The sequence below is a fragment of the Streptomyces cyaneofuscatus genome (assembly GCF_000718135.1).
In the GTDB taxonomy this organism is placed as follows: Bacteria; Actinomycetota; Actinomycetes; order Streptomycetales; family Streptomycetaceae; genus Streptomyces; species Streptomyces cyaneofuscatus.
The window spans coordinates 1-112,344 of the sequence record NZ_JOEM01000011.1; the positions used below are offsets into that span (position 1 = coordinate 1).

At 70.7% G+C, this 112,344-nt stretch carries 105 protein-coding genes, 2 tRNA genes, 2 pseudogenes and 2 riboswitches (1 of these 111 only partly in view); of the genes and pseudogenes, 45 read left to right on the top strand and 64 right to left on the bottom strand.

Going from position 1 to position 112,344, the window contains the following annotated elements; translation table 11 throughout:
• Together IF17_RS0119280 and IF17_RS0119285 are read right to left on the bottom strand one after the other, a co-directional pair.
• Nucleotides 1-585: pseudogene (locus IF17_RS0119280) on the bottom strand (hypothetical protein); the annotation flags it as partial.
• Between the two features lie 77 nt (nt 586-662).
• A complete protein-coding gene (locus IF17_RS0119285; RefSeq protein WP_030567596.1) occupies nt 663-1,955 on the bottom strand; it encodes a peptidoglycan-binding protein in 1,293 nt (430 codons plus the stop codon).
• A 205-nt stretch (nt 1,956-2,160) separates the two neighbouring features.
• Between IF17_RS0119285 and IF17_RS0119290 the strand changes: the two genes are divergently transcribed.
• Nucleotides 2,161-2,234, top strand: a tRNA-Lys gene (locus tag IF17_RS0119290).
• A gap of 162 nt (nt 2,235-2,396) precedes the next feature.
• Here IF17_RS0119290 and IF17_RS0119295 read toward each other — a convergent pair.
• From IF17_RS0119295 to IF17_RS0119345, 11 genes are all read right to left on the bottom strand, one after another.
• Nucleotides 2,397-3,434 (bottom strand): glycoside hydrolase family 6 protein, encoded by a 1,038-nt coding sequence (locus tag IF17_RS0119295; RefSeq protein WP_030567598.1) that lies wholly within the window; start codon nt 3,432-3,434, stop codon nt 2,397-2,399.
• 356 nt (nt 3,435-3,790) lie between these two features.
• Nucleotides 3,791-4,450 (bottom strand): class F sortase, encoded by a 660-nt coding sequence (locus IF17_RS0119300; protein WP_030567600.1) that lies wholly within the window; start codon nt 4,448-4,450, stop codon nt 3,791-3,793.
• 1 nt (nt 4,451) lies between these two features.
• The gene (locus IF17_RS0119305; RefSeq protein WP_030567602.1) at nt 4,452-5,018 is read right to left on the bottom strand and encodes a hypothetical protein; all 567 of its coding nucleotides are present in this window, start codon (nt 5,016-5,018) and stop codon (nt 4,452-4,454) included.
• Between the two features lie 91 nt (nt 5,019-5,109).
• Entirely contained in the window at nt 5,110-5,916 is an 807-nt protein-coding gene (locus IF17_RS0119310; protein ID WP_030567604.1) for an HAD-IIA family hydrolase, read from the bottom strand.
• 74 nt (nt 5,917-5,990) lie between these two features.
• Nucleotides 5,991-7,535, bottom strand: a complete 1,545-nt coding sequence (locus IF17_RS0119315) for an alkaline phosphatase family protein (protein WP_030567606.1) — start codon at nt 7,533-7,535, stop codon at nt 5,991-5,993.
• A 193-nt stretch (nt 7,536-7,728) separates the two neighbouring features.
• Nucleotides 7,729-8,793, bottom strand: a complete 1,065-nt coding sequence (locus IF17_RS0119320) for a 2-aminoethylphosphonate ABC transporter substrate-binding protein (RefSeq protein ID WP_030567608.1) — start codon at nt 8,791-8,793, stop codon at nt 7,729-7,731.
• 46 nt (nt 8,794-8,839) lie between these two features.
• Complete coding sequence (locus IF17_RS0119325; RefSeq protein ID WP_030567610.1) at nt 8,840-9,637, bottom strand: ABC transporter permease; 798 nt, start codon at nt 9,635-9,637, stop codon at nt 8,840-8,842.
• Nucleotides 9,624-10,502 (bottom strand): 2-aminoethylphosphonate ABC transporter permease subunit, encoded by an 879-nt coding sequence (locus IF17_RS0119330; protein WP_051884074.1) that lies wholly within the window; start codon nt 10,500-10,502, stop codon nt 9,624-9,626. Before IF17_RS0119330 ends, IF17_RS0119325 begins: the two co-directional genes overlap by 14 nt.
• Nucleotides 10,495-11,598, bottom strand: coding sequence for an ABC transporter ATP-binding protein (locus tag IF17_RS0119335; protein WP_030567615.1), 1,104 nt, complete (start codon nt 11,596-11,598; stop codon nt 10,495-10,497). Before IF17_RS0119335 ends, IF17_RS0119330 begins: the two co-directional genes overlap by 8 nt.
• Entirely contained in the window at nt 11,595-12,308 is a 714-nt protein-coding gene (locus IF17_RS0119340; RefSeq protein ID WP_030567623.1) for a phosphonatase-like hydrolase, read from the bottom strand. The genes IF17_RS0119335 and IF17_RS0119340 overlap by 4 nt, the downstream gene beginning before the upstream one ends.
• A 5-nt stretch (nt 12,309-12,313) precedes the next feature.
• A complete protein-coding gene (locus IF17_RS0119345; protein WP_030567625.1) occupies nt 12,314-13,438 on the bottom strand; it encodes a TIGR03364 family FAD-dependent oxidoreductase in 1,125 nt (374 codons plus the stop codon).
• Between the two features lie 195 nt (nt 13,439-13,633).
• On the opposite strand from IF17_RS0119345, the gene IF17_RS0119350 reads away from it, so the two are divergent.
• The 4 genes from IF17_RS0119350 (at nt 13,634) to IF17_RS0119365 (ending at nt 17,005) form a co-directional block, all read left to right on the top strand.
• Nucleotides 13,634-14,083 (top strand): universal stress protein, encoded by a 450-nt coding sequence (locus IF17_RS0119350; RefSeq protein ID WP_030567627.1) that lies wholly within the window; start codon nt 13,634-13,636, stop codon nt 14,081-14,083.
• Nucleotides 14,080-15,156, top strand: coding sequence for an adenylate/guanylate cyclase domain-containing protein (locus IF17_RS0119355; RefSeq protein ID WP_030567629.1), 1,077 nt, complete (start codon nt 14,080-14,082; stop codon nt 15,154-15,156). The genes IF17_RS0119350 and IF17_RS0119355 overlap by 4 nt, the downstream gene beginning before the upstream one ends.
• A gap of 135 nt (nt 15,157-15,291) precedes the next feature.
• Nucleotides 15,292-16,284: a dihydroxyacetone kinase subunit DhaK gene (locus IF17_RS0119360; protein WP_030567631.1), complete on the top strand. Its 993-nt coding sequence runs from the start codon at nt 15,292-15,294 to the stop codon at nt 16,282-16,284.
• Nucleotides 16,285-16,327: 43 nt separating this feature from the next.
• The gene (locus IF17_RS0119365; RefSeq protein WP_030567633.1) at nt 16,328-17,005 is read left to right on the top strand and encodes a DAK2 domain-containing protein; all 678 of its coding nucleotides are present in this window, start codon (nt 16,328-16,330) and stop codon (nt 17,003-17,005) included.
• Nucleotides 17,006-17,023: 18 nt separating this feature from the next.
• Here the strand turns inward: IF17_RS0119365 and IF17_RS0119370 are convergent, their stop codons facing one another.
• Nucleotides 17,024-17,752, bottom strand: coding sequence for an HAD family hydrolase (locus IF17_RS0119370; protein WP_030567634.1), 729 nt, complete (start codon nt 17,750-17,752; stop codon nt 17,024-17,026).
• Between the two features lie 673 nt (nt 17,753-18,425).
• Nucleotides 18,426-19,205, bottom strand: a complete 780-nt coding sequence (locus tag IF17_RS0119375) for a GntR family transcriptional regulator (RefSeq protein WP_030567636.1) — start codon at nt 19,203-19,205, stop codon at nt 18,426-18,428.
• Nucleotides 19,206-19,429: 224 nt separating this feature from the next.
• Here IF17_RS0119375 and IF17_RS0119380 point away from each other — a divergent pair, with 224 nt between their 5' ends.
• Nucleotides 19,430-20,296 carry a GNAT family N-acetyltransferase gene (locus IF17_RS0119380; RefSeq protein WP_030567637.1) on the top strand — a complete coding sequence of 289 codons (867 nt, stop codon included), beginning with the start codon at nt 19,430-19,432 and terminating at the stop codon, nt 20,294-20,296.
• A 122-nt stretch (nt 20,297-20,418) separates the two neighbouring features.
• On the opposite strand, the gene IF17_RS01000000136570 is transcribed toward IF17_RS0119380, so the two are convergent.
• Both IF17_RS01000000136570 and IF17_RS0119390 read right to left on the bottom strand, forming a co-directional pair.
• Nucleotides 20,419-21,591 carry a peptidase gene (locus IF17_RS01000000136570; RefSeq protein ID WP_051884075.1) on the bottom strand — a complete coding sequence of 391 codons (1,173 nt, stop codon included), beginning with the start codon at nt 21,589-21,591 and terminating at the stop codon, nt 20,419-20,421.
• Nucleotides 21,592-21,706: 115 nt separating this feature from the next.
• Nucleotides 21,707-22,363, bottom strand: coding sequence for a TetR/AcrR family transcriptional regulator (locus IF17_RS0119390; protein ID WP_030567642.1), 657 nt, complete (start codon nt 22,361-22,363; stop codon nt 21,707-21,709).
• A gap of 72 nt (nt 22,364-22,435) precedes the next feature.
• Between IF17_RS0119390 and IF17_RS01000000136575 the strand changes: the two genes are divergently transcribed.
• Nucleotides 22,436-22,918: a hypothetical protein gene (locus tag IF17_RS01000000136575; RefSeq protein ID WP_244890520.1), complete on the top strand. Its 483-nt coding sequence runs from the start codon at nt 22,436-22,438 to the stop codon at nt 22,916-22,918.
• Nucleotides 22,919-22,935: 17 nt separating this feature from the next.
• Here the strand turns inward: IF17_RS01000000136575 and IF17_RS0119400 are convergent, their stop codons facing one another.
• The gene (locus IF17_RS0119400; RefSeq protein ID WP_030567645.1) at nt 22,936-24,045 is read right to left on the bottom strand and encodes an ROK family transcriptional regulator; all 1,110 of its coding nucleotides are present in this window, start codon (nt 24,043-24,045) and stop codon (nt 22,936-22,938) included.
• A 74-nt stretch (nt 24,046-24,119) separates the two neighbouring features.
• On the opposite strand from IF17_RS0119400, the gene IF17_RS0119405 reads away from it, so the two are divergent.
• Both IF17_RS0119405 and IF17_RS0119410 read left to right on the top strand, forming a co-directional pair.
• The gene (locus IF17_RS0119405; protein ID WP_030567647.1) at nt 24,120-25,304 is read left to right on the top strand and encodes a Gfo/Idh/MocA family oxidoreductase; all 1,185 of its coding nucleotides are present in this window, start codon (nt 24,120-24,122) and stop codon (nt 25,302-25,304) included.
• Entirely contained in the window at nt 25,301-25,780 is a 480-nt protein-coding gene (locus IF17_RS0119410; RefSeq protein WP_030567649.1) for a heme-degrading domain-containing protein, read from the top strand. Before IF17_RS0119405 ends, IF17_RS0119410 begins: the two co-directional genes overlap by 4 nt.
• Nucleotides 25,781-25,842: 62 nt before the next feature.
• Here the strand turns inward: IF17_RS0119410 and IF17_RS0119415 are convergent, their stop codons facing one another.
• The 4 genes from IF17_RS0119415 to IF17_RS0119430 form a co-directional block, all read right to left on the bottom strand.
• A complete protein-coding gene (locus IF17_RS0119415) occupies nt 25,843-26,703 on the bottom strand; it encodes a fumarylacetoacetate hydrolase family protein (protein WP_030567650.1) in 861 nt (286 codons plus the stop codon).
• A gap of 137 nt (nt 26,704-26,840) precedes the next feature.
• Complete coding sequence (locus IF17_RS0119420) at nt 26,841-27,611, bottom strand: YidC/Oxa1 family membrane protein insertase (protein ID WP_030567651.1); 771 nt, start codon at nt 27,609-27,611, stop codon at nt 26,841-26,843.
• A 107-nt stretch (nt 27,612-27,718) separates the two neighbouring features.
• Nucleotides 27,719-28,051 (bottom strand): DUF6412 domain-containing protein, encoded by a 333-nt coding sequence (locus tag IF17_RS0119425; RefSeq protein ID WP_018512437.1) that lies wholly within the window; start codon nt 28,049-28,051, stop codon nt 27,719-27,721.
• Nucleotides 28,052-28,152: 101 nt separating this feature from the next.
• Nucleotides 28,153-28,944, bottom strand: coding sequence for a class E sortase (locus IF17_RS0119430; protein WP_030567652.1), 792 nt, complete (start codon nt 28,942-28,944; stop codon nt 28,153-28,155).
• A gap of 211 nt (nt 28,945-29,155) precedes the next feature.
• Between IF17_RS0119430 and IF17_RS0119435 the strand changes: the two genes are divergently transcribed.
• On the top strand, nt 29,156-30,163 hold the full coding sequence (locus tag IF17_RS0119435; RefSeq protein ID WP_030567654.1) for an SEC-C domain-containing protein: 1,008 nt from the start codon (nt 29,156-29,158) through the stop codon (nt 30,161-30,163).
• A 146-nt stretch (nt 30,164-30,309) separates the two neighbouring features.
• A complete protein-coding gene (locus IF17_RS0119440; protein ID WP_030567656.1) occupies nt 30,310-33,447 on the top strand; it encodes a DEAD/DEAH box helicase in 3,138 nt (1,045 codons plus the stop codon).
• Nucleotides 33,448-33,521: 74 nt separating this feature from the next.
• Here IF17_RS0119440 and IF17_RS0119445 read toward each other — a convergent pair whose 3' ends face one another.
• Nucleotides 33,522-34,199 (bottom strand): ATP-binding protein, encoded by a 678-nt coding sequence (locus IF17_RS0119445; protein ID WP_244890521.1) that lies wholly within the window; start codon nt 34,197-34,199, stop codon nt 33,522-33,524.
• A gap of 182 nt (nt 34,200-34,381) precedes the next feature.
• Between IF17_RS0119445 and IF17_RS0119450 the strand changes: the two genes are divergently transcribed.
• From IF17_RS0119450 to IF17_RS0119460, 3 genes are all read left to right on the top strand, one after another.
• Nucleotides 34,382-35,227: a helix-turn-helix domain-containing protein gene (locus tag IF17_RS0119450; protein WP_030567659.1), complete on the top strand. Its 846-nt coding sequence runs from the start codon at nt 34,382-34,384 to the stop codon at nt 35,225-35,227.
• Entirely contained in the window at nt 35,227-35,415 is a 189-nt protein-coding gene (locus IF17_RS0119455) for a DUF397 domain-containing protein (protein WP_030567661.1), read from the top strand. The genes IF17_RS0119450 and IF17_RS0119455 overlap by 1 nt, the downstream gene beginning before the upstream one ends.
• Before the next feature lie 346 nt (nt 35,416-35,761).
• Nucleotides 35,762-36,115 (top strand): hypothetical protein, encoded by a 354-nt coding sequence (locus IF17_RS0119460; protein WP_244890522.1) that lies wholly within the window; start codon nt 35,762-35,764, stop codon nt 36,113-36,115.
• 107 nt (nt 36,116-36,222) lie between these two features.
• Here the strand turns inward: IF17_RS0119460 and IF17_RS1000000138630 are convergent.
• Nucleotides 36,223-36,315: pseudogene (locus IF17_RS1000000138630) on the bottom strand (IS5/IS1182 family transposase); the annotation flags it as partial.
• A gap of 220 nt (nt 36,316-36,535) precedes the next feature.
• Nucleotides 36,536-37,639 (bottom strand): hypothetical protein, encoded by a 1,104-nt coding sequence (locus IF17_RS0119465; protein WP_030567665.1) that lies wholly within the window; start codon nt 37,637-37,639, stop codon nt 36,536-36,538.
• A gap of 195 nt (nt 37,640-37,834) precedes the next feature.
• Here IF17_RS0119465 and IF17_RS0119470 point away from each other — a divergent pair, with 195 nt between their 5' ends.
• On the top strand, nt 37,835-38,854 hold the full coding sequence (locus IF17_RS0119470) for an endonuclease/exonuclease/phosphatase family protein (RefSeq protein ID WP_030567667.1): 1,020 nt from the start codon (nt 37,835-37,837) through the stop codon (nt 38,852-38,854).
• Here IF17_RS0119470 and IF17_RS0119475 read toward each other — a convergent pair.
• The gene (locus IF17_RS0119475) at nt 38,834-39,892 is read right to left on the bottom strand and encodes a hypothetical protein (protein WP_030567669.1); all 1,059 of its coding nucleotides are present in this window, start codon (nt 39,890-39,892) and stop codon (nt 38,834-38,836) included. The two genes, IF17_RS0119470 and IF17_RS0119475, sit on opposite strands and share 21 nt — an antisense overlap.
• A 293-nt stretch (nt 39,893-40,185) precedes the next feature.
• On the opposite strand from IF17_RS0119475, the gene IF17_RS01000000136580 reads away from it, so the two are divergent.
• Entirely contained in the window at nt 40,186-40,569 is a 384-nt protein-coding gene (locus tag IF17_RS01000000136580; protein WP_076966298.1) for a TipAS antibiotic-recognition domain-containing protein, read from the top strand.
• 187 nt (nt 40,570-40,756) lie between these two features.
• Nucleotides 40,757-40,990 (top strand): hypothetical protein, encoded by a 234-nt coding sequence (locus IF17_RS0119485; protein WP_030567671.1) that lies wholly within the window; start codon nt 40,757-40,759, stop codon nt 40,988-40,990.
• A gap of 112 nt (nt 40,991-41,102) precedes the next feature.
• On the opposite strand, the gene IF17_RS0119490 is transcribed toward IF17_RS0119485, so the two are convergent.
• On the bottom strand, nt 41,103-43,301 hold the full coding sequence (locus tag IF17_RS0119490) for a discoidin domain-containing protein (protein ID WP_032772245.1): 2,199 nt from the start codon (nt 43,299-43,301) through the stop codon (nt 41,103-41,105).
• A gap of 202 nt (nt 43,302-43,503) precedes the next feature.
• Nucleotides 43,504-45,723: a discoidin domain-containing protein gene (locus IF17_RS0119495; protein WP_030567675.1), complete on the bottom strand. Its 2,220-nt coding sequence runs from the start codon at nt 45,721-45,723 to the stop codon at nt 43,504-43,506.
• A 306-nt stretch (nt 45,724-46,029) separates the two neighbouring features.
• Here IF17_RS0119495 and IF17_RS0119500 point away from each other — a divergent pair, with 306 nt between their 5' ends.
• The 5 genes from IF17_RS0119500 (at nt 46,030) to IF17_RS0119520 (ending at nt 56,221) form a co-directional block, all read left to right on the top strand.
• Nucleotides 46,030-46,482: a carboxymuconolactone decarboxylase family protein gene (locus tag IF17_RS0119500; protein ID WP_030567677.1), complete on the top strand. Its 453-nt coding sequence runs from the start codon at nt 46,030-46,032 to the stop codon at nt 46,480-46,482.
• Between the two features lie 101 nt (nt 46,483-46,583).
• On the top strand, nt 46,584-47,783 hold the full coding sequence (locus IF17_RS0119505; RefSeq protein WP_030567679.1) for an MFS transporter: 1,200 nt from the start codon (nt 46,584-46,586) through the stop codon (nt 47,781-47,783).
• Between the two features lie 324 nt (nt 47,784-48,107).
• Nucleotides 48,108-48,626 (top strand): hypothetical protein, encoded by a 519-nt coding sequence (locus tag IF17_RS0119510; RefSeq protein ID WP_032772247.1) that lies wholly within the window; start codon nt 48,108-48,110, stop codon nt 48,624-48,626.
• 548 nt (nt 48,627-49,174) lie between these two features.
• Nucleotides 49,175-55,306: a DNRLRE domain-containing protein gene (locus IF17_RS0119515; RefSeq protein WP_051884076.1), complete on the top strand. Its 6,132-nt coding sequence runs from the start codon at nt 49,175-49,177 to the stop codon at nt 55,304-55,306.
• A gap of 210 nt (nt 55,307-55,516) precedes the next feature.
• A complete protein-coding gene (locus IF17_RS0119520; RefSeq protein WP_030567685.1) occupies nt 55,517-56,221 on the top strand; it encodes a hypothetical protein in 705 nt (234 codons plus the stop codon).
• Nucleotides 56,222-56,252: 31 nt separating this feature from the next.
• On the opposite strand, the gene IF17_RS0119525 is transcribed toward IF17_RS0119520, so the two are convergent.
• Together IF17_RS0119525 and IF17_RS0119530 are read right to left on the bottom strand one after the other, a co-directional pair.
• Nucleotides 56,253-56,885, bottom strand: coding sequence for a hypothetical protein (locus IF17_RS0119525; RefSeq protein WP_030567687.1), 633 nt, complete (start codon nt 56,883-56,885; stop codon nt 56,253-56,255).
• 30 nt (nt 56,886-56,915) lie between these two features.
• On the bottom strand, nt 56,916-57,782 hold the full coding sequence (locus tag IF17_RS0119530) for an alpha/beta fold hydrolase (RefSeq protein WP_030567688.1): 867 nt from the start codon (nt 57,780-57,782) through the stop codon (nt 56,916-56,918).
• 146 nt (nt 57,783-57,928) lie between these two features.
• Between IF17_RS0119530 and IF17_RS0119535 the strand changes: the two genes are divergently transcribed.
• Complete coding sequence (locus tag IF17_RS0119535) at nt 57,929-58,228, top strand: hypothetical protein (protein WP_030567690.1); 300 nt, start codon at nt 57,929-57,931, stop codon at nt 58,226-58,228.
• A gap of 159 nt (nt 58,229-58,387) precedes the next feature.
• On the opposite strand, the gene IF17_RS0119540 is transcribed toward IF17_RS0119535, so the two are convergent.
• Complete coding sequence (locus IF17_RS0119540; RefSeq protein ID WP_030567692.1) at nt 58,388-59,908, bottom strand: DUF445 domain-containing protein; 1,521 nt, start codon at nt 59,906-59,908, stop codon at nt 58,388-58,390.
• A gap of 97 nt (nt 59,909-60,005) precedes the next feature.
• Between IF17_RS0119540 and IF17_RS0119545 the strand changes: the two genes are divergently transcribed.
• On the top strand, nt 60,006-61,250 hold the full coding sequence (locus IF17_RS0119545; RefSeq protein WP_030567694.1) for an SGNH/GDSL hydrolase family protein: 1,245 nt from the start codon (nt 60,006-60,008) through the stop codon (nt 61,248-61,250).
• Between the two features lie 42 nt (nt 61,251-61,292).
• Here IF17_RS0119545 and IF17_RS0119550 read toward each other — a convergent pair whose 3' ends face one another.
• From IF17_RS0119550 to IF17_RS0119565, 4 genes are all read right to left on the bottom strand, one after another.
• A complete protein-coding gene (locus tag IF17_RS0119550) occupies nt 61,293-62,009 on the bottom strand; it encodes a DUF1707 SHOCT-like domain-containing protein (protein ID WP_030567696.1) in 717 nt (238 codons plus the stop codon).
• Between the two features lie 104 nt (nt 62,010-62,113).
• A complete protein-coding gene (locus IF17_RS0119555; protein ID WP_030567698.1) occupies nt 62,114-63,139 on the bottom strand; it encodes an ABC transporter ATP-binding protein in 1,026 nt (341 codons plus the stop codon).
• A 67-nt stretch (nt 63,140-63,206) separates the two neighbouring features.
• Nucleotides 63,207-64,100 carry an ABC transporter permease gene (locus IF17_RS0119560; protein WP_030567700.1) on the bottom strand — a complete coding sequence of 298 codons (894 nt, stop codon included), beginning with the start codon at nt 64,098-64,100 and terminating at the stop codon, nt 63,207-63,209.
• A complete protein-coding gene (locus IF17_RS0119565; protein ID WP_030567702.1) occupies nt 64,093-64,893 on the bottom strand; it encodes an ABC transporter permease in 801 nt (266 codons plus the stop codon). Before IF17_RS0119565 ends, IF17_RS0119560 begins: the two co-directional genes overlap by 8 nt.
• Before the next feature lie 219 nt (nt 64,894-65,112).
• On the opposite strand from IF17_RS0119565, the gene IF17_RS0119570 reads away from it, so the two are divergent.
• Nucleotides 65,113-67,524, top strand: coding sequence for a transglycosylase domain-containing protein (locus IF17_RS0119570; protein ID WP_030567704.1), 2,412 nt, complete (start codon nt 65,113-65,115; stop codon nt 67,522-67,524).
• Nucleotides 67,525-67,545: 21 nt separating this feature from the next.
• Here the strand turns inward: IF17_RS0119570 and IF17_RS0119575 are convergent, their stop codons facing one another.
• The 3 genes from IF17_RS0119575 to IF17_RS0119585 form a co-directional block, all read right to left on the bottom strand.
• A complete protein-coding gene (locus IF17_RS0119575) occupies nt 67,546-67,866 on the bottom strand; it encodes a DMT family transporter (protein WP_018512395.1) in 321 nt (106 codons plus the stop codon).
• A 52-nt stretch (nt 67,867-67,918) separates the two neighbouring features.
• Nucleotides 67,919-67,982, bottom strand: a riboswitch (guanidine-III (ykkC-III) riboswitch).
• A gap of 50 nt (nt 67,983-68,032) precedes the next feature.
• The gene (locus tag IF17_RS0119580; protein WP_030567706.1) at nt 68,033-68,389 is read right to left on the bottom strand and encodes a GroES family chaperonin; all 357 of its coding nucleotides are present in this window, start codon (nt 68,387-68,389) and stop codon (nt 68,033-68,035) included.
• A 73-nt stretch (nt 68,390-68,462) separates the two neighbouring features.
• Complete coding sequence (locus IF17_RS0119585) at nt 68,463-68,777, bottom strand: DUF3618 domain-containing protein (RefSeq protein ID WP_030567707.1); 315 nt, start codon at nt 68,775-68,777, stop codon at nt 68,463-68,465.
• 142 nt (nt 68,778-68,919) lie between these two features.
• On the opposite strand from IF17_RS0119585, the gene bcp reads away from it, so the two are divergent.
• From bcp to IF17_RS0119610, 5 genes are all read left to right on the top strand, one after another.
• Nucleotides 68,920-69,387 (top strand): thioredoxin-dependent thiol peroxidase, encoded by a 468-nt coding sequence (bcp, locus tag IF17_RS0119590; protein WP_015608808.1) that lies wholly within the window; start codon nt 68,920-68,922, stop codon nt 69,385-69,387.
• Between the two features lie 223 nt (nt 69,388-69,610).
• Nucleotides 69,611-71,107: a glycine betaine/L-proline transporter ProP gene (proP, locus tag IF17_RS0119595; RefSeq protein ID WP_030567709.1), complete on the top strand. Its 1,497-nt coding sequence runs from the start codon at nt 69,611-69,613 to the stop codon at nt 71,105-71,107.
• Between the two features lie 113 nt (nt 71,108-71,220).
• Nucleotides 71,221-71,880: an HNH endonuclease gene (locus IF17_RS0119600; RefSeq protein ID WP_030567711.1), complete on the top strand. Its 660-nt coding sequence runs from the start codon at nt 71,221-71,223 to the stop codon at nt 71,878-71,880.
• Complete coding sequence (locus tag IF17_RS0119605; protein ID WP_030567713.1) at nt 71,877-72,539, top strand: HNH endonuclease signature motif containing protein; 663 nt, start codon at nt 71,877-71,879, stop codon at nt 72,537-72,539. Before IF17_RS0119600 ends, IF17_RS0119605 begins: the two co-directional genes overlap by 4 nt.
• 58 nt (nt 72,540-72,597) lie before the next feature.
• Nucleotides 72,598-72,672 (top strand) — tRNA-Leu (locus tag IF17_RS0119610).
• A gap of 49 nt (nt 72,673-72,721) precedes the next feature.
• Here IF17_RS0119610 and rdgB read toward each other — a convergent pair.
• From rdgB to IF17_RS0119630, 4 genes are all read right to left on the bottom strand, one after another.
• The gene (gene rdgB / locus IF17_RS0119615) at nt 72,722-73,324 is read right to left on the bottom strand and encodes an RdgB/HAM1 family non-canonical purine NTP pyrophosphatase (protein WP_030567715.1); all 603 of its coding nucleotides are present in this window, start codon (nt 73,322-73,324) and stop codon (nt 72,722-72,724) included.
• 33 nt (nt 73,325-73,357) lie between these two features.
• Nucleotides 73,358-73,747 (bottom strand): hypothetical protein, encoded by a 390-nt coding sequence (locus tag IF17_RS0119620; RefSeq protein WP_030567717.1) that lies wholly within the window; start codon nt 73,745-73,747, stop codon nt 73,358-73,360.
• A 123-nt stretch (nt 73,748-73,870) separates the two neighbouring features.
• Complete coding sequence (rph, locus tag IF17_RS0119625; protein ID WP_003968867.1) at nt 73,871-74,608, bottom strand: ribonuclease PH; 738 nt, start codon at nt 74,606-74,608, stop codon at nt 73,871-73,873.
• Between the two features lie 182 nt (nt 74,609-74,790).
• Nucleotides 74,791-75,051: a PTS sugar transporter subunit IIB gene (locus IF17_RS0119630; RefSeq protein WP_256859097.1), complete on the bottom strand. Its 261-nt coding sequence runs from the start codon at nt 75,049-75,051 to the stop codon at nt 74,791-74,793.
• A 196-nt stretch (nt 75,052-75,247) separates the two neighbouring features.
• Here IF17_RS0119630 and IF17_RS0119635 point away from each other — a divergent pair, with 196 nt between their 5' ends.
• Complete coding sequence (locus IF17_RS0119635) at nt 75,248-76,507, top strand: PTS transporter subunit EIIC (RefSeq protein ID WP_030567721.1); 1,260 nt, start codon at nt 75,248-75,250, stop codon at nt 76,505-76,507.
• A 260-nt stretch (nt 76,508-76,767) separates the two neighbouring features.
• A complete protein-coding gene (locus tag IF17_RS0119640; protein ID WP_018512384.1) occupies nt 76,768-78,033 on the top strand; it encodes a PTS transporter subunit EIIC in 1,266 nt (421 codons plus the stop codon).
• Nucleotides 78,034-78,108: 75 nt separating this feature from the next.
• Here the strand turns inward: IF17_RS0119640 and IF17_RS0119645 are convergent, their stop codons facing one another.
• Nucleotides 78,109-78,861 (bottom strand): MBL fold metallo-hydrolase, encoded by a 753-nt coding sequence (locus tag IF17_RS0119645; RefSeq protein WP_030567723.1) that lies wholly within the window; start codon nt 78,859-78,861, stop codon nt 78,109-78,111.
• A 290-nt stretch (nt 78,862-79,151) separates the two neighbouring features.
• Between IF17_RS0119645 and IF17_RS0119650 the strand changes: the two genes are divergently transcribed.
• Nucleotides 79,152-79,676: a type II toxin-antitoxin system PemK/MazF family toxin gene (locus IF17_RS0119650; RefSeq protein ID WP_030567725.1), complete on the top strand. Its 525-nt coding sequence runs from the start codon at nt 79,152-79,154 to the stop codon at nt 79,674-79,676.
• Between the two features lie 174 nt (nt 79,677-79,850).
• Here the strand turns inward: IF17_RS0119650 and IF17_RS0119655 are convergent, their stop codons facing one another.
• The 10 genes from IF17_RS0119655 to clpS form a co-directional block, all read right to left on the bottom strand.
• Complete coding sequence (locus tag IF17_RS0119655) at nt 79,851-80,801, bottom strand: PLP-dependent cysteine synthase family protein (RefSeq protein ID WP_030567727.1); 951 nt, start codon at nt 80,799-80,801, stop codon at nt 79,851-79,853.
• The gene (locus tag IF17_RS0119660; protein ID WP_030567729.1) at nt 80,801-81,088 is read right to left on the bottom strand and encodes a MoaD/ThiS family protein; all 288 of its coding nucleotides are present in this window, start codon (nt 81,086-81,088) and stop codon (nt 80,801-80,803) included. Before IF17_RS0119660 ends, IF17_RS0119655 begins: the two co-directional genes overlap by 1 nt.
• 114 nt (nt 81,089-81,202) lie before the next feature.
• Complete coding sequence (locus tag IF17_RS1000000140255; RefSeq protein ID WP_309544402.1) at nt 81,203-81,319, bottom strand: putative leader peptide; 117 nt, start codon at nt 81,317-81,319, stop codon at nt 81,203-81,205.
• 69 nt (nt 81,320-81,388) lie between these two features.
• On the bottom strand, nt 81,389-82,186 hold the full coding sequence (locus tag IF17_RS0119665) for an ABC transporter ATP-binding protein (protein WP_030567731.1): 798 nt from the start codon (nt 82,184-82,186) through the stop codon (nt 81,389-81,391).
• 31 nt (nt 82,187-82,217) lie between these two features.
• Nucleotides 82,218-83,258 carry a FecCD family ABC transporter permease gene (locus IF17_RS0119670; protein ID WP_030567732.1) on the bottom strand — a complete coding sequence of 347 codons (1,041 nt, stop codon included), beginning with the start codon at nt 83,256-83,258 and terminating at the stop codon, nt 82,218-82,220.
• Complete coding sequence (locus IF17_RS0119675) at nt 83,255-84,250, bottom strand: ABC transporter substrate-binding protein (protein WP_030567734.1); 996 nt, start codon at nt 84,248-84,250, stop codon at nt 83,255-83,257. The genes IF17_RS0119670 and IF17_RS0119675 overlap by 4 nt, the downstream gene beginning before the upstream one ends.
• Nucleotides 84,251-84,288: 38 nt before the next feature.
• A riboswitch (cobalamin riboswitch) is annotated at nt 84,289-84,466 on the bottom strand.
• A 28-nt stretch (nt 84,467-84,494) separates the two neighbouring features.
• Nucleotides 84,495-84,917: a M67 family metallopeptidase gene (locus IF17_RS0119680; protein ID WP_030567736.1), complete on the bottom strand. Its 423-nt coding sequence runs from the start codon at nt 84,915-84,917 to the stop codon at nt 84,495-84,497.
• Nucleotides 84,918-85,088: 171 nt separating this feature from the next.
• Nucleotides 85,089-86,534, bottom strand: a complete 1,446-nt coding sequence (locus tag IF17_RS0119685; RefSeq protein ID WP_030567738.1) for an amino acid permease — start codon at nt 86,532-86,534, stop codon at nt 85,089-85,091.
• Between the two features lie 321 nt (nt 86,535-86,855).
• The gene (locus tag IF17_RS0119690; RefSeq protein WP_030567740.1) at nt 86,856-87,467 is read right to left on the bottom strand and encodes a DUF2017 domain-containing protein; all 612 of its coding nucleotides are present in this window, start codon (nt 87,465-87,467) and stop codon (nt 86,856-86,858) included.
• A 55-nt stretch (nt 87,468-87,522) separates the two neighbouring features.
• Nucleotides 87,523-87,840 carry an ATP-dependent Clp protease adapter ClpS gene (gene clpS / locus IF17_RS0119695; protein ID WP_030567742.1) on the bottom strand — a complete coding sequence of 106 codons (318 nt, stop codon included), beginning with the start codon at nt 87,838-87,840 and terminating at the stop codon, nt 87,523-87,525.
• Between the two features lie 79 nt (nt 87,841-87,919).
• On the opposite strand from clpS, the gene IF17_RS0119700 reads away from it, so the two are divergent.
• Nucleotides 87,920-89,257, top strand: coding sequence for a nicotinate phosphoribosyltransferase (locus IF17_RS0119700; protein ID WP_030567743.1), 1,338 nt, complete (start codon nt 87,920-87,922; stop codon nt 89,255-89,257).
• Nucleotides 89,258-89,449: 192 nt separating this feature from the next.
• Complete coding sequence (locus tag IF17_RS0119705; protein WP_030567745.1) at nt 89,450-90,046, top strand: isochorismatase family protein; 597 nt, start codon at nt 89,450-89,452, stop codon at nt 90,044-90,046.
• A gap of 12 nt (nt 90,047-90,058) precedes the next feature.
• On the opposite strand, the gene IF17_RS0119710 is transcribed toward IF17_RS0119705, so the two are convergent.
• Nucleotides 90,059-90,427 (bottom strand): hypothetical protein, encoded by a 369-nt coding sequence (locus IF17_RS0119710; protein ID WP_030567747.1) that lies wholly within the window; start codon nt 90,425-90,427, stop codon nt 90,059-90,061.
• 124 nt (nt 90,428-90,551) lie between these two features.
• A complete protein-coding gene (locus IF17_RS0119715; protein ID WP_030567749.1) occupies nt 90,552-92,963 on the bottom strand; it encodes an immune inhibitor A domain-containing protein in 2,412 nt (803 codons plus the stop codon).
• A gap of 371 nt (nt 92,964-93,334) precedes the next feature.
• Here IF17_RS0119715 and IF17_RS0119720 point away from each other — a divergent pair, with 371 nt between their 5' ends.
• The gene (locus tag IF17_RS0119720) at nt 93,335-93,655 is read left to right on the top strand and encodes a hypothetical protein (RefSeq protein WP_030567751.1); all 321 of its coding nucleotides are present in this window, start codon (nt 93,335-93,337) and stop codon (nt 93,653-93,655) included.
• A 67-nt stretch (nt 93,656-93,722) separates the two neighbouring features.
• Here IF17_RS0119720 and IF17_RS0119725 read toward each other — a convergent pair whose 3' ends face one another.
• Both IF17_RS0119725 and IF17_RS0119730 read right to left on the bottom strand, forming a co-directional pair.
• A complete protein-coding gene (locus IF17_RS0119725) occupies nt 93,723-94,454 on the bottom strand; it encodes an RDD family protein (RefSeq protein WP_030567753.1) in 732 nt (243 codons plus the stop codon).
• Nucleotides 94,455-94,612: 158 nt separating this feature from the next.
• On the bottom strand, nt 94,613-96,130 hold the full coding sequence (locus tag IF17_RS0119730) for an RDD family protein (RefSeq protein WP_030567755.1): 1,518 nt from the start codon (nt 96,128-96,130) through the stop codon (nt 94,613-94,615).
• A 249-nt stretch (nt 96,131-96,379) separates the two neighbouring features.
• On the opposite strand from IF17_RS0119730, the gene IF17_RS0119735 reads away from it, so the two are divergent.
• Entirely contained in the window at nt 96,380-96,862 is a 483-nt protein-coding gene (locus IF17_RS0119735) for an SsgA family sporulation/cell division regulator (protein WP_030567757.1), read from the top strand.
• A 70-nt stretch (nt 96,863-96,932) separates the two neighbouring features.
• Here IF17_RS0119735 and IF17_RS0119740 read toward each other — a convergent pair whose 3' ends face one another.
• Nucleotides 96,933-98,300: an FAD-binding oxidoreductase gene (locus tag IF17_RS0119740; RefSeq protein WP_030567759.1), complete on the bottom strand. Its 1,368-nt coding sequence runs from the start codon at nt 98,298-98,300 to the stop codon at nt 96,933-96,935.
• Nucleotides 98,301-98,398: 98 nt separating this feature from the next.
• Here IF17_RS0119740 and IF17_RS0119745 point away from each other — a divergent pair, with 98 nt between their 5' ends.
• Nucleotides 98,399-100,159, top strand: a complete 1,761-nt coding sequence (locus tag IF17_RS0119745; protein WP_030567761.1) for a tetratricopeptide repeat protein — start codon at nt 98,399-98,401, stop codon at nt 100,157-100,159.
• A gap of 86 nt (nt 100,160-100,245) precedes the next feature.
• Here IF17_RS0119745 and hppD read toward each other — a convergent pair whose 3' ends face one another.
• A complete protein-coding gene (gene hppD, locus IF17_RS0119750; RefSeq protein ID WP_030567763.1) occupies nt 100,246-101,391 on the bottom strand; it encodes a 4-hydroxyphenylpyruvate dioxygenase in 1,146 nt (381 codons plus the stop codon).
• 122 nt (nt 101,392-101,513) lie between these two features.
• On the opposite strand from hppD, the gene IF17_RS0119755 reads away from it, so the two are divergent.
• The 7 genes from IF17_RS0119755 to IF17_RS0119785 all read left to right on the top strand — a co-directional run bounded on the left by IF17_RS0119755 (nt 101,514) and on the right by IF17_RS0119785 (nt 107,875).
• Entirely contained in the window at nt 101,514-101,987 is a 474-nt protein-coding gene (locus IF17_RS0119755) for an Lrp/AsnC family transcriptional regulator (protein WP_026241547.1), read from the top strand.
• Nucleotides 101,988-102,028: 41 nt separating this feature from the next.
• Entirely contained in the window at nt 102,029-102,676 is a 648-nt protein-coding gene (locus IF17_RS0119760; RefSeq protein WP_030567765.1) for an ABC transporter permease, read from the top strand.
• Nucleotides 102,669-103,937, top strand: coding sequence for a betaine/proline/choline family ABC transporter ATP-binding protein (locus IF17_RS0119765; protein WP_030567767.1), 1,269 nt, complete (start codon nt 102,669-102,671; stop codon nt 103,935-103,937). Before IF17_RS0119760 ends, IF17_RS0119765 begins: the two co-directional genes overlap by 8 nt.
• Nucleotides 103,934-104,803: an ABC transporter permease gene (locus IF17_RS0119770; RefSeq protein WP_030567769.1), complete on the top strand. Its 870-nt coding sequence runs from the start codon at nt 103,934-103,936 to the stop codon at nt 104,801-104,803. The genes IF17_RS0119765 and IF17_RS0119770 overlap by 4 nt, the downstream gene beginning before the upstream one ends.
• Before the next feature lie 2 nt (nt 104,804-104,805).
• Nucleotides 104,806-105,789, top strand: coding sequence for a glycine betaine ABC transporter substrate-binding protein (locus IF17_RS0119775; RefSeq protein WP_380892862.1), 984 nt, complete (start codon nt 104,806-104,808; stop codon nt 105,787-105,789).
• Between the two features lie 116 nt (nt 105,790-105,905).
• A complete protein-coding gene (locus IF17_RS0119780) occupies nt 105,906-106,538 on the top strand; it encodes an ArsR/SmtB family transcription factor (protein ID WP_030567773.1) in 633 nt (210 codons plus the stop codon).
• Entirely contained in the window at nt 106,535-107,875 is a 1,341-nt protein-coding gene (locus IF17_RS0119785; protein ID WP_030567775.1) for an MFS transporter, read from the top strand. Before IF17_RS0119780 ends, IF17_RS0119785 begins: the two co-directional genes overlap by 4 nt.
• Here IF17_RS0119785 and IF17_RS0119790 read toward each other — a convergent pair.
• The 5 genes from IF17_RS0119790 to IF17_RS0119810 all read right to left on the bottom strand — a co-directional run.
• Nucleotides 107,835-108,623 (bottom strand): S16 family serine protease, encoded by a 789-nt coding sequence (locus IF17_RS0119790; protein WP_030567777.1) that lies wholly within the window; start codon nt 108,621-108,623, stop codon nt 107,835-107,837. The genes IF17_RS0119785 and IF17_RS0119790 overlap by 41 nt on opposite strands.
• Before the next feature lie 149 nt (nt 108,624-108,772).
• Nucleotides 108,773-109,417 carry an IclR family transcriptional regulator gene (locus IF17_RS0119795; protein WP_030567779.1) on the bottom strand — a complete coding sequence of 215 codons (645 nt, stop codon included), beginning with the start codon at nt 109,415-109,417 and terminating at the stop codon, nt 108,773-108,775.
• A 480-nt stretch (nt 109,418-109,897) separates the two neighbouring features.
• Nucleotides 109,898-111,691: a DEAD/DEAH box helicase gene (locus tag IF17_RS0119800; protein ID WP_076966323.1), complete on the bottom strand. Its 1,794-nt coding sequence runs from the start codon at nt 111,689-111,691 to the stop codon at nt 109,898-109,900.
• A gap of 156 nt (nt 111,692-111,847) precedes the next feature.
• Nucleotides 111,848-112,237: a type II toxin-antitoxin system death-on-curing family toxin gene (locus IF17_RS0119805; RefSeq protein ID WP_030567782.1), complete on the bottom strand. Its 390-nt coding sequence runs from the start codon at nt 112,235-112,237 to the stop codon at nt 111,848-111,850.
• Nucleotides 112,234-112,344: the 3' portion of a ribbon-helix-helix protein, CopG family gene (locus IF17_RS0119810; RefSeq protein WP_026290595.1), read on the bottom strand. 90 nt of this gene lie beyond the right edge of the window; the window shows 111 of its 201 coding nt (coding positions 91-201); the start codon falls outside the window, past its right edge; the stop codon is at nt 112,234-112,236. Before IF17_RS0119810 ends, IF17_RS0119805 begins: the two co-directional genes overlap by 4 nt.

A 112,344-nucleotide genomic window follows, 5' to 3' on the forward strand; every position in this document is an offset into this window, starting at 1 on the left:
GCCTGTGCCGGGGGTCAGGTCGAGGACGAGGTCCAGCTGGGTGTCGGGCCCGTCGTCGGGGGCCGTGTCCTTGTCCTTGTCCGTCTGCGCGTCGGGGGCCGGGGCCGGGCGGGGCCCTGCCTCTTCGCCGTAAGCGGGGAGCGGGGTCCACTCCGCCGAGGGTTCCGTCCTCAAACGCCGGACGGGCTGGACGGGTGCCGGGGCGGGCTGGAACTGGTCCAGGTGAAGGGTTCGGCCGGGGTGGACCAGGCGGATCGGCTTGACCAGGGGCTTCGCGGCGGGGGCGGGGGCGGGGGCGGGGTCAGGATCCGGGGCAGGGTCTCCCAGGCCCTCGGGGGCCTCGGAGTCCTCGGGGGACTCCCGGCCCGCCTCCACCGGCACCGGGTCCTCCACAGGCAGCCGGTCCTCCCCCACCAGCCCGTCCCCCGCCGACCGCACCTCCTCCTTCGGGCGGAACAGGGGCGGTGGGGTGGGGAGGGCCGGTCGGTGCAGGGCCACGTCGTCCACCAGCGGCATCGGGGTCTCGCCGCCGGAGGTGCGGCCGTCGTGGTCAGTCAGGGGGTGGGGGTTCTGGTCTGGGGTCACCGGTTCCCGGTTCCTTTCCGTCATCCGTCGTCCGTCGTCCGTCAGGTCGATCAAGTCCGTCAGGGCCGTCAAGGCCCTCAGGCGAAGAGCCGGCGCCAGGTCTCCGGCCCCGGATATCCGTCCGCCGCGCCGCCGCGCCAGCCCTGGGCCCGCTGGAACGCCTCGACGTTGCGGCGGTCCGCCTCGGTCCAGCGGGGGTCGGGGCCCGACACGTAGTGCTTGCCGTATCCCTTCTTCACCAACTGCCGGCCGAGCCGGTCGACATGGCTGTTGGACCGACCCGGCTGGAAATAGCCGCGCCCGGGGAAGGCCACCGAGGTGTTCGGGCTGCCTCCCGTGGCGGCGGCCGGGATGTCGCGGCCGGTGCCCGTCGTCAGCAGGCGCCAGGTGTCCGGGCCGGGGAGGCCGTCCGCCTCCGCGCCCTTCCACCCCTGGGCCTGCTGGAACGCCTGCGTGGCCCGCCGGTCGGCCTCGCCCCACACCGGCCCGGGCCCGACCGCGTAGAACCGCTTGGCGCCGCGGGCGATCAGCATCTCGCCGAGCCGGGTGACGTGGGCGTTGTTCGCGCCGGGGCCGAACTGGCCGGCGCCGGGGAAGGCCGTGGCGGAGCCCGAGCCGGGTGAGCCGCCGCTGACGCCCTTGTAGCGGTAGGCGACGTACCGGTCGGAGTTGCTCCAGTACGCCATGGGCGTCGACTGCTTCCGCGTCTTCGGGCGCGCCTGCTCGTAGGCGACGTAGTGGGTGCGCGTGTAGTCGGTCCAGCCGCCGAAGATGGTGACGTGGGAGCCCTTGGAGGGGTCGGCGGGGTTGTGGAAGAGGAGCATGTCGCCGGGCTGGAGGTCGGCGCGGGCGATCCGGGTCCCGTAGCTCGCGAGACTGCCGGTCCATTCGTTGGTGCCGAGGTTCCAGGCCATCGACACATAGCCGGAGCAGTCCTGGCGGTACCCGTCGGACCAGTACTTCTCCATGCTGTACGGGACCTTCGCGTCGACCCACTTCTTGGCCCGGTTGATGATCTCGGCCCGGGTGGTCTTGCGCAGCACCGCGCTGTCCGACGGCGGCCCGGAGGCGCCGGACCCCTTCAGCGGGCCCTTCTCGCCCTGCGGGGTGTCCGGCAGTGGCTCGGGGTCCTGGTCGGCCCGGGGAGCTCCGGCGGTCCGGCCGGCGGCGGCCGCGGCTCCGGCGGCCCCGCAGGAGAGGACCACCCCGGCGGCGGTGGCCAGGACCAGGGCGCGGCGGGCGCCGTGGGCGGCGGGGTGGCCCCCGTACCGCACCGGGACCGCGCGCGCGGCGGCCCGCCGCTGCTGGGCGCACCCCGCACAGGTGCAATCGATGGCGGGCTCGTACTCCTCGAAGACCGGCACAGTCATGCGATTCCCCTCCGCACTCGTCACTCGTCACTCGTCACTCGTCAAGATCTTTGGGCGCAACGCGACGGGCGCCAGTGTCTTAACTCTCCCGACATAAGGCATTTTGACGGACCAATGAGAAAAAACGACCATCTGACAGGGCGTGGCGGCGGGTAAATGGTCTGGAGCACCCGCCGGAGTCGGGTAGAGTTCTCCAGGTCAGCAGGCGCCGTTAGCTCAGTTGGTTAGAGCAGCTGACTCTTAATCAGCGGGTCCGGGGTTCGAGTCCCTGACGGCGCACGCACCATCAAGGCCCCCTCACCGAGCGTGAGGGGGCCTTGATCATTCCCCGTTCCAGGACCGGCGACACCGGCACACCGTCAACGCACAGCGACAACAGGGGTGCGGAGAGTCACGGACCGGCGGCAAAGGGGCGCACGTTACGTGACTGCGGACGGCCCCCTACTTCGTGGCGCGGGCCAGGCCGAGCGCGTACTCCGGCCACCACGCGCCCGCCTTCGGGCCGCCCTTGCAGTCGCCGTCGGACTCGCCGGGGCGCTTGATCCACAGGTAGGCGTCGACCATGTCGTCGCCGGTCGTCGTGGTGGGGGGCTCGCCCAGCGCGCGGCCGGGCGGGTTGCACCAGGTCTCGGCCGGGTCGCCGCCCTCGTAGGGGCCGTTGCCGTTGCGGCTGGTGTCGATGACGAAGGGCTTGTCCCCGACCTTCACCGACAGCTTCCTGCCGAACTCCGTACTGACGGCCGTCGTCCGGAAGTTGGAGACATTGAGCGAGAAGCCGTCGGCCTTCTCGATGCCGGCCCGCCGGAGCGGCTCGTGCAGGGCCTCGGGCGACTGCCAGCCCGCGTTGCCCGCGTCCACGTAGACCTGGGTGGCGGGCTGCTGCTTCAGCCGTTCGACGGCGGACTCGATCAGGGCGTACCGCTCGTCGTGGTGCTCCTGGGGCGTGCAGCCGTCGACCAGGTGGAGGAGGGCGTCCGGCTCCAGGATCACGGTGGCCCGACGGTCCCCGATGCCCTGGGCGACGCCGTCCACCCAGGCCCGGTAGGCGTTGCCGTCGGCGGCGCCGCCCTTGGAGAACTGGCCGCAGTCGCGGTACGGGATGTTGTAGAGGACCAGCAGCGCGTGCCGGTCCGCCTTCGCGGCCGCCTTGGTGACCCGCCGCGCCTCGCCCTCCGGGTCCTCCGGGCCGATCCACTCGCCGACCGGCTGCTCGGCGATCTTCCGGATCAGGTCGGCCTTCTCCTGGTCGCCGTCCTTCTCGTACGTGGCGACCTGCCGGGCCGCCGTGCCGTCCGGGTCCACCCAGTAGGGGTCCTTCGCCTCGGGCTGCTGGCCGACGACCGCAGGGCCGCCGTCCGTACCCCCGTCACCGCCACGGCCGCCGTCACCGGAGCAGCCGGCCAGGAGGAGGGCGGCGCAGACCGCCGCCGCCGTACCGGCCGACCTGAGGCCGGTGTAGCCGGTGTAACCGCCGTACATCCACTCCCCCTCGGGTGCGCTTCGCCTGCACCGCTGTCACGGGTCGCGCCTCTGTGCTGCCGGTCCCGGTCATCCTGACACAGGGACCGGGGCCGTCCGGCGGCGGTGCCGCTGCGTCCCCGCCGTCACCCAGAGGCACCGGGTTCCGGACATCCTGTTCGAAACCGGCTCCTGCGGGGTACCCGTCCCCCTACAGTGGCGGCAGAGACCGACCCCGTACCGCACGGTCCTCCCGTACCGCGCCGGGCGACTCCCGCGGCCCGGTGCACACGGTCGAGGCCGGCCCGGACGGCGCGCCCCTCGCGGGGCGGGCCGACCGGGCCGGATGTCCTTCACCCGCCCGCCCGCATGCCCGCCTAGGCGCCCCGCGCCCCCGTGAGGTAGGCCGAGACCACGACGTTCGCCGTGTACGAGCGGGACTTCTGGTCGTACTTTCCGCCGCAGGTGATCAGCCGCAGCTCCGCCCGGCCGTCCACGCGGGGCCCGTACGCCTTCTCGGCGTCGAAGCGTTCGCGGGTGACGACCTGGACGTCGTCGACGGTGAACTCGGCGACGCTGCCGTCCTCCCGGACCACCTTCACCTTCTCGCCGGGCCGGACCGCGCTGAGCCCGTAGAAGACGGCGGGCTTGGTCTCGGTGTCGGCATGGCCGACGAGCAGGGCCGCCCCCTCGGCGCCGGGCTCGGTGCCCTTGCCGTACCAGCCGGCCGTCTGCGGCAGGTCGTACGGGGGCGGGTCGATGGCCCCGTCCTGGTCGAGGCCGCGCCGGACGACCGGCGCGTCGATCCCGACGGAGGGGACCTCCACACTGCGCGGGGCGGCGCCCTCGACCGGTTCGTGCGCCGGGGGCAGCGGGGCCCCGAGCGGACGGCCGACCGCGGCGACGTCCCCCGTGGTCGGGGCGGACATCCCGCCGGACGCGTCACGCCCCCAGAGCCAGAGGCCGAGCAGCAGCACGGCCCAGGCCACACCGGTCAGCAGTCGCCCGGTGCCTGCCGGGCGGTCCGGGGCGGACATGTCAGTCCGCGGCCGGGTCGCGGCGGCGGCGCGAGGTGCGCAGGGCGAAGGCCACGGAGGCGACGGCGGCGAGGACGAGGCCGATCACCGCGTGCCGGGTGCCGGGGCCCTCGGACTCGGCTCCCCGCTCGGCGAGGACGGCGGTGCCTCCGCCGCCTGCCTTGACGGGGGCCACGGGCGAGGGGCGGGTGTGGTGGATGACGGTGAGGGTGCCGGTCGCCTTGCCCTGGCCGTCCTTGCACGTCACCCAGACGTCGTAGGAGCGGGGTTCGGCGTCGGAGCGGATGGTGGCCTCGGCGTAGAGGCCCTTGTCGTCGGCGGGGGTGAAGTGGGCTTCCGAGACGAAGGCGTCGGAGTTGCCCTTGGCCTGACGGCCCTTGCCGCAGACGTCGACCCAGAGTTCGACCTGACCGCCCGGGGCGATCGTGGACGGGGTGACCGACACGGTGCCGGTTCTCCGGTCGTCGTCACCGGCCCGGGCGGCCGGGGTTGCCTGGGCGGCGGACCCCGGCAGGGCTATGAGCGCGGCCGCCGCTGCGGCACAGAACGTGATGGGCGTGGAACGCATCGTGAACCTCCTAGGGGAAGGTTCACGCCTGGGCCCGGGGCCCGCATCCGCAGTCCTCCATTCGAGCGACCTCGGATGAGGGCCCCGCAGGTCAGGGGCGGTCCGCCTGGTCCGGCAGGTCGATGAGGTCGACCAGGTCCGCGATGGAGTCGACGACGTGGGACGGCCGGAACGGGTAGCGGTCGATGTCCGCGACGCCCGTCAGGCCGGTGAGGACCAGGAACGTCTGCATCCCCGCCTCCAGACCGGCCAGCACGTCGGTGTCCATCCGGTCGCCGATCATGGCGCTGGTCTCGGAGTGGGCGCCGATGGCGTTGAGCCCGGTCCGCATCATCAGCGGGTTGGGCTTGCCCGCGAAGTACGGCTTCTTGCCGGTGGCCTTGGTGATCAGGGCGGCGACCGCACCGGTGGCGGGCAGCGGGCCCTCGGCGGACGGCCCGGTCTCGTCCGGGTTGGTGCAGATGAAGCGGGCACCCGCGTTGATCAGCCGGATCGCCTTGGTGAGCGCCTCGAAGCTGTACGTACGGGTCTCGCCGAGCACCACGTAGTCCGGGGCGTGGTCGGTCAGCACGTACCCGATGTCGTGCAGCGCGGTGGTGAGCCCCGCCTCGCCGATGACGTACGCCGTGCCGCCGGGGCGCTGGTCGTCCAGGAACTGGGCGGTGGCCAGGGCGGAGGTCCAGATGTTCTTCACGGGCACGTCCAGGCCCATGCGGGCGAGGCGGGCGTGCAGGTCGCGCGCGGTGTAGATGGAGTTGTTGGTGAGGACGAGGAAGGGGAGCCCGGAATCCCGCAGCCGCTTGATGAAGGCGTCGGCGCCCGGGATCGGGGTGCCCTCGTGGATGAGGACGCCGTCCATGTCGGTGAGCCAGGAAGTGATCGGCTTGCGGTCTGCCATGTGCGGGGACTCCTGCCGTACGTACTGCACGCTGGGGGTGCCCGGACCACGCCGTCCCGGCACCCCCAGCATAATTAGCTCGCTGTGATCTTGACCCCGTCGATCACCCAGTACCAGTTGTTGGCGCCGGTGTAGTGGAAGCGGAAGCTGACGCTGGTCGCCCCGGCCGGGACGCTCAGGCCGAGCGACTGCGGCTGGGAGATCACGTCCGAGGTGTAGGAGCGGACGAGGGTCGGGGTTCCGCCGTTCCAGGAGGCGAGGACGCGGGCGCTCTGGCTGCCCTCCTGCCGGTACAGGGTGGTGAAGTCCAGCGTGACGGTGGACTTGCCGCCGACCGCGTACGCCGGGGTGACCAGTGTGGAGTCGAACGGGCCGGAGGAGGCCTTGTCGTCCCACTCGTCGGAGTCGGCCACCGCGAAGATCCCGCGCGAGCGGACGTTCAGCTCACGGGACTGGTCGCGCTGGGAGCGGCTCCAGAACTCGTCGGTGGCGAAGGACCAGCCGCGCCACTCGGCGACGCCCCCGGTGCCCATCGCCGCGTTGATGACCGACCAGCCGCTCGGCGCGGTGTGGGTCCAGCCGAGGACGCCGGCCGGGATGCCGGTCTCGTCGACGCGTCCGGCGAGCGCCGGGTAGAGGGCCTCGAAGGGGTCGGTGGAGCGCTCCTGGATCGGCTTGCCGTCCAGGCCCCAGGCGGGGTCGGGGGCGATGCCGAGCTGCTTGAAGACGGTGGCGGCGACATCGACGAGCCGGGTGTCGCCGGGCGTGGCGCCGGCGGCGATGCCGGGGCCCTGGGCGAGGACGAAGGTGCGGCGCTCCTCGATGGTGCTGCCGCCGTGGCCGCCCGCGTTGGTGTGGCCGTGGTCGGTGGCGACGATGACGGTCCACCGCTCGGTGGCGTAGGTCGGGCGGGCCTTGATCGCGGCGAGGAGGCGGCCGAGGTAGCCGTCGATGACGTCGATCGCCTGGCGGTACTGGGCGCTGGCCGCGCCGAGGTTGTGGCCGACGATGTCGACCTGGCCGAGGTAGGCGAAGACGACGTCCGGGTTCTGGTTGCGCAGGATCGACTCGGTGTCGGCGGCGATGGTGGCGTCGTGGCCGGTGTAGCCGTCACGGTCGCCGTCCAGGACGAGCTTGGCGTCGGCGCCCGCGGTGACCGTGCCCTGGGCGTCCAGGGGCTTCCAGTCGACGGCGGCGTACGTGGAGAGCTGGGGCCGGACCTGGGCGAGGCGGGCGAGGAAGCCGGGGTAGCGCGTGTAGTTCTTTCCGGCGAAGGAGTTGTCCTTCACGCCGTGCTTGTCGGGCCAGACGCCGGTGGAGATGGTCGACCAGCCGGGGCCGGAGGAGGTGGCGGCCATCGGGTTGGCGTACAGCAGAGAGGTGCCGTACGTGCCGTTCGCCATCATCGCCTTGAGGTGCGGGGCGCTCGCGGCGGCGATGACGTCGTGGCGGAGCCCGTCGATGCCGACGACGAGCACCTTGTCCTTGCTGGTGCCGTCCGGGAGCGTGGGCGGGGCTGCGTGGGCGGTGGTGGCGGTGGCGAGGGAGCCGACGGCGGCGACGGAGGCAGCGGCGGCGGTGGTGGCGAGCACGGAGCGTCGGGACATGCCTCGGGACACGTGATCCTCCAGGGAACGAGTGGGACGGGGCGGGGCGGGAACTTCGTGAACTGCCTTCTGGACCAGACCCGTTACCTTTGCGAGATAAGTGGGCGGAGTCCAGAGCTTCGCGGTGCGGGATGCGGGATTCGCGGTGCGGGATTCGCGGTGCGGGATGGACCTTCGCAGGGAACGGTGGCCGAAAGGTGGCCGGTCAGCTTCCGGTGGCCGTCTTCCAGGCGTCGATGTACGTGTCCAGGTTGGTGCCGATGTCCGACCAGTCCGGCTCGAAGATCTCCACGCCCTCCAACAGCCCGTTGAGTTCGGTGGCGTTGGCGTCGGTGGCCTTGATGTCCTTGCGGGCGGCGAACCCGCCGCCGACCGCGCTGACATCGCGCTGAGCCTTCTCGGAGAGGAGGAAGTCCAGCAGCTTCCTGCCGTTCTCGCTGTGCGGGGCCTTCGCCAGGAGCCCGGCCGCGTACGGGAGGGCGAAGCTGGTGGGCTTCCCGTCGCCCTTCGCCGGGAACCAGATGGCGAGGTTGGGCATGTCCTTGGACTGGGCGTAGTTCATCTGGACGTCCCCGTTGGCGACGAGGAGTTCACCCTTGTCGACCTTGGGCGCGAGCTTGCCGGTGGAGGCGGACGGGCCGACGTTGTTGGTCTGGAGCCGCTTGAGGTACTCCATCGCCGCCTCCTTGCCGCCGAAGTCGTGCATCGCCTTGATGAGGACGGCGGTGCCGTCGCCCGCGACGCCGGGGGTGGAGTACTGGACCTTCTCCTTGTACGAGGCGTCGAGCAGCTCCTCCCAGGTGCGGGGCGGGGTGGTGAGCCGCTGCTTGTTGTAGATGAAGCCGAAGTAGTTGTTGACGATGGAGGTCCACTTGGCGTCGGGCGCCTTGTCCGCCGCGTCGACCTGGTCGGCGCCCTTCGGCTCGTACGCCGCCAGCAGTCCCTTCTCGTCGGCCTGCTGGATGAAGGGCGGGAGGGTGACGAGCACGTCGGCCTGGGTGTTGGACTTCTCGCGGACGGTGCGCTGCACCATCTCGCCGGAGCCGCCCTCCACGTACTTCACCTTGATGCCGGTCTCCTTCTCGAACTCCTTGAAGACCTTGTCGTACCAGCCGTCGCCGTTCTCGCCCTTGAGGCCGTCGGCGCTGTAGACGGTGACGACCTTCTCGTCGGAGGCGGCGGAGGTGCCGCCGCAGGCGGTGAGGGTGAGAGCGGCGAGGGAGAGGGCGCCGAGGACGGCGAGGGACCGGTTGAGGGCATGGGTGCGCATGGGATGTCTTCTCCTGGAGCAGTGGTTACGGGGGTGGGCGCGGGGTTCAGCGGTAGGAGGCGCGGGTCCGGATGCGGGAGACGGCCGTCAGGACGAGGAGCGTCGTCCCCATCAGGACCACGGCGAGTGCGGCGCCGGTGAAGAGCGATCCGCGGTCGGTGGCGGCGAAGATCTGCACCGGGAGCGGCGTCCAGTCCGGCGGGTAGAGCATCATCGTGGCGCTCAACTCCCCCATGGACAGGGCGAAGCAGAGCCCGGCCGCGGCTGTGAGCGAGGGCAGCAGGAGCGGCAGCCTGACCCGCCACAGGACGCGGCCGGGGCTCGCGCCGAGACTGGCCGCGGCCTGCTCGTACATCGGGTCCAGGCGCCGGGCGGCGGCCGAGACGGACTGGTAGGCGAAGGCGGTGACCAGGACCGTGTGGGCGATGATCACGATCCAGCGGGTGCCGTTGAGGAGGACCGGCGGCCGGCTGAAGGCGACGAGGACGGCGAGGCCGACGACCACGGACGGCACGGCGACCGGAAGCATGAACAGCGCGTCCAGGAACCGTTTGCCGCGCCGGCCGAGGGCGCTCGCGGCGAGCGCCGCCCAGCTGCCGAGGACCAGGGCGAGCACGCTGGCGCAGAGGGCGGTCACCAGGCTGGTGGTCAGCGCCTGGAGCGAGTCGCCGCTGGTCGCGGCGGCGTAGCGGGTGGTGGTGGGGCCGGAGGGGAGGGCGCCGGACCAGTTCGTGGAGAGAGAGGCGGCGAGGATGACGAGGAGGGGGACGGCGAAGAGGGGGAGGAAGAGGAGGGCGAACGCGGACCAGGTGGCCCACTTTCCCGTACGGCTATGCACCAGCACGACGGCTCACCACCCGGTACAGGCTGTAAAGGCCCACGGAAAGAACGATGTTGACGACGGCGACGACACAGGCGGCCGGGTAGTCCGACTCCAGGATCGCCTTGCTGTAGACGAGCATCGGGAGTGTGGTGACCCCTTTCGCCCCGGTGAAGAGGACGATTCCGAACTCGTTCAGGCAGAGCACCAGGACCAGGCTGCCGCCCGCCGCGAGCGCGGGGAGCGCCTCGGGCAGGATCACCTGCCGCACGATCCGCAGGGGCCCGGCACCGAGTGAGGAGGCCACCTCCAGCTGGGCGGTGTCGAGTTGGGAGAAGGCGGCGAGGAGCGGGCGCATGACGAAGGGCGTGAAGTACGTGATCTCCGCCAGCAGGACGCCCCAGGGGGTGGTCAGGAAGTGGAAGGGCCCCTCGGCCGCTCCTGTGACGCCCGTCCAGGCCCCGTTGGCCATGCCGACCGACCCGTAGATGAAGAGGAGGGCGAGCGTGATGAGGAAGGACGGGAAGGAGAGGAAGACGTCGATGAACCGGGCGACCGCCTTGCCGCCGGGGAACGGGACGAAGGCGATGACCAGGGCGAGGACGAAGCCGAGGACCAGGCACCCGACGGTGGCACCGACCGCGAGCCAGACGGTGGTGGTGAGCGCCTCACGGAAGGCGGTGGAGGCGAAGACCTCGGTGTAGGGGGTGAGGGAGGCGCCGGTGGTCGTTTCGCCCAGGGATTCGGGGGTGAAGGACTGCCGGACGACCAGGGCCAGGGGGTAGAGGAAGCCGAGCGCGAGGATCAGGACGGGCGGGAGGGCCCAGGCCCAGGTGGGTGTCCTGAGGCTTACGGGATTCCGGCGGCCGGCCGCGGTGATGCTAGCCACCGGCCACCTCCCGCTCACGCGCGGCGCCCGCCGGGAGCAGCACCGCGTCCTCCGCGGCGAAGTGGAGGGTGACCGGGTCGCCGAGGGCCGGGGGGTCACGCAGTTCGCGGAGGTCGGCCATGAGGCGGTGGCCGGCGACGTCGGCGTGGACGCGGTGGGTGGAGCCGCGCCACTGGACCTCGGTGACCGTGCCGGTGAGCGCGTTGGGCCCGGGGCCGAGGCCGACGAGGTGCGGCCGGACGCAGAGGGTGGCGGTGGCCCCGGGGGTGGCGGTCTCCGTGGGCACGTCGAGGGCGGCGCCCGCCAGGTCCACGCGCCCCGGTCCGGTGACGGTGACCGGGAGGAGGTTGGCGTTGCCGACGAACGAGGCGGTGAACTCCGTACGGGGGCGGCGGTAGAGCTCCTCGGGGGTGCCGCAGTCCTGGAGCCGGGCGCGGTCCATGACGGCGATCCGGTCGGCCAGGGTGAGCGCCTCGACCTGGTCGTGGGTGACGTACAGGATGGAGACGTCGGGCAACTCGCGGTGCAGCCGGGCGAGTTCGGCGAGCATGCCGGATCGGAGCCGGGCGTCGAGTGCGGAGAGGGGCTCGTCGAGGAGGAGGACGCCGGGGCGGATGGCCAACGCGCGGGCGATGGCCACGCGTTGCTGCTGGCCGCCGGAGAGCTCGCGGGGGTGGCGGGTGGCGTACGCGGCCATGCCGACGAGTTCGAGGGCCTCGGTCACCCGCCCGGCGATCTCGGCCTTCGGGGTGCGGTGGGCCTTCAGGCCGAAGGCCACGTTGTCCTTGACCTTGAGGTGCGGGAAGAGGGCGTACTGCTGGACCACCATCCCGATGCCCCGCTGGTGCGGCGGCAGTCGGGTCACATCCCGCCCGCCGATGAACACGCGTCCGGAGGCGGGCCGGACGAATCCGGCGACGGCGCGCAGGGCGGTGGTCTTGCCGGAGCCGGAGGGGCCGAGGAGGGCCATGACCTCGCCGGGTTCGACGGTGAGGTCGAGCCGGTCCAGGACGGTGTTCTCCCCGTACGCGACGCTGACCCCGTCGAAGCGGATGCCGCTGGGGGCGACGGTGGCGGCGAGGTCCTGGGGGCTCATGCCTCGGCCCGCGCGATGAGGTCCGGCAGCTCGGCGACCGACCCGAGGACGTGGGTGGCGCCGTTCCGGTCCAGCTGACCGGCGTCGTGGGCGCCGGTGAGGACGCCCGCGACGAGCCCGGCGCCGGAGCGTACGCCGCTGAGCATGTCGTACGAGGTGTCCCCCGCCACCACGATCCGCCGCACGTCGTCCACCGCACCCGTGCGCAGGAACGCGGCCAGGACCATGTCGGGGTAGGGGCGCCCCCGCCCGCCCGCGTCGGCGGGGCAGAGGGTGAGGGGGACGAGGTCCTGCCAGCCGAGGGCGGCGAGGATGGCGTCCTGGGTGATGCGGGCGAACCCGGTGGTCAGGACGACGGTGCGGCCCTCGGCGGTGAGGCGCTCGACGGCCTCCCGGGCGCCGGGGACCGGGGCGATGCGGCCACCGTCGACGAGTGCCCCGTACGCCTCCTCGAAGGCGGTGTTGGCGAACCGGGCCTTCTCCTCGTCCCCGAAGAGGTGCCGGAAGACGGAAATCTTGGACTCGCCCATGGTGGCGCGTACGTAGGCGAGTTGGCGCTCGTGCTCGCCCGATCCGGGCTGCACACCGAGGCGTTCGGCGGCGGCGGAGAAGGCCTGCTCGACGAGTCCGCCGTCGGCGACGGTGGTCCCGGCCATGTCGAGGACGACGAGGTCGAAGGGGTTGCCGGTCGCGGGTGTCGCTGAAGTCATGTGGTTCACCAGCCCAGTTGGTCTGCGGTCGTTTCGGCGATGGCGGGCGAGCACGTCATGCCGCGCCCGCCGGGCCCGGTGATGAGCCAGACCCCGTCGCCCACCTGCTGGCGGTGGACGACGCGTGAGGTGTCGGTGCACTGGGCGTAGACGCCCGCCCAGCGGTGCCTGATGCGGGGCAGCGGGCGGCCGAGGAAGGCCTCGACGACCCGGGTGAGGTGCTCGTACGGCTCCTCGACGGTGTCGAAGGCGAAGGGGTGCTCGTACTCGTGGGTGTCCCCGATGGTCAGCCCGCCGTCGCTGCGCTGCACCATGAGGAGCTGCATGCGGTGTTCGGCGGCGACCGGGTCCTGGGGCTGGTGGGCGTTGAGGGCGTCGAGCGCCTCGCCGCGGTAGGCGGGGTAGTAGCGGAAGCTGTCGGCGTCGGCGACCGAGGTGGTGAGGGGTTCGCCGAGGGGGTCGGTCTGCATCATCTGGAGCCGGACGCGGCGGACGGGCAGCTCGGGCCCGGCCAGTTCACGGACGAGCCCGCCGAGCCAGGCGCCGGTCGCCAGGATCACCGCGTCGCCGGTGTGGACGTCACCGTGGTCGTCGCGCACGGAGGCGGTGCCGACGACGTCGCGGACCTCGCGGCCACCGAGGAAGGTGTACCGCCCGGAGGCCAGCAGCTCCGCCTTCAGGGCGAGTTGGGCGGTGCGCGGCTCGACCGCCGCGTCCCGCTCGCACCACAGGGCGGCGGTGAACGTGCCGCGCAGGGCGGGGTTGAGGGCGCGGGCCTCCTCGGCGGTGAGCAGCTTGTAGCCGCGCGCCACCGCGTCGGGCCTGGCGAGCGCCGCCTCGGCGACGGCGGCCTCGGCCCCGGTCCGCAGCGGGGTGAGCGAGCCGCAGGGCCGGAACCCGAGCCCCGGCACCCGCCGCCCGATCCCCTCCCACAACTCCCGTGCCCGCAGGGCGGTTTCCAGCTCCTCGCCTCCGGCCCGACCACTGACCCAAATCTGTCCGAAATTGCGGAGCGATGCCCCGCGCGCCTCGCTCTCACGCTCGATCTGTACGACCTCGTGGCCGCGGCTGACTGCATGCCAGGCGTGCATAATTCCCACCGCGCCGGCTCCTACGACGATGACTCTCACGGCGGCCACGCTCCTCGGGTCGGGTGTCCCGGACACATCCGGTCGACAACGGGATGGTGAACGACCCGCCAAGCTTGGACTAGACCCGTTATTGTTTCGTTATCCGAACGCACCCCCAGGCGCGACACCGCCTCGACAGACCGCACACCCTTACTTACTCTGTAGTAAGTAACCTTTATAGGTGGGGAGTTGAGTGTGCACCTCTATCGGACAGTTCTCGTCGGCACGGACGGCTCGGCGTCATCGTTCACAGCGGTGGAGGGTGCGGCACGCTTGGCCGCGGGCACCCGGGCGGACCTGGTGGTCGTCTGCGCCTATCAGCCCTTGTCCGGGCCGGAGTTGGCCAAGGCGCAGCACGAGCTGGGCGAGGAGGCCTACCAGGTGGTGGGTTCCGCCCCCGCGGAGGAGAGCCTTCGGGTCGCACGCGTGCGCGCCGAAGCCCAGGGAGCGGCAAGCGTGCGGTTGCGGGCGGAGGAGGGTGAACCCGTCGCGGTGCTCATGCGGGTGGCCCGGGAGTGTTCGGCCGACCTCCTGGTGGTGGGCAACCGCGGCCTGCGGTCCCTGGCCGGCCGCCTGCTGGGGTCGGTGCCTGCGGATGTCGCACGCAAGGCGGGCGTGGACGTACTCATCGTGCACACCACATGAGCACGCCGTCGGCAGACAAGGCAGCCGGCGACCCGGCCTCGCCCGAAGAGCCGGAGGGCAACGGACCAGCGGGATACGAGTTCGTCGAATCGCTGCTGCTGGGGCCGCGTACCTGGACCCGGTCCGAGGTCGCCCACCTGGCCGGCGTCGGGACCGAACACACGGCGCGGATATGGCGCGCTCTGGGATTCCCGGCCGTCGCCGACGAGGATCCGGCGTTCACCGATGCCGATGTGGAGGCGTTGCGCGCCGGGGAGCGACTCATCCGAGCAGGGGTCATCACCGCCGAGAGCGAGACGATGATGGCCCGAGCCCTGGCCCACCATCTGTCCCGGCTGGCCGAGTGGCAGATGCACACCCTGGCAGCAAAGATCACCGCCGATGGCGGTGATCTGGTCGAGGAGTCGGCCCTGACCCTGCTGCCGGAACTGGAACTGCTGCAGCGACATGTGTGGCGCCGCCATCTGGCCGCGCACGCCGCGCGGACACTCCCGCGGGAGAACGCCTCGCCCGACAGGCACAGGGAGGACACCAGGTCGTCCCAGGTGAAGCCCGCCGGCGAGTTTCCCGTACTGCGTCGGGCAGTGGGATTCACCGACATGGTGGGGTACACGCGCATGTCCCGGGGACTGGACGGTCCGGAGCTGGCCCGGATGATCGACCGGTTCGAGGAGCTGACGTCGAGCTTGATCGCCGAGGGGCGGGGCCGGGTCGTCAAGACCATCGGTGACGAGGTCCTTTTCGTGGCCGACACGGCCGACGACGCCGCCGGTATCGCCCTGGAGATCGCCTCCCGCACCGAGGCGGACCCCGCACTGCCCCGCCTGCGCACCGGTCTGGCGCACGGTGCTGTACTCAACCGCTTCGGTGACGTGTACGGAAGTACGGTCAACACAGCGGCTCGCCTCACGGCTCTGGCCCGTCCCGGTACGACGCTGGTGGACACCGAGTTGGCCGCAGAGCTGGCGCACCTGGCCGCCTACTCCCTGAGAACACTGCGCCCCGTATCCGTACGCGGCTACAAGCGGCTGCGTCCCGTCCTGTTGCGCCCGGCCGGTGACAGGACGGGCTGACACATCGGTATGCGAACTCATATGCGGTATCTCTTCGGACTTGCGCGGTACCTGCCGCCATCGCAACCTGGTGAAACCGTGCCCGCCCCTGCGGCCCGTCGGTCCGCTGGTGCGCCTGGATATCCGAGGAGTGAGATGTCCGCGTACTTCGAGACCGCCTCCGGTGACCTTGCCTCCGAAGCGTTGCGCTCCTTCGCCGATGTCCACGGGGAACTGGTTTCGGCCCCTCCCGGGTTCGGCTTCCTCACGGCGCGCGACACCTCCGAGACGCGCGTGGTCGGCCTGCTGTCCGGCGGGGGATCGGGTCACGAGCCTCTGCACTGCGGGTATGTCGGGCGGGGCATGCTCGACGCCGCTGTTCCCGGACGAGTGTTCGCTTCCCCGCACAATCGTCAGGTGTACGAGGCGTCTCTCGCGGTCGCCCGCCCGGAAGGGGTTCTCCATCTGGTGAAGAACTACACCGGCGACCGCATCAATTTCGGCATCGCCGCCGAGCGCCTGGCCCACCAGGGCATACCGTGCGCCCGCGTCCTCGTCGACGACGACCTCGCCTCCGACGCGGCGGACATCGCCGCCGGGCGGCGTGGAACGGGTGGCACCGTCCTGGTGGAGAAGATCCTCGGTGCCGCGGCGGACACCGGCATGGGACTCGCCGAACTCCAGAATCTCGGCGAGCGGCTCGTGACGCGTTGCCGTTCACTCGCCATCGCCACCTCCGCACACACGTCTCCCGCCACCGGGAAACCCGCCTTCACCTTGGACACGGGCCAGCTGGAGTACGGGGTGGGCATTCACGGTGAACGCGCCAGTTCGACCACGCCCCACCGGCCGCTGCCCGACCTGGTCGAACGGATGACGACGGAACTGCTCGGTGCGCTGCCCGCCGACACCCCGGTGATATCGCTGGTCAACGGCCTCGGCGCCACCACCCTGCTGGAGCTGTACGCGGCACACGGGCAGCTCGCCCACCAGCTGCGGGACGCCGGGGTGCCACTCGCCCGAAGCCTGGTCGGGAACTACATCACCTCCCTGGACATGCACGGTTTCTCCATCACCCTGATGGCCGTCGACCCTCAGGCCCTCCGCCTGTACGACGCACCGGTCCACACCCCGGCCCTGCGCTGGTGAAGAGCGGCCCCGTTCCACCGCAGCCGACACCGGGAGGATCCCCATGACCGAGCCTGCCAGCAGCGCCCAGTTCACCTACGGCTGGATGCGGCGTTTCGCCGAAGCGGCCCACCGTGGTGAGCCCCTGCTCACCGCTCTTGACCAGGAGGTCGGCGACGGAGACTTCGGAGCCAACCTCACCGCCGGGGTGGACGCCGCCCGGGCCCGCTGGGACCGGCTCCCGGACCCGGGTTCCGATCCCTCCGCACCGCTTCTGGCCACGGCCGAGGCCTTTCTCGACGAGGTCGGTGGTACGAGCGGGCCTCTTTTCGGCCTCCTGCTGCAGTCGTTGGCCGCAGCGATCGCCGAGCGCGGGCTCACCACCGCCGCGCTGGCCGAGGGTTTCGCCGGCGGCCTCGACTCGATCCAACGCGTCGGAGACGCCCGGCCAGGAGACAAGACCCTCGTCGACGCCCTGGCCCCCGCCACCGACGTCCTGCGCTCGACCGCCCCGAGCACCCCCGCGGCCGACGCGCTCGCGATCGCGGCCGAGTCCGCATGGGACGGGGTGGCCGCGACCGCGAGGCTGCGGGCTCGTATGGGGCGCTCCAGTTACCTCGGTGGACGCACGGAAGGGATTCCCGACCCGGGGGCCGTCGGCGTCGCCCTCCTGCTGTCCTGCGCCCAGGCCGGGAGTCCTGACCTCGGCACACGCCTGGACGCCGTACGCGCCACCGGCTGAGTCAGCGCGCCCCCGCCGCTACCCGGCCCGCACCCAGTCCAGGTCCAGCAACTCGGGAGCCTGGAGGGTGGGCACCCAGAGATCAACCGTGCTTTCCCGGCCGTCACCGGGCGGCTTGCCGACCCCCACCACGCGTAGCCCCGCCCGGCGGGCCGATTCGATGCCCGTGAACGAGTCCTCCACGGCCAGCGTCCGTTCGCTCCGGGCGCCGCACAGCCGTGCGGCGGTGGCGTAGACGTCCGGCCACGGCTTGGGCCTGATGGGTTCCCCGCCGTCCGGGCTCCTGGTGGCCGCACCGGTCGATTCCGGGGTGCCGGGGACGACGATGTGACCGAAGTGCGCCAGCAGGCCGGCCTGCTCCAGACTCCTCTCGACGACCGCGAGGGGACAGTTGCTCGCGACCGCCAGGGGAAGGCGGCCGGACAGGTTCCGGACGAACTCGGCCGCTCCGGGCATGGTCACCGGGTCATCGGCGACGCGCTCCATGAAGTGGGCGAGCAGCGAATCGGTGAGCTCCGGTGCCAGGTCGGGCTTGTCGGCCTCCTCGGCCATCATGCGGCCGCAGTCGAGGTAGTGGACTCCCTTGGCACGTTCGGCGAACCCCGGCGCCGGCCGCAGACCGAAGTCCCGGAAGGCCAGGCCCCGGGCATCCTGCCAATGCTGTTCGGTGTCCATGAGAGTGCCGTCGCAGTCGAAGACGACGGCTTCGGGGGACCAGCCGTGAAAGGGCTGCTCTGTGATGGTCATCGGTGGACCACTCCTGAGGGAAGTGCGATCCGGCATGACGCGGGACCGCGGACCGTGGGGGGGTCGCCACTTCGCATGCGTTTGCGAAGCTCCTCACACTGCCCTCTGCGACCTGCAGTCGGGCGCGGAACAAAAGTCGGCTCATAGGCCGTCACGCAGAAGTGGCGTCACCGAGACGCTATTCACTCTTGCACAAGCCACGCAATCACCGGCTTGGCCCCTCGACATTCACCCGATAAATCCGCTAGGGGAAAGCAGGGGAGCGATCGGCAACACGATGATTTCACTGACCAACTGCATCCATAGGAGGCCGCGTTGAGGAAACGTAACCCGATCGAATTGCCTCGGAGGACGCATTCACTCATTCAGCCAGGTGGCCAGAAACAGACGATTCACGCCCCTTGATGCACTCTAAGGTGTGCACGCTCGAAAGAAAGTAAGGGGATTTACCCTACCCACCCCTTCTTTTACCAGCGTACGCGGAGCGCACATTATTTTCCCAGCGCGCGCCGGGGCTCCACGCAGGCGAAAAGCCGGGGCTCCGCGCAGGCGAAAAAAGCACACCCTTGGAAAGGGTGCGGCCGGGCAATCAACTGCTCGACGAACTCTTGGGCGTGCGGCGTCGAATGTATGAAAAAGCCGTCCGGCGGAGGCGCGCTCGGCAAGACACCCCCTAGGGCTCTTCACGTCGAGCGGGCTCCCCCAGGTGCGTGGTGAAGGAGAACCGGTCTCCTCGGAACAGCGTGCGCACCCGCTCCAGCGGCCGGCCCTCCGTGTCCCGGGAGAGGCGGTGGAGGAGCAGCATCGGCAGGGCGGGCGGGGTCCCGATGAGCAGGGCCTCGCGGGGGGTGGCGAGCACGGTCTCGATGCGTTCGTCGGCGTCCCCGAAGGCGATGCCGAGCCGGTCGCGGAGATAGGCGTAGAAGGAGGAGTCCGGGTCGAACTCCACGTCCAGGCGTGGGAGTCGGGCCACACTGACGTACGTGCTCTCCAGCCCGACCCGCTCGTCGTCGGCGAGCAGCACGCGCTCCAGGTGCCAGACGGGCTCGCCCCGGCCCACCCCGATCTCGGCGGCGAGGGCCTCGGGGCAGGGAAAGCGCTCCAGGCCGATGAGGTGGCGCCCGGGCCGCCGACCCTGGCGGCGGACGCCTTCGGTGTAGCTGGCGAGCGAGAGCGGCTGCTCCAGCTTGGGCCCGGCGACCACGGTCCCGCGCCCCTGCCGCCGCAGCCGCCCTTCCAGTAGCAGCTCGCGCAGCGCCTGCCGTACGGTCTCGCGCGACACCTCGTGGCGCAGCGCGAGATCCCGTTCGGTGGGCAGCAGCCCGCCCTCGCCCAACTCGTCGAGGAGCAGCGAGATCCGGGCCTTGACCGCGTAGTACTTCGGGATGCGGCCGTGCTCCGGGATGCCGGAGCGGATGGGTGCGCCAGGTGCCTGGTCGTTCGGGTAGTCCACCGCCCGATGGTGGCATGCGCGGGTGAACGGCCCGCTAGTGGTCGCGATCAGACCGTGGTGGCACGGCGAGCGGTACGGACACTCTCACATCAGGCATCATGCTCTGCCATGGACCTCACAGGTACATAGCCAACGTACGACGCGTCAACCGACGCAGCCTGTAGAGCGCCGAACCAGGAACCAGGGATCAGGGATCAGGGATCAGGGATCAGGGATCAGGGATCATGCTTCCGGATGAGTGGCACATCACCCAAGACGTCGACGACTTCCTCGCCCGAGCTGGGGACTTCCTGCGCTCGCGCCCTGCCCTGCACAACACGCCGCTGACAGACATCGAGAAACTGCGGATACGCACGCCGGACGCGCACGCCCCCGCCACCGCCGTCTTCGGCAGCCTGGAGTCGGGAGGCGAGGTCCACGCGGTCTTCTACCTCATGTCGAGCGGCCGCCTGGGCCTCACTCCCCTCTCCGTCGAGCAGACCGACGCCCTCGCCGCCCACCTGGCCGTCCTCGGCCACTCACCCGCCAACGTCATCGCGGACCACGACACCGCCACCGCGTACGCCGATTCCTGGCAGCGGCACACCGGCGCGGCACCAGCACTCTTCTGGCGGACACATCTCTACCGCCTCGGAACACTCACTCCGCCGCGGCCGCGCCCGGAGGGCCGGGGCCGCCTTACGGGCGGGAGGGACCGCGAACACGTCGTGCGCTGGTGCCGTGAGTTCTGCGTCGATGTCGGGGAGCAGTCCTCCGTCGACTTGATCGACGCCGGTTCCTGGGACGACTCGCGCTTCGGCGACCGGCACTTCACCTTCTGGGAGACCCCGGACGGCAACCCCGTCTCGATGGCGGCCGCGACATCGGTCATCGGCGGCATGGTCCGGATCGACCCCGTTTACACCCCGGCCCACCTCCGGGGCCGCGGCTACGCGGGGGCCGTGACGGTGAAGGCGAGCCGGGCAGCACTGGCCGCGGGCGCGACAGACGTCGTCCTCTTCACGGACCCGGACAACCCCACCAGTAACGCCCTGTACCGGCGCCTCGGGTATGTCCACGTCGCCGACTTCGCCGGGTACACGTTCTCCTGAAGCGCTTCGCATACCGGGTGAGGGCGTGATCGGCGCGCACACGCTTGCCAGGTGCCGGCTGTGACCGCCGCGAGGCACCGGGCTCCACCGCGCTGCCCCGAACCAGGATCACGTTCGCCCCGCTACCGCTGATTTCCGTTCGGACACTCCCCGAAAGCCATGATCCGGCGCATCCGGCGGCCCATCCTCACGAGGGCGCCGCCGCAGAGGACGAGCGCTGCGGCGGCGGCTCCGGCCCAGGGCAGGAGTTCCGGTCCGGTGCGGGCGAGTTCGGGGAGCGGGCGTCCGGTCGCGTAGTGGGGCGGGCGTGTGGGCCGTTCCTTCCCGCCGCCGGATTCCCGGGGGGCCGGCGACCCGTCCGGGCGGGGAGGTGAGCTGGGGTGCGGGGCGGACTCCTTGGCGGGGCCGGTGTAGGCGGGGGTGGGGGTGGAGGTGAGCAGGGGCGTGGGCGTGTGGGTGCGCGAGGGTGTCGGCCCGGTGGAGGGTGTGGGTGCGGCGGAGGACGTGTCCGTACGGGGGCGGGGTTCCGCGGAGACGTCCGTACGGTCACCGCTGTCCTCCTCGGTGCGCTCCGGCCGGGGCACCTCGCCCGTGGCACCGTCGACGATCACGAACCGGTACGCCCCCGACTCCCCCACCCAGTCGCCGTCCTCACGGCCGCCGCCCTTGGCCTTGTCCTGGTGGTGGCGCTGGACGACGGCGGCGCGGGCGGTGACCCGGCCGGGTGCGGTGTCGGAGGTGAAGGCCATCCGGACCCGGACGCTGACGGTGTCACCGGCGGGCACGGTAAAGCCGAGGAAGCCGTCGGCAGCGGTGGATCCGGGGTCGCCGTCGAAGACGCCGATCTGTTCGTGGCGGTCGGTGGTCTCCCAGGTGACACGGTGTTCGGTGCCGGGGCGGCCGGGCTCGGAGAACTTCAGCTGGATCTGCTCGGTGGTCAGCTTGCGGTCCTCGTCGTTGAGCACGAGCACCGGGTGCAGGGCGCGGCAGGCGGTGTCGGTGGTGTTGGTGAGGTCGAGGAACCAGATGCCGTAGCCGCCACCGGAGGCGTACGTCGTCGGGGCCTCCTGGATCCGGGCCTCGATGGGGAACTCCTCGGCGCCCGGATCACCGCAGGCGGGCTGCTCGCCGGCTGCCGCGTCGGCCGCGGACCCGGCTGCTAAGGAGGCGGGGGTGGGGTGGGCGACGGCCTGCGGGCCGCCGAGGAGCGCGGCGGGCACCGCGATCCCGGCGGCCAGCCCGAGGGCGGCGAGCGCACGGGCGTCACGCAGCCGCGCGCAGGAGGTGGGGGACATGGGGACACCCTTCGCTGCTCGCGAACGACCGGGGCGGGGGCCGCCGGTTGTGGCCTCCGAGGCAAGCACGCGCGCGCGGACGCAGAGAGTCGACATGCCGACACCGCTCATAGGATCACCCGACTGTCGGGCTGTCGGACCGTCGGACTACCGACACCGGTTGCGGGTCTTCGAGGAGGGTCGCGCCGGACACCAGGGCGCGGGCGGTGTCGGCGAAGAACTGCTCGTCGGCGCCCGGGGCGAGGCCGAGCAGGACGCCCTGGCTGAGGCCGATGAGGACGGCCCTCAGCGCAGTGGTCAGGCGGTGCGCCTGCCCCTCCGTCACGAGGGCCCCCTCATGCCGTCGCCCGGCGAACAGGGCGATCAGCCGGCTCTCCTCCGCCCGCACCGACGCGGCCAGCCGGGGGCCCACCTCGGCGTCGTGCAGGGCCATGCCCAGCAGGGTGAACTGCAACGACTGGTCGGCCGGCGCGTCGGCGGCATCACAGGTCCGCCGGTAGTACCGGGCGAAGGCGTCGACCGCCCCCAGGAGGTCCGCGTCCGCCGGGATCGCCTGCTCGATCTCCTCGTAGTGCGGCTGGAGATAGTCGGTGACCAGCGCCCCCAGCAGACCGCTCTTGCTGCCGAACAGCGAGTAGACGGCCCCGGTGGTCAGCCCGGCCCGCTCGGCGATCTCGTCGAGCCGGGCGCGGTGCCCGTCCCGGGAGACGACGTGGAACGCGGCGTCCAGGAGGGCGCGGCGATTGCGTTCCTTGGTTTCGGCTCTCGTCATTCTCATAATTCCATTATTCTAGTAACCAGATTACGGAAGCGCACACGGAGTGAGACCCAAGAAGGAGCACTCATGTCACGCATGCTTGCGGGAGCCATCGGCGACGGCGCGTTCAAGGTGGTGCTCGGCGCCGCCTTCGCGGTCGGCAGCGCCTGGCTGGACGACCTGTTCGGGGTGGAGGCCTGGCTCGTACTCATCGCGGGCGCGGCCCTGGTGATCGGCGGCGGGATCGAGGTCGTCTACGTCCGCCGCCGCCCGATGGCCACCTGCCTGCGGCTGATGATCGGCTACGACATCGGCTGGGCGGTGGCGAGCGCCGTCGCCCTGGTGGTGGCGTGGCGGGGCGGCACGGCCGGGGGCGAGATAGGGGTCGCGTACCTGGTGGTGGCACCCCTCGCGCTCGCCGCACTGCTGGTGGGCGCCGCCGCCACCGACGTACGGCCGCCTGCCACCGACGTACGGCTGCCGACCGCCGACGGACAGCCGCCGACCACCGACGTACACCCTCCGGCGACCGACGTACGACCGTCGGCTCGGGACACCTCCGCGGCCTGACCGGGCCCCCGCCTCTCCTACCCCCGCTCCCCCACCCGCCCGAACACCGGCGCGAGCACCAGCTGGGCCGCGCCCTCCGCGACGGGCCGGTCGCCGCCCCCCGCCACCGTGACGGTCACCGAGCCACCGCCCCTGCCCCGGGCGGCCCGCTCCTCGATCACGGCCCGGACGCCCCGTACGTACGCGTCCTCGTCGGCCGCCACCGTCCGGCCGCCCAGCACGACCCGGTCGATGTCGAGGAGCCCGACGAGGTTCGCGGCGCCCGCGCCCAGCACCCGGGCCGCCTCCGCCCGGTCGCCGCGGGCCTCGGCGGCCAGGCACAGCGCCTCGATGCAGCCGCGCCCGCCGCACCCGCACAGGGGCCCGTCCAGCTGAAGGGTCTGGTGACCGAACTCGCCCGCCCCCGTCCGCGCGCCCCGGTGCACCGCGCCGCCCAGGACGAGCCCGGCGCCGAGCCCCGTACCGAGGTGGAGGTAGGCGAAATCGCCGGGCAGCCCGCTCAGGGAAAGGGCGAGGGCGGCGGCGTTGGTGTCCTTGTCGACGGTGACCGGGAGGCCGGTGCGCTCGGCGAGCGCGTCGCGCAGGGGGAAGCCGTCCCACTGCGGGAAGCCGGTGACCCGGTGCAGGACGCCGTCCCGGTGGTCGAGCGGGCCGGGAACGGCGACGCCGAGACCCAGCACCGGCTTGTGCGGCTCGGCCGCGCTCAGGTCGCGTACGGCGTCGGCCGCGTCGGCGAGGACCTGTTCCGCCGGGGCTCCGAAGTCGAGCGGGGCCGTGGTGACGGCGACCGGGCGCCCGGCGAGGTCGACCAGGACGGCGGTGAGTCCGTCGCGGTCCAGGTGGAGGCCGACGGCGAACTGGGCGTCGGGGACGAGCCGGAGCACCGTGCGCGGTTTGCCGCCGGTGGAGGGGCGCAATCCCGCGCCGACGGCCAGGCCCTCGGTCCGCAGCCGGGCGGTGATCTTGCTGACGGCCTGCGGGGTGAGGCCGGTGCGCTCGGCGAGCTCCAGCCGGCTGATGCCCTCTGCCCCGGCCGCCCGCAGCAGGTCCAGGACCAGCGCCGCGTTGTGGTGGCGCAGGGCCGGCAGGTTCACCCCGGCCTGGCTCTTCGTCCGGCTCCCGTTCAACGGTTCACTCCCCTTCACCACCCCATTGTGCCGGTCGCTTGCACTTTGGCAACAGCGTTGCTTAAGTGGAATGCATGACCCCCAAAGCCTCCGCCTCCGCCTCCGGCGCCCCTCTCCGCGTCGCCCTCGTCGGCTACGGCCTGGCCGGCTCCGTCTTCCACGCCCCGCTGATCGCCGCGACCGAGGGCCTGGTCCTCGACACGGTCGTCACGTCGAACGAGGAGCGCCGGGCCGAGGCCCGCGCCGCGTATCCGGACCTCCGGTTCGCCGCCTCGCCGGACGAGCTGTGGGAGCGCGCGGACGAGCTGGACCTGGTCGTGATCGCCTCCCCGAACAAGACGCACGTCGCCCTCGCGACGGCCGCCCTCAAGGCCGGTCTGCCCGTCGTCGTGGACAAGCCGATCGCCGGGACCGCCGCCGAGGCGCGCGAGCTGGCGGCGCTCGCCGAGGAACGCGGACTGCTGCTCTCGGTCTTCCAGAACCGCCGCTGGGACAACGACTTCCGCACGCTCGCCGCGCTGATCGCCGACGGTGAGCTGGGCGAGGTGCAGCGCTTCGAGTCCCGGTTCGAGCGCTGGCGCCCGCAGCCGAAGGGCGGCTGGCGCGAGTCGGGCGACCCGGAGGAGATCGGCGGCCTGCTGTACGACCTGGGCAGCCACGTCGTCGATCAGGCGCTGGTGCTGTTCGGGCCGGCGGTGCAGGTGTACGCCGAGTCCGACGTACGGCGTCCCGGCGCGGCGGCGGACGACGACACGTTCATCGCGATCACGCACGCGAACGGGGTCCGCTCGCACCTGTACGTCAGCGCCACCACGGCCCAGCTCGGCCCGCGCTTCCGCGTGCTCGGCTCGACGGCGGGCTATGTGAAGTACGGCCTGGACCCCCAGGAGGCGGCCCTGCGCGAGGGCAAGCGCCCGGGGACGGCCGGCGAGCCGTGGGGCGAGGAGGTCGAGGAGGTGTGGGGCCGGATCGGTTCCGGCGAGTCCCCGCTGACCGGCGGCGGCACCCCGGTCCGCACGCTGCCCGGCGACTACCCCGCGTACTACGCCGCCGTCGCCGCCGCCGTGCGCGGCGCAGGTGAGAACCCGGTCACCGCGCTCCAGGCCGCCGCCGCGCTGGACGTGCTGGAGGCCGCCCGCCGCTCGGCCCGCGAGGGCGTCTCCGTCACCCTCCTCCCCCACCACCACGACGAAGCCCACCACAACGAGGCTCAGCACGACGAGGCCCCGCACGCTTCGGGCAAGGAGCACCGCGCATGACGACCACCTCCCCCACCATCTCCGAGCTGATCGCCCAGGAGCGCCGGCTGACGCTCCCGCACTTCAGCTACGACGACGCGTTCACGCTCGGCAGCCTCCTGGTCGCGCTCGCCCGGGAGCGGCACGCGCCCGTCGCGATCGACATCCGGCGCGGGGCGCAGCAGTTGTTCCACGCGGCGCTGCCGGGTTCGAGTGCGGACAACGACGCGTGGATCGACCGTAAGCGCGCGGTGGTCGAGCGGTACGGGGAGAGCTCGTACCTGGTCGGCACCCGGTTCCGCTCGAAGGGGACCACGTTCGAGGAGTCGTCCCGCCTGGACCCGGACGCGTACGCGGCGCACGGCGGTTCGTTCCCGATCGCGGTGGAGGGCGCGGGGGTGATCGGCACGGTCACCGTCTCGGGGCTGCCGCAGGCGGAGGACCACGCGATGGTGGTCGAGGCGCTGGAGCAGTTCACGGCGACGCTGGGGAACTGAGGTTCCGTACGAGGCCCCCGGGGGCGCGGTCGAAGCGCCCCCGGGGCCCCGTACGCTCCGGCTTACGCCCCCTTCAGCTCCTGCCGCTGCCGGCCGAGCCCCTCCACCTCCAGCTCCACCACGTCCCCCGCCCTCAGGTACGGCTTCGGCTCGGGCTGCCCCATCGCGACCCCGGCGGGCGTACCGGTGTTGATCACGTCGCCCGGGTAGAGCGTCATGAAGTGGCTGAGATAGCGGACGACCTCACCCACCGGGAAGATCTGCTCGGCGGTGGTGCCGTTCTGCTTCAGCTCGCCGTTGACCCAGAGCCGCAGCGGCAGAGCCTGCGGGTCGGGCACCTCGTCGGCGGTGACGAGCCAGGGGCCCAGCGGGTTGAACGTCTCGCAGTTCTTGCCCTTGTCCCAGGTGCCGCCGCGCTCGATCTGGAACTCGCGCTCCGAGACGTCGTGCGCCGTCGCGTACCCGGCGACATGGGCGAGCCCCTCCTCGGCGGAGGACAGGTAGCGGGCGGTGCGCCCGATGACGACGGCGAGCTCCACCTCCCAGTCCGTCTTGCGGCTGCCGCGCGGCACGAGCACGGTGTCCTCGGGCCCGACGACGGTGTCGGGGGCCTTGAAGAACAGGATCGGCTCCTCCGGGATCGCCGCCCCGGTCTCGGCGGCGTGGTCGTGGTAGTTCAGCCCGATGCACACGATCTTGCCGATGCGCCCCAGCGGCGGCCCTACGCGCAGCCCCGCCGGGTCGAGGGCGGGCAGCACACCGGGGGTGCCGGCGGCCGCCCGTACCCGGGCGAGGGCGGAGGCGTCGGCGAGCAGATCGCCGTCGATGTCGGGGACGATTCCCGACAGATCACGCAGAGTCCCGTCGCGGTCGAGAAGTGCGGGGCGCTCCGCGCCCGCCGTACCGACTCGAAGCAGCTTCAACGGTCCAACTCCTCTTGTTCGAGGTGGGGCCCTCCGGCGGGTTGCGGCCGACGAAGGACTTGGCTGATCCTCCAAGAGTCACGACCACTCCGCAAGACCTCGTTCACACACTGGACCGGCGCATGCGCCGTTCCCGATTACGCCGCTTTGGCCATGGCGCCGCCGGTCACGGGCACGTCCCGGTAGAGCCAGGCCCGCTCGACGGCGGTCCAGGTGGTCGTGGTGACGACGTACAGGGCGGCGGCGAGCGGGACGACGGCGACGGTGATCAGAGTGGCGAACGAGAGCAGCGGCATCATCTTCATCATCGCGCCCATACCGGGCACGGCCTGCCCGTCGGGACCGGTGGCGGGGACCACCGGGTTGGCGGCCATCTGCCGCTTGGTACGTCCGTAGCTGAAGGTGGCGACGGCGGCGACGAGCGCGAAGAGCCCCAGGTAGACCCACCCGTGCCCGCCGAACATCCCGCCGTGCGCGAGGGCGTCGTGCCAGCGCCCGCCGAGCGGGGCGCCGAGGAGGTCGTGGCTGAGGAGGGCGTTGGGCTCGCCGCCGATGGAGCCGCTGGAGAACAGGTGGTAGAGCAGGAAGAACGCGGGCATCTGGAGCAGGCTCGGCAGGCAGCCGGAGAGCGGCGAGACCTTCTCGGCGGCGTGCAGCTCCATGATCGCCTTCTGCATCCGCTCAGGGTTCTTCCCGTGCTTCTTCCGCAACTCGGCGATCTGCGGCTGGAGCCGGGTACGGGCCTTCTGCCCGCGCGCGGCGGCCCGCGAGAGGGGATGGACGGCGAGCCGCACGAGGGCGGTGAAGAGGATGATCGCGGCGGCGGTGGACGCGCCGTGGAACAGCGGCTGGAGCAGATCGGCGAGGGAGCCGACCAGGTTCGCGAAAGCGGACATGAAGGCGGACATGGGTGAGCCCTCCGGGGGTCTCGTCGTGCCGGGAGAAGTACGCGGTGCTCGGTACTCGGCATGACGACCCACGCGGGGGCGCTACGGGACTGCGGTGCGGGAGCGCCCTACGCGATGGCCGTCAGGAGGGCGTGCCCGGGTGCTCGGGGCCTGGTCCGGCCGCGGGCGTCGGGGTCGCGCTGGGGCAGGAAGGCGGTGCGCTTCTCCCGGTCCCTGATCGCCGTACGGACCCGGGTGCGGGGCACCGGGGGCGCGCAGCGGGCGCTGATGACGGAGCAGGCGAGGAGCGCGGAGCCGGCCGCGGCGGTGGCGGCGAGCGCGACGGCGGCGGAGAGACTGCCGCCCTCGGCGAGGAGAACCTCGGTGAGGAGGAGGACGAGGAGGCCGACGGGCCGGAGGAACCGGGCGAAGGCGCCGCGCAGCCGGTTGGCGTCACGCATGGGGCGTCTCCTTCCGTCCTCCGTACAGGCGGGTCCTGGCACTCCTTTCGTTATACACGATGATCGGCCGGGCCCGGTTGCGCCCGATCATCGGGCTCCGGTCACCGGGGACGCATGGCGGTGAGCTTGCCCCAGACGACGAGCCGGTAGCGGGAGCTGAACTCGGGGGTGCAGGTGGTGAGGGTCAGGTAGTAGCCGGGCTCGCTGTATCCGACGGAGGTCGTGATGTTGGAGCGGGGCACGGGGGCGATGACCCCGCTGTCGGAGGGCGCGGTCCGGGCGAGGCTCTTGTCGACGGTGTACGTGTACACGGCGTCCCGGGTCTCGACGGTGATCCGGTCCCCGCGCCGCAGCCGGTCGAGGCGCCGGAAGGGCTCGCCGTGGGTGTTGCGGTGCCCGGCGAGCGCGAAGTTCCCGGCCCGCCCGGCCTGGGCGGTCCGGGTGTAGTGCCCGACGTACCCGCGGTCGAGGACGCCGCCCTTGCCGGTGCCCTCGGCGACGGGGGCGGTGAGGCCGATGCGGGGGATGCGGAGGACTGCGTAGGCCTGGTCCCAGCGGGGGGTGGTGGGGGCGGCCGGCGGGTCGGACCCGCGGGTGGGGCCGGGGCCGGCGGCGGAGGGCGGGGGCTCGGGCACCACGGGGTCGCCGGTCGGATCGCCGCTGGGGGCTCCGCTCGGGACGGCGGGTGGAGGCGGGCCCCACTCCCGCTGAAGGGCCTGGACGGTACGCCCGGCCTCCTGGCGGGCCTCCCGGTTGGTCCACCACAGCTGATGGACGACAAGAAGCAGGAGAACAACACCAAGGGTGACGACGATCTCGGCGAAGCCCCAGAGCCCACGCGCGAGAAGGTTCCGCCGTCGACGACCGGCCCGCGAGCCCGGCCTGCTCGGCACGGCACCACGTACCGCACCACGTAAGGGTGTCCGTCCCCGTTTCCGCACGGCGGGCACGATAGAACCAACGTACGGAACTCTCCATACCCACCACCAGATTCCACTCCCCCTGCAGACGCCCCCCTCGTCAGATCCCGCTGCCGCCCCCACTCCGGGTCCGGCTTCCGACCTCTCCTCCCGACGGCCGCTGTCCGGCAGTACCGTGTGATCCATGCGCCCCGACACGCCTGCCGACCACACCACCGAAGCCGAGCGCCTGCTGCGCACCGCGGCGCAGTACCCCGAGGACCAGGAACCGCTGGTCCTCCAGGCCGCGGCCCATCTGGAACTCGCCGGTGACCGTTCCCGCGCGAGCACGCTCTACGACGACCTGCTGGCCGCCCCCGAGTCAACCGTCGAGAACCCGCACCTGATCAAGGCCCTGAAGGCGTCGAACCTCTGGGAGTACGGGCACGAGGCCGAGGCCCGCGCGATCATCGAGGGCATCCACGCCGCGGGCCCGCTGGACGCGGCGCCCTGGCAGGTCGCCGCCGAGACCCTGGAGGCGCACGACGAGCTGGAGTCGGCGCACGACTTCTTCTCGACCGCGCTGACGCTGCTGCTGGCCCCCGGCGAGGAGGTCCCGTACGCGACGCAGTCCCTCCTGACCGGCCGCCACCGGGTGCGCCGGCTGATGGGCCTGGACCACGACGCGTGGGACGAGCTGGCCGGCGCCCTGCACACGGCCCCGGTCCCGCTGGACGAGCTCCACGACCCGAAGCGGGTGTGGTCGCTGGGCTCGTCGGACCCGGTGGAGCTGAAGGCGGAGATCACCCGCCTGCGCGCGGAGCTGGGCACGTACCGTACGGCGCTGTCGCGCCCGTTCCCGGTGGCGGTGCTGCACTGGCCCGACCAGGAACTCCGGGAACTCCTCTCGACGTACCCGGAGTTGACCGAGGAGTACGTGGACCGGGCGACCCACCTGTCCCGCCTGGAGGCGTCCCTGCGCGACCTCCACGCGACGGGCACCCCGAACCTGGGTATCGTCACGGGCACGGTCCCCTCGTACGAGGCCTTCGCCGCCTCCGAAGCCGCCTCCCCCGCCGACCCGGGCCTCCTCCCCCAATACGCCACCACCCTCGCCGCCCGAGGCCGCGCCACCCCGTGGCCCCCGTCCCGCACGGCCGCCTGCTGGTGCGGGTCGGGGGAGGCTTATGGGGGGTGCCACGGGGGCGGGTGACGCTTGCCGCACGTCCACGGCAGGGGCCGCTGCCCGCGCACTCGCGGTGGCGGCCCCTTCTGGTCTCAGAAGCCATGGCCCGACTGTCAGTCCTCCTTGATACAACTGCACATGCAGTACGCAGCCAAATGAGGGGGACTCGGGGCATGCCCAACGACATTTCGGACGACGCGCCAGTTGCTGGGCTTTACGAGTCTCTGATCACGCATCGGCTCGCCGAGCGGATGAAGCAGCTCGACTCAACGGGCTGGCACTCCATCGACGCCTCCGTCGGCAAGGAATCAGCACCTCACGTGCTCGCCCGCCATATCGGCGTCACAGTGCGGCGGGTGTTCCAGGGCCTCTCCCCTGCCGAGCAGGTGATTGCGGCCAATCACATCCTGGAATCGCTTAATACGATCGAAGGTGCGACCGAGTGGGTCGATCTCGTCACCGATGGGCCGCGCCAGCTGTTGGCCGTCGCGGAGCAGGAGGCGCCGGGCGTCTACGCCATACGCCCAGCAACGCCGTTGTCCGAGACGGCGCTCATTACGAACTCCCCTGAGGACCCCAGTCTCGGCTTCGAGCTACGCGCCGAGCTGGCCACCGCCGACCGAGTCGACCTCCTGTGCGCATTCGTGAAGTGGCACGGGCTCCGCGTTCTGGAGAAGTCCCTGTCGTCGGCGCGGGAGCGCGGTATTCCCATCCGTGTCCTGACGACGACGTACATCGGAGCCACCGAACGCCGCGCCCTGGACCGCCTGGTGCGGGACTTCGGCGCTGAGGTCAAGGTCAACTACGAGCTCCGCTCCACGCGTCTGCACGCCAAGGCATGGCTCTTCCGCCGTGCCAGCGGCTTCGACACGGCGTATGTCGGCAGCTCGAACCTCTCCAAGGCCGCTCTTCTGGACGGGCTCGAATGGAACGTGCGCCTCTCCTCCGTCGCGACGCCGTCGGTGATCCGCAAGTTCGAGGCGACCTTTGACGCCTACTGGAGTGAGGCCGCGTTCGAGTCGTACGACCCTGACACGGACGCAGAGCGACTGGACGACGCCTTGTCCCGCGCTGGTGGCAGTGGCCGCCCCGGGTCTACGGGCATCACTCTTTCCGGCCTAGAAGTCCGCCCGTACCCTCACCAGCGAGACATGCTGGAGCGCCTCGAAGTCGAACGCACGGTCCATGACCGGCACCGAAATCTCCTCGTCGCAGCAACGGGCACCGGGAAGACCGTCATGGCAGCGCTGGACTACAAGCGCCTGCGCCAGACGCTCGGCCGCGACCCGCGCCTCCTCTTCGTGGCGCACCGGAAGGAGATCCTGGAACAGTCCTTGCGCGTCTACCAGAACGTCCTCATCGATGCGAACTTCGGTGAGTTGTTGCTCAGCGGCGAGATCCCCAACCGCTGGAACCACGTGTTCGCCAGCGTCCAGTCACTCACAGCGCAAGCTCTGGACCGGATCGCCCCCGATCACTTCGACGTCATCGTGATCGACGAGTTCCATCACGGCACGTCGCCTACGTACCGCAAGATCGTGGACCACTTCCAGCCCCGGGAGCTCTTGGGCCTGACAGCGACGCCGGAACGCATGGATGGCTTGAACATCCATGACGAGTTCTTCGATGGCCGGATCGCGGCGGAGATGCGGCTCTGGGAGGCTCTGGAGAACGAGCTCCTGAGCCCCTTCCACTATTTCGGCGTCACCGACAACACGGACATGAGCGCTATCACGTGGAAGCGTGGAGCCTACGACTCGACAGCCCTAAGCAATCTCTTCACGGGCAACGAGGCACGAGCTCGGCTCGTCGTGCAAGCAGTGAAGGACAAGGTCACCGACCCTGGCTCGATGCGCGCCCTGGGGTTCTGCGTGTCAGTCGCGCACGCGCACTTCATGGCTGACTACTTCCGACGGGCGGGCCTCAACGCCGTCGCACTGTCCGGCGAGACTCCGTCACTTGACCGCAAGACCGCACTTGAGGATCTGCGCTCTGGGGCACTCCAAGTCATCTTCTCGGTCGACCTGTTCAACGAGGGCCTCGACATCCCCGACGTCGACACCTTGCTCCTGCTGCGGCCCACCTCAAGCGCCACGGTCTTCCTTCAGCAGTTGGGGCGCGGGTTGCGTCGCACCGACGACAAGGCGGTCCTCACCGTCTTGGACTTCATCGGTCAGCACCGCAAGGAGTTCCGCTTCGAGGAGCAGTTCCGCGCCCTGACGAACCTGACGCGCAACCGCCTCCTCGACAACATCGAGCAGGACTTCCCGCAACTTCCCTCTGGTTGCCAGATCATCCTGGAGACCAAGGCCAAAGAACTGATCATTGACAACATTCGCGCCCAGATCGCGATCAACGTGACGCAGTTGGCCCGCGAGGTCGCGTCCTACGCGAAACCACGTCTTGCAGACTTCCTCAAGGAGAGCGGCCGAGAGCTCAAGGAGCTCTACCGCGGCAACGGAAACTCGTGGACGGGACTGTTGCGTCGGGCGAAGCTCCTGGACGCGGTCGGCCCTGAAGGCGAGTTGCCCCTACTCAAGCGGGTTTCGGCCTTCCTGCATGTCGACGACCCGCTGCGCGTTGCGGCATACAGCAAGCTGCTGGCCGACGATGCCCCCGCCTACGACGAACTCAGCGAGCAGGAGCAGGGCTACGCCCGCATGCTCTTCTTCTCGCTGTGGCCGCTGGCAGAGGGATTCTCCAGCTACCAAGCAGGGCTGGACTCACTCCGCCATCAGCCCGCCTTCCGGGACGAGTTGAGGCAAGTGCTCGCACACGTCCTCCAGAAGGCCGACCACGTTCCGGTGCCGCTCCTCGGGACACACGCCGCCATCCCTCTGACCATCCACGCTTCGTACAGCCGCGAAGAGATTCTCCCCGCGTTGGACCAGGCCTCTGTGGACGGTCAGAAGCCGGGGCACTTCCGCGAGGGAGTGAGGTGGTGCGAGAGCATCCAAACCGATGCTCTGTTCGTCACTCTGGAGAAGGACGAGAAAGACTTCTCGCCTGAGACCCGCTACAAGGACTACGCGCTCAGCGACTCCCTGTTCCACTGGGAATCGCAGAACCGGACATCGGAGCGCTCACCCACAGGCATCCGCTACCAGACCCACAAGGAGAAGGGCACTCACGTCCTGCTCTTTGTACGCCGGTACAAGCAGACGGATATCGGCGGACCCCAGCCGTGGATGCTCCTGGGACCGGCGGAGTACGTCAAGCACACGGGTGGTAAACCTATGGCGATTGAGTGGAAGCTCTTCCATCAGATTCCGGCCGACGTACTGACCTACTCGGCAATCGCCGCCGGCTGACCCGCTCAAGCCGAAGGCAAGCGCTCCTCAACCTCTTCAACGGCGTAGCTGCGTCCCTGATCACGAGCATGCGGTCATACGGCTTCGGGCAGCTCGGCCTCGAAGTGCATCTGGGCACGGTCCAGGGCACTATCCGGATCGCAGCCGTGGGCCCGGAGCCAGTGGAGGAGGTCGGCGATCACGTCGATGGCGGCCTCCTCCGCCTGGGCCACGCTCAGCGGACCCTGCTGGGCCCCTTCGGTCCGCGAAGCGAGCCCCACCAGGCCCAGTAGCGCCTCAGCCTTGGCGACTTGTGGTCCTTCGACGTGGTCGACCGACGACCGCAGGCCGGTGGCAAGCTCGCACCAGGTCACCTTGGAATCACCTCTGAGGACGACGCCCCACCGCTCGGCCACACCCTCCACGAGCATCAGGCCTCTTCCTCGCTCGTGCCCCTCCGTCACCGGGCCGGGAGTGGGCAGCGCCCGGATCTCCGGGTCGCCGACTTCGAGGCGAAGCCGGCTGCCGCTCATCGAGACGGCCAGACGGGTCGGCGTCCCCACGCCGACGTGTCGCATCACGTTCGTCACGAGCTCTGTCGCGCAGAGCTGGGCGTCCCGCACGGTGTCCGCCAGGCCCCACACGGCAAGGTGCGACCTGATCACTCGTCTGAGACCGGCGAGCTCCTTGGGCTCCGCCGGGAACGAGATGTCCCAGGCTCGGCGAACCACACCGAAGCGGCAGCCACCCATGCCGATCACCACTCTCGCCACACGCGCGGTCACCTATCGCGACCACTCTGCAGAGAAGACTGGCACTGGAACTCTCATTTTGGAACTCTCATCGTGAAGCTTCGGGAGCATGCCCATCACCACACGCCCCCGGCGTACGCCGCCTTGCTCGGAGAAGACATCGCCGTGCACCCTCTGAAGGATCAACGTGAGGAATCACCGTCATGGCAGTCGGACCCACCACCCGTAGGCGCCAACTCGGCGCCGATCTACGCCGCCTCCGTGAGCGCACGGGCCTCACGTTGGAGGAGGCAGGCGCCCTGGTCGGCATCTCGAAGGCGACCTTGAGTCGCTACGAGCGGAAGGAGGGCGGGGTCAAGTGGCCGGCGGTGGACGCGCTCTGCCGCGAGTACGGGGCCACGGACGCGGAACGCGCCGCACTCGTCGCCCTGGCCAAGGGAGCCCGGATCCAGGGCTGGTGGCGCTCCCTAGCAGATCCCGTCCCCGAGTCGATGAACCTCATGCTGACGCTGGAGGACGAAGCGGTCAGCGAGGACCACTACGCCTGCATGTACGTGCCGGGCCTGTTGCAGACCCGCGCCTACGCCGAAGCCGTACATCGCGCCTCGGAGATGCGGTGCTCGGAGCAGGAGATCGAGCACATGGTGGACATCCGCATGAAGCGCCAGGAACTCCTGGAGCGGGCACAGCCACCCCACCTCTGGGCCGTGATCGACGAGGCGGTCGTCCGACGGGCCGTGGGCGGCCGCCACGTCATGCGTGACCAGCTGAGCCACCTCCTCGACCAGGCGGACCGGCCGCACGTCACCGTGCAGGTGCTCCCGTTCGCAGCGGGCGCCCACGCAGCCGCGGTCGGGAGCTTCGTCATCCTCGGCGGCCCGGCCCCCGAACTCGACGTGGTCTACGTGGACATCATCGGTGGCGGACTTTTCATGGAGAAGCCCGCGGAACTGGCACGCTATAAGTTGGCGTTCGAGTACCTGCGTGCGCAGGCCCTCGACATCGAGCGGTCTGCCGCGCTCCTGAGACAAGTGAGCAGGGAGCTTTGATGGATGACGCGATCGGCCACTGGTTCAAGTCCTCGTACAGCGGGGGCAGCGGCACGGAGTGCGTGGAGGTCGCCGACCTGGCCGCAGCTGTGGGCGTACGCGACTCGACAAGGCCGGACGGCCCGCACATATCCGTCGGCCATGCACCCTGGGCCCGGTTTGTTGCGTCGGTGGCGGATCACGGGTAACTACCTCGTGCACACCAAGGATCCGGGAACGCTGTGGATTCCCGTGCGGGAAAGCGTCATTCCCTATCGTGCTGCGAAGGACCTCCGCCTACGGAGGGCAGCGGCAGGACAGGAATCCTCAACTGTGCGCGCCGACCGCTGAATACGACGGGCTGATTACCTCGGAGGTAATTGATGGCCTCCATGGGGGCCGCCTACCTTCAGCACTGTTCGGCGGCCCCGCGGAGGAGCCGCCTTCGTATTCGGCAACTCCCTGGTGCACGAGAGGAAGACGACCATGGCTTCGACGCAGTACGACGGGGTTACCTCACACGCGAGAGCGACGGGATCCGACAGTTTCGCGAGGATGGCGCTCAAGCTGGACGCGGTGGCCACCGGCCTCAACGGCCTCGCGTACCTGGCACTCGCCACGGTCCTCGACTCCTTCTTCGGCGTCACGACGGCAGTCCAGTACCCAGTCGGGGCGTTCCTGCTCCTCTACGCGCTGGGAGTTCTGGCCATCGGGACGCGGAAGGAGATCAACCGCACGGGGCTGACTGCGGTCATCGTGACGAACCTGCTGTGGGTGGTGCTCAGCCTGGTGGTGCTGATCTCCGGCGTGCTGTCTCCGACCGGCGTGGGCGCGGCCTGGATCGTGTTGCAGAGCCTGACTGTCGGCGGCTTCGCGGCCCTCCAGTACGTCGGGCTCAAGCGGCTGTGAGCTCGTCCGGACCAGTCGCGGGGGAGCCATGGGGCACGCCCCGGACCTCGGCACCGGGAGCACCCGCGGAGGACGTCAGCGCCACGTCGTCGAGGCATCAGGAGGGCAGTCGAGTACCTGTAGTTCTTCGACTGCCCATCAACTGAGTGATCGCGCGTGGCAGGCAGGGGGCCGTCCACGATGAGGACAGCGTCCGCGCGGAGTTGGCGCTGTCTCTCTCAAAAGCGGTCATGCGCGGGAATGTGTGGCGATGGAGGCGGCAAGGAGCAGCAGCTCCGTCGACAGAAGCGGCGCCTCTCTTGCGAAAGTAGAAGGAGAGCCGCCGGAATCAGCGGGCACCGCGGTGGCCGGTGGGAGGTCGTATCCGTCCCGTACGGCACCTACGTGGTGGTCACCGGGATCGTCCCCGGTGGGGACCGCCTACTGGAAGCTCAGCCGGTGCGGATGGAACGGATCGGTCGGGCAGGTGTGCACGCGCATCAAGCCGCGGCCGAGATAGACACCGACCGGGTTGATCACGCACGGGTCGTTCTCAGCATCCCGGTCCTCGATCGGCAGCCAACTGTGCGAGGCGCCGTCGCACTCCCACTGGTCCACGGTGAGCAGGGGCGGCATCGCGGTCCCGCACACGTGGCAGTCGACCGGAGCCGGGTCGGTCAGATGCCAGGAGGCGAAGCCGCCGACCTTCCAGCCAGGGGCGATCGACAGGTCACTCATGTAGTCGATCTCGTCCGGTTCCTCAGCGCGAGCCGCGGCCATCGCCGCCTCGTACTCCTCGTACGTCGCGTAGCTCGCCAACGAGGCGGAATCGTCCTCGTCATCGCCGTCCTCGCAGTCGTCGTCATCGTTGTCGTCGTCGAGGAGCCCCTCCTCCCATGCGGAGACCGCCTCCTCAAGCCCTTCGTCCAGCAGGCCGAGATACTCGTGCTCGACCACCTGCTCCGGATGCACGACACACCTGGTGGGGACGCACTCTTCGCGGCCCGCGACCGGCGGTTCGGGCTGCGGCGTCAGTACGGCCTCGACGTCGGCCGAGCGTCGCCACTTGAGCGCGACGTCGATGGTGCGGTCGGGCCCATGGGCCTCGAAGGGGCACCAGAAGACCTGGAGCAGGTCGTAGTCCTCAGGCCCCACGAGATCTGGGATATCCCGCGCGGACAACTGCGCGACGGCCAGCATCGGCAACGCGGCGTCGTCGCGTAGGTCCGGGAAGTGGCGGGCAGCCGTCATGCCGTCCAGCAGGCGCAGTTCATCCTCGGTGAAGTCACGTCCCCGTGCGTCCTCCTGGATGCGACGGCGCGCCCGCACGTCGGAGAGGAGACGGCCGGTGCCCTTCGGGTGCACCGCAGTGCACTCCGGCCACGGTTCGTCGGCCGGCCACAGCAGGGGGCCCGCCACCGAACTTTCCCCCGCCCCAGGCACACCGTGCCGGGGGTGCAGACGCGTCGCGGTACGCCGATGGGCCGCGAGGGCAGGGAACACCGCTTCGATATCGACAGGACGCGGCGGGGTGGTGCGGGTCACGAAGAGCCTTCCCGGTGCGTTCAGTGACGCGGGCTGCACGCCGGTCCGGATCCCGGCGACGGGGATTTTCAGACTGTACGAGAGGGGCGACAGCGTGCCGGGCTCCGCCCCCTCGCCGTAGACGCTCTCCCTGCGCTCGGAAACTGATCTCCCCGGCCACTCGTCCTGTGAGGTAAGGCCAAGGGACGGGAAGACATGGTGGAGCGGGCAGACGGTGACGTGACGGCGAGGGCGGCGAAGCGGCGGCGCCCGGCCGCCGGTGAGGGGCGACGGGGGGTGGTGGTTGCCGGGGTCGCCGTCGGCCTGGCCGGGGTGGTGGGGCTTCATGGGGTGATCCCCAACTCCCCTGGGCGGGTGGGGAGTCTCGTCGAGTCCTTTCTGCCGTGGGCCGGGGTCGTTGTCGTCCTCTTGTTCGTCGTCGCCCTCGTGCGGCGGTCCGGTGTCGGGCTGGTGGCTCTGCTCCTGCCCGTGGGTGTCTGGGTGCAGGGCTTCGGGGGGTTGCTCCTGCCCGAGCCCGCCCCCGGGGCACGAGAGCTGGTCGTCGTGCAGCACAACGTCAGTGATGAGAACCCCGATTCGGCCGGGACCGCCCGTGCGCTTCTCGCGGCCGGGGGTGATCTCGTTGCGTTGGAGGAGGTGGTGAGGCCTGCGCTGGCCGTGTACGAGGACGTCCTCCGGGACGACTATCCGCATCACGCCGTCCATGGCACCGTCGGGCTCTGGTCCAAGTACCCGATCAGAGAAGAGCAGTTGGTGGACATCCGGCCTCGTGCGTTCGAGGCGGGGTGGAGTCGCGGGCTGCGTGCCGTCGTGCGGACGCCGTACGGGGAAGTCGCCGTGTACGTTGCCCACCTGCCCTCCGTACGGGTCGGGGTCCGCGGGCTCGCCTCGTCGCCTCGGGATGAGAGCGCCCGGATGCTCGGCGATCTCGTCCGGGGCGAGAAGGTCAGGGCCGTGATCCTCATGGGGGATCTCAACAGCACCGTCGACGATCGCGGGCTGGTGCCGTTGACCTCGCAGTTGAACGTGGCCGAGCGCGGATTCGCCTTCAGCTATCCCGCCGCCCTGCCGCTGGCCCGGATCGATCAGGTCCTGACCCGTTCCGCCGACGTCAGCCATATCCGTACGCTGCCCGCCACCGGCAGCGACCACCTGCCCGTCGCCGCCCGTGTCACCCTGGGCCCGCTCCCGCCCTCAGGCCGTCCTGCCCCGTAGCGCGTCCGCCTTCGCCACCGCCACGACGCGTTGGCGCCAGGTCATGTCGGGCGGGAAGTCGTACGCATCCGCCTCGACCATCCAGCTCGCGTACGCCGTCGCCCGGCGGCAGTCCGCGCACTCCGTCTCGTCGCCCAGCGGCCGGAAGAGGTGCTCCTCCGCGCCCGTACCCGTACCCGTACACGCGATCAGTGCGCGGACCGGCGGGGGCGGCGGCTCCGGGGGTGCTGCGGGGGCGGCGGGCACCGGGCACTTGTGGGTCAGCCGGTGGCCCAGGAAGCCGAACGCCGAGCGCACGCCCTCCTTCGGGGGTTCGGCCAGGAGGGCGTGCCGTAGGTCCGACTCCGTCACGCCGCGCTCCAGCCACTTGACCGCCTTTCCCGCCAGGGCGCGCGCCTCGCCCACCCCCAGGAGCAGCTCGCGGCGGGAGTGGCGCAGGGAGAGCAACACCCTCTCCGCCCGCCACAGTTGCGGGGAGGGGGGAGGCCCTTCCTCGCCCGGGTCGCCCTCCGGTCCCGGAGCGGGAGCCGATTCCGGAGCCGGTTCGGTGGGTTGGTTGGGTGGATTGTTCTTCTCATCGTGTTCTTCCTCAGGTTCATAGCCACCGACCGGCCGAGAAGTCGGCCCGCCGACCGTCGGGGACTGCGCACTCGGAGGCCGTGGGCAGGGCGGCTGTTCGTGGTGCGTCAACTGCCCTGCCTCCGGCGACAGCTTGGCGCGTACCGCCCCTGCCTCGTCCCGCGTCAGCGGCGTGTTGCTGAGGAGCTGCTCCGTCATCCAGCGGCCGCCGTCGCCCTGGGACCGCCACTCGTGAAAGTAGCCGTGCTCGGTCAGCTGCTTCTTGGCCTGCTGGTACGAGCGGCCCTTCATGTCGAGCTTCCGGGCCAGTTCGCCGAGCGGGCGGTCCGTGGCGGAATCCGGGAGGCCCTGGACGTACAGGAGGAGGATCTTGGCGTCGCTGTTCATCCGCAGCGAGCGTACGACGGTGTGCGGAGCCTTGGTCCAGCCCGAAGAGGGCGCGATAGCATGACGCAGCATTTCTGGTGGGTCCTGTCCACTGGGGGTGTAAGGCCCTCGGTGGGTGTTGTCGCACCTCCGGGGGCCGCCCTCTGGGCGCGGGTGCGCACATAGGGTGATGGCGTTGTCACGCTATCCCGACCTAACCCTCCGCCACCACGCGTACATGCGTTCGCCATGTACCCCTGCCTCTCCCCCTCCCTCTATTCCTGTGCCTTGCCGCTCGCGCTTGAGGTTGTCGCTGCGTCAACCCCTAGGGTCGCGGCCACGGCCCGGGTCGTCGGGGCGGCTTCCGGAATGGACGGGGCAAGGCGTTGAGCGAGAACCAGACGGTGAAGATCAACAGGTCGGAGAATCTCTTCGCGGGGGTCGAGGAGATCTCCCGCGAGGCCAAGGAGGCCATGACCGCCGAGGACCAGGAGTGGTGGCAGCACGAGATGACCGCCCGGATGATCCGCCTCGCGAAGTACATGACGGCCGGCATGCCGGTGGACGCCCCCGAGGTCCAGGCCGAGCTGGACATCCACTACGCGAGCATCTGCCGGTTCAGGACCCCGAACGCCGTCGCGTACAAGGGGCTTGGGCAGAGCTACCTCGACGATCCCCGCTTCCGGCTCACCTGCGACCGCATCGCGGACGGGCTGGCGGCGTACCAGCGGGACGCGATGGTCGTCTACGCCGACGCCTGGTTGAGGTGAGCGGGGAGCGCGTAGTTCTTCAGCTTCCCGAAGTCGGGGGTGTGCGGCCCGCCGTCGTCGCTCGTCAGCGCCTGGCCGGTTCTGGCCTCGGCCGTGCCGACCGGGCCGCTTCCGCATTCTTGCCCCAGGTGTCGTACCCGTACGTACGAGCCGGTGAAACGGTGAAGAGCGGGCAGGAGGGTCTCTTGTGAGCACTTCTTCGACATCAACGACCACGCCGATATACGACCTTCTCGTCCAGGAGCGCGGGGACGCCCTGGCCGAGGCCCGTACCGCCGCCCACCGGACCCAGGACACGGCACGGCAGGCGCTGGACTGGAGCAGCGTGCGGATCGCCGCCGCCCAGCGGGAGGAGCGGGCGTTCTCCGCGTTCGGGCGCTCCGGTGACGACGACGGGCAGGTACGGGCGCTGCCGATGTAGGGCCGCCGCCGAGCGTGTACGGACGCGCTGTCCGGCGTACGGGAATGGGGGCCGCTCCACTTGGGAACGGCCCCCTGAAGTGGGCCTGATCAGACGCAGGCGCTCGACCCGATCAGCTGTAGACGCCGAACTCGTGCAGCGAGTAGCCCCAGCCCGTGCCCCGTGCCGTCAGTTGGAGCCTTACGTGCCGGGCCGTTTCGGTCAGGGCGATGGTGTCCACGTCACCGTTGCCGGTCGTCGTGGTGTGGACCGTACGCCAGGACGTGCCGTCGTCCGAGACCTGGACCTCGTACGACTTGGCGTACGCCGGGTCCCACACCAGCTGGAGGTTGCGGACGGGCAGGCGTGCGCCCAGGTCGACCGCTATCCACTGCGGGTCGCTCCAGTCGCTGGCCCAGCGGGTGTCGAGCCGGCCGTCCGTGGCGCGCTCCGGCGGGCAGGGGCAGTCGCCGTACGAGGCCTGCGAGCTGGACGCCGTGGTGCGCTTGCCGAGGGCCACGTTGGTGCCGGTCATCGGCGGGGCGACGACCTTCACCGACTTCGTCTCGATGCCCGCGTTGCCCTTGCCGTCCTCCGACTGGATGTAGACCTTCCACACCCCGAGCTTCTCGGGCGCGGTGACCGCGAACGTGCCGTTGCCCATGGACCGGAACTGCGCCGGGATCAGTCCCTTGTCGCCGTTGGCGTAGTTGCCGCTGAGGAAGATCTTGTTCGTGAGCGGGTCGTTCTCGGGGTCGCGGATGTCCGCCCGTACCGTGAACTCCCCGCCCGCCGGTGCCGATCCGGCCGGCGTCACCGTCATGCCGCTGATGACCGGCGGCAGGTTGTCACCGGCGTTGGAGCCCGTGAACGCCTTCTTCACCGAGTAGTACGACAGCCGCTTCAGGCCGCTGGGAAGAAGGTTGAACCACACCCCGCCGAAGTCGTGCTCCAGGCCGTAGTGGAAGAGGGTCGCGCCCAGCGCCACGCCCTGGTGGCCGATGGTGCAGTCCCAGGCCTTGGTGTAGCCGTCGCGCTTCTGTACGTCGGTGGGCTCGTCGGGTACGCCGTTGGCGTCGTCCGGCACCTCCCACTCACCCGCCGGGCCGGTCTCCGTGATGATGTACGGCTTGGTGTAGCCGCCGTCCACCCAGTCCTTGCGGACGCCGCAGATGTCGCCGTACGCGTTCATCGAGTACAGGTCCAGGTCCGGGGCGTTGCGCTTGTAGTACGGCCAGGCGCCCGTCCACGCGTCGGTCGAGGTCACCGGATGGTCCGCGTCGATGGCGTGGATCCGCTTGGCGGCGTCGTTGACGAAGGTCGTGTACGCGTTGCGCTGGGCCTCCAACTCGGCACCGCTGTAGCAGTTCTGGAGGCCGAGGACCGACTCGTTGCCGACGTTCCACATGAGGGTCGCGGGGTGGTTCTTGTACATCTCGACCCACTTGGCGATCTCGGTGAGCATCGTCGACTTGTACGCGGTGTCGGTGACGTAGTTCGCGCAGCCGCCGCTGCCGGGGCCGCCGCCGGGCTGGAGCCAGAAGCCGTTCATGACGCGCAGGCCGTTGGCCGCCGCCGCGTCGAGAAGGGGTTTCGTGCCGGCGTCCGTGCCCCACGTGCGGACGGTGTTGACGCCCATCGACTTCAGGTCGGGCATGTAGCGTGGAGCGTCCGCCATGGACGGGCCCCAGGTCAGGCCCTTGACGGTGTACGGCTGGCCGCCGACGGTGAGCTGCCAGGCGCCCTGGCTGCCGGTGACCTTGACGGCGCCGCCGGCCGGGGGCGGGGTGTCGCCCTGGGTGCCGTACACCTGGAACTCCCAGAGGGAGTAGCCGTAGCCGCCGGGGCGGGCGGTGCCGAGCATCCGGACGTAGCGGCCGGAGCCGGTGAGGGCGAGGTCGTCGGTGCCGCCGTCGCCGTCGGTGACCTTCCGGATGGTGGTCCAGTCAGTGCCGTTGTCGCTGACCTGGATCTCGTACGCCTTGCCGTAGGCGCCCTCCCAGGTGAGCACGGCCCGGCTGAGGTCGGACCGCTTGCCGAGGTCGATCCGGATCCACTGCGGGTCGGACCACTGGCTGGCCCAGCGGGTGCCGGTCAGGTCGCCGTCGACGGCCTGTGCGGCGGAGAGGCCGTCGCCCTCCTGCGAGGAGGCGGTGGCGGGCTTGCCCTGGGAGATCAGGGGGTCGGCGGCCCGTGCCTCGGTGGGCGCCGTGATGACGGTGAGGGAGGAGGCGAGCAGGGCGGCGAGGGTCAGGGTGAGCGCGGGTCGGCGGAGGGAGGGTCTGCGCAAGGAGGGCAGGGAGGGTCTGCGGAGGTGGGGCACGGCAGGCATTGCGGCTCCTGAAGGGGGTGAGGGGGATGGGGAGGATCAGGGGACGCGGACGGCCGCCGTCGGGGAGGACGGCGGCCGTCCGCGGGGAGAGAGCCAGGCAGGTTGAGCGGGGAGCTGCCCCCGGGCCGGGGTCAGGCCCGGCCCGGGGAGTCGTCCCCCGCCCTGCGGGCCACCGCAGGGCGTTGCCCCCGCGGGGGACGGATCAGGGGAAGGAGACCAGGGTGGACGGCACGGTGGAGGTGCCGGCGGGGACCGTGGAGGCTCCGGTGTTGTTGATGACGTGGTTGTAGTGGCCCATTCCGCCGAGCGACACCACCAGCAGGCTGTGGAACTTCACGCCCGGCTTCACCGGAGCCTTGAAGCCGTGGTCCTGGCGGATGGTGGGATCGACGTTGTAGTTGCAGTAACTGCCCATCCCCCAGCCCTCGTGGACGTCGACCGAGTCGTCGACCCGGTAGGCGGCGAAGCCCTTCGTGTCGCCGTTCTGGATGGCGGCCTGGTTGGGTGCGTCGTACGCCTTCTCGTTCTGGTAGAAGATCGTGCGGCCGCGCTCGCCGTACCACTCGACGTCGTACTTGTTGAAGTGCTCCACGAAGAGGCCGGTGGCGAGCACGTCGTCGCCGTAGACCCGGACCCCGTAGTCGGCCCGGTTGGTCTCCCAGCCGACGCCCTCACCGTGGTCGGCGCGCCACACCCAGGTGTGGTCGATGATCACGTCGTCGCTGTGGACGGCGATGGAGGTGGTGGCCTTGCCCGCGCCCGCGCCGCCGATGCGGACGTAGACGTCCTGGATGGAGGTGGGGTTGGCGGAGTGGTCGGCCGAGGAGTTCTGCGGGCCGAGCTCCAGCAGGGTCGGGGAGTTGACCGTACCGGCGTCGATCAGGAAGCCGGCGAGCTTGACGCCGTCGACGTCGGCGACCTTCATCGCCGTCACGCCGTTGTCCGGGATGATCGTCGCGAGGCCGAGGCCGAGGACGACCGTGTCCGCGCGGTTGACGTTGATGGTCTGGTCGACGTGGTAAATGCCGGGCGTGAAGAGGAGGTTGAGGCCCTGGGCGAGCGCCTGGTTGATCGTGGCGGCGGTGGCGCCGGGCTTGACCACGTAGAACTGGTTCAGGTCGATCGACGTGCCCTGCGGAGTGCCGTTCCAGGAGACGCCGCGCGCGTCGGTGCGCTTGGCCGGGACGAAGACCTTGTACGTGTTGCCGTCCAGGTAGAGGAACGGCTTCTCGCGCGAGATCGGCGTGGTCTGGAGGGTGGTGTAGCGGGGCTCCGGGAACGAGGTGGCGGGTGCGCCCTCGACGCCCGAGAAGGTCTGGTTCCAGACGGAGTTGGACCAGCCGCCGATCGAGCTCTCGCGCGTGTACCACTGCTGCTGCGAGTAGTTGCCGACCTGGCCGTCGATCTTGGAGTCGGCGATGTAGCCGCCGCTGGCCCAACCGTAGCCGTTCGGGGCCAGGTTGAGGCCGCCCTTGACGTGCATGCGGCGGAAGGAGGCGGCCTGTGAGACGGCCCAGCGGTTGGTGCCGCTGACCGGGTTGACGGCCAGGTTCTCGGCCGAACGCCAGAAGTTCTGCGTCGCGTTGCCGTTGAACCAGCCGGCGTCGACGGTCACGTCACCGTTGATGGTGGTGTCGTCGGGCTTGAGGCCGAGGCCGGAGATCGAGGTGTAGAAGCCGATCTCGGCGTTGAGGTTGTTGTAGGTGCCGGGCTTGAAGAGGAACTGGTGCCGCCCGTTGCCGAAGTGCGAGGCCTCCTGCTGGTCGAACACCTCGTCCAGCTTGGCCTGGATGTTGGGCGTGGAGGGGTCGAAGACGTGCACGTTCGGGCCGAGGTCGCCGCCGCCGGGCAGCTGTGGGCCGCCGGTGCCGCCGGACTCGCCGTACACCTTGAACTCCCAGAGGGAGAAGCCGTATCCGGTGCCGCGCGCGGTGCCGTACACCCGGACGTAGCGGGCCTCGCCGCTGATGTTCAGGGTGTCCGTGCCGCCGTCGCCGGTCGTGGTCTGGTAGGCGGTCGACCAGGTGGAGCCGTTGGTCGAGAGCTCGATGCGGTAGCCCTTGCCGTACGCCGTCTCCCAGTCCAGGACGACCTGGCTGAGCCGGGTGGTCGCGCCGAGGTCGACGCGGATCCACTGCGGGTCCGAAGCAGCGCTGGACCAACGGGTGTTGGCGTCGCCGTCGACGGCCGCGGTGGCCGGGGTGCCGTAGTTCTCCTCGCTGGACGCGGTGACCGGCTTGCCCTGGGAGAGCAGGACGGGCGCGGCCTCCGCCTTCGTGGCGGGGACGAAGGCGAGAAGGGTGGCGGCCAGAGCGGTGGCCATCGCGGCGACGATGCCGCGGGTCACGGGTCTCGGTCCGGGGGTACGGCGGCCGGTGCCGTGGGACACCGGGGCCGCTGGGGATATGCCGACTGCGGGCATGCGGGTGCTCCTCGAAATGGAACTGCAATGGGAGAGCGCTCTCCCGGAACCTTGCCCGCCGCATCGGTCACGGTCAAGAATCCTGACACGACTTTTCTTTCGGCTTGGATTAAGTCGGTCCCGCCGTGCGGGAGCTGACGTTCGGTCAGCCGCCGCACGGGTGGGACGGCCGGCCGCGCCGCGAGGGGGACCGTCATGAGCGGCACCGGCCGGTCAGGGCACGGTCGGCAGGCCCGCCGATTGACCCACGTTTCTCCCGTACAAATGCACCCCACCCCGGGTCGCTTCCGTGCCTACGGTCCTTGCATGACCACGTTCCAGGTGCCTCAGCGCATGAACTTCTCCGCCGTCTCCCCCAAGGTGTTCAAGGCCGTCCTCGCCCTCGACGCCGTCGCCCGCGAAGGGCTCGACCCTGTCCTGCTGGAGCTGGTGCAGATCCGCGCCTCGCAGGTCAACCGCTGTGCGTACTGCATCGATTACCACGTCTCCGACGCCCGCAGGGCCGGGGAGTCGGAGGAGCGGATCCACCAGCTGGCCGCATGGGAGGAGTCGAGTCTGTTCACCGGGAAGGAACGGGCCGCGCTGGCTCTGACCGACGCCGTCACCGTCCTGCCCGAGGGGGTGTCGGACGCGGTGTACGAGGAGGCCGCTCGGCATTTCGAGGAGAAGGAGCTCGCTCAGCTCATCGCGCTCATCTTCACCACCAACGCGTGGAACCGGATGAACGTCACCACGCGCAAGACGCCCGGCACCGAGTAGCCGGCCGCCGGATCCTCCGTGGGCGGTGGCCGTCCTGTCCGGCCGCCGCCCGACCCATGCCCGTGGACCGACCGTTTTCCTGATGAAGGGCTGACCACACCGTGACCACCGTCGAGACCGGGGTGCCCGCCGCCGCCCCCGGCCGCTCCCCCGTCAAGGGCTGGCTCGCCGTCATGGCGGTGACCCTGGGCATCTTCTCCCTGATGACCTCCGAGCTGCTGCCCGTGGGCCTGCTCACCCCCGTCGGTACCGCCCTCGACGTCTCCGAGGGCACCGCGGGGCTGATGGTGACGGTGCCCGGCCTGGTCGCCGCCGTCTCCGCGCCCGTGGTCACCGTGGCCACCGGGCGCATCGACCGCCGCATCGTCCTGGTGGTCCTGATCGGCCTGATGGGCGCGGCCAATCTGGCCTCCGCCTTCGCCACCAGCTTCACCGTCGTGCTCGTCGCGCGGTTCCTGATCGGGGTCAGCGTCGGCGGCTTCTGGTCCATCGCAGGCGGCATCGCCCTGCGGCTGGTGCCGGCCAGGCATGTCGCCCGGGCCACCGCCGTCATCTTCGGCGGGGTGGAGACCGCGTCCGTCCTGGGCGTGCCCACCGGAACGTTCCTCGGCGATCTCAGCGGCTGGCGCACGGCGTTCGGCGCCGTGGGCGTTCTCGGCCTGGTCTCCCTGGTCTGCATGCTCTTCCTCATGCCGAGGATCCCGGCCGGGCAATCCCTCACGTTCTCGGCCTTGCCGAGGGTTTTCGTGCGGAACGCGGGTGTCCGGATCGGGATCGCCCTCACCTTCCTGGTCATCACCGGCCACTTCCTGGCCTACACGTTCGTCCGGCCGGTCCTCCAGGGCGACGGGATCGGCGACCGCTCGATCGGCGTGCTGCTGCTGACGTTCGGAATCGCGGGCATCTGCGGCAACTTCATCGCCGGAGCCCTCGTCGCCCGGCGGCTCCGGCACTGCGTCATGGGGATCTCCGTGGTCCTCACCTCGGGCATGGTCCTGCTCGCGGTCGTCGACACCGGTGCCCTCTCCGCGGGCGCCCTTCTCGTTCTGTGGGGGCTCGGTTACGGCGCCGCGCCGGTCACCTTCCAGACCTGGATCCTCGACGCGGCACCGGACGCCACCGAAGCGGCCACCTCGCTGTACGTCTCCGCCTTCAACCTGTCCATCGCGCTCGGGGCCCTCTTCGGCGGGTTCGCCGTCGACGGCATCGGCACCACGAGCGTGCTGTGGACCGGAGCCGGACTGACGCTCCTGGCACTCGTCGTGGTGGGCGGTGCCCGCCGCGCCGGGGTGGGGGCCTGACGCACCGGGGGCGGCCGAGTCGTCGGCCACTCCTTGCCCCGCATGTCGCCGATGCGCGGTCTACGTAACCCGGTTGCGGACTGCAAAGGGGTGTTGCGTAGGGTGGCCGCACGATCATTGCATCCAGGGGGCGATCCGGATGGTCGAGCGTTGCGATTGCCATGTTCAGGCACGGGGTGGACATCGTCCTCGCGCAGCTGCCTCGCGCACGCGCTGAGTCGTGAGCCGCCCCAAGTGCCTCTGCACCTCGGGCCCGAGAGCCCCCGCACACCGCATTGAGCGTGATGATCCCACTGAACACGACCTCAAGGAGAGCTGATGAGAATGGCGCGCAGCCTGATCGCTACCGCCGCGACGGCGGCACTGGTCGCGGGGGTCACGGTCGTCGGCACCGGCACCGCGTCCGCTGCCAGCTACCGCTGCACCACGTCGACCAAGTCCATCGACCACCCCGGCAACACGATCAACGACAACTTCAACTTCACCGTCAAGACCTGCGCCAAGCGCGAAGGGGGCTACATCTACGCCAAGGCGTACGTGTCCGTCGACGGCCCCTGGAACTACGCCGGCCAGTCCGCCGTCAACGACGCACGCGCACTGATCCAGGTCAAGCGCTCCGTTTCCGGGACCGACCCCGTGTCCAAGTACGCGTACGGGACCGGCCTGGGCAGCAAGCTGAACAACCTCGACGCCTACGGCAACACGAGCTACACGAGCCCGACCGTGAAGCACAAGCCTGCCGCCGGTAGCCGCTACCTCGGCGACAGCGTCATGCAGATCGACTGGAAGAACGACGGCAAGGGGCGCATCAGCTACAACTTCTCCGGCTCGCCGACCGTCTGACACGCACGCGCGATGGGTGCCCCGCTCCGAAGAGTGGGGCACCCATCGCGTCCTGCTGCTCGATGAACACTCCAGGGCATCCAGCAGGTCGACACCGGACTCGGCCTGAGTCGCCGTGGGGATCCTGGTAGCGCCGGCCCACGCGTGATCACCCGACGGCGCTTGAGGAAAACCTGAGCTTTCTCCGGCCTTCCATAACGATCGAATATCACCACCGAATAAACACACTCCATGCATCCGGTCCACATTGACTGCGATGTCATCACTTTGAGTGAGAGTCTTGCAGTCGTAAAAGCCTCAAATGATTTTTGACTAATGGTCAATCTCCTAGCGGAGAGTGATCATTCGAGCCGCACGGCGCTCACTTCCGAGCCACCCCTCTTCCGGCAGGCGGTGTGAGGATGCACAGGCCGCGAGACGAATGATCTTGCAGGCCAGGAGGCATTCACATGAACCGTCGTACGGGGGGCCGGGCGAGACCCGGGGCCCTGCCGATATCCCTTGCTCTGCGCCGAGTCGCGTCCGGCAGAGACAGGACTCTGTCGCGCGTGGCCATCGGGATGGCCACGCTCATGGCACTGGAGGCCGCGGTGGTCGTCGCGGCCACCGGTCAGGCCGTGGCGCTGCCTCGGGAGGAGGCCCCGGCCGCACCCCAGAAGTCCGTCACCTATGCCAAATCCGCCAAGGATCTGGCCTCCGCCCAGGTCGCGGCCCGGCTGTCGGGCCACCGCGTCGAGGCGCTCTCCGAGCGCACCGAGAACACGTCGACCTTCGCCAACGCCGACGGCAGCACGACCGTCGAAGCCGCCAGCGGTCCGATCCGCTTCCAGGACGAGTCGGGCGCCTGGCAGTCCATCGACGTGGACCTCGTCCGGTCCAGCCAGGGGGTGCACGCCAAGTCGCACCCGCTGGACCTGAAGCTGGCCGACCGCACGCCCACCGCCAAGGCCGCCAAGATCAAGGCGGCCGGCGCTCCCGGCGCACGGAAGACGCCGTCCACCCCGCTGGTCTCGATCGGCGAGGACGACAAGCAGATCACCATCGGGTGGCGCGGCGCGCTGCCCGCGCCCACGATCGAGGGCACGACCGCACGCTACGTCGACGCGCTCACCCGCACCGACCTGATCGTCGAGTCGACCCGTACCGGCTTCGAGCAGTACCTGGAGCTCAAGGACCGCAGCGCCATCGCGGCCAACGGCTCGGTCACGCTCACCCTGGACGCCAAGGGCGTCAAGGCCCGTGCCAACGACGACCGTTCGATCACCTTCCTGGATGCCCGCACGGGCAAGCAGGTGGGCGTCCTGCCCGCGCCCATCATGTGGGACGCCGCCGTCGACCCGAAGTCCGGCGATCACAAGAACATCGCCGATGTGGGTCTGAAGGTCACGCAGAACGGCGACGAGATCGACCTGACGCTGACTCCGGACGCCGCGTTCCTGGCCGACCCCGAGACGAAGTTCCCGGTCACCATCGACCCGGCCGTCAGTATCGGCGTCGGCTTCGACACCTTCGTCCAGCAGGGCTTCACGACGGACGTGTCGGCGCAGACCGAGCTGAAGCTCGGCAACAACGGCTCGGGCCAGATCGCGCGCTCCTTCCTCAGCTTCCCCATGGCGAAGATGACGGGCAAGCAGATCCTCGACGCCAAGCTGAACCTGTGGAACCACCACTCGTGGTCCTGCACGGCCAAGGGCTGGGAGGTCTGGGACACCAGCTCCCCGTCCACCGCCACCCGCTGGACCAACCAGCCGAGCTGGAACAAGAAGTGGGCGTCCACCACGTCGACCAAGGGCTTCTCGTCCGCCTGCAACGACGGCTGGGTGAGCCAGAACATCACCTCGCTCGCCGGCGCCTGGGCCGCCAACGGCAACGGCACCAACTCCCTCGGCATCCGGGCCACCGACGAGTCCGACCCGTACGGCTGGAAGCGGTTCAACTCCGGCAACGCCGCGTCGAACACGCCGTACCTGTCGGTCACGTACAACACCAAGCCCGGCCTCGCGTCCCCGGTCTCACCGCTGACCGGCGCCTCGACCAGTAACACCAAGCCGACCCTGACGGGCAAGGCCAGCGACGCCGACGGCAACACCGTCCGGCTCTCGTACGAGATCTGGACGCCGAACGGCACCACGGCCCTGCAGACCGGCACCTCCGCATACGTCTCCTCGGGTGCCAACGCCCCCTGGACGCCAGCCACCGCCCTGGCACCGGGCCAGTACAAGTGGCGTGCCGCCACCTACGACGGTTCGGCGTGGAACGGCAGCTGGTCGGCCTGGCAGACCTTCACGGTGGACACCACCGCCCCGGCCACGTCGAAGATCACCTCGACGGACTTCCCGGCGGGCCAGTGGTCCGGCACCCCGGACGGCAACGGCAACTTCACCGGCGGCTTCACCTTCACCCCGCCCTCCAGCGACGTGAAGGACATCCAGTACTCGCTGGACGGCGGCGCCTGGACCACGGTCGCCACCACCGCGGCCGTCACCCGCTCGCTGACCTTCGGCGCCGGTGAGCACACCCTGAAGGTGCGCACCCGTGACGCGGCGGGCAACACCTCCGCCGAGACCGCCTACACCTTCTCCGCGGGTGGCGGCGCCGCGCTGCTCGCCCCGGGCGAGGGCGAGCGCCCGGCCCGCCGCGTGGACCTGTCCGCCGAGGGCAGGGAGAACCACACCGGCGTCGTCTACCAGTACCGCCGTGGTGAGACGGACACCTGGAAGGACGTCCCCGCCGCGGACGTCCGCAAGGCGTCCGACGGCTCCGCCCTCTCCGGCTGGCCGGCCTCCGCACCTGCGGGCAAGCCGGTACGCCTCACCTGGAACATCACCGACACCTTCGCCGCCGACGGCGCGATCGACGTGCGGTCCGGCTTCACCAGCGGCTCGGGATACACCTACTCCCCGCACCACACGATCACCGTCGACCGCGTCGCCGGTGACGCGCCGCTGACCTCCGTCGGCCCGGGCACGCTCAACCAGCTGACCGGTGACTTCACCCTCACCGAGACCGACGCCTCCGCGTTCGACATGTCGGTGACGCGTTCCGCCTCCTCCCGCCGCCCCGGAGCGGGCGCGCTGCAGGACGGCCAGGCCCCGATCTTCGGCAAGGAGTGGACCTCCGGCACCGTCGCCGAACTGACCGAGACCCGGTGGTCCTACGTCAAGAAGACCTCGGCCACCTCGGTCGCCGTCGTCGACAACACGGGCGAGGAGACCGGCTTCACCGCCACCTCCGGCAACGGCTGGAAGCCCGAACCGGGCTCCGAGGAGCTGCAGCTCACCGGCTCCCTGACCGGCTCGTTCACGCTGAAGGAGGACGACGGCGCCACCGTCACCTTCGCCAAGGCCGACGCGGCCGGCCTGAACTGGCCGATGACCAGTGCCACCAAGGGCGGCCTGGAGCACGCCACCACCACGGTCGTCTCCGAAGCCGTGACGGTGGACGGCAAGAAGCTGGCCCGCCCCAAGCGGATCATCGCGCCCACGTCCGCGGTCTCCGCGGAGACCTGCACCACGGCACCCGCCACCAAGGGCTGCCGCGCCCTGGAGTTCGTGTACGCGACCTCCACCACGGCCACCGGCCACTCGACCGGCGCCGACTTCGGCGACTTCACCGGCCAGGTCAAGGAGATCCGCCTCTGGTCCACCTGGGGCGGCGCCGCGGAAGCCACCTCCCAGGCGATCGCGACGTACCGCTACGACGCGAGCGGCAAGCTGCGCCAGGCGTGGAACCCGCACCTGAACCAGGGCATGCAGACCCAGTACTCGTACGACTCCGCGGGCCGCATCACGTGGTACCACGCGCAGTCCGAGATCCCCTGGGACTTCACCTACGGCAAGGCGGGCAACGCCGCCACCGCCGGTGAGGGCATGCTGCTGAAGGCCACCCGCAAGGGCATCAAGCAGGGCACGGCCGATGTCGAGGAAGGCACCGCCTCCACCAGCGTCGTCTACGACGTGCCGCTGAGCGGCACCACCGCCCCGTACAAGATGGGTGCGGCGGACGTGAAGGCCTGGGGCCAGACCGGCGCCCCGACCGACGCCACCGCCGTCTTCCCCGCGGACGCGGTCCCGGCCGGCCACGCCGGTTCGGCGCTTTCCGCGGCGGCCTACGAGCGCGCCCGGATCACGTACACCGACGCGTCGGGCCGCGAGGTCAACTCCGCCGAGCCCGGCGGGCACATCTCCACCACGGAGTACGACCACCACGGCAACGTCGTCCGGGATCTGACCGCGAACAACCGCGCTCTGGCTCTGGGCGTCACCGACGCCGACAAGGCCCTGCTGGCCGACCTCGGCATCAACGGACTGGCCACGGCCGACCGTGCGGAGCTGCTCTCCAGCCGGTCGGTCTTCGACACCAAGGGCACTCGTGAGCTCCAGGAGCTCGGCCCGCTGCACCGCATCTCGCTGGCCGAGGACCTGAAGTCGGGCAGCACCACCGTGGCGACCAAGGGCACCTCCGTCGTCGCCCGCGGCTGGACGGTCAACGAGTACGACGCGGGGCGTCCGACCGACGGCACCGCGACCATCGAGAACCAGGTCACCAAGGCCACCAAGGGCGCCCAGCTGCTGGTGGCCCCGACGCTGAACGCCGACGCGCGGGAGACGCAGACGGTCTACGACTGGGTCAAGGGCCTGTCCACCAAGACGATCCAGGACCCGTCCGGACTGGCGATCACCAGCTCGGCCGAGACCGACGCGCAGGGCCGCGTCACCAAGTCGGTCCGTCCCGGTTCCAACGGTTCCGACGCGGCCACCTTCGTGACCAGGTACTGGTCCGCCACCGGCACCGGTGCGTGCGCAGGCCGCCCGGAGTGGGCCGACCTGCCGTGCTACAGCGGCCCGGCGGCCGCCACCACCGGCGGCGGCACCAACCCCGCCGAGCTGCCCGGCCGTACGGTCGAGTACAACTGGTGGGGTGAGATCTTCAAGATCTCCGAGACCGCCAACGGCGTGACCCGCACCACCCTCACCGAGTTCGACAACGCCGGCCGCCCGACCTCGGTGAAGACCACCGGCGGCGTGGGCGCGGCGGTTCCGGACCGTACCTTCGAGTACGACCCGCACACCGGCAACGTGACGAAGACCAGCTCGCCGACCGGCGGCACCATCACCCAGCAGTACGACAAGCTCGGCAGGCTCATCTCGTACACGGACGCCGACGGTGGCACCACCACGTTCGCGTACGACCTGCTGAACCGTCCGGTCAAGGCCTCCGACTCCGCGCCGTCGACGGTGACGTACGCCTACGACCACGACGCCGAGCCGCGTGGCCTGGTCACCAGCACCACCGACTCGGTCGCCGGCACCTTCTCCACCACCTACGACGCCGACGCGGGCGTGGCCTCCGAGAAGCTTCCCGGTGGCTACACGGTGAAGGTCCGCGAGGACTCCACCGGCTCCGGCCTGGAGCGGGTCTACACGCGCGACAGCGACGGCATGGTGGTCTACTCCGACATCGTGAACCGGTCGGCGCACGGGCAGGCACTCAGCGCCTCCGGCTGGTCCGCACAGGACTACTCCTACGACCGTGCCGGACGCCTGACCCGGGTGAACGACACCGTCGGCGATGTCTGCACGACCCGTTCGTACACCTTCGACAAGCGCAGCAACCGCACCGGGCTGACCACGGCCGAAGGCGCCGCCGACGCCGACTGCCCGACCAGCGGTGGCACCGGCAAGACGTACACGTACGACACCGGCGACCGTCTGATCGACGCCGGTTACACCTACGACGCCTTCGGCCGCACCACCGCCCTGCCGGGCAGCACGCTCGGCTACTTCGCCAACGACCTGGTGCAGCGTCAGACGACGGGCGCCAACCGCCAGACGTGGACCCTCGACGCCACCCACCGCTTCCGCGGCTGGACGACCGAGACCCAGATCGACGGCGCGTGGACGCAGGAGCAGCAGAAGCTCAACCACTACGACGGACAGAGCGACAACCCGCGCTGGATCGTGGAGGACGTGGCCACCGGCGCGCTGACCCGTAACGTCGAATCGGCCAGCGGCCTGCTCGCGGCCACCACCGCGGCCCAGGGCGGCGTCGTCCTCCAGCTGACCAACATCCACGGTGACGTCGCCCTCCAGCTCCCGCTGGACCCGGAGGACGCCCCGCAGGTGCTGGACAGCGACGAGTACGGAAACGCCCGCGACGGCCAGCCCTCGGCCCGCTACGGCTGGCTCGGCGGCAACCAGCGCTCCAGCGAGACCCTGACCGGTCTGACCCTGATGGGCCAGCGGGTCTACAACCCGGCCACGGGCCGGTTCCTGTCCGTCGACCCGGTCCCGGCCGGATCGCCGAACTACTACGGCTACCCCGCCGACCCCATCACCATGGTGGACCTCGACGGCCGTGGCTGGAGCAAGGTCTGGTCGTACTACCTGCGTGACTCCCAGGCCAAGAAGCTGGCCAAGGCGCTCAAGGGCGGTGGCAGCGTCGCCAAGACCCTCGGCAAGTTCGTCGGCTTCATCCCGCACCCCGTGGGCAAGGCCCTCGGCCTCGCGCTCCAGGCAGTGGGCATGGGGGCGAAGACGCTGGGGAAGGTCATCGACGCCGCGCGCAAGGCGCGGGGCTGGGGCGTGGCCATCAGGTTCGGTATCTGGAAGGGGAAGAAGTGGGGCATCACGTACTGGACCCCGCTGATCACCATCCACCCGTCCCACGGCAACCGCTGAGACAGCTTCCGTGAACGGGAACGCACGCGCGTCGGACTGACCGACAGTCCGGCGTGACCGACACCCATCCCCCGGGCCGGCCGACACCCTCGGCCGGCCCGGGTCCAGGCGCCCGCACGGTCCTTCCCGGACCGTGCGTGCGCTCAGTCGTTTTCCCTCCGGCGTCTCCCCGCCCCATCCTTGTCGCACGACCACCTGAGGAGAACCTCCATGAGCAACCCCTTCCCGCCCCCCGACGGCGTTCTCCCGGACCGGAGCCGCTTGGCCGAACTCCTCGAAGCCGAACGGACCCGCGCCCTCCAGCGCATCCTCCCTGCCTGGGCCTACTTCCTGGCCTCGGTGGCCGCGGCGGCCGGAATCTGGCTGTCGGCCGAGGGCGTCGGCCGGGCCGTGGCCCTGGCCGCGGTCCTGATTCCGGGCCTTCACCTGCTGCTGCGCGCCAAGGCTCTGACCGAGGCGGTCATCGTCTTCCGTGACGACGACGAGGAGGACGACCGGGGCGACGGAGCCGGAGGTGGCGGCGGAGCCGACGGCGCGGTGAAGCCGGACGGCGCGGTGGGGCCGGACAGCTCAGAGGTGCCGGACAGCACGATGAAGCCGGAGGGCGGGAGCCGCCGCGGCGAGGATGCGGACGAACCGGAGGAGGACGACGCCGCCATGGGCCGGATCGCCGGCCGTGCCGTCGCCGTGACCGGGGCCGTCGTCTGTGTCGTCCTCGGCCTGGCCGTCGCCTTCCTGCCGCTGACATGGCTGCGCATCGTCCTGCCGGCACTGTGCCTGTGGTTCGTCTACGACCTCTACCGATCCCACCGCAAGCGCGTCGAGGGCCGCCGCGTCATCGCCCGGGCCGAGACCGAGCCGTGGTATCCCGCTTACCGGCGCCTGATCGAGGAGCGGCGGGCCTCGCTGGGGTGACTCCCCGGGGGCGAACCCCTCGGGTACCGCCTCAGCGGTAGTCGTCCGGGTGGTCCTGCATCCAGGTGTTGATGCCGTCGCGGGTGGAGACGATCTCGGTGAAGAACTTCTCCAGGTGCGGCGTCGACCGGTCCTTGCCCACCTTGCCGAACAGGACCTTCATGTCCGCCAGCGGCTGCTTGAAGTGGCCGGGTCCCTTCGGGTCCGCCCGCATCGCCTCGTCCAGCTCCGTGAGTTCCTGGGTGACCCGGCCGAGGAAGTAGGCGCAGTCCCCCGCGCCCGGCGTACAGGTCTCGCCCAGGGTGGCCTGGAGCGTCGCGAAGGCGTCGCGTACGAGCTCGGGGGCCGGTTCGGCGGGTGCGGTCGGCTCCTCCGTGGCCTCGCCGGCCGCCTGCTCGGCCTGGTCGGCGTTCTCCACGGAGTCGGCGTTCTCCACCTGGTCGGCGTTCTCCGCCCGGTCGGCGTTCTCCGCCCGGTCGGCCGACGGCGACGCCGTGGCGGACGGGGCGGAGGGGTCCGCGCGGAGGCCGCCGTCGGTCTGCCCCTGGGTGCAGGAGACCAGCGCGGCCGCCGCGAGGATCGCAACTGCCGTTGCACGGAATCCTGTTGCGGTGGCGTTCGTGGCTCTGCGTATGCCGCTGCGGGCAGTTGTACGTACAGGCATGAGGCCCCCCTCGTGTGATGGGTCCAGACCTTATACCGCCGCCTCCGGGTCCGCCCGGCCCGCCCGGTCCGCCCGGTCCACCTCCGCCAGGAACGCCGCCACCTCCCCGAACACCGCCCCCGGGTCGTCCAGGTGGACGTCGTGCCCGGCCTCCGGGACCAGGGCGATCCGCGTCCCCGGGCGGCGCTCGGCCATCCGGTCCGCCTCCTGCTGCTTCAGCATCCCCTTTCCGGCCCGCACCACCAGCACCGGGCAGCGCACCTCGTCCCACGCGTCCCAGAAGTCGCGGTGGGCGTTCTCCTGGACCGTGGCGACCATGACGTCCCGGTCCACCCGCGGATGCAGGCCCCCGGGGCCCGGGGCCAGGCCGTCCGCCCAGGCGCGGCCCGCCGCTCCCCCGCCGAAGAACGCCGTCGCCGCCTCCGCGTCCGGGAACGGGACCGGCCACGAGTCCAGCCAGGCGCCGATGGTCTCCGGCAGCGAGGGGCTCGGGCCGTCCGGGCCCGCCTCGACCAGGACCAGGGCGCGCACCAGCTCCGGATGGGTCGCCGCCGCGAGCAGCGCGGTGATCCCGCCCATGGACTGGCCCACCAGGACCAGTCGGCCGGCGGGGAGGCGGAGATCGTGGGCGACCTGGACCACGTCCCGTACGTGGGCCGCCCGGGAGACGTCCCCGGGGCGCCGCGTGCTGGCGCCGCTGCCCCGCGCGTCGAACGCGACCACCCGGTGGGTGGGCGTGAACCGGGCCGCCAGCGCGTCCCATTCGCCGCTGTGGCCGGCCAGGCCGTGCAGCAGGAGCAGCGGCGGGCCGTCACCGCCGCTGTCGGTGCAGCGCAGGCGTACGGGCGGGGCGCCCGCGTCGCCCGTGACCTCGACCGTCACCGTGTCCGTTGCCATGTGCTGCCCCTTCGTACGCGGTCGGCGGCCGCCCGTCGGCGCGGCCGGACCAGAGGTTAGCCTCGGCAGGGACACGTACGTACACACGTACACACGTACACGCGTACGCAGACACGTACACGGACACGAAGGCGATGGTGGCGGCGATGGCGAAGGTTCCGGCAGCGGCGGTGGCGGCGAGCGGGCTCGTCGGGGGGTACGGCGTCGCCCGGTGGACCGGGAAGCGTCCGCTCGGCGGGGTCGCGCTCGCCGCCGCCGGGTCCCTCGCCGCGTACGAGTGGAACCGTCAGGCCGGACCGCGTGCGGCCACCGCGCTGACCGTCGCGTACGTCGCCGCCTTCGCCGGGTCGCACCCGCTCGCCAAGAAGGTCGGCGCCTGGCCCGCCGTCTTCGCCGTCGCCGGTGGCGTGGCCGCCGCCTCCTGGGCCGTCACCCGCCGCGCGTAGGCCCTCTTCTCTCCCCCCGGGCCCGAAAGAAGTCCGCGCCGCGTTGAACACCCGCCGCGCCGCGCCCGTACTACCGGGCAACTCCCCCGTGTATGCCGGGTGCGTACCCGTACGACAGGACGGGTACGCACCCGGAACCCGCAGGATCCATAAAGCCGCTCAGCCGCCCAGCGCCCGCGACACCGTGTGGATCGCCAGGCCCGCCAGCGCACCGACCACCGTGCCGTTGATGCGGATGAACTGCAGGTCACGGCCGATGTGCGCCTCGATCTTCTTCGACGTCTGGTCCGCGTCCCAGCTCGCCACGGTCTCGCTGATCAGCGAGGTGATCTCGGCCCGGTACGTCGTGACCACGTACACCGCCGCGTCCTCCAGCCAGCCGTCCAGCTTGCCCTGGAGCCGCTCGTCGCCCGCCAGCCTGGCGCCCAGCGACATCAGGGACGCCCGGGCCCGCAGACGGAGTTCGCTGCGCTCGTCCTCGGCCGCCGCGAGGATCATCGTACGGACGGAGGACCAGGCCGAGGCGATGACGTCCTGCACCTCGCCGCGGCCCAGGATCTCCGACTTCAGCCGCTCCACCCGGGCCCGGGTGTCGGCGTCGCTCTGGAGGTCGGCCGCGAAGTCGGTGAGGAACGTGTCGATGGAGCCGCGCGCCGGGTGGCCCGGCATGTCCCGCATCTCCGTGACGAACCGCAGCAGTTCCTTGTAGACCCGCTCGCCCACCCGCTTGTCCACGAAGCGCGGCGTCCAGCCCGGCGCCCCGCCCTGCACCGCGTCCATCACCGAGTCGCCGTGCTCCACCAGCCAGTCGTGCGCCCGTACGCAGACGAGGTCGACGACCTTGCGGTGGCCGCCGTCCTCCACGACCCGCTCCAGCATCTTGCCGAGACCGGGGCCGACCTCCGCCGCGTTCGCCCGCCGGGTGATGGCCTCGCCGACCACCGCCTGGACGTCGGAATCCCGCAGCACCGTCAGCGCGCCGCGCAGCGCCGTCGCCAACTCGGCGGTCACCCGGTCGGCATGGGCGGGCTCCGAAAGCCACGCGCCGACCCTCCGGCCGACCCCCAGAGCGTGAATTCGGTCACGAATGACGTCTCCGGAGAGAAAGTTTTCGCCAACGAAGGAACCGAGGGACTGTCCTAGCTGATCCTTCTTGGTGGGGATGATGGCCGTGTGGGGGATGGGCAGGCCGAGCGGGCGCCGGAAGAGCGCCGTCACGGCGAACCAGTCCGCCAGAGCGCCCACCATCCCCGCCTCGGCAGCCGCCGCGACGTAGCCCGGCCAGCCCTTCACCCCTGAGTGTTCCGCCCAGGTGGCCAGGACGTAGACCAGCGCGACGAGCAGAAGGAGGCCGGTGGCCGTGAGCTTCATGCGCCGTACGCCGCGCTGTTTCTCCTCGTCGGCCGCCGTGTACGCGAACGAGGCCAGCGGGCCGGGCCCGGGCGCGGCGCCGTTCCCGGCACCGGCACCGGGCGCGTCCGCCGCCCCAGGGCCCAGCTCCTTACGGGCCCCGGTCGGCCTTCCGGCCCCCGTCGGCGTTTCCGTCCCGCTCGCCCCGAGGTCCGGGTCCTGTCCTGGCTGCTGCACCACGTCCTGCTCTCCGGAACCGGAACCGGTCCGTTCCTTGCGCTCCACCCGTTCCACCCGTAGGCGTACGCCTCGCCCCCGCGACGTACGCATTGTCCCTACTTCCCCTACTCCCGGGCCGCACGTCGAGTTCCCCGCGGCCTGTCGCATCATGGGACCAGCACGATCATCACAAGGAGAATCACCGCACATGCCCAGGCGCCAGGGGTACGCCCTGCTCATCGCCCTACTGGCGGGCACCGCCGTACTCGCCGCAGCAACCGTCTTCGGCACGACGCTCCTCTCCGGCCGCCACCAGGCCCCGCCGCCTCCCGCCGAGACGCACGCCGCGGCCCGCAACCCCGTCGCGCCCGCCAACATCGGCGGGAACTGGGTCGCCACCTGGACCACGGCGCCCGTCGGCCCGGAGCCGAACACCGACAACGGCTTCCCCGGCAGCACCATCCGTAACGTCGTGCACACCAGCGTCGGCGGGGACGCCGCCCGCATCACGCTCTCCAACCTCTTCGGCACCGTCCCGCTCCGCGTCGACCGGGCCACCGTCAACACCCGCCCGGTGACCTTCGACGGCGCCGCCTCCGTCACCATCGCGCCGGGCGGACGGGTCGTCAGCGACCCGGTCGTCGTGCCGGTCGCGCCCGACTCCGACCTGGAGGTCGGCTTCCGCACCCCGCGCCCGGGCGGCCCGGTCACCTACCACCCGAACAGCCACCAGACGTCCTACCTGGCCGACAGCCGCGGCACCTGGTCCACCACCAGCTGGCGCTATCTGACCGCCGTGGACGTCCGCAACGAGTCCGCACCCGGCACCATCGTCACCCTCGGGGACTCCCTCACCGCGGGCAGCGGCTCCACCACCGACGCCAACACCCGCTGGCCCGACGTCCTCGCGGACCGGCTGGGCGGCCGGTACGGGATCGCCAACGCGGGCATCGCGGGCAACCGGCTCCTCATCCAGGGCCCGTCCGGGCAGGCCGGCCTCGTCCGGTTCGAGCGGGACGCGCTCTCGATCGCCGGGGTGCGCACCGTGATCGTGGCCATCGGCATCAACGACATACAGCAGGCGCCGCAGGAGACCGACGCCGGGCGCATCGTGGCCGGGCTGCGCGCCCTCGCCGACCAGGCACGGGCCCGCGGTCTGACGGTCGTCGGCGCGACCCTGACCCCGTTCGAGGGCTACCGGACCTGGACGCCCGAGCGCAACGCCGTACGGCTCGCGGTCAACGAGCAGATCCGGACGGGCACCGTCTTCGACGCGTACGTCGACTTCGACGAGGTCGTCCGCGACCCGGCCGCCCCGAACCGGCTCCTGGCGGCCTACGACTGCGGCGACCGCGTGCACTTCAACGACGCCGGGTACCGGGCGCTGGGCGAGCGGATCGACCTGCTGTCCCTGGAGCAGGCGGCCGGCACGCCGGAGCCCGACGAGCTGTGAGGGGGCGGCGGTCGGGGAGGGTGACGTACGAGGGCCGATAGCTCAGCCCAGCTCCTTGCGGCCGCCGCCTCCCGGCCCCTGGTCCGGGCCGTCCAGCCGCTGCCGCTCGCGGACCGCCCGCTCGGCCTCCTCCGCCTCCTTCAGGCGGCGGCGCTCCGCCTTCGTCCGCTTGCGCTCCACCCCGACGCCGCCCATCAGCGCCAGACCCGTGATCCGTACGCGCGGGGCCTCCGGCACGGTCTCCCCGTCCTCGTTCGGGCCCTCGCCGAAACCGCCCATGATGCCGACGCCCCGGACGTCCACGTTCAGCTCCGGCGGGGCCGTCACATGGATGCCGCCCATGATCGCGATGCAGCGGATGACGACCTCGCGGTCCTCGAAGTCCGCCTCGCGCAGGTCGATCTCGCCGCCGCCCCACATCGCGAACGCGGTGAACTTCCGGCCGACCGTCCAGCGGCCCTTCCGGTTGAAGCCGCCCCACAGGGCGAACCCGCCCTTCGAGGTGGCGGTACCGCCGATCCGGGCGGGCCAGTTCGCGGCGGAGCCCCGCAGCGGGGCGGGCGCGGATGAGCCCACCGGGGCCACCGCCGTGCCGGGCGCCGGGAGGTCCCGGACGAGGGGCTCCAACTCCCCGTGCGTACGGGCCGTGTAGGCCGTTTCGAGACGCTGCTCGAACTCGTCCATCTTCAGCCGGCCCTCGGCCACGGCCTCCCTCAGCAACTCGGCGATCCGCTCACGTTCAGCATCGGAGGCACGCATGTCCGGACGTTCACTTGTCATGCCACGCACCCTATTGAACGCACCCGGTCCCGGCACAGACGTGCAGGCCCATGACCTGCACGCGTCGGCTCACCGGGACCCCCTTACGGCGCCGCCGCCTCGTACATCCGCGCGATCACGGCCTCGATGTCCGGCTCCCGCACCGACAGGTCCATCAGCGGGTACTCCGCCGCGATCCGCGCCACCAGCGGGGCGGCCGACGCCGAGGCGGGGAAGGCCAGCCACTGGCGCGGTCCCTCCACCTTGACCACCCGCGCCAGCGGTCCGGCCCCCTCCGACTCCAGCGAGATCGCCGGGAGTTCGCGCTCCAGGTCCACCACGAGCATCCGCTCGCTCTCCCCCACCTCATGGAGACCGGCGAGCGAACCGTCGTACATCAGACGGCCGTGGTCGATCACCATCACCCGGCGGCACAGCTGCTCGATGTCGGTCAGGTCGTGCGTCGTCAGCAGGACCGTCGTCCCGCGCTCCGCGTTCAACTCCTTGAGGAACTGCCGCACCTTGGCCTTGGAGATCACATCGAGCCCGATCGTCGGCTCGTCCAGGTAGAGCACCTCGGGGTCATGCAGCAGGGCTGCCGCGATGTCGCCCCGCATCCGCTGCCCGAGGGAGAGTTGACGTACGGGTACGTCCAACAGCTCGCCCAGGTCGAGGAGTTCGACGCACCGGTCCAGGTTCTCCTGGTAACGCCGGTCCGGGATGCGGTACATGCGGTGCATCAGCCGGTACGAGTCGCGCAGCGGCAGGTCCCACCAGAGGGTGGTCCGCTGGCCGAAGACCACACCGATGCGGTGGGCGAGGCGCGTACGTTCCCGGGACGGGTCGATGCCCGCCACCCGCAGCCGGCCGCCGCTCGGGGTGAGGATGCCCGTCAGCATCTTGATGGTCGTCGACTTGCCGGCCCCGTTCGGGCCGATGTAGCCGACCATCTCGCCGCGCGCGACCTGGAAGCTGATGCCGTCCACGGCCCGCACCTCATGCCGCTCCCGGCGCAGCAGACCGGCCTTCCGGCGGACCTGGAAGACCTTCTCGACGCCGTCGAGGGTGATGAAGCCGTCGTGGCCCACGCCCGTGCCCTCCCCCGCGGCTCCGACCGATGTGTCCAGCATGCCCAACTCGCCTTCCCTCAACGTCCCTCAACGTCCCTCAATGTCCGTCGACGTCCATCGACGTCCGTCAACTTCCCGTACTCCGGTACGTCCGCAGCGCCGCCCGCCACGCCAGCCCGGCCAGCGCACCGACCGCCACGGCCACCACCGGCGCCAGGAACGCCACCCACTGCGGAAGGTCCAGCGGATAGTCGCGGTCCAGCACGTACAGCGTCGGCAACCAGCTCACGAAGGCCAGCGGCACCACGAACGTCACTCCGCGCACCAGGTCCTTCGCGAAGATCGTCGGCGGGTACTGGAGCAGCGTCGCCCCGCCGTACGTGAAGGCGCTCTGCACCTGCGAGGCGTCCTGCGCGACGAACTGGAACGCCGCCCCGGCCACGAAGACCGCCCCGAAGACCGCCGCACCACTGATCACCATCACCGGCAGCATCGCCACCTTCAGAGGCGTCCACGCGATGTCCAGGGTGGCCAGCGCGTAGACCAGCACGGCGAGCCCCTGGAGGATCCGCCCGATCCGGCGCAGCGCGAACCGGTCCGCCGCCACCTGCGCCAGCACCGGGACCGGCCGCACCAGCAACGTGTCCAGCGTCCCGTCCCGCACCCGCCGCCCCAGCCGCTCCATCGACCCCAGCAGCAGGTCGCACAGCCCGAACGCCGTCGCCGACACCCCGTACAGCAGGGCGACCTCCGGGAGCGTGTAACCGCCCAGCGCGTCGACGTGGGTGAACATCAGCACGATCGTGAGGAAGTCGAACGCCGTCGCCGCGAGGTTCCCGAACGTCGTCATGACGAACGAGGCCCGGTACGCCATCGTCGAGCGCACCCACATCCCCACGATCAGCCCGTACGCCCGCAGCCCCTCCAGCACCCGGGGCCGCTCCTCGTACGCGAAGTACGCGGAGCCTCCCGGCTCCCGGCTCCCCTCGGGCCCGGGCCGCACCGCCACCGTCTCAGCCACCCTGCACCACCACCCTCCTCGTCGCCACGGACTGGAGCAGCCGCCCCGCCAGCAGCAGCGCCACCGCCCAGCCGCCCTGGAACGCGTACGCCTCCACCAGCCCCCACCCCGTGTGCTTGCCCAGGTACACATCGGCCGGGATCTGGAGCAGCGAGGACCACGGCAGCATCCGGGCCACCTCGCCCAGCAGCCCGGGGAAGAGCGGGAGCGGCAGCAGCATCCCGGAGAAGAACAGCCCCAGCAGCCAGGCCATCTGGGTCGCGCCCGCACCGTCGAGCAGCCAGAACGCCGACAGGGCGACCAGGTAGCGCACGGCGAAGCTCACGACCACACCCAGCAGCACGGAGAGCAGGAACGCCGGCCAGATCCACGCCGAGCCGGGGAGCGCGATGTCGAAGGCGAGCGCCCCCGCGAGCATCGGTACCACCCCGCGCCCGATCAGCTGGAACGCCGCCCGGCCCAGGTCCCCCGCCAGCCACCACAGCTGGAGGTCGGCCGGGCGGTACAGGTCCACGGCGATGTCCCCGGTACGGATCCGCTCCATCAGCTCGTCCTCGAAGCCGCCGCCCATCATGGCGCAGGCCGCCAGCAGGCCCTGCCCGATCCAGACGTACGCCAGCGCCTGGGCCATGTCGTACCCGCCGAGCTGCGGTCTCGCGTCCCACAGGGCGATGTAGGTGTACGCCAGGATGAAGCCGAAGACGGTGTTGGTGAACACCCCCGCGGCCGTCGCCGTCCGGTACGTGGCGTAGCGCCGGAACCCGCCCGCCGCCACCACTGCGTACAGCCGCACGCCGTCCCCTCTCCCCCGCCGCCGGCCGGTCGGGGAACTCCCGCTTCCGGATCCGGACACCAAAGCGCCCGACCTTAGTGCACGGACGGAGGCCACCGCGACGGCTTTTCGAGGGGCGCGGAGGCGGGAGAACGGGGGAGATCGGAGGATGATACGAGGGTTTCACGGCGAAACGGGCACTATGGGAGCACCGACCGCACCCGAGGAGCCCGCACCGACATGAGCGACGAGCACCAGACCTGGGCCCCCCGGGACCCCTCAGCCGCCTCCGCGAGCCCCGGGGACGACGAGGGCGCACAAGGAGCGCAGGGCAAGGCACCGGGGAATAAGGGGCGCACGAAGCGCCCCAAGCGGACCGGCTGGCGCCGCCTCTTCCCGACCTGGCGGATGGTCCTCGGGTCGGTCCTGGTGGCCGGTCTCCTGCTCGTCGGCGGGTTCTTCGCCGGATACCAGCTCGTCGACATCCCGGCCGCCAACGCCGGCGCCGACGCGCAGTCCAACGTCTACTTCTACAAGGACGGCACCGTCCTGGCCCGCGACGGCGAGGTCAACCGGGAGAAGGTCAAGCTCTCCCAGGTGCCCTCCAACGTCCAGCGGGCCGTACTCGCCGCCGAGGACCGCGACTTCTACAACCAGCCCGCCGTCGACGTGCGGGCCATGTTCCGGGCCGGCTGGAACACCGTCACCGGCAAGGGCAAGCAGGGCGGCTCCACCATCACCCAGCAGTACGTCAAGAACTACTACCTCGGCCAGGAACGGACCGTCGTCCGCAAGGCCAAGGAGTTCTTCATCGCGATCAAGCTCAACCGCGAGCAGAGCAAGGACCAGATCTTCGAGGGCTACCTCAACACCAGCTACTTCGGGCGCAACGCCTACGGCATCCAGGCCGCCGCCCAGGCCTACTACGGCAAGAACGTCGAGGACCTCACCACCGCCGAGGCCGCCTACCTCGCCTCCCTGCTGAACGCCCCCAGCGCGTACGACGTCGTCGCCCACCCCGACAGCAAGCCCGCCGCCCTGAGCCGCTGGAACTACGTCCTGGACGGCATGGTCAAGGAGGGCTGGCTCGACTCCGGCGAACGCTCCACGACCGAGTTCCCCGTCCCCGGCGAGGCCAAGCCCTCCACCGGCCTCTCCGGCCAGCGCGGCTACCTGGTGCAGGCGGTCGAGCAGTACCTCACCGGCAACGGGATCATCGACGAGAAGACCCTCGCCACCGGCGGCCACCGCATCACCACCACCCTCGACAAGAAGAAGCAGGACGCCTTCGTCGCGGCGGTCAGGAACAACGTGATGAAGAAGCGCAGCGCCGACCGCGAGCCGGACAAGAACGTACGCGTCGGCGGCGCCTCCATCGTCCCCGAGACCGGCGAGGTCGTCGCGATGTACGGAGGCGTCGACTACACCCAGCAGTACGTCAACAACGCCACCCGCCGCGACTACCAGGTCGGCTCCACCTTCAAGCCGTTCGTCTTCACCGCCGCCATCGCGGGCGGCTCCACCACCCAGGACGGCCGGCGCATCACCCCGGAGACGTACTACGACGGCACCAACAAGCGCACCGTCCAGGGCCCCCAGGGCTCCACCGGATACGACCCCGCCAACGAGGACGACGTCGACTACGGGCAGATCACCGTCCGCACCGCCACCGACAAGTCCGTCAACGCCGTCTACGCGCAGATGGCCCAGGACGTCGGCCCCGAGAAGGTGCGCGACACCGCCGTCGCCCTCGGCATCCCGAAGAACACCCCCGACCTCAACGCCTCCCCCTCCATCGCGCTCGGCCCCGCCACCGCCAGCGTCCTGGACCTCACCGAGGCGTACGCGACGCTCGCCAACCACGGCCGGCACGGCCCGTACACCCTCGTCGACAAGGTCACCAAGGACGGCACCGAGATCGAGCTGCCCGACCGGAAGACCGAACAGGCCGTCACCCGCGAGGCCGCCGACACCACCACCGCCCTCCTCCGCTCCGTCGTCGAGGGCGGCACCGGCTCCGCCGCCCAGGCAGCGGGCCGCCCCGCCGTCGGCAAGACGGGCACCGCCGAGGAGGACAAGGCCGCCTGGTTCGCCGGGTACACCCCCGACCTCGCGACCGTCGTCGCCGTGATGGGCCAGGACCCCGACTCCGGCACCCAGACCCCGCTCTACGGAGCCCTCGGCCTGGACCGCGTCAACGGCGGCGGCGCCCCCGCCGAGACCTGGGCCGCCTACACCGAAGCGGCCCTGCGCTCCTCCCCCGCCCAGGAGTTCGACCTCCGGACGGCCCCCGGCTCCGACGAACCCCAGGAGCCGGGCGAGGACGGGACCGACACCATCGACGGCCCGGACACCCCGGACGACACCGGCTCCTCCAGCACCTCCCCCAGCGCCCCGGCCGACACCACCACCCCCTCGGCCCCCACCACCCCCGCCCCGCCGGGCAACGGCGACGGCGGAACGGGCACCACCGGCGACGCGACGGGAGGGACGGACGGCGGCGGAGCGACCGGGGAGACCGGCGACGGCGGAACCGGCACCGGCACGGAGGGCGGCACCGACGGAGACAACGGCGACAGCGACGGCGATACGGGAGCCCTCGGCGGCGGCCTCATCGAAGGGGTCCGCGGCGCCCGCGAACAGGGCGAGTGAAGCCGCCCCTCCGGGCACCCCTCAGTGCCCGGAGGTCGCCTTCAGGCCGACCACGGCCACCAGCAGCAGACAGACGAAGAAGATCCGGGCGGCGGTCACCGGCTCGTTCAGCACGACCATGCCGAGGATCGCCGCACCGGCCGCGCCGATGCCGACCCAGACCCCGTACGCCGTACCGATCGGCAGCGTCTTCGCGGCATGGGACAGCAACACCATGCTCGCCACGATCCCGAGGCCGGTGAACACACTCGGCCAGAGCCGGGTGAACCCCTCGGTGTACTTCATCCCGATCGACCAGCCCACTTCGAGCAGACCGGCGACGATCAACAGAACCCAGGCCACGACAGAACCTCCGACGACAACACGCGAGCACGTCAGCACGCGAACGAACACGGATGCGTCGTCTTTGCCTGCCCGGTACGGCGCGTCTCGTCGGGGTGTTTCCACCGTAGCAAGGAATGGCCGGAGGGCCTGGTGACCATGGTCACCAGGCCCTCCGCCGTACGTCCTACAGATACAGCCCGGTCGAGTCCACCGACCCCTCGAACCGGTCCGCCGCCACCGCGTGCAGATCGCGCTCGCGCATCAGCACGTACGCCACACCCCGCACCTCCACCTCGGCACGGTCCTCGGGGTCGTACAGCACCCGGTCCCCGGGCTCCACCGTCCGCACGTTCTGGCCGACCGCGACGACCGCGCCCCAGGCGAGCCGGCGGCCCACCGCGGCCGTCGCCGGGATCAGGATGCCGCCGCCGGAACGCCGCTCGCCCTCGGCGGTGTCGTTCCGCACCAGGACACGGTCGTGCAGCATGCGGATGGGCAGCTTGTCGTCATCATGGGGGTTGCCCTGAGTCTTCTCGCTCACGCCCGCAACCTACCGTCACCGCACCGGCGCACACGCCCGAGGGGGCCGTGCGCCTCCCGGGGCGACGGATCCGTCACCCGCGGCGCTTGGAGAGCGTGATCAGCCCCACCACACCCACCACCAGCAGCGCGGCGGGAATCACCCGCTCCAGCCGCGGCGAGCCGTCCACCGCGACGAACTGCGCCTTCACCTGTGACACCGAGCGATTCACCGTGACGAACGCGCGGCCGGCCGTGCGGTCCACCGTCTGGGCCGCCTTGGCCTTCGCGTCGCCGATGATCGTCTTCGGGTGTACCCGCACCCCGATCTCGTCGAGCACCACAGCGAGCTGCTCACGCCTGCTGATGATGTCCGCCTCGATCTGCGCAGGGGTCCTGGCATCCGACACTGCGCCGCCTCCGTGGTCGTGTCTCCGGTAAACCTTCTCTGAACCTTCGTCGACAGTCTGTCAGCTCGAACCCCCACGCACCCGGCGGCACCCCTATTACGCTCGGTCCCGTCCGACCCGTGCACCACCCGAGGAGAACCACATGAGCGAGCGACTCAAGCCCGGCGACCCCGCTCCCGCCTTCACCCTTCCCGACGCCGACGGCAACGAGGTCTCGCTCGCGGACCACAAGGGCCGCAAGGTCATCGTCTACTTCTACCCGGCTGCTCTTACCCCCGGTTGCACCAAGCAGGCCTGCGACTTCACGGACAACCTCGACCTCCTCGCGGGCGCCGGATACGACGTCATCGGCGTCTCCCCCGACAAGCCGGAGAAGCTCGCGAAGTTCCGCGAGCAGGAGAACCTCAAGGTCACCCTGGTCGGCGACCCGTCGAAGGAGACCCTGGAGGCGTACGGCGCCTTCGGCGAGAAGAAGCTCTACGGCAAAGTGGTGACGGGCGTCATCCGCTCCACCGTCGTCGTCGACGAGGACGGCAAGGTCGAGCACGCCTTCTACAACGTCAAGGCCACCGGCCACGTGGCCAAGATCATCAGGGACCTGGGCATCTGACCCGGCCCCTCCCGGCTCAGTCTCGCCCCGGATGGGCCATCCGGGGCGAGGCGGCCCGGACGCCCTCCCGCACGGCGGCGGACCACGCGCAGCCCCTACGCCTGCCCCGAAACGATGTCGAGAACATGTGAGGGACATCGCATCGGACCATGAAGTCGGTTTGCGACCGCCACGACCGCGCAGAAGCCTTTCCTGGAACACCCTCCGAGGAAAGGACCCGGCCATGGCGGCCCCCGACCCCCACCAGGCGGCCGACCCCCAAGCGGTCAAACGCCACCCCACGCTCTTCCGGGCGGTCCGCAAGCGCAAGAACCCGAAGCTGCGCCGTACGGACATCACCGTCACGGACGACGCGGCGGTGAAGCGCGCGGTCAAGGCGGCCTCGCTGGGCAACGCCATGGAGTGGTTCGACTTCGGCATCTACTCCTACCTGGCCGTGACGATCGGGCACGTCTTCTTCCCGTCCGGGAACGAGACCACCCAGCTCCTCTCCTCCTTCGCGACGTTCGCGGTGGCCTTCCTCGTACGGCCGCTCGGCGGCATGTTCTTCGGCCCGATGGGTGACAAGGTCGGCCGCAAGAAGGTCCTCGCGCTGACGATGATCCTGATGGCGGTCGGCACGTTCGCCATCGGCCTGATCCCCTCGCACGAGACGATCGGCGTCTGGGCCGCAGTCCTGCTGATCTTCTTCCGGATGCTCCAGGGCTTCTCGACGGGCGGTGAGTACGGCGGTGCGTCGACGTTCATCGCGGAGTACGCCCCCGACAAGCGCCGCGGCTTCTTCGGCAGCTTCCTGGAGTTCGGCACCCTGGCCGGCTACGTCGGCGCGGCGGGCCTCGTGACGGCCCTGTACGCCCTCCTGAACGACGCGCAGATGGAGGCCTGGGGGTGGAGGATCCCGTTCCTCGTCGCGGGCCCGCTGGGCCTGGTCGGCCTCTACCTGCGACTGCGCCTGGACGAGACCCCGGCCTTCCAGAAGCTGGAGGGCGGCACGGCGCACGCGAGCGAGGCGGCGGACGGCGTGGAATCCACGGCCAAGGGCGACCTGGCCAAGATCTTCCGGCAGTACTGGCCGACGCTGATCCTCTGCATCTGCCTGGTGGGCGCGTACAACATCACCGACTACATGCTGCTGTCGTACATGCCGACGTACCTCTCCGACGAGCTCGGCTACAGCGAGACGCACGGGCTGCTGATCCTGCTGGCGGTGATGGTGTTCCTGATGGCGATCATCAGCCAGGTCGGCAAGCTGTCGGACCGCTTCGGCCGCAAGCCCCTGCTCATGACCGGCATGCTGGGCTTCCTCTTCCTCTCCCTCCCGGCGTTCCTCCTGATCCGCATCGACGGCATCCTCCCGATCACGCTCGGCATGCTGCTGCTGGGCCTCTCCCTGGTCTGCATGCTCGGCACGATGTCGGCGGCCCTGCCGGCCCTGTTCCCGACGAACGTCCGCTACGGCTCCCTCTCCGTCGGCTACAACCTCTCCGCGTCGATCTTCGGCGGCACGACCCCCCTGGTGATCACGGCCCTGATCAGCTGGACGGGCTCCAACCTGATGCCCGCGTACTACGCGATGGCGGCGGCCCTGATCGGCGTGATCGCGGTCGCCTGCATGAAGGAGACCGCCCAGCAGCCCCTGATCGGCTCCCCGCCGTCGGTGGAGACGGACGAGGAGGCGGCGGAACTGGTGCACGCCCAGGCGCCGGAACCGAAGTTCTGACGCCCTTCCCCTTGAGTGACCCCCTCCGGATTCCGGACGTAACCATCCGATAAACGGTTCGTTACTCCGTACGAGGCCACGAACGTGCGGCCGGAATCGGAGGGGGCAGGGGCATGGGGAACAGCCCGTACACGCGCGAGCGGCTGGCGGAGGCGGCCTCGTCGTCGCGGACGCTTTCGGAGGCGTTGACGAAGCTCGGGGTGGATCCGAAGAGTCCGACGCGGCGGTACGTCCATGAACGCATGAAGAAGATGGGCATAGCCACGAAGCACTTCGAGCGCGAGGGTGCTCGCTGGACGAAAGAGGTCCTTGAGCCCGTGGTCGCTGTGTCGACGAGCGTCTATGAGGTGCTGCGACGCCTGGGCCTGGAGGCCGTGGGGGGCCACCACAGCAACATCAGCAGACGCATCAAGGCGTACGGCATCGACACCTCACACTTCGCGCAGCCGTCGCGTGCCGGGACGAAGAAGCGTCGCCTTTCGCCTGAGGACCTACTGGTGGACGACCGCTCACCGCACCCTCGCCGCATCCCCAGCTCCCGCCTCAAGCCCGCCATGGCCGCGCTCGGGGTGGCGGAACGCTGTGCCCTCTGCGGAACGGAACCGCTCTGGCGTGGGCGGCCTCTGCCGTTGGAGGTGGACCACATCAACGGCAGGTGGAGCGACAACCGTCTGGAGAATTTGCGGCTCCTCTGCCCCAACTGTCACTCGGCGACCGACACCTACCGAGGCCGGGCCAAGCGCCGCCGTGGCGGGTATGGCGGCAGCCGGTGAACGAGAGGCAGCAGTACACCCGCGAACGGCTGGTCGAGGCCGCAGAGCGTTGCTCGGACATCGACGAGGTCATCACGTTCCTGGGTACTCGTCCCTACGCCCAACTCCACCGCCACCTACTGAGGCGGTTCGCCCACTTCGGCATCGATGTCTCCCACTTCAGGCACTGCGGTTCGCACACCGCTGCTTCACGCCCCTCACGGGCCACACTCCGTGAGGCTGTGGCAGCCGCACGCTCCATCGCGGAGCTGCTCCGCAAACTCGGGCGCCCCACGAACGGGCACCAACGAAAGCTGTTGCGGCAGTGGATCGCGGAGGAGGACCTCTCGACCTCGCACTTCCTCGGCCAGGCGCACCAGCGTGGCAGGCCGGGGACGGCCCCCGCCAAGCGCCCCGAAGAAGTGCTGGTGAGACACGGCGGCAGACATCGCACGAAGACTGTGCAGCTACGCCGGGCCTTGCGCGAGATCGGCGTGGCCGAGCAGTGCGACGAGTGCGGAACCAAGCCGGTCTGGCGCGGATCGCCCATCACTCTGGAGATCGACCACATCAACGGCGACTGGAGCGACGACCGCGCCGAGAACCTTCGGTTGCTGTGCCCGAACTGCCACGCGGTGACCCGCACCTGGTGCAGAGGTGGAAGCGTCGCGAAGCCCTGACGATCTCGCTTATATTCACCGCCTCCCTTCGCGGAAGCAGTAGACTTACCGTCGTTCTGCGCCCGCACGCCAACTGGTTTGAGCGGCGATCTTTAGGTGGTCGTGTCTGTCGGTTCGAATCCGACCGGGCGCACGCCCACGAGAAGGGGCCGTCCCGAGCGGGACGGCCCCTTCTCCACGCTTCACCCCACCAGCTCCCGCACCACCGGCACCAGCGCCCGGAACGCCTTCCCCCGGTGGCTGATCGCGTTCTTCTCCGCCGGGGTCAGCTCCGCGCACGTGCGGGTCTCACCCTCCGGCTGGAGGATCGGGTCGTAGCCGAAGCCTCCTGTGCCGGACGGGGCGTGGCGCAGGGTGCCGTTCAGGCGGCCCCCGACGACGCGTTCGGTGCCGTCGGGGAGGGCGAGCGCGGCGGCGCAGGCGAAGTACGCGCCGCGGTGGGCGTCGGCGATGTCGCCGAGTTGGGCCAGGAGCAGGTCGAGGTTGGCCTGGTCGTCGCCGTGGGTGCCGGACCAGCGGGCCGAGAAGATGCCGGGGGCGCCGCCGAGGACGTCGACGCAGAGGCCGGAGTCGTCGGCGATCGCCGGGTGGCCGGTGGCCTGGGCGAGGGCGTGGGCCTTGAGGAGCGCGTTCTCGGCGAAGGTGACGCCGGTCTCCTTGACGTCGGGGATGTCCGGGTACGCGTCCGCGCCGACGAGGTCGTGGTCGAGTCCCGCGTCGGCGAGGATGGCGTGCAGTTCGGTGATTTTCCCGGCGTTGCGGGTGGCGAGGATCAGGCGCGTCATGCGCCCATTGTCTCCTCCCGCGGCGGGCGGCTCCTACGGCGAGCAGACCTTGCCGATCTCCTTCGCCGCCTCCGTCACCGGGGTGATGTCCGGGGTGGCGTCGCCGCTCTCGATGGACCCGCGCACCTCGGTGACGCCCGCCTGGAGGTCGTCCACCGCCTTGGAGAGGTCCGCGTTGTCCGTGGTGTCGTCCAGCTTCTTGAGCTCGCGGTCGATCTCGTCCAGGGACTCGGAGGCCTGGGTGATGTCCTCGGAGGCGTTGGAGACGGCCTGCTGGAGGTTGTTGACGCTGGTGGCGATGGCGTCGGCGGTGCGGACGCAGTCGAGGGCCTTGTCGAGGCCGGCGCAGCCGACGGCCGTGGTCAGCGTCAGCAAGGTGGCGGCGGTGGCGAGTGCGAGGCGTTGGTGGCGGCGCGAAGCCATGGTGCGGTCCCTCCCCGGGGATCGGTACGCGGACGGGCGCACGGTTCGACCCGTGCGCCCGTGCTCGTAACGACGCTGTGGCGTGCGTATTTGGTTGCTTCTTTACCCGGGGAAGGTGAGTCGCTACGCGTTCTGCGTGGTTGCGAGTGCGTCACGCTGGAGTGCGGCCAGGTCCACGCAGCCCGCGGTGGCCAGGTCGAGCAGCGCGCCGAGCTCCTTGCGGTCGAAGGGGGCGCCCTCGGCGGTGCCCTGGACCTCGACGAAGCGGCCGTCGCCCGTGCAGACGACGTTCATGTCGGTCTCGGCGCGGACGTCCTCCTCGTAGCAGAGGTCGAGGAGCGGGGTGCCGTCGACGATGCCGACGCTGATGGCGGCGACGGTGTCGGTGAGCGGCTTGCGGCCGGCCTTGACGATCTTCTTGCCCTGGGCCCAGGCGACCGCGTCGGCGAGGGCGACGTACGCGCCGGTGATGGCGGCCGTACGGGTGCCGCCGTCGGCCTGGAGGACGTCGCAGTCCAGGACGATGGTGTTCTCGCCGAGCGCCTTGTAGTCGATGACGGCGCGGAGGGAGCGGCCGATCAGGCGGCTGATCTCGTGGGTGCGGCCGCCGATCTTGCCGCGTACGGCTTCGCGGTCGCCGCGGGTGTTGGTGGAGCGGGGCAGCATGGAGTACTCGGCGGTGACCCAGCCCTCTCCGCTGCCCTTGCGCCAGCGCGGGACGCCTTCGGTGACGGAGGCGGTGCAGAAGACTTTGGTGTCGCCGAAGGAGATGAGGACTGAGCCCTCGGCGTGCTTGCTCCAGCCGCGTTCGATGGTGACGGGGCGGAGCTGTTCGGGGGTGCGGCCGTCGATGCGAGACATGGGGCCGACTTTATCGGGTGGCGGGGGTGGGTCCGTTCGGGTGCGGAGGGGCCGTGGGCGGGGCCGGGAGCGTGCGTACGCTGCGGGCGCCGGCGTCCTCGCACCGTGCTCTCGTACGACGCAGGCCCCGGCACCGGTTGAGGTGTGGGGCCTGCGGTGCGCGGCGGCGGGATGTCAGCCGGTCACATCATGTCTTCGATGTCGGCGGCGATGGGGTCGGCGTCGGTGCCGATGACGACCTGGATCGCGGTGCCCATCTTGACGACGCCGTGGGCGCCGGCGGCCTTCAGGGCGGCCTCGTCGACCAGGTCGGCGTTGTGGACCTCGGTGCGGAGGCGGGTGATGCAGCCTTCGATCTCGTCGATGTTCTCGATGCCGCCGAGCCCGGCGACGATCTTCTCAGCCTTGGTGGCCATGTCCTTCTCCCTGGTTTTCGCGTGCAGACGGGACGCCCACTGCGGGTCCGTTTCGTCACGGTAACGCACGGTTGGCCCAACTTCGCGGGCGGGTAACCGGACTATCACCAAAGATAACGATCACCGGTGCCCTGACTTTCGGGGCGGGCCCGGACCGTGACGCAACTGGTCTACACCAGTTTCCAACGACCGCCAAACGAGGCTTGTTCCGGGAAGGACGCCGATGAGTTCGAGCGCCGCTGCGGCACCGCAGCCAAAATGGTGGAACGGGCCGGTCCAGGGCTTGCAGAAGGTCGGCCGCTCCCTCCAGCTCCCGGTGGCCGTCCTCCCGGCGGCGGGTCTGCTCGTCAGCCTCGGGAACCTCTTCGACTCCTATCTGCACGGCGCCTTCTGGGACAAGACCTCCAAGGTCCTGCTCAACGGCGGCACCGCGATCCTCGACGGCCAGGTCGGCCTGCCGCTCCTCTTCTGCATCGGCGTGGCCATCGGCTTCGCGAAGAAGGCGGACGGCTCCACCGCACTCGCGGCCGTGGTCGGCTTCCTCGTCTACCAGGGCGTCCTCACCGCCTTCCCCATGGACGGCACGGTCACGGACGAGCTGCCCGACGGCGAACCACAGAACCCCGGCGTCCTCGGCGGCATCCTCATCGGCCTGCTGACCGCCGTCATCTGGCAGCGCTACCACCGCACCAAGCTGGTGGACTGGCTCGGCTTCTTCAACGGCCGACGCCTGGTGCCGATCCTGATGGCGTTCCTCTGCGTGATCCTGGGCGTGGTGTTCGGGCTGCTGTGGCAGCCGGTGGGTGACGGGCTGACCTGGTTCTCCAAGCAGCTGATCGACCTCGGCTCGTGGGGCGCGGCGATCTTCGGCTTCGCGAACCGGCTGCTGATCCCGATCGGCATGCACCAGTTCCTGAACACGTTCTTCTGGTTCCAGGCGGGTGAGTTCACCGGGGCGGACGGCGCTACCGTCCAGGGCGACATCTCCCGGTTCTTCGCCGAGGACCCGTCGGCCGGCCAGTTCACCTCGGGCTTCTTCCCGATCATGATGTTCGGCCTGCCCGCCGCGGCCCTGGCCATCACCCACACCGCGCGGCCCGAGCGCCGCAAGGAGGTGGGCGGTCTGATGGTGTCGGTGGCGCTGACCTCGTTCGTCACCGGGGTGACCGAGCCGATCGAGTTCTCGTTCATGTTCGTCGCGCCGCTGCTGTACGGCGTGCACGCGGTGCTCACCGGGGCCTCGATGGGCATCACCTGGCTGCTGGGGGTGCATGCCGGGTTCAGCTTCTCGGCCGGGTTGATCGACTACGTCGTCAACTGGCATCTGGATACGAAACCGTGGCTGATCATCCCGATCGGTGCGTGCTTCGCCGTGATCTACTACATCGTCTTCCGCTTCGCGATCACCAAGTTCGACCTCAAGACACCGGGGCGTGAACCGGAGGAGATCGAGAAGGAGATCGAGAAGGACCTGACGAAGTAGCAGGTCGGCGGGGCTTCGCCCCGCTCGCGCAAGGCCCTCGGACCGCCCGGTCCGGGGGCCTTCGCCATGTCACCCAACGTGCCGGGTCTGCTACCGCGAATCAGCAGGGAATTGCAGGTTCCTTATCTAACCCTCACCGTGCTAAAACTGGTCTACACCACTGAGTGGTCCAGACCACGGCGCTCTGCCGCAGGGTCTGTCGAGTCGCCGCCTCCCCGCATCAACGACCTGGGCGGCACCGTGTCCCATGGAGGAAGTTGATGACCACGGCTGAGACCGCACCCGCGGCCGAGAAGAAGAAGGGCGCCGGCGCGATGGCCGTCATGCAGCGCATCGGCCGCAGCCTCATGCTGCCGGTCGCCGTGCTGCCGGCTGCCGCGCTCCTGGTCCGCCTCGGCAACGGCGACATGCTGGGGCGCGAGTCGTTCCCGACCTTCATCACGAAGCTCGCCGGCTACATGGCCGCGGGCGGCGGCGCGATCCTCGACAACATGCCGCTGCTCTTCGCCGTCGGCATCGCGATCGGCTTCGCGAAGAAGTCGGACGGCTCGACCGCGCTGGCCGCCGTCACCGGTTACCTCGTCTTCCAGAAGGTGCTCGCCACCTTCACGGACAGCAACCTGCCCCAGGTCGCGAGCGTCGCCGACGGCAAGATCGTGATGAGCGACGCCCCCGTCAACGCCGGCGTCCTCGGCGGTGTCGTGATGGGCATAGTCGTGGCCCTGCTGTACCAGAAGTTCTACCGGACGAAGCTGCCCGACTGGGCCGGCTTCTTCAGCGGCCGCCGTCTGGTCCCGATCCTCTCCGCCTTCGCGGGTCTGCTCATCGGTATCGTCTTCGGTCTGATCTGGCCGGTGCTCGGCGCCGGTCTGCACAACTTCGGTGAGTGGCTCGTCGGCTCGGGCGCGGTCGGCGCGGGCATCTTCGGTGTCGCCAACCGTGCGCTGATCCCGGTCGGCATGCACCACCTGCTGAACTCCTTCCCGTGGTTCCAGGCGGGCGAGTACAACGGCGCCCACGGTGACATCGCCCGCTTCCTGGCCGGTGACCCGAACGCCGGACAGTTCATGACCGGCTTCTTCCCGATCATGATGTTCGCCCTCCCGGCGGCCTGCCTCGCGATCGTCCACTGCGCCCGCCCCGAGCGCCGCAAGGTCGTCGGCGGCATGATGTTCTCCCTCGCGCTGACCTCGTTCGTCACCGGTGTGACCGAGCCGATCGAGTTCACGTTCATGTTCATCGCCCCGGTGCTGTACGCGATCCACGCGGTGCTGACCGGTGTCTCGATGGCCCTGACCTGGGCGCTCGGCATGAAGGACGGCTTCGGCTTCTCCGCCGGTCTGGTCGACTTCCTGCTGAACCTCGGCATCGCGTCGAAGCCCTGGCTGCTGGTCCTGGTCGGCCTCTGCTTCGCGGTGATCTACTACGTGGTCTTCCGCTTCGCGATCACCAAGTTCAACCTCCCGACCCCGGGCCGGGAGTCGGACGAGGAGCTCGCCGAGCTGCAGAAGGCCGAGGCGAAGTAGCCCTCAGCCCGCACCCGTACTCCGTACGCACGAAGCCCCCGCCTTCCCTCTCGGAAGGCGGGGGCTTCGTCGTCCTCAGAACTCGTACACCGCTCCCGGCGCCGCCAGTTCCACCGGGCCCGGGTAGACCGCCCGCGCGTCGGCGAGGTTGCGGTTCTCGTCCGTCCACGGCGGGATGTGGGTGAGGACGAGTCGGCGGGCGCCCGCGCGGGCGGCGGCCTCGCCGGCCTCACGGCCGTTGAGGTGCAGGTCGGGGATGTCTTCCTTGCCGTCGACGAACGACGCCTCGCACAGGAACAGGTCCGCGTCCCGGGCCAGCTCCTCCAGGGCGTCGCAGGTCCCGGTGTCGCCGGAGTAGGCGAGGGTGGAGCCACCGTGCTCGACCCGGATGCCGAAGGTGTCGACGGGGTGGCGGAGCTTCTCCGTCACGACGGTGAAGGGACCGATCTCGAAGGAGTCCGCCTTGAGCGTGTGGAAGTCGAAGACCTCGCTCATCGCCCGGTCGGAGGGGGTGTCGCCGTGGGCGGCGGTCAGGCGCTGCTCGGTGCCCTCGGGGCCGTAGACCGGAAGAGGGACCGGGCGGGCGCCGTCGTGGCGGTAGTAGCGCACGACGAAGTACGCGCACATGTCGGCGCAGTGATCGGCGTGGAGGTGGCTGAGGAAGATCGCGTCGAGGTCGTAGAGACCGACGTGGCGCTGCAGCTCGCCGAGGGCGCCGTTGCCCATGTCGAGGAGCAGCCGGAAGCCGTCGGCCTCTACGAGGTAGCTCGAGCATGCCGAACCCGGGGACGGGAACGAGCCGGAGCAGCCGACGACGGTGAGCTTCATGGAGCGTGAACCTCCGAGACGTGGGACGGGGAGGGTTCGTGCGGGTGGGGTGGTGCGGGTGAGGCCGTACCGGTGAGGTCCTGCGGGTGCGGTCGTGCAATTCCTGCCGGAACGTTTTGCGGTTTGTCGAGCGTAAGGCGCAAAACTCCGCGTCGCTCCTCTGCCGCCTGCCGTTGTGGGGGAACTCACCTGCTCTGTCACCGGTTCGATGGAAGCGCGCCCACGGTGGCGCCCGGGCGCGGCGTCCGGGTGCGGGAGGGGTGCCCGCCGGCCGCCGGTACCGTCGGGGGATGAACACGTTCTGGTGGGTGGCGCTGGTCGCCGTGGTTCTGCTGGCCCTCGTCGCCGCGGTGGTGGACGGGCGGGGGCGCTCGGACCGGGGGCCCCGGTCGCGGCGGCCGCGCCAGCCGGCGGGGTCGGCCCGGCCGCCTTCGCGGCCTTCGCGGCCCTCGGGAAAGCCGTCGGGTCCGGCGGGGCGCGGGGAGGAGCGTACGCCGCGGGCGGGTGAGGTGTGGTGGGCCGATGTGCCGTACGAGGACGGGCCCGGGTCCAAGGACCGGCCGTGCCTGGTGCTTTCCGTACGGGGGCGGGGCCGGGGGCGCACGGTGATCGTCGCCAAGATCACCAGCAAGCATCACGAGGAGCGGCCCGGGGTGATCGCGCTGCCCGCGGGGACGGTGGGGGATCAGCGGGGGCGGCAGAGCTTCCTGGAGACGGATGAGCTGCGGGAGGTGCGGTTGGCCGGGTTCCGGCGGAGGGTGGGGGCCGTGGATCCCGAGCTGTGGGAGCGGGTGCGGGGGCTGGGGGCGGGGTGAGGGCGGGGCCGGGTTTCGGGGCTCCGCCCCGGACCCCGCTCCTCAAACGCCGGAGGGGCTGAAAAGACGTCCTCAAGCGCCGGACGGGCTGGGATGGTGCGGACGGGCTGAGTCGGTGCTTCCCGGAACGGCCGAAAAGACGTCCTCAAACGCCGGACAGGCTGGAACTGTGGCTTACGCCCAGAGCTGGCCCTGCAAGGTTTCGATCGCCGCTTCCGTCGTTTCCGCCGTGTAGACGCCCGTCGACAGGTACTTCCAGCCGCCGTCCGCCACCACGAAGACGATGTCCGCGCTCTCCCCCGCCTTGACCGCCTTGTTGCCCACGCCGATCGCCGCGTGGAGCGCGGCGCCGGTGGAGACGCCCGCGAAGATGCCCTCCTGCTGGAGGAGTTCGCGGGTGCGGGTGACCGCGTCGGCGGAGCCGACCGAGAAGCGGGTGGTGAGGACCGAGGCGTCGTAGAGCTCGGGGACGAAGCCCTCGTCGAGGTTGCGGAGGCCGTAGACCAGGTCGTCGTAGCGCGGCTCGGCGGCGACGATCTGGATGCCGGGGCGGTTCTCGCGGAGGTAGCGGCCGACGCCCATGAGGGTGCCGGTGGTGCCGAGGCCCGCCACGAAGTGCGTGATCGACGGGAGGTCGGTGAGGATCTCCGGTCCTGTGGTGGCGTAGTGGGCGCCCGCGTTGTCCGGGTTGCCGTACTGGTAGAGCATCACCCAGTCCGGGTGCTCCGCCGCCAGCTCCTTCGCCACCCGTACGGCGGTGTTGGAGCCGCCCGCCGCCGGGGAGGAGATGATCTCGGCGCCCCACATGGCGAGCAGGTCGCGGCGTTCCTGCGAGGTGTTCTCCGGCATGACGCAGACGATGCGGTAGCCCTTGAGCTTGGCCGCCATGGCGAGCGAGATGCCGGTGTTGCCGCTGGTGGGCTCCAGGATCGTGCAGCCGGGGGTGAGCCGGCCGTCCTTCTCGGCCTGTTCGACCATGTGGAGCGCGGGGCGGTCCTTGATCGAGCCGGTCGGGTTGCGGTCCTCCAGCTTGGCCCAGATGCGGACGTCCTCGGACGGGGACAGCCGCGGGAGGCGGACGAGGGGGGTGTTCCCCACGGCCGCCAGCGGGGAGTCGTACCGCATCAGCGCATGCCGCCGGCGACGGCCGGGAGGATGGTGACGTTGTCGCCGTCGCTGAGCTTGGTGGAGATGCCGTCGAGGAAGCGGACGTCCTCGTCGTTGAGGTAGACGTTCACGAAGCGGCGGAGCTGGTCGCCGTTGGCGCCGTCGACGAGTCGCTCACGGATGCCGGTGTGGCGGCTCTCCAGGTCGGCGAAGAGGTCGGCGAGGGTGTCCCCGTTGCCTTCGACGGCCTTGGCGCCGTCGGTGTAGGTGCGGAGGATGGTCGGGATGCGGACCTCGATGGCCATGGCGTGGGCTCCTGTCGAAAGCGGGGAGGTGGTGGCGTGGGGCGCGCGTTTCTTCCCCCGCGCAGGGGGTGGAGCAGGTGGGTGGCGCGTGGGCCGTGACTCAGGCCGTGCGGCTCACGGGCAGGCTGCGGGCGGGGGACAGATCGCGCTCTTGAGCCTGCACAGGTCGACGTGCAGCCTCGCGACGAGCAGCGTGCCCGGCGTCCTGTTGCTCACGTCATGGGGAACCATGCGGGCATCGTATCGATTCCCCGTCCGGAAACCCGAGTGTGATCCCACATCATGGATGGTGAGCGACCACTATGTGGACAACGCGGGGCGGCCGGGTCCTTCCGGCAGGTAGATGACCGTCGGTGCGCCCGTCTTCGGGTGGGTGCTGACCTCGGCCGCGACGCCGTAGACCTCGCCGAGCAGGTCCGCCGTGAGGACCTCCTCCGGGGTGCCGGAGGCGACGACGCGGCCGTCCTTGAGGACGTACAGGCGGTCGCAGTAGTAGGCGGCGAGGTTGAGGTCGTGCAGGGCTAGGAGGTTGGTGGTGCCCAGGTCGCGGACCAGGGAGAGGATCTCCAGCTGGTAGCGGATGTCCAGGTGGTTGGTCGGCTCGTCCAGGACGACGAGCGCGGGCTGCTGGACCAGGGCGCGGGCGACCAGGGCGCGTTGGCGTTCGCCGCCGGAGAGGGAGGCGAACGTACGGGGTTCGAGTGCGGCGATCCCGACCCGGTCGAGGGCCTCGGTGACCAGGGCGGTGTCGGCGGCGTTGTCGGCCTCCCAGAACCGCTTGTGCGGGGCGCGGCCCATCGCGACGACCTGGCCGACGGTGAGCTCGAACCCGGCGTGGCCGTCCTGCGGGACGGTGGCGATGCGCTGGGCGCGGGCCTTCACCGGGAGGGTGGCGAGGTCGTCGCCGTCGAGGAGGACGCGGCCGTGGGTGGGGCGCAGGGTGCCGTAGACGCAGCGCAGGAGCGTGGTCTTGCCGCTGCCGTTGGGGCCGACCAGGCCGACCGTCTCGCCGTCGGCGGCGGTGAGGTCGACGGCGTCCACGAGGTGGTGGCCTTCGCCGACTCCGTACGAGAGTGCCTCGGTGCGCAGGGTGGTCACGGGCGGGCTCCCTCGGCCATACGTACGGGGATCATGCCGGCGCTCCTTCCGGCCTGCGGCGCAGCATCCACAGGAAGAACGGGCCGCCGGTCAGGGCGGTGAGGACTCCTACCGGGATGTCCTGCGGGGCCGCGAGCGTGCGGGCGGCCAGGTCGGCGAGGACCAGGAACACCGCCCCGCCGAGCGCGACCACCGGGAGCAGCGCGCGGTGCGAGGCGCCGACCGCCATCCGGGCCATGTGCGGGACCATCAGGCCGACGAAGCCGATCGCCCCGCTGTACGCGACGAGCGCCCCGGTCATCAGCGAGGCGAGGACGAAGACGGCGGCCCGGAAGCGGGCGGTGTCCAGGCCGAGGACGGTCGCGCCCTCCTCCCCCACCAGGAGCAGGTCGAGCGGGCGGGCCAGGGTGAGGAGTACGGCGGTGCCGGCGATCAGGGTGACCGTGGGGAGCGCGAGCATGTCCCAGCGGGCCGCGCCGAGGCCGCCGAGGGTCCAGTAGAGGACTTCCTGGAGGTGGTCGGCGCGGGCGGAGGTGACCAGGATCAGGCTGGTCAGGGCGGAGAGGATGTAGGAGACGGCGACCCCGGCGAGGACGAGCCGGTTGGTGGTGAGGCCTCCCCCGCCGCGCGCCAGGGTGTAGACGAGGAGCAGCGAGAGCAGCGCCCCGGCGAAGGCGGCGGCGGGGATCGTGACGGTGGTGGCGAGGGTGGCGCCGATGCCGAGGACGATCACCAGGACCGCACCGGTGGAGGCGCCGGCGGAGACGCCTAGGAGGAACGGGTCGGCGAGCTGGTTCCGTACGAGTGCCTGGAGGACCGTGCCGATGACGGCGAGTCCGGCGCCGACGACGATGCCGAGCAGGACCCGGGGCAGCCGGACGTCCAGGACGATCGTGCGGAACGGGCTCGCGTCCGCTCGGCCGGTCAGGATGTCGATGACCTGGCCGGGCGGGATGCGGACGGAGCCGAGGGCGAGGGCGGCGACCACGGCGGCTGCGAGGAGGGCGGCGAGGACGCCGACGACCAGGGTGTAGCGGAGCAGCCGCCGCGGTGCGGGGGTGCGGCAGGTCACGAGGTGGTGGCCGCCGGGTGGAGCTGGGCCGCGAGCTTCTCGACGGCGGCGGGGACACGGACGCCGAGGACCGCGTCGGAGAGCGGCATGACCGCGAAGCGCTTGTTCTTGATGGCGGGGACGTCGGCGAGGGCCGGGTCGTCGAGGAGGCGCTTCTTCTTCTGGGCGACGGTGGTGGAGCCGTAGTCGTAGATCACGATCGCCTCGGGCTTGCGGGCGACGACGTTCTCCCAGGAGGCGTCCCCGAAGGACTTGTCGAGGTCGGCGAAGATGTTGGTGCCGCCGGCGCGCGTGATCAGCTCGTTGCCGATGCCCTTGCCGCCCGCGGTGAAGGCGGTCTTGTCGCCGCTGTCGTAGACGAAGACGGGGAGGGCCTTGAGGTCCTTGAGCTTCTCGGCGGTCGCCGCGTTGTCGGCCTCGGCCTGCTTGATCCAGGTCTCGGCGCGGTCGGTGACGCCGAAGGTGCGCCCGACCTCGCGGATCTCCTCGTAGAGGGTCTCCATCGGGGTGTCGGCCTTGGCGCAGCTCTCGGTGTTGAGCCGGGTCTCGATGCCGGACTTCTTGAACGCCTCGCGGCCGCGGCCGTCGCCGGCGGTGAAGGCGCTGCTGTAGCCGCCGTAGACGAAGTCGGGGTCGGTGGCGAGGACCTGCTCGTAGGAGGGGTACTCCTTGGCGATGACCGGGACGGAGGCGTAGTCCTTCGCGTACTTCGGCAGGACCTTGTCGTCGAGGTAGGCGGTGCCGACCAGGGACTTGGTGAGGCCGAGCTCCAGCATGATCTCGGTGACGTGCTGGTTCATGGTGACCACGCGCTTCGGCGGGGCCTTGTACGTGGTGGTGACACCGCAGTTGGTGACGGTGTACGGGAAGCCGTCGCTCTTCGCCGCGGCCTTGTTCCCGGTGGGCTCGTCGCCCTCGGGGGTGGAGCAGGCGGTGAGGGCGAGCGGGAGCAGCACGGCGGCGGCTATGAGCGCGGGGGTGCGCCGGGACATGGCGGGGCCTCTCCGGGGGATTTCCGCGTCCCCTGGTCGATGCGAGAAGGCAGCGGGCCAGTTCCTGGCTTCCGGGCCGCCGTCCGCGTACGGAGTCCGTACGGGAAGGGGCCCGGTCACAGTGGCGGGACCGTGCCGGATTCGCACCGGCTTCCTGGTTCCCGCTGCCTTGTGGTCGGGTCTGGGGTGCAGTGTGCCAGACCCGTGCGGCGGTTCGGCGGGGCCCCGGAGGGCGCACTACCGCTCAGTACGCGTCGACGACCTGCACGTCTTCCTCGGTGATCTCGCCGTCCACGATGCGGTACGAGCGGAACTGGAAGGGGCCGGCGCCGTCGGTGTCGGCGGTGGAGACGAGGACGTAGTGGGCGCCGGGCTCGTTGGCGTACGTCACGTCGGTGCGGGAGGGGTAGGCCTCGGTCGCCGTGTGGGAGTGGTAGATGACCACGGGCTCCTCGTCGCGGTCGTCCATCTCGCGGTAGAGCTTGAGGAGGTCGCCGGAGTCGAACTCGTAGAACGTGGGCGAGCGGGCGGCGTTGAGCATCGGGATGAAGCGCTCGGGGCGCCCCGTCCCGGCCGGGCCCGCCACCACGCCGCACGCCTCGTCGGGGTGGTCGGCGCGGGAGTGGGCGACGATCTGGTCGTGGAGCACCTGGGTGATGGTCAGCATGGCGCCAGGATAGGCATGCGGGCCCTCGCGTACCGGTGGGTGGTACGGGAGGGCCCGCATGGTGGACGCCGGGGCCGTGGGGGGGGTGGCCCGGGCGTCCGGGAGGAGGGCCGGTCGTGGGCCCGGGGTCGCCGGGTCCGCCCTCGGGGTCGGTGCTGGGCGAGGACTGGGTCAGCGCTTGGCGAAGGCCGTGTTCTCCGGGTTGCGCGACTTGAGCACCAGGTAGGAGACGCCCAGGAGGAGCGCCCAGACCGGGGCACAGTAGAGCGAGATCCTGGCGTCCTTGTCGACCGCCATCATCACGATGACCATGCCGATGAAGGCGAGCGCGAACCAGCTGGTGTACGGGGCGCCCGGCGCCTTGAACGAGGAGTGCGGGAGCACGCCCCGGTCGGCCAGGCGGCGGTAGCGGATCTGGCTGAACAGGATCATGATCCAGGCCCACATGCCGGAGATGGTCGCGAAGGAGACGACGTAGTTGAACGCCTCGCCCGGCCACTGGTAGTTGATCCAGACGCCGACGAGCATCAGGGCGGCGGAGAAGGTGGTGCCGACGAGCGGCAGGCCGTTCTTCGTCAGCTTGGTGAAGGCGCGCGGGCCCTGTCCGTTCATGGCCAGGTCGCGGAGCATGCGGCCGGTGGAGTACATGCCGGAGTTGCAGGAGGAGAGCGCCGCGGTCAGGACGACGAAGTTGACGATGGCGGCGCCGATGCCGAGCCCCATCTCCTCGAAGGCCTTCACGAACGGCGAGACGCCCGGCTTGAACGTGGACCACGGGACGACCGACAGGATCATGATCAGCGCGCCGACGTAGAAGACGGCGATGCGCCACGGCACGGTGTTGATGGCCTTGGGCAGCACGGTCTTGGGGTCCTTGGACTCCCCGGCGGTGACGCCGACCAGCTCGACGGCGAGGAAGGCGAACATGACGATCTGGAGCGTCATCAGCATGCCGCCGATGCCGTTGGGGAAGAAGCCCCCGTCGTTCCAGAGGTTGGAGACGGTCGCGGTGTCGCCCGCGTCGGAGAAGCCGAGGGTCAGCACGCCGGCGCAGATGAGGATCATGCCGACGATCGCGGTGACCTTGACCATGGAGAACCAGAACTCCAGCTCACCGAAGAGCTTCACGGAGATCAGGTTGGCGCCGTACAGAATGACGGTGAAGACGAGTGCGGACAGCCACTGCGGAATGTCCCACCAGTACGTCATATAGGTGGCGGCGGCGGTGACTTCGGTGATTCCGGTGACCACCCAGAACAGCCAGTACGTCCAGCCCGTCACGAATCCGAAGAAGGGCCCGATGAATTCGCGGGCGTACTCCGAGAAGGAGCCGGAGACCGGGCGGTACATGAGCAGTTCGCCCAGGGCCCGCATGATGAAGAAGATGACCAGGCCCGCGAGGACGTAAGCCAGGATGAGGCTGGGTCCGGCCCGGTCGATCGCTTTGCCCGCGCCGAGGAAGAGCCCGGTGCCGATGGCTCCGCCGATGGCGATCATCTGGATCTGACGGGCGCCCAGACCTCGCTGGTACCCCTCGCCACCGGTCTCGGTCCCGTCGGCTTCCGCGCCGGGCCTTCCCTTGTCGGCCTGTCCCTCGTCGACCTGTGCCGATGTCATGTGTGGTGCGCCTTTCTCCACGCCGATCCGCGCCCTCAAGGCTGCGGATCAGGTCCTGATCCCCCCGGATATGGATGGAGTGCCACCGGCGTTCGGCCGGCTGGTGGCGGCCCCGGGAACAGGGGTGGCGTCCCCGGGCGTCGTGAAGATTTATCACGGCCGTCACAGGACACCATGGGACATTCTGTGGCGCACCCCACAGATAAAAGCGGACAAGGAGCGCCATCCACCATGAATGGCGCTTATGACTTGGCGGGATCATTACCCGGATCTGAGCGTCCGTTGAGCGAACACGGACGCCTCGCCGGTCGGGGCGGAGGATTACTGCATCAGGGTTTCGACGAGCGTTTCCTGGAGCGCCCCGAGCCAGAGATAAGCCATCACCATCGGCTTGCGCGGGTCGCTGTCGGGGAGCCGGTAGAGCGACCCCTCCTCGCCCTCGCCCTCGTCGGAGACGTCCAGCCGGGTGCCGATGGTGAGGCGCAGGTCGTTGAGCGAGCCGAGCCAGGAGCGGCACTCGTCGGCGGTGAGGGTGAGTACGGCCGCGCCGTCCCCGGCGGGCGAGAGCGCGTCCAGCGTCCGGACGACGGCGAGGGCGTCCTCGCGCTTGCGGGAGCGCAGGTCGATCTCGGTGAAGCGGCGGAACTCGGCGGACAGCGCCCGCAGCTCCTCCTCGGACTTCGCCTCGGGGGCGGCCCCGTCGGGACCTCCGTAGGCGTCGGGGAAGAGCCGGGCCAGGGCCGGGTCCGACGGCGGCTTGCTGGGGCCCTCGGCGAAGAGCGCGGCGAGCGGGTCCTCGCCGTCGGCGGGTGTCTCGCCCGGGCCGATCAGTTCGAGCAGCTGCACGGCGAGGGAGCGCAGGATCGAGATCTCGACCTCGTCGAGCGCGACGGCCGCGCCGCCGCCCGGGGTGGCCTCGAAATGGCCGGCCATGGATTCTCCGATGGTGGGTCGAACGGGGCAGGGGGTACGTACGGCGGCGGGGCCGCTAGTTGCGGTCCTGGGTGAGGGTGGCCCACAGCCCGTAGCCGTGCATGGCCTGGACGTCGCGCTCCATCTCCTCGCGGCTCCCGCTGGAGACGACGGCGCGGCCCTTCTGGTGCACGTCGAGCATGAGCTTGTGGGCCTTGTCCTTGGAGTAGCCGAAGTAGGCCTGGAAGACATAGGTCACATAGCTCATGAGATTGACCGGGTCGTTGTGGACGAGCGTCACCCACGGGACGTCCGGCTCGGGGACCGCGAAGGTCTCCTCGGCCGAATCAGGACGTTCGATCTCTACGGGGGTAGCAACGCTCACCTGTCCCATGCTGCCACCCGGGCGGTCCCCGCGCACAAACGGACCCCACATCTCGTCAGTTTGACGAATAGGGGGTAGCATCCCTGCCATGAACTCAGCGGACCTCGGGCGACGGGTCGGCGTTCCGTCGACCGCGCTCTTCACCGACCAGTACGAGCTGACCATGGTGCAGGCGGCCCTCAAGGCGGGCACCGCCGGCCGGCACTCGGTCTTCGAGGCGTTCACCCGCCGGCTGCCCGAGGGGCGGCGGTACGGGGTCGTCGCGGGCACCGGGCGGGTGCTGGACGCGGTGGAGAACTTCCACTTCGACGACGAGATGATCGGCTTCCTGCGCCAGCAGAACATCGTGGACGAGCCGACCCTGGAATGGCTGGCCGGATACCGCTTCAGCGGCGACATCTGGGGCTACCCGGAGGGCGAGGTGTACTTCCCGGGCTCGCCGATCCTGCGGGTCGAGGGGTCCTTCGCCGAGTGCGTGCTGCTGGAGACGGTGATCCTCTCCATCCTCAACCACGACTCCGCGATCGCGGCGGCCGCCTCGCGGATGTCGGCGGCGGCCGGGGGGCGCCGGCTGATCGAGATGGGGGCGCGGCGGACGCACGAGCTGTCGGCGGTGGCCTCGGCGCGTGCGGCGTACGTCGGCGGGTTCGACGCCACCTCCGACCTGGCGGCCGGGTTCCGCTACGGGATCCCGACGGTCGGCACCAGCGCGCACGCCTTCACGCTGCTGCACGACACCGAGCGGGACGCGTTCCGGGCGCAGGTGGACTCGCTGGGGCGGGGCACGACGCTGCTGGTCGACACGTACGACGTGACCGAGGCGGTGCGGGCGGCGGTGGAGATCGCGGGGCCGGAGCTCGGGGCCGTACGGATCGACTCGGGCGATCTGCTGCTGGTCGCGCACCGGGTGCGGCAGCAGCTGGACGAGCTGGGGGCGACGAACACGAAGATCGTGGTGACCTCGGACCTGGACGAGTACGCGATCGCCTCGCTGGCGGCCGCGCCGGTGGACGCGTACGGGGTGGGCACGCAGCTGGTGACCGGGAGCGGGCACCCCACGTGCTCGATGGTCTACAAGCTGGTGGCGCGGGCCGGTGGGGCGGCGGACGCGGGGGCCGATGCTCCGCTGGTGCCGGTGGCGAAGAAGTCGATGGGGGCGAAGTCGTCGGTGGGGGGTCGCAAGTGGGCGGCGCGCCGGGTCGACGAGGGCGGCGTCGCCGAGGCCGAGGTGATCGGGACCGGGGCGGTGCCGGAGGGGCTCGTGGGGCGGGAGCTGCTGGTGGAGCTGGTGCGGGATGGGGTGGTGGTGGCTCGGGAGCCTCTGGAGGCGGCTCGGGAGCGGCATGTGGCGGCCCGGGGTGGGCTGCCGATGTCGGCGATGCAGTTGTCTCGGGGCGAGCCGGTGATCGGGACGGAGTACGTGTGAGGCCCTGGGGCCTCGGAAGGTGCGGGAGCCTCGCCGCGCCGGTTCCGTCCTCAAGCGCCGGACGGGCTGGGGTGGCGGCCCGACGGGCCGATCTGGGTAGGGGTTGATTGTCAGGGCCTAGTCTCTACGCTCGTTGGCATCCCCGTGAACGTTGGAATATCTCCGCTCTCTCCCCACCTAAGGACACCCGCCATGCACCGCGCATTGATCGTCGTGGACGTTCAGAACGACTTCTGCGAGGGCGGCAGCCTCGCGGTGGCGGGTGGTGCCGATGTCGCCGCCGCCATCACCGATCTCATCGGTGAGGCCCAGCCCGGCTACCGGCACGTCGTGGCCACCCGGGACCACCACGTGGACCCCGGTGACCACTTCTCCGAGACGCCGGACTTCGTGGACTCCTGGCCGGTGCACTGCGTCGCCGGGACCGAGGGGGTCGGGTTCCACCCGAACTTCGCACCCGCCGTCGCCTCCGGGGCCATCGACACCGTCTTCGACAAGGGCGCCCACTCGGCCGCGTACAGCGGTTTCGAGGGTGCCGACGAGAACGGGACCGGTCTCGCCGAGTGGCTGCGTGAGCGGTCCGTCACCGAGGTCGACGTGGTGGGCATCGCCACCGACCACTGCGTACGGGCCACCGCCCTGGACGCGGCCCGTGAGGGCTTCGTCACCCATGTGCTGCTCGACCTGACCGCCGGGGTCTCCTCCGCCACCACCGAGAAGGCCCTGGACGAGCTCCGGACGGCGGGCGTGAAGCTCTCCGGGAAGCCGGTCGTGGCCGAAGCCCTCTAGGAGCCTGAGGCCCTACGCCGCCGGGCGGGCGGGGCCGGCGTGGCCCGCCGGGCCCAGCAGGGCCCTGATCGGGTGCCACAGCTCCTGGCCCGCCTGGGGCGCCGCCCGCCACAGCAGGCCGTCCGGGTGGTGCAGCACCGCCGTGATCTCGTCCGGTGTGGGCGGCCGGTCGTTGCCGCGCAGGTACACCGCCCGCAGCCCCAGATTGCGCAGCCTGGTCAGGGCGCGCGCCCGGTTCGCCGCGTGGACCAGCACCCGTACCGGGGCGCCCGGGCCCGTTCCCGCACTCGTGCTCGTACCCGTACCGCCGGACGGTCTGGTGAGGGTGAGGGCCACCACCACCGTGCCGTTCGGCAACCTGCAGAAACCTCCGCCTGCCATGCTCCGCACTCCCCCGTGAGACGTCGTGTCAATAAGGATGTGAACAAGACGCACCTAAACACGATCGGCCGCCGCCCGCTAGAGGGCGACGGCCGATCATGCTCTGACCTGCGGGTTTATGGAATTATCGGCCCGAGGGGCTGACCAGCACGGTCATCGAGGAGCCGCTGGCCGGCTCCAGGAGGATGGAGATGCGGGTGTTGGTGTCAGAAACCTTGACACTGCCCGTCGGGTTCTCCTTGTACCAGTAGGTGCCCTTGCGGTCGTCGAAGACCGGGTTGCCCAGCGAGGGCTGGATCTTCAGCGGCACGTCCGCGTTGTGGAGCGTGAAGCCCTTGTTCGGGTACCAGCTGAACGGGGCGTCGAACGGCTGGATCTTGTTGCGCAGGAGCGAGCCGTCCTTCCACTTGAGCGGCTTGGCGTGCGCGTCGACCGGCAGGATCAGACCCTCGCCCGGGTGGACGGAGGTGTTGTTGTCCTTCTGGGAGGTGTCCCAGAGCCAGACGAGCAGACCCGTCTGGTACGCGTAGTGCTCGACCCAGTCGGGGCGGGTGGTGGAGAAGCCGAAGTTGTACGGGCCGACCTTGAGGGTCTCGTCGTACGACACGTACTGGCGGTTCTCCGCGATGTAGTACTGCGGGTAGTCCTGCGTGAACGACTCACCGATCCGCGAGAAGCCCTTCACCGTCCAGCCGTTGTCACCGTCCTCGGCGTTGTCCGAGAAGAGGGTGGCGCCGTCGGCGGTGATGGTGATCTCGTCGGCCGCGAAGCCCTTGCCGCCCGCGCCGCCGTCCGTCTGGTAGCGGAAGCGGAGGTCGACCTTCTTGCCCGCGTAGGCGTCCAGCGGGAAGGAGAGCTTCTGGTACGCGCCCGAGACGTCGGTTAGGGCCGGCTTGTCGCTGGCGTCGCGCGGGATGGCCTTGCCGTCGGCGGTGCCGTCGAGCGCGGTCCAGCTCGTGCCGCCGTTGTCGGACACCTCGGTGTAGAGGTAGTCGTAGTCGGCCTCGATGTCGTACCAGCCCGAAAGGTCCAGCTTGGCCGAGGACTTGCCGGTCAGGTCGACCGAGCGGGTCAGGGTGTTCGACAGGTTGTCGCCCCGGTCGCTCCACCACTGCTTCGTCCCCTGGGCGGGCTTGACGACGGTGGTGGTGACGGCCTTGGCCGGCAGCTCGACGACGAGCGCCTGCGGGTCCTTGGTGTTGTACTCCGAGACGCCCAGCTTGTGCAGCGAGGTCTTGCCCGCCTTGGCCTTGTCGTAGTCGAGCCAGCCCAGCTGGAGCTTGTCCCACGAGGTCATGTCGCCCGGCAGGTTGCCGATCTCGCCCTTGCCGGTGCCGAGCCAGGAGCCCGCCGACATCAGGGACCAGAAGCCGACCGAGTTCTCGCCGCCGCCGGAGGTGTCGTACAGGTCCGGGAGGCCGAGGTCGTGGGCGTACTCGTGGGCGAAGACGCCCAGGCCGCCGTTCTCGGGCTGGACGGTGTAGTCGCCGACCCAGATGCCGGTCTCACCGATCTGCGCGCCGCCGGCCTTGTTGTCGGCCGGGCCGGTCGCGCCCGCGTTGGTGCCGTACGCGTACCAGCGGTGCGCCCAGATGGCGTTGGGGCCCTCGGCGCCGCCGCCGGCGGACTCGTCCTCGCCGGCGTGGACCAGCTGGAAGTGGTCGATGTAGCCGTCCGGCTCGTTGAAGTTGCCGTCGCCGTCGAAGTCGTAGCGGTCCCACTGGTCGTACTCGGCCAGGTTCGCCTTGATCTGCGCGTCCGTGCGGCCCTTGGCCTTCTGGTCGGCGACCCAGGCGTTGACGCCGTCGCGGACCGCGTCCCAGACGTTGGCGCAGTTGGACTGGCCGCAGTAGTTGGAGCCGTAACGGGCCTCGTTGTAGTCGACCTTCACCCAGTCGGAGACCTGGCCCTCGACCGAGTAACGGCCCGAGGAGGTCTTCTCGTAGTAGGTCTTGAGCGAGTGGACGTTCTTGCCCTCGCCGAAGTACAGCTTCTCGAAGTGCGCCTGGTTGTAGTCGGCCTTCCAGGCGGTGCTGTTGTCCTTCTTCGGGTCCGGCTTGGCGATCTCGTTGTGCGCCGGGCCGGGCGTACCGCCGTACTTCTTGACGGGCGGCTTGGGGCCGTCGCCGTCCGGGTCGAACAGGGTGGTGTCGTCGACCTTGTCGCCGAACTCCAGCAGGATGGTGAAGATCTTGTCGGTCTTCTCCCGCCCGAGCTCCACGTACTTCTTGTTGCCGAGCTTGACGACCTTGGAACCGCTCTTGGTCGTCACCTTCTTGTCCCCGGCGAGCACCTGCTCCAGCGCGGCCTCCCGCTGCGCTGCCTGCTGTTCGCTGAAGGGGCCTTCGAGGTTGTGCTCCACATGTCCCTTGCCGGGCGCCGGGTCATGGCGGTCGGCGGTCGGAGCGGCGGAGGCGGTGAAACCTGACGTGGTGTCATGCGCCTGGGCGGTGGCGAAGGTCGAGGCCGTCGCCGCGGTCGCGGCCATGGCCACGACAACAGCAGCGGCGCGAAGCGCCCGTCTCTGATTGGTCACTTGATGCAGTCCTCCCCGGGCGTCCCGCGTGGCGGCCAGGGGGGTATGGAGAGGGCCGCGCGCGTGAACGCGTCACAAGTGACGACATTCGATCGGAGTTGCGAGAGAAAAGACAGACCTTGACTTGAACAGACCAAGTGCACTATGCAGGAGCGCTTTCCCGATATACGGACAGGATCACCGCCAACGGGCGCGCCAAGCCCTCCGGTTGGTGAGAGGCGTGACTCCGTGCGCCCCCTGTGCACCGGTACCGTGGGTTAGGTCACGCTTACTACCGGTCCCGGTCGGGCATCCACCGTCGTAGGGTCGGAAGGCACCTGTGCACGTGCCGACCGCTCCGCCCATCCGACGTCCCGAGGACGGAAACCGCCATGCCGCGTCCGACTGCCGCACAGCTCGTCTACGGTTCGGCCACCGTCATCTGTACGACCCTCGCCCTGCTGCTGCTCTCCGGTACGGAGTCGGGCATCGGCGTGGGCCTCGCCGCCGTCACCGCGCTCGCGCTCGGCCTGCTGGTGGCCGTGCGCCTGCCCCAGCCCCGGCAGACCGCCCCGGCCCGGACGGCGCACCCGCACCCCACCGCCGCCCGGGCACACCCTGCCCTGGACGGCCTCGGCGCCCGGGAGCGCGTGCCGGCCGCACGCTCGTCCCAGCACCAACAGGCGGACCGGCAGCACTCGCTGCGCCGCTGAGTCCCGCCGCGCTTCCGGCAGCCGGGCGGGTCACGTACCCGCCCGGCTGCCGGCATGCCTGGTGTTCCTACCTGGCCGCGACCACCACGGTCTTGGCCGCCTTGTCCTGGAGCCCCTGCCGGTAGGGCTTGTCCGTGAACATCAGCACGATGTTGATCAGCCACCACAGGCACGGGCAGCACAGCAGCGCCGGAGCCCACAGGACGACGGCCCGCATCAGCGCGGCCCCGGTGTCGGGCACCCGGCCGTCGTTGAGCATGGCCACGCGCAGCTTCAGCAGCCGCTTGCCCAGGGTCCGGCCGTCCTTGTGGGTGAAGTACGTGTCGTACGCGACGTAGACGACCAGGCCGATGAACGACCACAGGAACTGGTGGCCGCTGTAGGCGCCGTCGAACCCGTCACCGCCGTCCCCGTCGACATCGATCGCCCCGCCCCACGGCAGCGAGATCAGGTACAGCGGGATCGAGATGATGAGGAAGTCGATCAGCCGCGCCAGGATCCGCTTGCCCGGCTCGGCCAGCGGCGGCATCCCCGCCAGTGGGTCCGGCGCCCCGAAACCCCCGCCGCTTCCGTACGGGTCGTTCGGCGGGGGCGGGGGCGGGGGCGGGGCGCTCCCGTAGGGCGGCTGACCGCCCGACGGCGGCTGACCGTACGGCGGCTGACCGCCTGACGGAGGCGGGGGCGGAGCGCTCCCGTACGGCGGCTGACCGTCTGACGGCGGCGGGGGCTGCTGCGGCTTCTTGACGAACGGATCGTCGTCCTCGGGCGGCTGGCCGGGCGTCGGCTGGTCGTTGCTCATGGGGGCAGTGCATCCCGTGCCACCGGGGCCCGCAACGGCTCAGGTGCGTTCGGGGGACGCGGGGCGGCATACGAGTCTACGGCGGGCCTCCGCAGGCCGCCTGCCCATCCGCTCAGGCCGCCGCCTGCTCATCCGCATCAGGCCGCCTGCCCATCCGTTCAGCCCGCCACGAACGTGCGGGCCGCCTTGTCGTGCCAGCACTGGCGCCAGGGGCGGTCGATCAGGCACCACAGCACGTTCGCCACGCCGATGACCAGGAGCCCCAGCACCCCGTAGACGAGCCAGCGGCGCAGGGCCGCTCCCAGCGTGGGTGAGTCGTGGGACTCGATGTCCCGTACGTCGAGCCCGAAGATCTTCTTGCCGAGCGTGCGGCCCCACTTGGCGGTGGGCAGCGCCTCCAGGAGGAAGCCGAGGACGAGGAAGGCCGCGATCAGGGCCCCGAGCAGCGTGCCGGTGGTGGAGTCCAGCAGCCAGACGGTGACGGTCTCGCCGGTCTGCTTGGCCGCGGTGATCTTCCGGTCGATGTGGTCCATCGCCTGGGTGCCCAGGGGGATGGCCACCGCACCGACGACCGTGCCGAGCACCAGGTTGTCGACCAGCCGGGCGGCGAACCGCTTGCCGAGCCCGGCGGGCCGGGCCGCCGCCTGGGCGCGGACGAGCTGCTGGAAGGGGTCGTCGGCCGCCGGGGGCTTCCAGGGCACGACGGGCTGGTCCGGACCCGCCGCCGTCCCGGCCCCGGGTCCGGACCCGGACTGCGCGAAGGGGGGCTGCTGTTGCTGGTGGGGCAGGGGGTGGGGCTGCTGGTGCAGGGACCGGGGCGCCGGCTGCTGCTGGTGTTGCTGCTGTTGCTGCTGCTGTTCGGGCTGGGCCAGTTGGTGGACCTGCTGCGCCCAGGACGCCGAACCGCCGCCGGGGCCCGGGGTCAGCGGCGTGGGTACGGAGGGGGCGGCGGGGACGGCCGGAACCTGGACCGGACCCTGCCGCGCCTCCTGCGGGGCGGGCGCGGGGGCGGGGGCGGGGGCCGGCACGGGAAGGGGCTGGGCGGCGGCGGGGGCAGAGGCTGCCGGGAGTCCCTGCGGACCCTGCGGCGTACCGGTGTTCGGCGGTACGGGGTCGGGGCGCGGGGCGCTCCCCCGTACGGCGTTCGGCTGTGCGGCACCGGCCTGCGGGCCCACCGCGCGGATCGTGACCGTGCCCTCCGTCGGCGGTCGCGCCCCCGCCTCCTCCGCCGCCGCCCCGCCACCGTCCCGCATCCCCGGCAGCGCGCCGCGCGTGGGGTCCTGGGCGAGGGGCGTGCGCGGGTCGGCCGGGGCCGTGGCGGGCTCCGGGGCCGGGCCGCCCCACGAGATCCGGCGGTCCCGCTCGCCGCCGAAGCCGGCCTGACGCGCGGAGTCCGCCTGCCAGACGGACCCGGCCTCGCCCTCCGGCCCGCCCTCGTAACGCTCGGCATCGGCGGACCCGTTCGTGCCGTCCGAGAGCCCGTTCTCCTCCTCGTCGAAGAAGATCGGCCCGGTCTCCTCCACCGGCGCTGCCTGTGCCTGCTGCGGCGCGGGCCGGCTCGTACCGGGCACCCAGGACGCGCCGTTCCAGTACCGGACGTAGCCGGGGATGGAGGGGTCCGGGTAGTAGCCCTCACGGGGGCTGTCGTCACCGGGTGCCGGAGTTGGCGCGCTCATCAGCGGGTCCCGTATCTCTTCGAGGCCTCAGGCCGTTCGGCGCCGGGAGGGCGGACGGCCTCAATACAAGGGTCCACATCTATCAGACCGCCACGTATCCCCGGGCCGGTCCGCCTGTTTGGGACCACTTTCGCGACGGATCGAAGTTTTTTTGAGAAGTCGCGTAATAGGTGGCGGGGAGGGCGCTCTCTCCTTGTGCGGGACGGTCAGCGGGACCGGCCCATGAGCACCGGAAGGTCGTGCATTCTCATGATGAACATCGTGGAACGTGAGCTGGAGCTGAAGCTCGTCCTGTCCCCCGAGCGGTCCATCCCGGTCCCCGCCCGGCTGACGTACCGCACGGACGACCCGTACGCCGTGCACATCGCCTTCCACATCTCCTCCGATTCGCCCGTGCACTGGACGTTCGCCCGGGAGCTGCTGGTGGAAGGCGTGTTCCGGCCGTGCGGGCACGGGGACGTACGGATCTGGCCGACGAAGATCGAGAACCGCAGCGTGATCTGCGTGGCCCTCACCTCCCCCGACGGCAACGCCCTCCTCGAAGTGCCCTCGGCCGCCGTGGCCGCCTGGGTGGAGCGGACCCTGCGCGTGGTGCCGCCGGGCACGGAGAGCGACCGGCTCGGGATCGACGAGGCGCTGGCGGAGCTGCTGGCCCCGCTGCCGGCGGACGACCTGTGGCTGAGCGACCCGTGGTCGGCGGACGAGTCGCCGTCCCAGGACGGTGAGGCGTGAGGGCCCCCGTAAGAAGCGGGCGTGAGGGCCCTGTGAGCAGCGGGTGGTGTCAGAAGAGCTTGCCGGGATTTCAGAAGAGCTTGCCCGGGTTGAGGAGGCCGAGCGGGTCGAAGGCGGCCTTGATACCGCGCTGGAGCTCGATACCGGTCTCGCCCAGTTCGCGGGCGAGCCACTCCTTCTTGAGGACGCCGACGCCGTGCTCGCCGGTGATGGTCCCGCCCAGCTCCAGGCCGAGCGCCATGATCGCGTCGAAGGACTCACGGGCCCGGCGGGACTCGTCGGGGTCGGTGTGGTCGAAGCAGACGACGGGGTGGGTGTTGCCGTCGCCCGCGTGGGAGCAGACGCCGATGGTCAGGTCGTACCGCTCGGCGATGGCGGCGGTGCCCGCGAGCATCTCGCCGAGCCGGGAGCGCGGTACGCAGACGTCGTCGATCATCGTGGCGGACTTGACGGCCTCCAGCGCGGTGAGCGACATCCGGCGGGCCTGGAGGAGGAGTTCGGACTCGGTGGGATTATCGGCCGGGACCACTTCGGTGGCCCCCGCAGCCGTGCAGAGCGCTCCGACGGCGGCGAGGTCGGCCGCCGGGTCGGGGGTGTCGAAGGCGCAGAGGAGGAGCGCCTCGGTGGTCTCCGGCAGCCCCATGGAGGCCAGTCGGTTGACGGCACGCACGGTCGTCCGGTCCATCAGTTCGAGGAGTGACGGGGTGTGACCGCGTTCCATGATCCGGCACACAGCGTCACAGGCGGCGGCTGCCGAGGGGAACTCCGCGGCGAGCACGAGCTGTTGCGGCGGCTGCGGTTTGAGCGCGAGGACGGCCTTGACGACGATCCCGAGGCTGCCCTCGGAGCCGACGAAGAGCCGGGTCAGGTCGTAGCCGGCGACGCCCTTCGCCGTCCGGCGGCCGGTGGTCAGGAGCCGCCCGTCGGCGAGGACGACGTCCAGACCGAGGACGTACTCGGCGGTGACCCCGTACTTCACGCAGCACAGACCGCCGGAGGCCGTGCCGATGTTGCCGCCGATGGTGCAGGTCTCCCAGCTGGAGGGGTCCGGCGGGTAGTAGAGGCCGTGTTCGTTCACCGCGCGTGACAGCACCGCGTTGATGACGCCCGGCTCGACGACGGCGATCCGGTCGACCGGGCTGATCTCCAGGATCCGGTCCATCTTCACCAGGGAGAGCACGATGCAGCCGTCCGAGGCGTTGGCCGCGCCGGACAGGCCGGTACGGGCACCCTGCGGGACGACGGGGACGCGGAGTTCGGTGGCGGTGCGCATGACGTGCTGGACCTGCTCGACGGTGCGCGGGAGGACGACGACGGCCGGGGTGCCGGCCTCGCAGAAGCTCGCCATGTCGTGGGCGTAGGACGCGGTGACGTCCGCATCGGTGATCAGGGCCTCGGCGGGGAGCCCGGTGCGCAGGCGTTCGAGAAGATCGCTCATGGTTCCAGCGTGGCACCCGGGGGCCAATGGTGTGAACCCGTCGGCGGGAGCGATCCCAAGGAGCGGTGTGCTCGTATGACTGACGCACAGTGATGGCCATGGATGTCATGCCCCAGCAGGATCCCGAGTCCCGCCGGCCGTCCCAGCCGTCCCCGGAGGGCCCGCGTCCGCCGCACGACGCGACGCCCGGTGCGGACCCCCGTACGACCCCCGGTGCGGACCCCTACGTGATGCCCGCCGAAGGCGCCACCGCCGTACCGCCTCCCCCGCCCACCCTGCGGACGACCCTGCGCCGGGCCGCGTTCGGGGCGGTGGCGGCGGGTGTGCTGCTGGCCGGGGCGCTGGTGGCCGTACCGGACGGGAAGGACGACCGCCCGAAGGAGCCGGGTCCGGTGGAGCGGGCCGAGGCGGCGGCGACCGCGGGTTCCCCCGCCTCCCTCTCGGATCTGACCGCGCTGATCGGGGACCGGCAGAAGTGGGTGGAGGCGCATCCGGCCGACGCGCCGTCGTGGGCGACGCTCGGTTCGGCGTACGTGGAGTGGGGGCGGCGCTCGGCGGACGCGGCGTACTTCGGGCGCGCGGAGGAGGCGCTGAAGCGGTCGCTGGAGGCGCGGCCGGGTGAGCGCGGGAACGGCGAGGCGTGGGTGGGGATGGCGGCGCTGGCCAACGCCCGGCACGACTTCCTGGCGGCGAAGCGGTGGGGCGAGACGGTACGGAAGCAGGACCCGAAGACCTGGAGCGTGTACCCGGTCCTCATCGACGCCTACACCGGGCTCGGGGACGTCAAGGCGGCGACCGAGGCGACGGAGAAGTTCGGCGAGCTGCGCAAGGGCGTCCCCGCGCTGGCCCGCACCGCCGACCTCTACCGGGGCCAGGGCTGGCGCGAGGACGCGCTCGCCACCGCCCGGGAGGCTGCGGACCGGGCGACGGCGCCCGCCGAGAAGGCCGAGGCGCTGCACCGGCTGGGCGAGCTGGCCTGGGAGCGGGGCGAGCCGGAGGAGGCGGTGGCGCAGTTCGACGCGGCGCTGCGCACGGACGCCGGCCACCACGCGTCGCTGGCGGGCAAGGCCCGGGCGCTGGTGGCGCTGGACCGGACGGACGAGGCGGTGGCCGCGTACCAGAGCGTCATGAGCAAGCTCCCGCGCCCGGCGTATGCCCTCGAACTCGGCGAGCTGTACGCGTCCCTGGAGCTCGACGGCGACGCACGGAGCCAGTACGGGAAGCTGGCCGAGCTGCTGGAGCAGGCCAAGGCGGCCGGGGTCGACGAGTCGGTGGTCCAGGCCCGCTACGAGAGCGACCACGGGGACCCGGCGGTGGCGGTGGAGCTGCTGCGCGGCCAGTGGAAGAAGCAGCACCGCAGTGCGGCGGTGGCGGACGCGCTGGGCTGGGCGCTGCACCGGGCGGGCAAGTCGGAGGAGGGGTTGGAGTACGCGCGGCAGGCGGTGGACACGGGCGTGCGGAACGCCTCGTACGCGTACCACCTGGGCGTGATCGAACGGGAGCTGGCGCAGTACGGTCCGGCCCGCCGCCACCTGGAGGAGGCCCTGCGCACCAACCCGGCCTTCTCGCCGCTGGACGCGCCGAAGGCCCGGGAGGCGCTGGAGACGCTCGGTGAGCCGCCGCCGGGCGGGCCGGGGGACATGCAGCCGCCGCCTCCCCCGCCTCCGCCGGTCCCGTCGCCGGAGCCGAAGCGGGAGGCCGGGCCGGAGCCGAAGCCCGAGCCGAAGAAGGAGCCGAAGCGGGAGTCGCCCAAGCCGGAGGCCCCGGCGCCCGCTCCTTCGCAGACGGCTCCGGCCCCGTCGAAGGCGGCCCCGAGCAGCCCGGCGGCGGTGGAGGCGGACTCGTCGAAGTCTCCGTAACCCTGGGCCGGAAACGGCGTACGCCACCGCGGTCCAGGGTGCTGCCCCGGGCCGCGGTGGCGTATGTATCCGCGGAAAGGCTGGGCTCAGAGGTTGCCGCGCTTCTCCTGCTCGCGCTCGATCGCCTCGAAGAGGGCCTTGAAGTTGCCCTTGCCGAAGCCCATGGAGCCGTGGCGCTCGATCATCTCGAAGAAGACGGTCGGCCGGTCCTGGACCGGCTTGGTGAAGATCTGCAGCAGGTAGCCGTCCTCGTCGCGGTCGACCAGGATCTTCAGCTCGCGCAGGGTCTCGACCGGCACCCGGGTCTCGCCGGCCCACTCGCCGAGGGTGTCGTAGTACGAGTCGGGGGTGTCGAGGAACTGCACACCGGCCGCGCGCATCGACCGGACCGTGGAGACGATGTCGTTGGTGGCGAGCGCGATGTGCTGGACGCCGGCGCCGCCGTAGAACTCCAGGTACTCGTCGATCTGCGACTTCTTCTTCGCGATCGCCGGCTCGTTGATCGGGAACTTCACCTTCAGCGTGCCGTCGGCGACGACCTTCGACATCAGGGCGGAGTACTCGGTGGCGATGTCGTCGCCCACGAACTCCTTCATGTTGGTGAAGCCCATGACCTCGTTGTAGAAGCCGACCCACTCGTTCATCCGGCCCAGCTCGACGTTGCCGACGCAGTGGTCGATGGCCTGGAAGGTCCGCTTGGCCGGCGGCTCCACGATCGGCTTGGCCGGGGCGAAGCCGGGGAGGTACGGGCCGTCGTAACCGGAGCGCTCCACCAGGGTGTGGCGGGTCTTGCCGTACGTGGCGATGGCGGCGAGGACGACGGTGCCGTGCTCGTCCTTGACCTCGTGCGGCTCGGTGAGGCCGCGGGCGCCGTGCTCGACGGCGTACGCGTACGCGGCGCGGGCGTCCGGGACCTCGATGGCGAGGTCGACGACGCCGTCCCCGTGCTCGGCGACGTGGTCGGAGAGGAAGGTGCCCCACTCGGTGGACGCCTTGATCACGGAGGTGAAGACGAAGCGGGCGGCGCCGTTGGTGAGGACGTAACTCGCGGTCTCGCGGCTGCCGTTCTCCGGTCCGGAGTAGGCCACGAGCTTCATGCCGAAGGCGGTCGAGTAGTAGTGCGCGGCCTGCTTGGCGTTGCCCACGGCGAAGACGACCGCGTCCATTCCCTTGACCGGGAAGCGGTCGGCCTGCGCGGCGGTGTCAGGGCTGGTGTGCAGAGTCTCAGTCATGTTCGAAGGCTCTCCCCGCATCGCAAGGTGCGCAATAGTTCGCGCATTCACTGGTCAATGTGTGCAGTCGCTCGCCATGATGGCCGGACTATCTGTACAGGGTGACCACCGGAGGCGGGCCCATGGCGATCGATCATCTGGACGGCCGGCTCATCGTGCTGCTCGCGCGGGAGCCGCGCATCGGCGTCCTCGAAGCATCCCGGCGGCTCGGCGTGGCGCGCGGGACCGTACAGGCGCGGCTGGACCGCCTTCAGTCGAATGGCGTCATCCGGGGGTTCGGGCCGGACGTGGACCCGGCGGCGCTCGGCTATCCGGTCACCGCGTTCGCGACGCTGGAGATCAAGCAGGGGCAAGGGGCCGACGTGCGGGCCCATTTGGGCGGCGTACCGGAGGTGCTGGAGCTGCACACCACCACCGGGCACGGGGACATGTTCTGCCGGCTGGTGGCCCGTTCCAACGCCGATCTCCAGCGGGTGATCGACCGGGTTGTCGGATTTGATGGCATTGTCCGGGCCTCCACGGCGATCGTCATGGAGAACCCGGTTCCGCTGCGGATCATCCCGCTGGTGGAACAGGCGGCCCAGGACACCGACTAGGCCTGACCCGCGCGGCAGGCCCCGGGCCGAGGGAGTGCCGTGTGAGCTTCTGGGAGTATCTGAACACCCGCCACCAACAGCTCCTCACGGACGCGTTCCAGCACGTCAGCGCGGTCTTCCAGTGCATGGTCATCGCCACCGTGCTGGGTGTGGTCATCGGGGTGGTGAGCTACCGCAGCGGCTGGGGCGGCTCGCTGGCCATCACCTCCACGGCGACGATCCTCACCATCCCCTCGCTGGCCGCGATCGGTCTGCTGATCCCGCTGGTCGGGCTGGGCGTCGCGCCGACCGTGATCACCCTGACGCTGTACGGGCTGCTGCCCATCGTCCGGAACTCCATCGTGGGGCTGCGGGGTGTCGATCCGGCGCTGGTCGACGCGGCGACGGGCATCGGGATGTCGCGGGTGGCGCGGCTGTGCCGGGTGGAGCTGCCGCTCGCCTGGCCGCCGATCCTGACCGGGATCCGGGTCTCCACCCAGATGCTGATGGGCATCGCCGCGATCGCCGCGTACGCCTCCGGGCCCGGCCTCGGCAACGAGATCTTCCGGGGCATCGCCTCGCTGGGCAGCGCCAACGCGATCAACCAGGTCCTCGCGGGCACGCTCGGCATCGTCGTGCTCGCCCTGCTCTTCGACGCCGCGTACGTCCTGCTGGGGCGGCTGACCATCCCGAGGGGGATCCGTGCCTGAGACCGAGACCGAGGCCGTTACGGCGGAGGGGACCGGGGCCGCCACCTCCGGGGCCACGATCGAGCTGGAGAACCTCACCAAGCGGTACCCGGGCAACCCGAACCCGGCCGTCGAGAACGTCTCGATGGAGATCAAGGCCGGTGAGACGGTGATCTTCGTCGGCCCGTCCGGCTGCGGGAAGTCCACCACGCTGAAGATGATCAACCGGCTGATCGAGCCCACCTCGGGCCGGATCAGGATCGGGGACGAGGACGTCACCGACATCGACCCGGTGAAGCTGCGCCGCAAGATCGGGTACGCGATCCAGTCGTCCGGCCTCTTCCCGCACATGACGGTCGCGGACAACATCGCCCTGGTCCCGAAGATGGTCGGCTGGTCCAAGTCCCGGGTGAAGGACCGGGTGGAGGAGATGCTCGACCTGGTGGGCCTGGACCCGCGCGAGTTCCACGGCCGCTATCCGCGCCAGCTCTCCGGGGGCCAGCAGCAGCGGGTGGGCGTGGCGCGGGCGCTGGCCGCCGACCCTCCCGTACTGCTGATGGACGAGCCGTTCGGGGCGGTCGACCCGATCACCCGCGACCACCTCCAGGACGAGCTGATCCGGCTCCAGCACGAGCTGCACAAGACGATCGTGTTCGTCACCCACGACTTCGACGAGGCGATCAAGCTGGGCGACCGGATCGCCGTACTGCGGGAGCGGTCGCACATCGCGCAGTTCGACACCCCCGAGGCGATCCTGACCAACCCGACGGACGATTTCGTCTCCGGTTTCGTCGGCGCGGGCGCGGCCCTCAAGCGCCTCAACCTCACCCGCGTACGGGATGTGGGCATCGCGGACTTCCCGACGGTGACGGTCGAGGACCCGCTCCAGACCATCTTCAACAAGCTGCGCAACGGCCCACACAACGAGCTGCTGATGCTGGACCGGCAGAACCGCCCGTACAAGTGGCTGCGGCGCGGCGACCTCATGCGGGCGCGCGGTTCGCTGGCGCGGGCCGGGCAGCTGGTCCACGACACGGTGACCCGGGACGCCACGCTGCACGACGCGCTGGAGGCGGTGCTGACGGACAGCGGGGGGCGGGTCGCGGTGACCGGGCGGCGCGGCGAGTTCATCGGGGTCGTCGACATGAAGACGCTGATGGACAACGTGCAGGAGCTGCTGGAGGCCGACCGGCTGACCGCGATGGAGCACCAGCACGAGCTGGAGGAGCAGCGCGTCCACCAGACGGAGCAGGAGCTGGAGGGGGGTGGCGGCGGAGTATGAGCCCCAGCCACCAGTCCGGCTCCGGCAAGGGCCCGGCCACCCCCACCAGGCCGCCGGGCGAGCACGACGTCAAGGGCCACGCGTTCCACGACGAGGAGAGCGACCCCTCCCCCGCCCCGGCCGCCCCGGCGCGCCGGATCACCTGGCGGAAGCTGGTGGTCCTGCCGGCGGTGCTGACGGTCATCCTGGTGATCACCTACGTGTGGATCACCAACATCCACCTGGACTCGATCGCGGAGAACTCCCTCTCCGGCGGCAATGTGCAGCTGCGCTGGTGGCAGCATGTGCGGCTGACGGCGATCTCCACCTTCTGGGTGCTGATCATCGCGATCCCGCTGGGCATCGCGCTGACCCGGCGGCGGCTGCGGAAGGCGGCCCCGGCGTTCACGGCGCTGGCCAACATCGGGCAGGCGACCCCGGCGATCGGCCTGCTGGCGCTGCTGGTGATCTGGCTGGGCATCGGGCCGCGTACGGCGATCATCGGGATCGTGATCTACGCGGTGCTGCCGGTGCTCTCCAACACGGTGGCGGGTCTGCGGGCGATCGAGCCGAACATGATCGAGGCGGCGCGCGGGATGGGGATGTCCGGGCGGGGCGTCCTGCTGAAGGTGGAGCTGCCGCTGGCGGTGCCGCTGATCCTGGCGGGCGTGCGTACGGCCCTGGTACTGAACGTCGGTACGGCGACGCTGGCCACGTTCGGCGGGGGCGGCGGGCTCGGCGACCTGATCACCTCGGGGATCCAGACGCAGCGGATGCCGGTGCTGATCATCGGCTCGGTGCTGACGGTGGTGCTGGCGCTGCTGGTGGACTGGCTGGCCTCGCTGGCCGAACTGGCGCTGACGCCGCGCGGGCTGGAGGAGCGGTGAGGATGACGACGTACGGTGTGCGGCGCCGGGTCCTGGTGGCCGCCGCGTCCTTGGTGCTGCTGGTGGGCGGCTGCGGGCTCAAGAGCGGTTCGCCGATGGTGGACGACGTGTCGCCAGGGTCGGTCGGGCAGGGCGAGCCGCTGAAGGGCGCCACGCTGACGGTGACCTCGAAGAACTTCAGCGAGAACATCATCCTCGGCCAGATGACCGGCCTGGTCTTCAAGGCGGCCGGGGCGGAGGTCCTGGACCGCACGAACCTGCCGGGCTCGATCAGCGCCCGCGAGGCCATCATCAACGGCGACGCGGACGCCCAGTGGGACTACACCGGCACCGGCTGGATCACCTTCCTCGGCCACGCCGACCCCATCGTCGACCCGCAGGAGCAGTACGCGGCGGTACGGGACGAGGACAAGGGCAACGGGGTGGTCTGGCTGCCGCCGGCCCCGCTCGACAACACGTACGCGCTGGCCATCAGCAAGAAGAACAACGCCAAGTACAAGCTGAAGACCTTGTCGGATGTGGCGGCGCTGGCGAAGAAGGACCCGGGTGCGGTGACGATCTGCGTGGAGAACGAGTTCGCCTCGCGGGACGACGGGCTGCCCGGCATGGAGAAGCGGTACGGGATGAGGATCCCGGCCGGCAACATCCAGAAGATGGACGCCGGGATCATCTACACCCAGGTCTCCGAGTCCGACTCCTGTCTGCTGGGCGAGGTGTTCACCACCGACGGCCGGATCAAGGCGATGGACCTGGACGTGCTGGAGGACGACAAGGACTTCTTCCCCAACTACAACGCCTCCCCGGTCGTCCACCTGGCGACCTTCGAGAAGTACCCGGTGATCGCGGAGCTGCTGGCCCCGCTCACGAAGAAGCTGACGACCGAGGTCGCGCAGACGCTCAACGCGAAGGTGGACGTGGACGGGGAGGACCCGCACGAGGTGGCGAAGGAGTGGCTGGTGGAGGAGGGGTTCATCGAGGAGGGGTGAGGGGGCGAGGCGAGGGGGCGAGGCGAGGGGGCGAGGCGAGGGGGCGAGGCGACTTACAAAGAGCACGTTGCAAAGAATTCCTTGCAAAGCAAGCTTTGCAAGCCTACGGTCGAAGCATGACGGAGAACAAGACCGACCGGCACGCCCCCGCTCCCGCCGCCCCTACCGCCCTCGCCGGTGACCGGAACATCCACAACGTCAACGCCCGTACACTGCGCACCCTCGCGCACCCCCTGCGGATCCGACTGCTCAACGCCCTGCGGGAGTTCGGCCCCGCCACCGCCTCCGGGCTGGGCGAGCGGCTGGGCGAGTCCAGCGGGGCGACCAGCTACCACCTGCGCCAACTGGCGGAGGGCGGGCTGGTCGAGGACGCACCGGAGCTGGGCAAGGGCCGGGAGCGGTGGTGGCGGTCGGTGCACGAGGGCTCCGTCTTCGAGAGCGCGGACTTCCTGACGCACGCCGACCCGGAGGTGCGCGGGGCGATCGACGTCGTCATGCACGAGGTGGCCACCACCCATGCCCAGGAGCTGAACACCTGGCTCGGCACGATGGGCGAGTGGCCGCAGGAGTGGCGGCGAAGCTCGGACATGAGCGACTTCAAACTCCGCCTCACGCCCGAACTGGCAAGGGAGTTGTCGCAGAAACTCCACGCCGTCGCCGAGAGCTACCGGGACCGGGTCCCGGAGGGCACCGAGGGATCGGCGGTCGTGCGGACCCACCTGCACGTCTTCCCCCGCCCCTCCGAATGAGCGGCGCACGCCGAGAGCCCGCGGGCCACCGCACACCGCTCGCCGCCACGCTCGCGGCCAACTCCATCTCCACCGCCGGGACTTCGCTGACCCTGATCGGAGTGCCCTGGTTCGTCCTGGAGACCACCGGCAGCGCGGGCCGGGCGGGCGTCGTCGCCTTCTGCGCCACCCTGCCGATCGTCCTCGCCGCGCTGATCGGCGGGCCGTTCATCGACCGGATCGGCCGCCGCCGGGTCGCCATCGCCTCGGACACGGTGTGCGGCCTCGCCATCGCCGCGATCCCGCTGCTGCACCACGTGGGCGCCCTCGAATTCTGGATGCTCTGCGCGCTGATGGCGCTCAACGGGTTCGCGCACACGCCGGGCAACACAGCCCGCTACGTGCTCATCCCCGACCTCGCCGAACACGCGGGCACCACGCTCCCCCGGGCCGCCAGCCTCTTCGACGCGGTGTCGCGCGGGGCCAGGATGGTCGGCGCGGCGCTGGCCGGGGTGCTCATCGCCTTCGCCGGCTCGGAGACCGTACTGCTCCTGGACGCCGCGACGTTCGGCCTCTCCGCCCTGCTGATCGCCGCCGGAGTACGGGGGTTGAGCTCGGCCGAGCCGCGCAAGGGCGGGCCGCCCGTCTCGCTGCGCACGTACGGCACCGAACTCCGCGAGGGCTACGGACACTTGCTGTCCAACCGGCTGCTGCTGGCGGTCGTGGTGATGGTGATGTTCATGAACGGCACCGACCAGGGCTGGAACGCCGTCCTGCTCCCGGTGCACGCCGAGGCCGAGCTGGGCGGGGCGAAGGCGATCGGGCTGCTCACCGCGCTGTTCGGGGCGGGCGGACTGACGGGCGCGCTGCTGTACGGGGCGGTGGGGCACCGGTTCTCGCGGCGGGCGGTGTTCACGGTGTGCGTGATCCTGTGCGGCGCACCGCGCTTCCTGGTCGCGGCGGTGACCGGGACGACGCTGCCGCTGGCGGTGACCATGCTGCTGGGCGGGATCGCGGGCGGGGTGCTGAACCCGATCCTGACGACGGTGATCTACGAGCGGGTCCCGGACCGGCTGCGCAGCCGGGTCGCGGGGGCGCTGACCGCAGGCTGCGAGTTCGCGATGCCGCTGGGCGGTCTTGCGGCCGGGCTGCTGGTGGAGGGGCTGGGCTCGTCGGGGGCGCTGCTGGCGATGGGCGGGGTGTACTTCCTGGCGACGCTGAGCCCGCTGGTGTTCCCGTCGTGGCGGACGATGGAGGGGCCGGCGGCGGGAGGGGAGGCGGGTCAGGAGGTCTCCGTACCGTTGCCCCCCGAGGAGGTCAGCAGCTCGGCACCTTCCCGCCCTGCTCAAGCGCCTTGAGCGCGTCCACCGCGCCGGAGAGCGTCGTGACGGGGATCAGCCGCAGCCCGTCGGGCCGCTCGGCCTCCGCCTCGCGGCACTCGGCCTTCGGGACGAGGAAGACGGTGGCCCCGTCGCGGTGGGCGGCCTGGGTCTTCATGGAGACCCCGCCGACCGCGCCGACCTTGCCGTCCGCGCTGATCGTCCCCGTACCGGCGATGGTGCGGCCCCCGGTGAGGCCGCCGCCCCTGCCGTCGCCGTCGAGCTTGTCGATGATGCCGAGGGAGAGGAAGAGCCCGGCGCTGGGCCCGCCGATGTCGCCGAGGTCCACGGTCACCCGCATCGAGCCGGGCTCGCGCTTCAGCTGGTTCAGGGCCGCGTCGACGGCGACGTTCTGGGACTGCTTCATGTCGTTCAGGTTGTGCTTCTCGATCTCCTGCTCGGAGCCGCCCGTCGGGTAGACGGAGTCCCGGGGCATGACCGCCCGGTCCGTACGGAACCAGCCGTCCAGGACGTTGCCGATCCGGATGTCCGCCGTGGGCCCGGTGGCGACGATGGTGGTCATCCGCAGCTGCCCGTCGGTGGGCCGGGTCTCCGCGCCGGTGATGGTGATCACCGGCTTGCCCCGGTCCTTGCCGAGCACGTCGGCGGTCACCCCGGGCTGCGCCACGGTGAACGGCAGCGGTGCGAGGGCCGCCGTACCGAGGAGGGCGAGGACGGGCAGCGCGCAGAGGGCGAGCGCGCGGGGGCGCGAGAGACGAGAGAGCACGCGTCCAATCTAACCGCCGCGCGCGAGCGGGAACGCGCCAGGCGTACGCCCCCGCCGTACCACCGCCGTACCACTGCCGCAGAGGGCGCCGCCGGCGCGACGGCCGGGACCCGTGGCCCCGGCCACCCGCCCGCGCCGCGCCCCGTGCGCTACCGCAGGGCGTCCGCCACTTCCCGGGCGGCGTCGAGCACCCGGGGCCCGACCCGTTCCGGAACGGCGTCGGCGAGCATGACCACGCCGACGCTCCCCTCCACCCCCGATACCCCGACCAGCGGCGCGGCCGCCCCGCTGGCACCGGCTTCGAGCTCGCCGTGGGTGAGGGTGTACCCGGGGTGCCCGGCCGCGGTGTGCTGGCGGGCGGAGAGGATGGCCCGCCCGGCGGCACCGCGGTCCAGCGGGTGCCGGAAGCCCGCCCGGTAGGCCACGTGGTAGTCGGTCCAGGTCGGCTCGACGACGGCGACCGCGAGGGCGTCGCTGCCGTCGACTAGCGTGAGGTGGGCGGTGGCCCCTATGTCCTCGGCCAGGGAGCGCAGCGCGGGCAGCGCGGCCTCCCGGACGAGGGGGTGCACCTGACGGCCCAGGCGCAGCACTCCGAGTCCGACCCGGGCGCGGCCGCCCAGATCACGACGGACCAGGGCGTGCTGCTCCAGGGTGGCGAGCAGCCGGTAGACGACGGTGCGGTTGACCCCGAGCTTGTTGGACAACTCGGTGACGGTCAGGCCGTGGTCGGTATCGGCGAGCAGTTTGAGGACCCGCAGTCCTCGGTCGAGCGTCTGGGAAGTCTCCGCTGTCACGACGCCCTCTCCTCTTCGGGTGAGCGACGGCGGCCCTGCTCCGGGGGTTGCGGCACCGGTCCCAGCGGCGACGCACGGAGAGGCCGCCGGTCTGGCCATAGGCACCGGCTGCGCTCCGCGGCGGCTCTGCCACGGGGCGTTCATATGGCGGGGACAGTAGCGAGCCAGTCCGCTCAGCGGAAGCCCTCGTCCAGAATCCGGGCGCCTCGCCGGGTGGGGCCCCGACCGTACGACATAACCGCCGGTCAGCGCGGTGGCGTCCGAAACGCGAACATCTACGCGCGTCCAGGAGGGCAGACGTGTTGGTGACCCTTCGTGCACCTCATGTGAACTGGCGTTAACTCACCGTGAATTGAAGCCTGCACAATTTTCCGGCCGGAGGGGTGCCGGGCGATGGAGCGTGGCCGGAAACGGGCGTGCGGCCCGCCCCGGGATGGACCGGAACGAGCCGCACGGAAGAGCCGCACGGAAGAGGGGCCCTCACGTCATGCGGGTGGCCCACTCCTGGACCTTGGCGATCCGCTGCTGGATCTGGTGGGCGGTCGCCTCGGCGCTCGGCGGGCCGCCGCAGACGCGGCGCAGTTCGTTGTGGAGCACGCCGTGGGGCTTGCCGCTCTGGTGGGTGTAGGCGGAGACCATCGTGTTGAGCTGCTTGCGCAGGCTCAGCAGCTGCTTGTGGGTGACGACGGGCCGCGCCTCGGCGGGCTTCTCCAGGAGGTCGGCCTCCTCGGCCGGCTTCTGGCGGCTGTGCGCGATCTGGCGGCTCTGGCGCTTCTGGAGGAGGAGCTGCACCTGGTCGGGTTCGAGGAGGCCGGGGATGCCGAGGTAGTCCTGCTCCTCCTCACTGCCCGGGTGGGCCTGCATGCCGAACTCGGCGCCGTCGTACAGCACCCGGTCGAAGACCGCGTCCGACTCCAGCGCCTCGAAGGGAAGTTGCTCCTCGGTCTCCTCGTCCTCCAGCCGCTCGGCGTCGGCGAGGAGCTGGTCCTCCTCCGCGAACGGGTTCTCCTCGTCGCTGCCCTTCTTCGGCTTGTCGAGGACGTGGTCGCGTTCGACCTCCATCTCGTTGGCGAAGTCGAGGAGCATCGGGATCGTCGGTACGAAGACGGAGGCCGTCTCACCGCGCCTGCGGGAGCGCACGAAGCGGCCGACGGCCTGGGCGAAGAAGAGGGGCGTCGAGATGGTGGTCGCGTACACGCCGACGGCGAGGCGCGGCACGTCGACGCCCTCGGACACCATGCGCACGGCGACCATCCAGCGCGACTCGTCCGCGCTGAACTTGTCGATCTTCTTCGAGGCGGCCTTCTCGTCGGAGAGGACCACGGTCGGGGTCTCGCCGGTGACCTTCTTCAGGATCTTGGCGTACGCGCGGGCCGAGTCCTGGTCCGTCGCGATGACGAGCCCGCCCGCGTCGGGGATGCCCTTGCGGACCTCGGTGAGCCGCTTGTCGGCGGCGCTCAGCACGTTGGGGATCCACTCGCCGGTGGGGGCGAGCGCGGTGCGCCAGGCCTGGCCGATGGCGTCCTTGGTCATCGGCTCGCCGAGCCGGGCCGCGATCTCGTCGCCGGCCTTGGTGCGCCAGCGCATGTTGCCGCTGTAGCTGAGGAAGATGACCGGCCGGACCACGCCGTCGGCGAGCGCGTTGCCGTAGCCGTAGGTGTAGTCGGCGGAGGAGCGGCGGATGCCGTCGTTGCCCTCCTCGTACTGGACGAAGGGGATCGGGTTGGTGTCCGACCGGAACGGCGTACCGGTCAGCGCGAGCCGCCGGGTCGCCGGGTCGAACGCCTCCTGGCAGGCCTCGCCCCAGGACTTCGAGTCACCGGCGTGGTGGATCTCGTCGAGGATCACGAGGGTCTTGCGCTGCTCGCAGCGGTTGCGGTGCAGCATGGGCCGGACGCCGACACCGGCGTACGTCACGGCGACGCCGTGGTACTCCTTGCTCAGCGGACCGGCGCTGTACTCCGGGTCCAGCTTGATCCCTATGCGGGCGGCCGCCTCCGCCCACTGCTTCTTGAGGTGCTCGGTCGGGGCGACCACGGTGATCTGCTGGACGACATGGTGGTGCAGCAGCCACGACGCGAGGGTCAGCGCGAAGGTGGTCTTGCCGGCGCCGGGCGTGGCGACGGCGAGGAAGTCGCGCGGCTGCTCCTGGACGTACCTCTCCATGGCTCCTTGCTGCCAGGCTCGCAGCTTGCCGGCGGTGCCCCAGGGGGCGCGGCCGGGAAAGGCGGGAGAGAGGTGGTGGGAGGAGGAGGCGGTGGTGGTGGTAGTCACGGTCTCCGGTTCGGGGCGCTCGGGTACGTGGGTCGCTGCCGCTGCCGGACCCGGCCCGAAGGACCCGGCCCGCGATACGACAACCGGGCCACCCTACCGGGGGCCCGGTGGAAACCCGGTACGAACGAGCCGCGCCGAGGGCCGACGAGACCGTGCTCACATCGCGTCGACGACCAGGTCCCGCAGCCCTTGGGAGATGACCTTGACCTCGTCCGTCTCACCCGTGGCGACGTCGATGACCAGCCGTTCCGCCGCGTCGATGTCCGGGCGCAGGTCGATGCCGTTCATGGCGAGGAAGGTGACGCAGGAGAGCCAGGCCGTCCGCTTGTTGCCGTCGAAGAAGGGATGGTTGACCGCCAGGGACTGGAGGAGCGCCGCCGCCTTGTCTATCACGTCGGGATAGGCCTCCTCGCCGAACATGGCGGCCGAAGGTCGATGGACCGCCGACTCCAGCAGACCGGCGTCCCGGACGACGATCTGCATGTCGTCGCAGGCGTGCTCGGCGATCACGAGCACGTCCTCGGAGCTCAGATAGACACAGCTCACTTCAGCCGCTCCATCAGCTCGCTCCACTTGGCCGCCTGCTCCTTCGCGGTCTTGCGGACGATGGCCTGCTGCGCCGTTCTGGCGAGGTAGTCGTCCACGGCCTGGAG

Bases quoted from the DNA above. Each gene is read 5' to 3' on its own strand.
- IF17_RS0119535 (WP_030567690.1), top strand. From the start codon at position 57,929: ATGGCGAAGGTTCCGGCAGCGGCGGTGGCGGCGAGCGGGCTCGTCGGG.
- IF17_RS0119685 (WP_030567738.1), bottom strand. From the start codon at position 86,534: ATGACATCGGCACAGGTCGACGAGGGACAGGCCGACAAGGGAAGGCCC.
- IF17_RS0119690 (WP_030567740.1), bottom strand. From the start codon at position 87,467: ATGGCCGGCCATTTCGAGGCCACCCCGGGCGGCGGCGCGGCCGTCGCG.
- IF17_RS0119600 (WP_030567711.1), top strand. From the start codon at position 71,221: ATGGGGAACAGCCCGTACACGCGCGAGCGGCTGGCGGAGGCGGCCTCG.
- IF17_RS0119740 (WP_030567759.1), bottom strand. From the start codon at position 98,300: ATGAGCGATCTTCTCGAACGCCTGCGCACCGGGCTCCCCGCCGAGGCC.
- IF17_RS0119450 (WP_030567659.1), top strand. From the start codon at position 34,382: ATGGCAGTCGGACCCACCACCCGTAGGCGCCAACTCGGCGCCGATCTA.
- IF17_RS0119550 (WP_030567696.1), bottom strand. From the start codon at position 62,009: ATGCGTGCCTCCGATGCTGAACGTGAGCGGATCGCCGAGTTGCTGAGG.
- IF17_RS0119470 (WP_030567667.1), top strand. From the start codon at position 37,835: ATGGTGGAGCGGGCAGACGGTGACGTGACGGCGAGGGCGGCGAAGCGG.
- IF17_RS0119425 (WP_018512437.1), bottom strand. From the start codon at position 28,051: ATGCGTGACGCCAACCGGCTGCGCGGCGCCTTCGCCCGGTTCCTCCGG.
- IF17_RS0119285 (WP_030567596.1), bottom strand. From the start codon at position 1,955: ATGACTGTGCCGGTCTTCGAGGAGTACGAGCCCGCCATCGATTGCACC.
- IF17_RS0119705 (WP_030567745.1), top strand. From the start codon at position 89,450: ATGCACCGCGCATTGATCGTCGTGGACGTTCAGAACGACTTCTGCGAG.
- IF17_RS0119390 (WP_030567642.1), bottom strand. From the start codon at position 22,363: ATGACGAGAGCCGAAACCAAGGAACGCAATCGCCGCGCCCTCCTGGAC.
- IF17_RS0119405 (WP_030567647.1), top strand. From the start codon at position 24,120: ATGACCCCCAAAGCCTCCGCCTCCGCCTCCGGCGCCCCTCTCCGCGTC.
- IF17_RS0119520 (WP_030567685.1), top strand. From the start codon at position 55,517: ATGAGCAACCCCTTCCCGCCCCCCGACGGCGTTCTCCCGGACCGGAGC.
- IF17_RS0119675 (WP_030567734.1), bottom strand. From the start codon at position 84,250: ATGTCCCGGCGCACCCCCGCGCTCATAGCCGCCGCCGTGCTGCTCCCG.
- IF17_RS0119735 (WP_030567757.1), top strand. From the start codon at position 96,380: ATGATGAACATCGTGGAACGTGAGCTGGAGCTGAAGCTCGTCCTGTCC.
- IF17_RS0119710 (WP_030567747.1), bottom strand. From the start codon at position 90,427: ATGGCAGGCGGAGGTTTCTGCAGGTTGCCGAACGGCACGGTGGTGGTG.
- IF17_RS01000000136575 (WP_244890520.1), top strand. From the start codon at position 22,436: ATGTCACGCATGCTTGCGGGAGCCATCGGCGACGGCGCGTTCAAGGTG.
- IF17_RS0119655 (WP_030567727.1), bottom strand. From the start codon at position 80,801: ATGCGGTACGACTCCCCGCTGGCGGCCGTGGGGAACACCCCCCTCGTC.
- rph (WP_003968867.1), bottom strand. From the start codon at position 74,608: ATGTCTCGCATCGACGGCCGCACCCCCGAACAGCTCCGCCCCGTCACC.
- IF17_RS0119650 (WP_030567725.1), top strand. From the start codon at position 79,152: ATGAACACGTTCTGGTGGGTGGCGCTGGTCGCCGTGGTTCTGCTGGCC.
- IF17_RS0119410 (WP_030567649.1), top strand. From the start codon at position 25,301: ATGACGACCACCTCCCCCACCATCTCCGAGCTGATCGCCCAGGAGCGC.
- clpS (WP_030567742.1), bottom strand. From the start codon at position 87,840: ATGGGACAGGTGAGCGTTGCTACCCCCGTAGAGATCGAACGTCCTGAT.
- IF17_RS0119620 (WP_030567717.1), bottom strand. From the start codon at position 73,747: ATGGCTTCGCGCCGCCACCAACGCCTCGCACTCGCCACCGCCGCCACC.
- IF17_RS0119500 (WP_030567677.1), top strand. From the start codon at position 46,030: ATGACCACGTTCCAGGTGCCTCAGCGCATGAACTTCTCCGCCGTCTCC.
- IF17_RS0119770 (WP_030567769.1), top strand. From the start codon at position 103,934: ATGAGCCCCAGCCACCAGTCCGGCTCCGGCAAGGGCCCGGCCACCCCC.
- IF17_RS0119475 (WP_030567669.1), bottom strand. From the start codon at position 39,892: ATGCTGCGTCATGCTATCGCGCCCTCTTCGGGCTGGACCAAGGCTCCG.
- IF17_RS0119545 (WP_030567694.1), top strand. From the start codon at position 60,006: ATGCCCAGGCGCCAGGGGTACGCCCTGCTCATCGCCCTACTGGCGGGC.
- IF17_RS0119355 (WP_030567629.1), top strand. From the start codon at position 14,080: ATGAGCACGCCGTCGGCAGACAAGGCAGCCGGCGACCCGGCCTCGCCC.
- IF17_RS0119640 (WP_018512384.1), top strand. From the start codon at position 76,768: ATGACCACGGCTGAGACCGCACCCGCGGCCGAGAAGAAGAAGGGCGCC.
- IF17_RS0119645 (WP_030567723.1), bottom strand. From the start codon at position 78,861: ATGAAGCTCACCGTCGTCGGCTGCTCCGGCTCGTTCCCGTCCCCGGGT.
- IF17_RS0119340 (WP_030567623.1), bottom strand. From the start codon at position 12,308: ATGACTTCAGCGACACCCGCGACCGGCAACCCCTTCGACCTCGTCGTC.
- proP (WP_030567709.1), top strand. From the start codon at position 69,611: ATGGCGGCCCCCGACCCCCACCAGGCGGCCGACCCCCAAGCGGTCAAA.
- IF17_RS0119435 (WP_030567654.1), top strand. From the start codon at position 29,156: ATGCGCCCCGACACGCCTGCCGACCACACCACCGAAGCCGAGCGCCTG.
- IF17_RS0119305 (WP_030567602.1), bottom strand. From the start codon at position 5,018: ATGCGTTCCACGCCCATCACGTTCTGTGCCGCAGCGGCGGCCGCGCTC.
- IF17_RS0119570 (WP_030567704.1), top strand. From the start codon at position 65,113: ATGAGCGACGAGCACCAGACCTGGGCCCCCCGGGACCCCTCAGCCGCC.
- IF17_RS0119460 (WP_244890522.1), top strand. From the start codon at position 35,762: ATGGCGCTCAAGCTGGACGCGGTGGCCACCGGCCTCAACGGCCTCGCG.
- IF17_RS0119730 (WP_030567755.1), bottom strand. From the start codon at position 96,130: ATGAGCGCGCCAACTCCGGCACCCGGTGACGACAGCCCCCGTGAGGGC.
- IF17_RS0119310 (WP_030567604.1), bottom strand. From the start codon at position 5,916: ATGGCAGACCGCAAGCCGATCACTTCCTGGCTCACCGACATGGACGGC.
- IF17_RS0119525 (WP_030567687.1), bottom strand. From the start codon at position 56,885: ATGCCTGTACGTACAACTGCCCGCAGCGGCATACGCAGAGCCACGAAC.
- IF17_RS0119530 (WP_030567688.1), bottom strand. From the start codon at position 57,782: ATGGCAACGGACACGGTGACGGTCGAGGTCACGGGCGACGCGGGCGCC.
- IF17_RS0119660 (WP_030567729.1), bottom strand. From the start codon at position 81,088: ATGGCCATCGAGGTCCGCATCCCGACCATCCTCCGCACCTACACCGAC.
- IF17_RS0119635 (WP_030567721.1), top strand. From the start codon at position 75,248: ATGAGTTCGAGCGCCGCTGCGGCACCGCAGCCAAAATGGTGGAACGGG.
- IF17_RS0119755 (WP_026241547.1), top strand. From the start codon at position 101,514: ATGGCGATCGATCATCTGGACGGCCGGCTCATCGTGCTGCTCGCGCGG.
- IF17_RS0119295 (WP_030567598.1), bottom strand. From the start codon at position 3,434: ATGTACGGCGGTTACACCGGCTACACCGGCCTCAGGTCGGCCGGTACG.
- IF17_RS0119440 (WP_030567656.1), top strand. From the start codon at position 30,310: ATGCCCAACGACATTTCGGACGACGCGCCAGTTGCTGGGCTTTACGAG.
- IF17_RS0119420 (WP_030567651.1), bottom strand. From the start codon at position 27,611: ATGTCCGCCTTCATGTCCGCTTTCGCGAACCTGGTCGGCTCCCTCGCC.
- IF17_RS0119775 (WP_380892862.1), top strand. From the start codon at position 104,806: ATGACGACGTACGGTGTGCGGCGCCGGGTCCTGGTGGCCGCCGCGTCC.
- rdgB (WP_030567715.1), bottom strand. From the start codon at position 73,324: ATGACGCGCCTGATCCTCGCCACCCGCAACGCCGGGAAAATCACCGAA.
- IF17_RS0119780 (WP_030567773.1), top strand. From the start codon at position 105,906: ATGACGGAGAACAAGACCGACCGGCACGCCCCCGCTCCCGCCGCCCCT.
- IF17_RS01000000136570 (WP_051884075.1), bottom strand. From the start codon at position 21,591: ATGTCCCCCACCTCCTGCGCGCGGCTGCGTGACGCCCGTGCGCTCGCC.
- IF17_RS0119785 (WP_030567775.1), top strand. From the start codon at position 106,535: ATGAGCGGCGCACGCCGAGAGCCCGCGGGCCACCGCACACCGCTCGCC.
- IF17_RS0119380 (WP_030567637.1), top strand. From the start codon at position 19,430: ATGCTTCCGGATGAGTGGCACATCACCCAAGACGTCGACGACTTCCTC.
- IF17_RS0119745 (WP_030567761.1), top strand. From the start codon at position 98,399: ATGGATGTCATGCCCCAGCAGGATCCCGAGTCCCGCCGGCCGTCCCAG.
- IF17_RS0119725 (WP_030567753.1), bottom strand. From the start codon at position 94,454: ATGAGCAACGACCAGCCGACGCCCGGCCAGCCGCCCGAGGACGACGAT.
- hppD (WP_030567763.1), bottom strand. From the start codon at position 101,391: ATGACTGAGACTCTGCACACCAGCCCTGACACCGCCGCGCAGGCCGAC.
- IF17_RS0119490 (WP_032772245.1), bottom strand. From the start codon at position 43,301: ATGCCTGCCGTGCCCCACCTCCGCAGACCCTCCCTGCCCTCCTTGCGC.
- IF17_RS0119370 (WP_030567634.1), bottom strand. From the start codon at position 17,752: ATGACCATCACAGAGCAGCCCTTTCACGGCTGGTCCCCCGAAGCCGTC.
- IF17_RS0119495 (WP_030567675.1), bottom strand. From the start codon at position 45,723: ATGCCCGCAGTCGGCATATCCCCAGCGGCCCCGGTGTCCCACGGCACC.
- IF17_RS0119320 (WP_030567608.1), bottom strand. From the start codon at position 8,793: ATGCGCACCCATGCCCTCAACCGGTCCCTCGCCGTCCTCGGCGCCCTC.
- IF17_RS0119700 (WP_030567743.1), top strand. From the start codon at position 87,920: ATGAACTCAGCGGACCTCGGGCGACGGGTCGGCGTTCCGTCGACCGCG.
- IF17_RS0119540 (WP_030567692.1), bottom strand. From the start codon at position 59,908: ATGCGTACGTCGCGGGGGCGAGGCGTACGCCTACGGGTGGAACGGGTG.
- IF17_RS0119555 (WP_030567698.1), bottom strand. From the start codon at position 63,139: ATGCTGGACACATCGGTCGGAGCCGCGGGGGAGGGCACGGGCGTGGGC.
- IF17_RS0119300 (WP_030567600.1), bottom strand. From the start codon at position 4,450: ATGTCCGCCCCGGACCGCCCGGCAGGCACCGGGCGACTGCTGACCGGT.
- IF17_RS0119455 (WP_030567661.1), top strand. From the start codon at position 35,227: ATGGATGACGCGATCGGCCACTGGTTCAAGTCCTCGTACAGCGGGGGC.
- IF17_RS1000000140255 (WP_309544402.1), bottom strand. From the start codon at position 81,319: ATGGTTCCCCATGACGTGAGCAACAGGACGCCGGGCACGCTGCTCGTC.
- IF17_RS0119680 (WP_030567736.1), bottom strand. From the start codon at position 84,917: ATGCTGACCATCACCCAGGTGCTCCACGACCAGATCGTCGCCCACTCC.
- IF17_RS0119365 (WP_030567633.1), top strand. From the start codon at position 16,328: ATGACCGAGCCTGCCAGCAGCGCCCAGTTCACCTACGGCTGGATGCGG.
- IF17_RS0119510 (WP_032772247.1), top strand. From the start codon at position 48,108: ATGGCGCGCAGCCTGATCGCTACCGCCGCGACGGCGGCACTGGTCGCG.
- IF17_RS0119720 (WP_030567751.1), top strand. From the start codon at position 93,335: ATGCCGCGTCCGACTGCCGCACAGCTCGTCTACGGTTCGGCCACCGTC.
- IF17_RS0119335 (WP_030567615.1), bottom strand. From the start codon at position 11,598: ATGAGCCCCCAGGACCTCGCCGCCACCGTCGCCCCCAGCGGCATCCGC.
- bcp (WP_015608808.1), top strand. From the start codon at position 68,920: ATGAGCGAGCGACTCAAGCCCGGCGACCCCGCTCCCGCCTTCACCCTT.
- IF17_RS0119360 (WP_030567631.1), top strand. From the start codon at position 15,292: ATGTCCGCGTACTTCGAGACCGCCTCCGGTGACCTTGCCTCCGAAGCG.